This window comes from Pseudomonas sp. FW306-02-D09B, assembly GCF_058782685.1.
This window is the reverse complement of sequence record NZ_JBYSXY010000013.1, coordinates 112,313-196,596: the sequence shown is the minus strand read 5'-3', so window position 1 is coordinate 196,596 and position 84,284 is coordinate 112,313. Positions and strand designations below refer to the sequence as shown.

Here is an 84,284-nt window from a genome sequence, read left to right as displayed (position 1 = left end):
GCCCTGATGAAAAACCAGAGCGAATACCAACCGAATCGACCGTTGCAGGGTTGTCCTGCAACATAGAATCTCCCACAGGTTCAGTGTTTAACGAACTGCGCGACCTCGCTCAATTCCTCCAGCGTCTTGCCCTGCGTTTCCATTCCGAACAGCCAGACCACGCCCGCAGCAATGGCGAAACACATCGCACCCAAAGCGAACACCCCGCCCTGCCCCGTTATCGGGAATACCAGCCCGGTGACCAATGGCCCGAGCAACGAGCCGACCCGGCCAATCGCCGAGGCAAACCCGGAACCGGTGGCTCGCGCCGAAGTAGGATAGAGCTCCGGGGTGTAGGTGTAGAGCACGGCCCACATGCCGAACAGGAAGAACTGCATCAGCAGGCCCGAACAGATCAACAGGCTGACGTTGCCGCCAAACACCGCGCTCTGCCCATACAGAAACGCCATCACCCCACCACCGAGCAAGGTGATGATGCACACCGGCTTGCGCCCCCAACGCTCCACCAGCCAGGCAGCCATGAGAAAACCGGGAATCCCGCCAAGGGAAATCAGCACGGTGTAATACACCGACTGAGTCACCGCAAACCCCGACTGCTGCAGCAATGCGCTGAGCCAGGAAGTCAGGCCATAGAAGCCAAGCAAGGCAAAAAACCAGACGCTCCAGATCATCATCGTGCGTTGGCGGTACAAAGGTGACCAGATTTCATTCAAGGCCGAAAGAAAGTGCCCCGGACGACTCTCGATTCTGGGCAAACGAATCGGCTCCGGCAGATCGGCGCTCCCCAGCGAGGTCCGCACCTTGTCTTCAATGCGCAGCAAAACCTTGTCCGCTGCCGCGTGATGCCCGGCCTGTTCCAGCCAGCGTGGTGACTCGGGAATGAAGAAGCGGATCGCCAGGACAAACACCGCCGGCACCGCCAGTACCAGGAAGATGTCGCGCCAGCCAACCAGCGGTAACAGAAAGTAAGACAGCACGCCCGCTGCGACAAAACCCAGCGGCCAGAAACCGTCCATCAACGCGATATAGCGCCCGCGCCGTTTGGCCGGGATCAACTCGGACAACATCGATTGGGCAATCGGAAACTCCATACCCATGCCGATTCCCAGAAGAACTCGAAACAGTGTCAGCGTCTCGACGCTTTGTGCCGTAGAACAGAGGTAACTGGCGATACCCCACAACACGATGCTCCACTGAAACACCGGTTTGCGCCCGAAGCGGTCGGCAAGCATCCCGGACAAAGACGCGCCAAGCACCATGCCGAAGAAGCTCGAACTGGCCAGCAGCCCGGCTTGCGCCGTGCTCAGAGCGAACTCGGCTTTGATCGACCCCAAGAGGAACGTCATCATTGCCAGGTCCATGGAGTCGAAGAAAAACGCCAGGGCAATGATGATGAAAATGATCCGGTGATAACCGCTGATGGGCAGTCGTTCCAGACGTTCTGCCGCGCTATAGCCTTGCGTTTCCATGCCGTATCCCCATTCGATAATCCCCGTATCGAGTGTGCGGGATCGCCTGGGGTCACTATTGCTGGATACGACCTGGCCACAGCTCTGAGCGACGTCTGAAACCTCTGGCCACAGACGTCGATTTCAACTGTTGCTAGAGCGCCATTTCCAACTCGGCCTCTTTGGCGAACTGATCGATTTCACGCTGACCGGCCGCGGTGATCTGCAGAACACGCGTGTCGCTGGGTAGATTCAACCAGCCGGACTGCATGAACAGCTGCAATACCGCCGCCCCCAGAGTGCCGCCCAGATGCGGTCGGCGCTCGCTCCAGTCCGGGCAGGCGCAGACTACGCGCGAGGTGCTGTGGGCCAGGGCCTGAATGAACACGCCGTGGGTTGCCAGCCGATTGGCGCCTTTGTGGGTCACGATGACACGTTTGTCCAACTGTTCGATCCAGCCGGCATCGAGCATTCGCTGATACAGATCGGCTGCCAGGCTTCCCCCCAGATGGTCTTCACAGAGCCTGGCCCGAAGCAAGGACGAAGGTGCCGTAGGCACTTTCGTCGATGGGCTGGTGCGCTTGAGCAACTCTGGAACCTTGCCTGGCAGACTGGCCAGAGTGGCGCTGGCCAGCGCTTCAACCGCCGCACCGATTTCGGGAGCCGCAAGCCGGAAAAACCGCTTGCGCCCACGCTCCTCGACTTTCAACAGTCCACCGCTGGACAAGCGCCCCAGGTGCGCATTGGCCGATGACGGCGACAAGCCTGCCAGCAATGCCAACTCCTCGGATTGCCGTGCAGTACCGTCCATCAAGGCCCACATCATCGCGCTACGCTTTGGGTCTGCCAGCAACGTGGCTATCTGGCTGATGCAAGGTGCATGTTCCATGTATTCACTCCCTGTTGAATCATTTGTCTGCTGCTCTGGGACATCTTGACCAGTAATGTGCTGCCGGCCAAGGCGTGAAAACCGCCAAAAGCCGGGCGGTATAACCAACGGATGCGACGAACCTCTTCGAAAACCCCGACCGGGCTCAACAACGATCAGCACAGCGTCCAACCGCCTTGAGCGAGATATCGCAACGTCGCCGACAACGGTGCGACTCCAGGCAGGCACTAGTATATGCGCGATGATCTTCGGTTCCTGCCGGCCGGAAGCTTTTGGAGGTGATAGTTCCTGCCAGAATTTTCCCTATTTGCGTGCGACTACTCGCCCGCACCGATCATTGCTGGCGATTGAGCCGACAATTGGGCACATCGTGACTTGAGCATTTCACTCAGCAGGTTCACCGGCTTACTTAATTGAGCGCGATGGGCGCACAGTAAATTCAGCGGTGCGCGCTCGCAGACCAGCGCCGGCATCAGCACTTTCAAGCGCCCGGCCAATACATCGCCGGCTACATCCAGCCAGGACTTGTAGGCAATTCCGGCACCGGCCACTGCCCACAGACGCACTACGTCCGCATCATCACTAAAACGATCACCGCTGACGGTCAGGCTCATCTCCCGTTTGCCATCATGAAAGCTCCAGTGCTCGTGAACCCGGCTGCCCAGCATGTACAACAGGCAATTGTGCTGGGCCAGTTGCTCCAGCTGGCGCGGTTCACCATGCCGTGCGAGATACTCCGGGGAGGCACACAACACGCGACGGTTGTCCGGGGCGATCGGCAGCGCCACCAGGCTTGAGTCTTCCGGCTCCCCATAGCGCAGGGCAATGTCCACCGGTTGGCGGAACAGGTCGGCAATCCGGTCGCCCAACAGCAGGCGTACCGTCAGTTTTGGATGTTCGCGCTGGAACTCGTCCAGCCACGGCAGCAGCAAATTGCGACCGAAGTCCGAAGGTGCCGACAGCTGCAATACGCCGCTGACCTGATCCTGTCCGCTGGCCAGCAAACGACGTCCTTCATCCAGATTGCTCAGCGCCGCGCGGGCATATTCCAAGAAGCCTTCGCCCTCTGCGGTCAGACGCAGACTGCGAGTCGAACGCGCCAGCAACCGCGCGCCCAATTGCTGCTCGATCCGCTTCAACGCGGCGCTGGCCACTGCCGCCGACAGGTCCATGACCCGCGCCGCCGCAGACAGACTGCCAAGGTCTGCGGCACGCACGAACAACTGCAAGTCATCGAAACGCAGCATCAACTCACCTGCATTATCAAAAAAACATTGAAAGAGACTGTTCTTTTAGCCGGTTTTATCTTCAAGAGAAATAACCAATCATCCATGCCATCGAATGCCCCGTGAGAATGCCTCCATGAAAGCCATTGCCTACTACCGTTCACTGCCCATCAACGATCCAGAATCGCTGCAGGACATCGAACTGCCCGAGCCTGTTGCAGGCCTACGGGACTTGCTGGTTGAAGTCAAAGCCATCTCGGTCAATCCGGTGGACACCAAGGTTCGCCAGAATGTCGCGCCTGAAGATGGCGCGGCAAAAGTGCTGGGCTGGGATGTGGCGGGTGTGGTCAAGGCGGTTGGCAGCGACGTCAGTCTGTTCAAGCCCGGTGACAAGGTTTACTACGCGGGCTCCATCGCGCGCGCAGGTGGCAACAGCGAACTGCATGTGGTGGACGAGCGCATTGTCGGCCATATGCCAACGTCACTGAGTTTCGCCGAGGCCGCCGCGCTACCGCTGACCGCGATCACCGCGTGGGAGCTGTTGTTCGAACGCCTGCAAGTGCGCGAAGGCAAAACCGCTCAAGGCCAAAGCCTGCTGATCGTCGGTGCCGCGGGTGGCGTGGGCTCGATCCTGACTCAACTGGCCAGCCAGCTCACCGCACTGAACGTCATCGGCACTGCCTCACGCCCGCAGACCCAACGCTGGGTACGCGAACTGGGCGCAGACCTGGTGATCGATCACAGCCAACCGCTGAGCGAAGAGCTCAAGCGCGCCGGCCACCCTCAGGTGACACACGTTGCCAGCCTGACCGAAACCGACCAGCACTTCGAACAACTGGTCGAAGCCCTCGCGCCTCAAGGCAAGCTTGCGCTGATCGATGATCCGAAGGCACTCGACGTGACCAAGCTCAAACGCAAGAGCCTGTCGTTGCACTGGGAATTCATGTACACCCGCTCGCTGTTCGAAACCGCCGACATGCTCGAACAGCACAAGCTGCTGAACCGGGTGGCCGAACTGATCGACGCGGGCACATTGAAAACCACGGTCGGCGAACACTTCGGCACGATCAACGCGGCCAACCTGCGCCGCGCCCATGAACTGCTGGAAAGCGGCACGTCCAGGGGCAAGATCGTCCTTGAAGGCTTCTAGGGTTTTAGATGACGGTGTGTTCGGCTTGCTGTTTCAGAAACGACGCACACCGTCAGTCCGAGGATTTGATCCGCGTCACAAATCCGATTTGATTCAGGTCTACAATCGAGCTTCCCGCAATGCAGTCTTTTAGGTGAGGAAGTCAGCAATGAAGATCCTGATAAAAGAATTGGCAAAATCCCAGTGGCAGGTCCGCCTGGACAACCACGCGGTGAACTTCCGCAGTGAAGCCGAAGCTCGCGCTTTTACCTCGACCCTCGAGGCTCGCTTGCACGCCCCTCATCAACTCCCCCAACGTCAGCAACGAGCAACCGGCTGACTCAAGTCGCGGCTTGCGCTGCCCGGGCAACTTGCAGCCGACGGGTGAGCATCGCGACGCTCACCACTAATATTCCGCACAGGCTGATGACCATCGCCATCGGCATCGCTGTGCCGTCGTGCAGCACGCCAACCAACGCCGCCGCGCCTGCGGCAACGCTGAACTGCAAGCAACCGAGCATCGCCGAAGCGCTGCCTGCACGCGCGCCCTGTCCGCTCATGGCACACGCCGATGCATTGGGAATGATGCAACCCAGGCTTGCGATACAGATGAACAGCGGGATCAGCAACGGCCACAAATGTTCGGTATGCAGTGAACTGACCGCCAGCAAGCTCAGGCCGGCAGCCAGATAAATCCATACGGTGCGCGCCAGCAAAAAGGCCGGGCCGCGTTTGGAGAGCAACCGGGCATTGACCTGCGCCACCAGAATGAAGCCCGCGGCGTTGGTGCCGAACAACCAGCCGAAGTGCTCGGCCGGAACACCGTAAAGCTTGATGAAGACGAAAGGCGAACCTGCAATGTAGGCAAACATCCCGGCAATCGCGATGCCGCCGGTCAAGGCATGTCCGAGAAAGATCCTGTCCGACAGCAGCCGGCCATATTGACGCAGAGCACCCGACAACGGCTGACGCGGTTGATTGGCCGGTAAACTTTCCGGCAGGCCCACGGCAACCGCCAGGGCGGACAATGCGCTGAACACCGTTAAGGCGATAAAGATCGACTGCCAGCCATACAGGTTGACCAGCAGACCGCCGAGCATTGGCGCAAGAATCGGTGCCAGACCCATCACCAGCATCAGTTGGGAAAAGACTTTCGCCGAACCCACTGCGTCGCACTTGTCGCTGACCACCGCGCGGGAAATCACCATCCCGGCGCAGCCGCCCAACGCTTGAAGGAAACGTGCCGCGATCAGCCACTCAAGGCTCGGCGCAAACGCGCACACCAGCGATGCCAGGGTGAACAGACCGACACCCACCAGCAATGGCATGCGCCTGCCGAAGCGATCGGCCACCGGACCATAAGCCAACTGACCAATCGACAGGCCGAGAAAATAAGCTGCCAGGGTCAACTGAACGTGTTTTTCATCCGTGCCGAAAGCTGCCGCCATGGCCGGGAAGGCTGGCAGATAGAAATCGATGGCCAGCGGCCCGAAAGCGCTCAGGGCGCCAAGAATCAGAATGGTACGGAGGTTCATCAGGCGTCCAGTTTTACGTCAGTCGGCAGCCCGACAGTCTAACTGCGGCTGGACGCCTTGAACATTCCGATAGGTCGCTAACTATTAAAAAGGTTCAGGCCAGCGTGACCGCGTAGCCTTCTTCGCTGATCAGGCTGATCACCTGCTCTGCCGACAACGCGCTCTCGACACCGACTTCCTTCGCCGCGAGGTCGACCCGGACACTGGCCGCCGGATCCTTGGCTTGCAGCGCCTCGGTAATGGCCCGAACACAGTGACCGCACGACATTCCTTGAACGTTGAATACTTGCATGAGACAGCTCCTTTGATGAGGTTGAAGCGAGTCTTGAGCTTGCCACTATGGCAAGGTCAAGTTCTGCAGTGATCTGCCGGGCTGGCAATCGTCGCTGCGCTCGGCCAAGCTTCGCCATCAATGACTCAAAAGCAGGAGATGCAGCCATGCGCTGGTCAGCTTTCAGCCTATTCGGCATGCTCAGTCTTTTCGCCGCCGCGCCCTCGGCCAGCGCCGAAGACTATGGTGTGTTGATCATTTCTCGCGAGCGCCTGGAAGTCGCGACCTCGTGCGAGATTGGCGTGTACATCCAGGATCAGCTGTCGGCGCGGTTGTTCCAGGAACAAAGCACCTCGTTCAATTTGCCGCCGGGCAACTATTCCTTGCGGCTCAAACTGCTGCCCGGCCAGGCGCCAGGTTGCAGTGCCGGGATGCTCGCCCCGGGTTCGCAGAACATCACGCTGAGGGCGGGTGACCTGTTGAAATTCCGCATCGCCATGAATCAGCAAGGGATGTACCTCAAGCCCGCCGCATTGGGCTACTGATTCACCGGTTTTCCGTGGGAGCGTGGCTTGCCCGCGATGCAGGCAACGCGGTGGTTCAGGCCAACCGCGTCATCGTTCATCGCGGGCAAGCCTTGCTCCTACATGGCGCTTGACCTTGCCCGCGTGGCAAGGTTGATCCTGTAGGTCATCTCTACAGGGAGTAAGACCGATGTCCGATTCCACCACCTTCGATCTGCCAATATCCGGCATGACCTGCGCCAGCTGTGCCGGACGTGTCGAGCGTGCGTTGAGCAAAGTTGTTGGCGCAAGCAGCGTCAGCGTCAACCTGGCCACCGAACAAGCACGCGTCCAGGCCCCTCGCGACAGTTTGCCAGCGCTGATGGAAGCGGTGCAGCAAGCCGGATACAGCGTGCCGGCACATAGTCTCGAATTGAGTATCGGCGGTATGACCTGCGCCTCGTGTGTCGGTCGGGTCGAGCGTGCCTTGAATAAAGTCGCCGGGGTGAAAAACGTCAGCGTCAACCTGGCCAACGAACGCGCGCACCTCGAACTGATCGCTCAGATCGATCCGCAGGTGTTGATCGATGCGGTCAGCAAGGCCGGTTACACCGCCAGCGTCTGGCAAGCCGAGCAATCCACCGATAACGATCAAGTGCAGCGTCTGCGCCGTGAGCGCTGGAGCCTGCTGCTGGCAATCGTGCTGGCCTTGCCACTGGTGCTGCCAATGCTGGTGCAGCCGTTCGGCCTGCGCTGGATGCTCCCGGCCTGGGTGCAGTTTGCGTTGGCGACCCCAGTGCAATTCATCTTCGGTGCACGCTTTTATGTCGCCGCCTGGAAGGCCGTTCGCGCGGGCGCCGGCAACATGGACCTGCTGGTGGCCCTGGGCACCAGCGCCGGTTATGGCTTGAGCATTTACCTGTGGGCCACCGCCAGCGCCGGCAGCATGCCGCATCTTTATTTCGAAGCTTCGGCGGTGGTGATTGCGCTGGTGTTGCTCGGCAAATACCTCGAAAGCCGCGCCAAACGCCAGACCGCCAGCGCCATTCGCGCCCTTGAAGCCTTGCGTCCTGAACGGGCGATTCAAGTGATCGACGGCCGTGAACAGGACGTCGCCATCAGCGCGTTGCGCCTCGGTGACCTGGTGCTGGTCAAACCCGGCGAACGTTTCCCGGTGGACGGTGAAGTGATTGAAGGCCAGAGCCATGCTGACGAAGCGCTGATCAGCGGTGAAAGCCTGCCGGTACCCAAACATCCCGGCGACAAAGTCACTGGCGGCGCAATCAACGGCGAAGGCCGGCTGCTGGTTCGGACTCAAGCGCTTGGCGCAGAAACCGTGTTGGCGCGAATCATCCGTCTGGTCGAAGACGCCCAGGCCGGCAAGGCACCGATTCAAAAGCTGGTGGATAAAGTCAGTCAGGTGTTCGTCCCCGTCGTGCTGCTTTTAGCGCTGGCAACCTTGATCGGCTGGTGGCTGTACGGCGCACCGCTGGAAACCGCGGTGATCAACGCGGTCGCGGTGCTGGTGATCGCCTGCCCTTGTGCCCTCGGCCTCGCCACACCGACCGCGATCATGGCCGGCACCGGTGTGGCCGCGCGCCACGGCATTCTGATCAAGGACGCCGAAGCGCTGGAGCGCGCCCATGAAGTCAGCGTGGTGGTGTTCGACAAGACCGGCACACTGACGTCCGGCACGCCGCGCATCGCTCACTTGCGTGCCGTCGACGGCAACGAAGCAACCCTGCTGCAACAGGCCGGCGCCCTGCAACGTGGCAGCGAGCACCCGCTGGCCAAAGCCGTGCTCGACGCCTGCGCCGAGCGTGACTTGCCGGTGGCCGATGTCAGCGCCAGCCAGTCACTGACCGGTCGCGGCATTGCCGGCACGCTGGACGGTCGCCAATTGGCGCTGGGTAATCGCCGTCTGCTGGAAGAAAGCGGCTTGAGCGCCGGTCTCTTGAGCGACTCCGCCAACGCCTGGGAAGCCGAGGGTCGAACCTTGTCATGGCTGATCGAGCAAAGCCCCAAGCCGCGGGTGCTCGGCCTGTTCGCCTTTGGCGACACCCTCAAGCCTGGTGCGCTGCAAGCGATTGAGGAATTGAACACGCAACGCATCGGCAGTCACCTGCTGACGGGTGACAACCGTGGCAGCGCCCGAGTGGTTGCACAAGCACTGGGCATCAGTAACGTTCACGCCGAAGTGCTGCCGGCCGAAAAAGCCTCAACCGTCACTGAGCTGAAAAAAACCGGCGTCGTGGCGATGGTCGGCGACGGCATCAACGACGCTCCGGCGCTGGCAGCGGCGGATATCGGCATCGCCATGGGCGGCGGCACCGACGTGGCGATGCACGCAGCCGGGATCACCTTGATGCGCGGCGATCCTCGCCTGGTACCAGCAGCGCTGGAGATCAGCCGCAAGACCTACGCGAAGATCCGCCAGAACCTGTTCTGGGCCTTCGTCTACAACCTGATCGGCATTCCGCTGGCAGCCTTCGGCTTGCTCAACCCGGTGATCGCCGGTGCGGCGATGGCCTTGTCCAGCGTCAGCGTGGTAAGCAATGCTTTACTGCTCAAGACCTGGAAACCGAAAGACCTGGAGGACGTTGAATGAACATCGGTCAAGCGGCCAGACACAGCGGCCTTAGCGCCAAGATGATTCGCTATTACGAGTCGATCGGCCTGCTCAAGGCAGCGCATCGTACCGACAGCGGCTACCGCATCTATGGCGACGACGACCTGCACAGCCTGGCGTTCATCAAGCGTTCACGCGATCTCGGGTTTTCCCTGGAAGAGGTCGGCAAACTGCTGACCCTCTGGCAGGATCGCCAACGAGCCAGCGCCGACGTCAAGGCACTGGCCCGCCAGCACATCGACGAGCTGAACCAGAAAATCCGCGAACTCGGCCAGTTGCGCGACACCCTGCAGGATCTGGTGGAACATTGTCAGGGCGACCACCGCCCGGACTGCCCGATTCTCAAGGAACTGGCGTCGGGCTGCTGCGCCGAGCCCGCTCGCCCCTGATCGCCAACACCCTCAGTACCAGCAAGGTGCTGAGGGGGATCCCGTGAAACAGCAGCACCACCGCGCCGGGTGCCCACACGTTGTAGAACGGCGCGGCGATCAACATGCCGACGCCGAACCCGGTCATTTGCAGCAAGGTCAGAACGCTGAAAATCGGCAGGCGCAGGCTGTCCGGTTCACGCTGCAAGCGCGACATCAGCCCGACCTCGGAAAAGCCATCCCCCAGGCCCGCCGGCAATGCAAACAGCAGCAAGCCATAGAGGCTCTGTTGCTGGAACATCAGGATGAAGCCGCTGGACATCAACAACACACCGAAAAAGAACCGCCGCTCCAGGTTTGAGTTTTCTGCCCCTGGCAAACGGCTGGCAATCCGCGCGCCGATGAGCTTGCCACACGCCCACACCGCCAGCATCAAGCCCAGCGTGGTGCTGGCCGACTCGGGTGTCAGCAGTTTGGAAATAATCGGGAAACCCACATTGTGCGCGGCACTGCCGAGGGTGTCGGCCATCGCCAACGCGAGCATCGCAGCGATGACCGGCGAGCTGCACAAGCCTTGGCGTAGCGCGCTCCATTCATCCCGTTTGTGGGTTGGCTCGGCATTCGGTGCCGGTTTGGAGAACCGTAACGGCACAATGAATAGTGCCGCCAACAGATAAGTGACGACGTTCAGTGCAAACACCGTTTCGAAGCCGAAACCAGCCACCAACAGCCCCGACACCAGACTCCCGCCAACCATCGCTGCGGACGAAGCTGAAGTGATCCAGGCATTGGTCTTGAGCAGTTGCTCCCCGGTGATCATGTGCGGCAATTGACTGTTGAGGCCGATGGCAAACATCGAGTTACCGAGCCCCAGACCGAAAGCGATCACCGGTAATAACAGCACTTGCTGCGACACCGGTAATACCAGCAACAGGCCTAACAGCCCGGCACGCAGCAGGTCGAAGGCTATCAACGGTAAGCGTCCGCCCCAACGACGATAAAACGTCGTGCCGATCAAACTGGCAAAAACCCCACCGGCCACGCGGCTGGCGAGAAAGATCCCGACGCTCATGGCGCTGTTGCCGAGCATATAAACGTAAGTGGCCAGCGCCACCATATTGAGAAACGCACCGAAGTCCGAGACCAGTCGCGCAGCAATGACCAGTTGGGCGTTGCGGGTGGACTGGTGGGGCGTGGGATCGGTGTTCACAATCATCCTTGAGTGGGTAGCGTTCTGCCTCGGGCTTCCTTCAAGGTCAATTAAAGCACCGCATGGCGGCGATCACACTGACGACAGCGACTGTCCGATCATCGAACACTTATTGCCGTCTTGCGCGACTTGCCGCTCAGCTTCAATTGACCAAATTAACCAGCTGGTACAATTTATCTCCACAGGCGGGTCACCTTTGACCCACGCCCACAATAACAATGGAGAACGCCCTGATGTCCCCTATCGTTCTGGTGCTCAACGGCCCGAACCTGAACCTGCTCGGCAGCCGTGAGCCGGCGACGTATGGCCACGAAACCCTGGCCGACATCTCGGCCTTGTGCGGTCGCGCTGGCGAAGAATTCGGCCTGGCGGTGGAGTTTCGCCAGACCAACCACGAGGGCGAATTGCTCGACTGGATTCACTCGGCACGCGGTCGTTGTGCCGGAATCGTGATCAACCCGGCGGCCTGGACGCACACTTCGGTAGCGATCCGTGACGCGCTGATCGCCAGCGAGTTACCGGTGATCGAAGTACACCTGTCCAATGTGCATGCTCGCGAACCGTTCCGTCACCACTCGTTTGTGTCGGCCATAGCCACCGCTGTCCTCTGCGGTTTCGGCAGCCACGGCTATCGCCTGGCGCTGGAGCATTTCAGTCAACGCTTGAAGGGATAAGTCACATGTCGCAGAACAACACGGTACTCGCAGGACTCATCGGCGCCGGTATCCAGGCGTCTCGAACCCCCGCGCTGCATGAGCGCGAAGGTGATGCCCAAGGCCTGCGCTACCTTTATCGGTTGATTGACCTCGATCAGTTGAAACTCGACAGCGGCGCCCTCCCCGACCTGCTGATGTCAGCGGAACGGATGAACTTTACCGGTCTGAACATCACCTTTCCGTGCAAGCAGGCGATCATCCCGCTGCTCGACGAACTCTCGCCTGAAGCCCGAGGCATTGGTGCCGTCAACACCGTGGTGCTCAAGGACGGAAAACGCATTGGGCACAACACCGACTGCCTCGGTTTCGCCGAAGGTTTTCGCCGTGGCTTGAAGGATGCTGCCCGCGAGTGCGTCGTCCAAATGGGCGCTGGTGGTGCGGGGGCTGCGGTGGCCCACGCGCTGTTGAGCGAAGGCGTGCAGCAATTGAGTATTTTCGACGTGGACGTCAGCCGCGCGCAAAGCCTTGCGAATAATCTCAATCAGCATTTCGGCAGCGGCCGGGCCTGTGCCGGCAGCGATCTGCCGAGTGCGTTGGCGCAGGCCGATGGTCTGGTGAACACCACGCCGATGGGCATGGCCAAACTGCCCGGCATGCCAGTGCCGGTGGAGTTGCTACGGGCTGAATTGTGGGTCGCAGAGATCGTTTACTTTCCACTGGAAACTGAACTGCTGCGCAACGCCCGTGCCTTGGGTTGCCGTACTCTGGATGGCGGCAACATGGCGGTGTTTCAAGCAGTAAAGGCCTTTGAGTTGTTCAGCGGCGTGGCGCCGGATGCACAGCGAATGCTCGCGCATTTTCAAAGCATGAATGGTTAACGACCACGGTCTTCTTGATGTTCGTTCCCACGCATGGGAACGATCATCAATCTGCTGGCTTGAGCTTCAGGCCTGCAAATAACGCAGTACTGACTCGCAGATCATCTGGCGATGACGTTGCTTGATCGCTTCATCCGGCAAGTCGATCTGGAAAATCTCACCAAAGGTATGACGGTTCGACACGCGGTAAAAACAGAACGAACTGATCAGTAAATGCACGTCCAGCGGATCCAGCCCGCTACGGAATACACCCTCTTCGGCACCGCGACGCAGAATCACGCCCAGTGAATCGAGGATCGTATTGTTCATCGCCTTGATCGCTTCGGACTGCTTCACGTACTCGGCGTTGTGGATGTTCTCGATGCTGACGATGCGCACAAAATCGACGTTGCGGTCATGGTGATCGAAGGTGAATTCCACCAAACGCCGGATCGCCTCACGCGGTTCCAGCTCAGCCAGGTGCAAGCGGCTTTCAGTGCTGCGGATATCGCCGTAAAGCTTCTCCAGCACTTCGACGTAGAGCTGCTCCTTACTTCCGAAGTAGTAATAGATCATCCGTTTCGAGGTGTGGATGCGTTCGGCGATAGCATCGACACGAGCACCGGACAGACCCTGCTGAACGAACTCGACAATGGCTTCTTGAAGAATGTTCTCGCGGGTCTTTTCCGGGTTGTTCTTGCGACTCTTGCGCGGCTCGATCAAGGTTTCGTCGGGCGCGACGGTGAGTTCTGTGGTCATTCTCATTCCGGGCTCATGGCCTTCACTGCACAGCTGGCGATTATGGGCCGCACGCTGCAGTGAAGGAAGCTTCGCCACGACCGTTTACCCCTGCGTTTACCAATTTCCTACAACTTGGCGTGACGCACACCCCCGCTGCGTGATTTCGCCATCGCCGCCAGGCGCACCGCGACGTTGGCCGCACCATATCCGGCATAGCCGTTTTTGCGCTGGATGATTTCGAAGAAGAAGCGCCCTTCAAAGGGCTCGGTGTACACATGAAACAGCTCACCGCCCTGAGCGTCGCGGTCATACAGCACGTTGTAATAGGCAAGTTTGCTGAGGAACTCGTCATCGAAATCAAAGCGTGCAGCGAGGTCATCGTAATAATTGAGCGGGATGTCCAGCAGCGGTACGCCGGCCTCTTTGGCGCGACTGACTTCAGCGAACATATCGTCGCAGTCAAAGGCAATGTGATGCACGCCGGAGCCACGATAACTGGACAAGGCGTGAGAGATAGCGGTGTTGCGGTTCTCGGAAATGTTCAGCGGTAAACGGATCGAACTGCATCGGCTGCGCAGCGCGCGGCTTTTCACCAGGCCGTAAGGGTCAGGCAACACCACTTCATCGTCGGCTTCGAAATCCAGCAGGCTCTTGTAGAACAGCACCCAACTGTCGAGGCTGTCCGCTGGCAGCGCCATCGCCATGTGGTCGATCCTTTTCAGTCCACCAGCGGTGGCTGCCGTCGGATGCAGCCGGAAGTCGGTGCCGTAGACATCGGCGTGTTCATCCACCAGATAAATCAGGCTGCCATCCGGCGCACGCACCGCTGCCAGTTCCAGCTCATTGGGGCCGACCAGCCCGCGATAGGGTTGCCCTTTGTACGCCACCGCCCGGGCCAGCGCACTGGCGCTGTCCTTGACCCGCACTGCGGTCGCGCACAATGACGGCCCGTGCGCTTCGAAAAAGCTGTGGGCAAACGAATAGGGTTCAGAGTTGAGAATCAGATTGATATCGCCCTGGCGCAGCAGCGTGACGTTCTTGGAGCGGTGTTCACCGGCCTTGACGAAACCCAGTCGCTCCAGCCAATGCGAGAGTTTGGCACCAAGGCTTTCGTCCACCGCGAACTCGAGAAACTCGATGCCGTCGTACTCACTGGCCGGCGGCGTGGCGAACAAAATGTCGAGGTTCGGTGTGGGCGTCGCTTGTTGCTGCAAACGCGCTCGGGTCTTCTCTTCCAGATACAGCAAGGAGCGCAGACCATCGGCGGCATTGGCGCGTGGTGGCGCGGCGCGGAATCCGTCGTTGAAAACTTCCAGTGACAGCGGCCCGGTGTAACCACTCTGGATTATCGGCGCGAGAAAACCCGGCAAGTCGAATTCGCCTTGTCCGGGGAAGCAACGAAAATGTCGGCTCCACTCCAGCACGTCCATCGCCAGGATCGGCGCGTCGGCCATTTGCACAAAGAAAATCTTCTCGCCGGGAATATCCGCGATAGCCCGTGGATCACCCTTGAGCGACAAGGTATGAAAGCTGTCCAGCAACACGCCGAGATTCGGATGATCTGCCTGGCGGACGATGTTCCAGACCTGTTGATACGTGTTCACATGCCGGCCCCAGGCCAGCGCTTCATAACCGATCCGCAAGCCACGAGCCCCGGCGCGCTCGGCCAGCAGTCGCAGGTCGTCAATCAGAATCTGCTCATCGCCAACGCTGTCGGCTGAGGCGTTGCTGCACACCAGCACCAGGTCGGTGCCCAGTTCCTGCATCAGGTCGAACTTGCGCTCGGCGCGCTCAAGGTTGCGCGGCAAGCGGTCGCGACGGCAGCCTTCGAAATCACGAAAGGGCTGAAACAGGGTGATGGCGATGCCCAGGTCAGCGCACATCTGTTTGATTTCACGCGGGCTGCCGTCGTAGTACAGCAAGTCATTCTCGAAAATTTCCACCCCATCGAAACCCGCGGCGGCAATGGCTTCGAGTTTTTCCGGCAGGGTACCGCTCAAGGAAACGGTGGCAATGGAACGCTGCATGTTTCGACTCCCGGTGGGATGGGTTGATCTTGTTAGAGGCACGACACCGCTTTTTGTAGCAGCTGGCGCAGCCTGCGTTCGGCTGCTACAAGGGATCGCGTTTAACTTGGGACAAATTATTGGCTGCATGAATGATCCGGGCAATTCAAAGTGTACCAACCGGTTAGTTTACTGTGCGATTATCGAACACAATGGCGGTTGGCGAATTGACGATTTTTCGCTCACTGCGCACCATCGGCAGCACATCGATTCCGGTCATGAACCACCGGTCGAAGTGACCAACGACCCAGAACACACCATAAAAAATTCAAAAATCGGGTACACGCTCATGCTTGCATTCAACGCCTTGCTCCGTTGCTCTCTCCTTCACTCCCCGTGCCTGGCGCCCAACCGCCAACCGCCTTCGAACCTTTCTGGCGCCTGCGACCGAACCCGGCCCGCATGCTGAACACGCGCTTTGGTTGCCTCAGCCAACACTGAGCCAACACAAACACTCAGCCGATCAATCATTGTTTTCACCCTGCGCATCTGCGCACCCCGACGATTGATCACGCGCCCATGAAGTCCCGACGAGCCTTGCTTGTCAGTCATTGAACGGATGGCACAGATGATTCCTTCTCAGAGCTCTCACACAGAAAGCGCCCGCACGGCCTCAAGCCTGGGCGTCGCGACCGGCGGCATCGGCGACAAAATCCGTGGCGCCATGGCGGTCGGCAAAACCCGTTGGGGCATGCTGGCGCTGGTATTTTTCGCCACCACCCTGAACTACATCGACCGCGCCGCACTGGGCGTCATGCAGCCGATCCTGGCCAAGGAAATGAGCTGGACGGCGATGGATTACGCCAACATCAACTTCTGGTTCCAGGTCGGTTACGCCGTCGGCTTCGTGCTGCAAGGCCGGCTGATCGACCGGGTCGGCGTGAAGCGCGTGTTCTTCTTCGCCGTGCTGCTCTGGAGCCTGGCGACCGGCGCCCATGGCCTGGCGACCTCGGCCCTGGGCTTTATGGTCTGCCGCTTTATTCTCGGGCTGACCGAAGCCGCCAACTACCCGGCCTGCGTGAAGACCACCCGGCTGTGGTTCCCTGCCGGTGAGCGCGCCGTGGCCACTGGCATCTTCAATGCCGGGACCAACGTCGGCGCGATGTTCACGCCGATGCTGCTGCCGCTGATCCTCCATGTCTGGGGCTGGCAAGCCGCGTTCCTGTGCATGTCGGCACTGGGCGGGATCTGGCTGGTGTTCTGGGGCTTGAAGTACTTCAACCCGGAAGATCACCCTTCGGTGAAGCAATCGGAACTGGACTACATCCAGAACGAAGCCGAACCGGAGCAAACCCGCGTACCGTTCTCGCGGATCCTGCGGATGCGTGGCACCTGGGCCTTCGCCCTCGCCTACTCGATGACCGCGCCGGTGTTCTGGTTCTACCTGTACTGGCTGCCGCCGTTCCTCAACCAGCAATACAACCTGGGCATCAACGTGACCCAAATGGGTATTCCGCTGATCATCATCTATATGACGGCCGACTTCGGCAGTGTCGGCGGTGGCATTCTGTCCTCGTTCCTGATCGGCCGTGGGGTCAACCCGATCAAGGCCCGGTTGATGTCGATGCTGCTGTTCGCCTGCTGCATCATCGGCGTGATCATGGCCGCCGGCTCCAGCAACCTGTGGGTCGCAGTGTTTGCCATCTCGCTGGCCATCGGCGCGCACCAGGCCTGGACTGCGAACATCTGGAGCCTGGTGATGGACTACACGCCCAAGCACATGATGAGCACGGTGTTCGGTTTCGGCGGCATGTGCGCCGCCATTGGCGGGATGTTCATGACCCAGTTGGTCGGGCACATCCTGACCATCACCAATAACAACTACACCGTGCTGTTCACCATGATTCCGGCGATGTACTTCATTGCGCTGATCTGGCTGTACTTCATGGCACCGCGCAAGATTCCGAACCTCGAAGACTGACGCTTCCTCTTTCGCAGGCCTGGTTTCAGGCCTGCGTTTTTTTGTTCGCACGGCTGCCGATTTCGTCCCTCTTTTTTCCGTCCACGGAGCTCATACCATGTCTCTGGGTAACCTGAGCATCGCCAAACGTGCGCTGATCAGCTTCGGCCTAATCGCCCTGCTGGTGTTGTTGCAAGGACTGTTTGCCCTCAAGCAGGTGGCCGAAGTACGCGCCACCGGCCAGCACACCGAAAACGTCTCCCTGCCCAGCACACGCTACCTGGGGGAAATCCGCGACTACATTCTGAGCATTCGCGTGCTCAGCCTGCGCATGGCGCTCAACCGCGAACCCAAAGTACTCGATGCCACTATCGCTCGCCTGCACCAGGTGGAAGGCTGGCTTGAGCAAACGCTGACCAGGTTCGCGCCCCTGGTCGACGACTACAACCGCGTGCAGTACGAAACCTTTGTCAGCACTGTAAAGAGCTACCGACAGGCGCTGGATCAATACGAAGAATTGTCCCGGCAAAACCGCAGCGAGGACATGAGCGCGCTGCTCAACGGAAAAATCCAGGATTACTCGACCCAGACCGGCGATCAATTCACCGAACTGATGAACCTCACCGCCAGCGAAGTCAGTCAATCGGCCAGCCATGCCGACGGGCTTTACGCCCAGGTAAAAATGACCGTGATCGGCGCACTGATCGCTGTTGCCCTGCTGACCTCATGCTTGGCCTGGCTGCTGATCCGCAGCATCGTCATGCCCATCCGTCAGGCTGTGCGTGTGGCCGAGCAGGTCGCTGACGGTGACCTGAGTGCACCGATCCAGAGCCAGGGGCCCGATGAAACCGCCCGTTTGCTCAGGGCCCTGGCCAGCATGCAAAACAGCCTGCGCGACACCCTGCAGTTGATCAGCGATACGTCGAACCAACTGAACGGTGCGGCGCAGCAGATGAGCCAGAACACCGGGCTGGACTCCAATCGCTTGCAACAGCAGCACAACGAAATCGAGCAGGCCGCCACGGCGGTCAATGAAATGACCGTCGCCGTCGAAGAAGTGGCACGCAACGCGGTCTCGACCTCAGACACCACGCGCCAGTCGACGATAGAGGCCACTCAGGGTCAGGCGCGAGTGATCGAGACGCTCGATTCGATCCAGGCCATGAGTGCCGAAGTCGGCACCGCGCTGCAACAGGTTCAGACCCTGGCCGAACAATCTCGGGAAATCGGCAAAGTACTGGATGTCATCCGCGCCATTGCCGAACAAACCAACCTGCTGGCCCTCAACGCCGCCATCGAGGCCGCAAGAGCCGGGGAAGCCGGGCGTGGTTTTGCCGTGGTTGCCGATGAAGTGCGAGCCCTGGCCCATCGCACCCAGCAGTCGACCCGGGAAATCGAGCAGATGATCGCCCGGGTTCAGGGCGACACCGACAGTGTGGTGCTGTCGATGCACGGCAACAGCCAGCGCGTGGCCCAGACCTTGTCGATCGCCGAACAGGCCGGCGTGGCCCTGACGCAAATCACCTGCGCCATGGAGCAGATCCACGAGCGCAACCTGGTGATCGCCAGCGCCTCGGAAGAACAGGCACAAGTGGCCCGGGAGGTCGATCGCAACCTGCTGAACATCCGCGACCTGTCGCTGGCAAGCGCCGATGCGTCGACCCAGACCAGCGCCACCAGTCGGGAGTTGTCGCAACTGGCGGCCGGTTTGCAGAACCTGGTCGTGCGTTTCAGGTTTTGAGCGCAATCAGCTTCTGCGCTGCTGCCACGCCGCCGCCAGACCGCTGAGGCAAATGATCGTGATGCCGATGACCGTGGTCAGGCTCGGCGTGTGGGAAAACAGCAACCAGCCGAGCAGTCCGGCAAACACGATCTGACAGTAACCAAAGGGTGCCAGCAGTGCTGGTGCGGCATGCCGGAATGCCTGAGTCAGCAACAGATGCGCGGTCATCCCGCAGCTACCCAGCGCCAGCATCAACAGACCGTGGGTAAAGCTCGGCACTTGCCAGAACATCGGCACCAGCGCGCTCATGACCAGGGTGTTGCACAAACCGGCAAAGAAGTTGCTGGTGGTCGGGCTGTCGACCTCGCTGAGCTTGCGCGTCAATAGTTGATAGAAGCAGAAAAACAACGCCGAGCAGAACGGCAGCAACACCGCCGGTGTGAACAAATCACCGCCCGGATGGACGATGATCAACACGCCGATAAACCCGCAAATCACCGCCAGCCATTGTCCGCGCGTCACCCGCTCACCGAGCAATGGCACCGACAACGCAGTCACCAGCACCGGTGCAAGAAAGTTGACCGCCGTGGCTTCCGCCAAAGGAATGAACAACAAGCCCGTAGTGAACAACAGGCTGGTCCCGAGCAAGCACAGTGCCCGCAGCAATTGCAGCAACGGGCGCTTGGTGCGCAGGACACGCAAGCCCGATTGCGGCAGAAAAATCCCGGCCATCAGCAACGTGTGAACCAGATACCGCGCCCACACCACCATGATCACCGGATAGAAACCCGACAGGTATTTGGACAAAGCGTCGTGAGTGGAAAACAGGAAGGTCGCAACAACGATCAGCAGGATGCCTTTGAAGGGTTGATTGATACCGGAAAGCGGAGTGCTCGATACAGTCATGGGAAATCCCGAAAGTTGAAGGACCTGAAAAGCATCGCGGGCAAGCCTTGCTCCTACAGGTCAGCGAAAACCTGTAGGAGCAAAGCTTGCCCGCGAAGGTGCGCAGCACCGGTCAAACAAGCGCCAACAACGCACGCGTCTTGTCCAACGCCATTTGCGCCCGCTGCAAGGCACTCACGCCCTGCCGTTGCAACTGCACGGTCGGCACTTCCAGGCTCAATGGCAGATTAACCGGCAAACACCTCAATAACCCAAGCAGGTCGCAATCCCCTTCGCCAGGGAAACGCCGCTCGTTGCGTGCCTGACGCAAAATCTCCTGCATGTCTGCAGGCCTGGGTCCTGCCACATCGCACAGCTGTGCATAACGCAGGCGTGACGGCGCGACCCTGGCCAGATCTTCCAGACGTGAGGCCGAGCGGTCGAAATGGAACGCATCCACCAACACGCCACCGTATTCGTGATCAGCGTTTTCAACAATGCGCACGGCCTGCTCAAGGTTGCGCGCATCGGTCCAGGGCATGAACTCCAGATGAGTGTGCAAACCGTAACCCGCCGCCAGATCGCAGAGAGCCGCAAAATTCTCGGTGAGCCGCTGCTCGTCAGGATCATTACCGGCGACCAGTAATTCACTGGCACCGAGCTCTGCGCCGGCCGCCAGGACCGCCTCGAAACCCGCCACCCGGGTTTCGGCTTTCAGTCGCAGAATTTCGACATCCAGCACTTGAATGCCGGTGTCACGCAGCCGCGCCCGCGTCTGTTGCCACAACGGTGCATCGGCCATCAGCGGGAAATGATGCTCCTCGGGGGTGGCCGGGACCAGTCGCAGCCCAACATGGCTATACCCGGCACGCGCCGCCACCTCGACCATCTCCGGCGGCGACAATTCAAGAACGGTCAGGCTGGCCAGGGAGAAAATACGCTCGCTCATGCTCATTCCTCGATCCGTGCCGGAACACAGGCGCGACCGCTGGCAGCGGCCTCGCGTATGGCATCGATCAGCGCCAGCGTTCGGGCCGCGTCAGCGACACTTACCAGCGGCTTCGCCTCACCTCGGGCCACCTTCACGAAATGCTGCAATTGCAGGCGCAGTGCTTCATCCGCGTTGAAACCTTCCTGAACGGTCTGCAAGGGTTGATGCCAACCGGCGTCCGCTTCGGCGTAATGCCAGCGCTTGAGTTGCGGAATACTCAGTGCGCCAGCGGTCCCGGCCAGCAGGTAGCACGGTTGGTCGGCCTGGCGTGGGTAAACCGGGTTTTCTCCCGAGTCCAGCTCCCAGCTCCAGGGCGCCGCCACCGCGTCGGAGCCGGTCAGACTGCCCAGCGCACCGTTGTCGAATTGCAGCAGTACCGCCGCGCAATCTTCATTGGCAAACCTGCGCACCGCATTGCTGGTGATGGCCTGTACCTGATGCACTTCTCCGCACAAGTGGCGTAGCAGATCGAGGTCGTGAATCAGGTTGGTCAGCAACATTCCGGCACCGGCCTCGCGGCGCCAGGGAGTCTCGAAATAGCTGTCGGGTTTGCGCACCTGCCAGAGCGCGGTGACCATCGTCAGTTGCCCCAGTGCCCCGCTGCGCACCAGCTCATGGGCGCGGGCGATCAGCGGATTATGCCGACGATGATGACCGACCAGAACCGGCACGCCAGTGGCTGTCGACGCGGCCACCAGTGTGCGCACTTCATCCAGGTGGACGCCCACCGGTTTCTCCAGCAGCACCGGCACGCCAGCGGCCAGGCAATCGAGCGCCGTACTCACGTGCAGGTTGTTCGGGTTGGCAACGATAACGGCGTCAGGCTTGAGCTGCTCCAGCAGTGCCCGGTGATCGGTGAAATACGGCACGCCCCACTCGGCCGCGATCCCGACGGCTTGCGGACCAGGATCGGCCACTGCGCACAAGGTCGCCTCATTCAGGGTCTTGAGATGCTGGTAATGCTGCTGGCCCATGTTGCCGGCGCCAATCAGCGCAATGCGAAGTGGCGAACTCACAGTGCAATCCTCTTGTGATTATTGTCAGGACATCGAATTCCAATAATCTAGAACTCAATTCCAATTTCTCACACAAGGAAACGCCAATAGTGTTCGAACAGCGCACAGCTTCCGTATCCGTAGGAGCAAAGCTTGCTCGCGATAAACGATGACGCAGTCTTCCTGAAGCACCGCAGTGTCTGCATCGCAAGCAAGCTTTGCTCCTACAGGGGGGATAGGGGGCTATGGCGATCAGTTGAACAGCTCCGAGGCCTGACTCGCCGCCGACAACTCCTGAGCAAATTGCAGCAACAACGGCGCCAGTTCATGCAGTCGTGACTCGGGCAACCGCGCACTCGGCCCGGCGACACTGAGCACGCCTACCACCCGCCCATCCACCGGATGGCGCACCACTGCGGCGATTGCCGAGGTGCCGACCGCCGAGCTCTCCTGAACCCAGGCATAGCCATGTTCGCGGGCCAGGCGCAGGCGCTCGAGCAGTTCGATGTTGGAGCGCGGTGCATTCGGTCCCAACTCCAGCGGCCTATCCGCCGCTTGCCGTTCCACCAGTGACAAAGCCTCGGCATCACTGAGGCTCGCCAGCCACGCGTGCCCTGACGCGGTGTAGAACAACGGCGCATCGCGGCCCATGTCCGGGTCATAGCGCAAACCGGAACGCGCGCCCTGAGACTTGGCGATCCAGGTCTGACGCTCGCCCTCGATCACGCCCAATCGCACCAGCTCGCCGGTTTCCTGGGCCAGCCGATCAAGCACCGGCTGGACGATATCGGCACCGCTGCTCGACAGGTAACGAAAACCCATGGCAACCAGTTTGGTCGACAGGTGATAACGCAAGTTGTCCGGATTCTGCCGCACGTAACCCAGGCGGATCAGCTCAGCGAGCAAGCGGTGCGTCGCACTTTTCGGGATCTCCAGTTGCTCGGCCAGTACCTGCATCGGCAGGCCTCGCGGATCACTGGTAAGACTTTCCAGAACACTGAAGACACGTTCGATTTGACTGCCGGCCATGGTGCGATTCCAGACGAAATTTGGCCGATTCTAGAAGACAACCGGGTGAATGCGAAATGTGGAACTGCAGTGTCCGATAACCGCCCGAAAATAGCGCTTTGCGCCGGGACGACCTTGTCGTTTCCAAACCGGCTCCGTATATTTTTTGGAATTAAATTCCAAAATAACAAGATCGCCGGAGTCAGCCAGCATGCCTGCCAAATCCACTTATCCCCACGCAGTCGACTGCGATGTGCTGATTGTCGGCTCCGGTGCGGCGGGTTTGTCCGCTGCCGTCGCCGCCGCCTGGCACGGGCTCAAGGTGATCGTTGTGGAAAAGGATCCGGTGTTCGGCGGCGCCACGGCCTGGTCCGGTGGCTGGGCGTGGGTGCCGTGCAATCCGCTGGCCCGCCGCGCCGGCATCATTGAAGACGTCGACCTGCCGCGCACCTACCTCAAGCACGAACTCGGCGAACGCTACGAACCGGCGCTGATCGACGCTTTCCTCGAAGCCGGCCCGCGCATGGTCGCGTTCTTTGAGGAGCACACCTCGCTGCAATTTGCCGACGGCAACGGCATCGCCGATATTCACGGCGACACACCGGGTGCCGGGACCGGTGGGCGTTCGGTGATCGCCGCGCCTTACGACGCTCGCAAGGTCGGCACGTTGCTCAAGCGGCTGCGAACAACGATGCGTGAAACCTCGTTCATGGGCATGCCGATCATGGCCGGTGCCGACCTGTCGGCGTTCCTCAATCTGACCCGCTCTTGGTCCGCGTTCTGGCACGTGACCCGGCGTTTCAGCCGACACCTGCTCGACCTCGCGTTACACGGTCGCGCGATGCAACTGGTCAATGGCGTGGCACTGGTGGCGCGTTTGGCAAAATCGGCTGAAGACCTCGGCGTTCTGCTCTGGGAGTCAGCGCCTGTCACCGAGCTGCTGCGTGACGGCAACCGGGTCAGCGGCGCGGTTATCCACAGCGCCAAAGGCGCGATCCAGATCCGCGCACACCAAGCCGTGGTGCTGGCGGCCGGTGGTTTTCCCAACGACATCGAACGGCGCAAGACCCTGTTCCCACGCACGCCCACAGGCGTTGAGCATCTGGCGCTGCCGCCTCTCGGTGCCTCGGGCGACGGCCTGCGGCTGGGCGAAAGCGTTGGCGGCCAGATAAAGACCGACCTCGAATCACCGGTGGCCTGGGCACCGGTTTCTCAGGCGCCCTACAAGGACGGCAGCGTCGGTCACTTCCCGCACATCATCGAGCGTGGCAAACCGGGAATCATCGGTGTGCTGCGCAACGGCCAGCGCTTCGTCAACGAAGCCAACGGTTACTACGATTACGTCACGGCAATGGTCGCCGCCGCCCCGGTCGATGAAGAAGTTGCCTCCTGGCTGATTTGCAGCCATCACTTTCAACGTCGTTACGGCCTGGGAATTTCCCGCCCCTTCCCGTTACCCGTCACACCGTTCATTCGCAGCGGCTACTTGAAAACCGGCAACACAATTCAAGAACTGGCCGTGGCCTGTGGCATCGACGCCAGCGCGCTGGAAACCACCGTGTCGCACTACAACCACCATGCGCGAAAAGGTGAAGACCCGCAGTTCGGTCGTGGCTCCACACCTTACAACCGCAAGCAAGGTGATCCACTCCAGCAACCCAACCCCTGCGTCGCGCCGATCGACAAAGGCCCCTTCTACGCCGTCAAGGTTCAGCCTGGCTGCTTCGGCACATTCGCCGGGCTGAAGGTCAATCAACACGCGCAAGTACTCGACGGCGATGGGCAAGCCATCCACGGGCTCTACGCCGCGGGCACCGATATGGCCAGCATCATGGGCGGCCACTACCCTGCCGGCGGGATCAATCTTGGTCCGGCCTTGACCTTCGGCTACATCGCCGCGCGACATATCGCTGGCGTAACCGCGTACGAACGGGAGAGCACGCTGCCGCGCTCAACGACTACCGGCGAGGGAACCAAACAGCCAGCGTGATGCCTGAGACGTTCGCCGAAGCTGGTCTGCCGCCAGCGTTTTTGCAGGTGAATGCCATACTGCCTTTTAATCGGCATAGTCTGACCATCAACCTGGCGCCCATCCCAGCCACCAGCGACACTCATCACCACGCGTAAACAGAGGATTCCCACATGCTATGGAAAAAAGGCCGCCGCAGCGACAACGTGGTCGATGCACGCGGTGAGGATGCTGGCGGTGGTGGTGACGGCGGGATGCGCTTTGGCGGTGGCAAGGGACTGAGCCTGACGGCCATCGTGCTGATCGTCGGCATCGGCTGGATCACGGGCCAGGACCCGATGCAGATTCTCGGGCAGTTGGCCGGGCAGATGAACCAACAGTCAGCCCCGGCTACCACGCAAACCGTGCAAACCCGCAAGGCGCCGCCAGCCAATGATCAACAGGCCGAGTTTGTCGCGCGAATCCTCGGCGACACCGAAGACACCTGGGGCCAGATCTTCCAGCAAGCCGGTCGCCAATACACGGCGCCCAAGCTGCTGCTGTTCAGTGGCCGAGTGAATTCCGGCTGCGGTGGCGCCTCCTCGGCGACCGGTCCGTTCTACTGCCCGGCAGATCAACGGGTGTATCTGGACATGAGTTTCTTCAAGGAAATGTCTCAACGCTTCGGTGCCGCCGGCGATTTCGCCCAGGCTTACGTGATTGCTCACGAAGTCGGCCATCACGTGCAAACCTTGCTCGGTGTATCCGCCAAGATCCAGGCCGCACGTCAAAAAGGTCTGCGCATGGAAGGTGACGGCGGTCTGCTGGTGCGTCAGGAATTACAAGCCGATTGCCTGGCCGGTGTCTGGGCTAACAACGCGCAAAAACGCCTGAACTGGCTGGAGCCGGGTGACGTCGAAGAAGCCCTGAACGCCGCCAATGCCATTGGCGACGACCGTTTGCAGCAACAGGGTCAGGGCCGCGTGGTCCCGGATTCGTTTACCCATGGTACCTCGGCGCAACGGGTTCGCTGGTTCAAGACCGGCTTTGCCCAGGGCCAGGTCAGTCAATGCGACACCTTCGCGACGAAGAGCCTCTAAATGAGTACGCGCTGGCTGCTGGTATTCGCTCTGTTATTCGGCAGCGCCAACCTGCTGGCTGCCGAGCATGCGGTCAAGCTCATCAGCCCTGGTCGGCTGAACATGGGCGACTCCGAACTGGCAGTTGGCATAAGCCAGTCGTCACCGCAAATCCAGCGTGTACTGATCGTGATTCACGGGCGCTTGCGCAACGCCGAAACCTACCGCCAGAGCGCGGAAAGAGCCGCCGAGCAGGCCGGACAAAGCGCAACCACCCTGGTGATAGCGCCGCAATTTCTTAATGAAAGCGACATCGCACGCCATCAACTGCCCGACAGCCTGCTGCATTGGCGCGGTGATGACTGGATGGCCGGTGAGCCGTCCATCGGAGCGAATCCGCTGAGTTCTTATGCGGTGCTCGACAAGATTCTGGAGCGCCTGAGCGATCGCCAGCAGTTTCCAACCCTGAAAGAAGTCGTCATCGCCGGCCATTCCGGTGGCGCACAAGTGGTGCAACGTTATGCACTGCTCGGCCACGATCAGCCGGCACTGCAAGCGGCGGGCGTCAGCGTGCGCTACGTGATCGCCAACCCGTCTTCGTATGCGTATTTCGATGAGCAGCGGCCGGTGCCGTTCAATGCCGCGCGTTGCCCCGGTTTCAACGACTGGAAGTACGGGCTGCTGAAACTGCCGGACTACGCCAACGGGCAAACGCCGCAGCAACTGGAGCAAGGCTACGTCCAGCGCAACATCACCTATTTGCTCGGTCAGCGAGACACCAACCCGCATCATCCGGCACTCGACAGAAGCTGCGCTGCCGAGACGCAGGGCGCGTCTCGGCTGGTTCGTGGACATCGCTACTTTGACTACCTGCAGCAGCGCCATCCCGAAGGGTTGAATCAGCATCTGATCGAAGTGCCCGGCGTCGGGCATAACGGGGACAAGATGTTCACTTCGCCCGAGGGGCAGAAGGCCCTGTTTCAGTAGCGCCGAACAACTGTGGCAAGGGAGCTTGCTCCCGCGGGTCGGTCTGCGCTCGGGCAAAGCGACCCCGAAACTGGTCGCCGCGGATTATCAGGTACAACCCATTCGCCGGTTTACGACGGGAGCAAGCTCCCTCGCCACAACGGCACTCTCAAACCGACAACATCTGCCGCAACGCCACACAATCGCGCGCATGCCAGTCGGCCAATTCCGGCCATGGATTCTCCGGCATATTCACCAGCACCGTCCGTGCCCCCGCCGCGCGCCCGCAATCCAGGTCGAAGCGATAATCGCCGACCATCACCAGCTCGCTCGGCGCTACGTCCCAGGCTTTGGCCAGTTTCAGCAGGCCACCCGGATGCGGTTTGGGCGGTGCTTCATCACGACCCAATACATCCTCCACCGCAAAGCAGTCAGCCAGGCCAATCGCCTCAAGCGTGACATGGGCCAGCTCGCGCGCATTGCGGGTGAGAATGCCGAGTCGATAACCGCGCCCCGCCAGTTCACGCACCAGTTCCACCGCACCGGGAGCCGGTTTGGAGCCCAGGGCCAGGTCGCGTTCATGTTCCAGCAACCAGGCGTGTTTCGCTGCGGCTTCATCGGCCGGCAGCGCCGCAAGATGGGTGAGGATGTCGTGTTCAGCGGGAATCGCCAGCGCCTGGCGAATCGCCACGAAATCGTGCACGGCCACAGTCAGCGTGCCGTCCATGTCGAACACCCAATGCCGCACCTCGGAGAGACTCATGCCCAATCCTTGCGATGACGAATCAGCCCTTCCTGTGTCACCGACGCCACCAGCTTGCCGGCGCGGTTGAACACACTGCCGCGTGAGAAGCCGCGAGAATTGCCGGCCCAAGGGCTGTCCATGGCGTACAGCAACCAGTCATCGGCGCGCAGGTCGGCGTGGAACCACAAGGCGTGATCGAGACTGGCGACTTGCATGTCTTTCTGCCAGACCGACTTGCCGTGCGGCAACATCGAGGTGGTCAGCAAACCGAAATCGGAGGCATAGGCCAACAGGTATTTATGCAGCGCCGGTGAGTCGGCCAACGCACCGTCGGCGCGAAACCAGACGTACTTGATCGGGTCGGCCGGTTGCGGGTTGTACGGGTCTTTCTCCGTGACCGGGCGGACTTCGATCGGCTTGGGGCACAGCAGCTTTTCGCGCATGTGCTCGGGAATCAAATGCGCGCGTTGCTGAGTGATTTCCAGCTCCGACGGCAGGTTTTCCGGGCCGACCACTTGCGGCATTGCGGTCTGGTGTTCGAAGCCTTCCTCGTCGTACTGGAACGATGCGCTGCAGGTGAAGATCGGGTTGCCCTTCTGGATCGCCGTCACGCGGCGAGTGCTGAAGCTGCCGCCATCGCGCACCCGATCCACCTGATAGACAACCGGCATCCCCGCATCGCCCGGACGCAGGAAATAACCGTGCATCGAATGCACATGGCGCGCGTCTTCGACCGTCTGGCTGGCCGCGGAAAGGGACTGGCCCAATACCTGGCCGCCGAACAGCTGACGGAAACCCAGGTCCTGGCTGCGACCGCGAAACAGGTTTTCTTCGATCGGTTCCAGGGTCAGCAAGTCGACCAGATCATCCAACACATGGCTCATTCAGACTCTCCTCACACAGAGCAATGCCGCGCAGTCTTGGCTGCGGCGGTCGATTCAGATAGTGGCCAGGGCCAACCATGAGCCCATTGTAAACATCCCCGCCAGCTTATCCATGCAAGGTTTCCAACCATTGTTCGCGGGTAATGCGGTACAGCACATGGCGGCGTAGCGGATGATCGACCGCCAGTTTGGGATGCTCGAAATCCGCCGCAGGGTCGTGATGCATGCCAATGGCTTGCATGACTTTCTGCGAAGGCAAGTTGGCTTCGGTGGTAAACGCCACGATTTCGTCCAGCGCCAAACGGTCAAAGCCGCAACGCAGAGCGGTCCAGGCCGCTTCACTGGCGTAACCCAGCCCCCAATGCTCACGGGCCAGACGCCAGCCGATTTCGGTCGCCGGGGTGAAAGCAGCCTCGAACCCGACCACCGCCAATCCGGTAAAACCGATAAACGCGCCGGTGTCCTTGCGCTCCAGCGCCCACAAACCGAAACCATGTTCAGCGAAATGCCCACGGATTCGCCCGATCAATGCCGCACTTTCCAGGCGGCTCAAGGGCGCCGGAAAGTAGCGCATGACCTGTGGGTCGGCGCACATCGCCGCAAACGCCGGCAAATCCTCATCGCGCCATTGGCGCATCAGCAGCCGCGCGCTCTCGAGTTGCAGTATCGGCTCCATCGTTCCCCCTCCGTTCCCCTGCAAACAAGTCTACATCGCTGGTAGGATCCTTCACTCATTCACTCCATGAAATCGCCATGTCGCTGCCGCTGATTTACCACGAAGACTACAGCCCCGAGTTCCCGGCGGAACATCGCTTTCCCATGGACAAGTTCCGACTGCTGCGCGATCACCTGGTGGACAGTGGCCTGACCGCTGATCACCAGTTATTGCGCCCGGAAATCTGCCCCGCCGAGATTCTCGCCCTCGCCCATGACCCTGTGTATATCGAACGCTATATGAGCGGCGAGTTGTCCCGCGAAGACCAGCGGCGGCTCGGCCTGCCGTGGAACGAAGCGCTGGCCCGACGCACCGTGCGCGCGGTCGGCGGTTCATTGCTGGCCGCCGAGCAGGCGCTGGAACACGGCATGGCCTGCCATCTGGCCGGCGGCACGCATCACGCCCATTACGATCACCCGGCGGGCTTCTGCATCTTCAATGACCTGGCAGTAATCAGCCATTACCTGCTGGAAAGCGGTCGCGTCGGTCGGGTACTGATCTTCGATTGCGACGTGCATCAAGGCGATGGGACCGCACGCATACTGGAACATACCCCGGACGCGGTGACGGTTTCCCTGCACTGCGAAAAGAACTTTCCTGCACGCAAGGCCAAAAGCGATTGGGACATTGCGCTGCCCATGGGCATGGGCGACGAGGATTACCTGAAAGTCGTCGATGACGCGTTGAATTACCTGCTGCCGCTCTATCAACCCGACCTGGTGCTGTATGACGCCGGTGTCGATGTGCATAAAGACGATGCGCTGGGTTACCTGAAACTGACCGATGAAGGCGTCGCCGCCCGTGACGAAAGCGTACTGCGCCATTGCCTGGGGCGCGATATTCCGGTGGTCGGGGTAATCGGCGGCGGCTACAGCAAGGACCGCCAGGCCCTGGCGCGACGCCACGGCATCCTCCATCACAGCGCGCAACGGGTCTGGCAGTCATCAGGTTGTCACTGAGGTGTGGATGCTTTACCCACAATGCCTGTGGAACGGCCTGTGGATAACCTGAGTGAAAGGACCTACAGGCCATGCTGCATACAGCCTGCAAAGGACTGAGTGTTTTTTGACCAGTAAAACACCGCCCTGTAGCAGCTGCCGAGCTTGCGAGGCTGCGTTCGAGAACGAAGTCCTCGCAAATCCTGGGTACACGGTTTTCCTGAAAGAAAACGCTGCCTGATCTCACGACCGCTTCGTCCGGATGCGGCCCAGACCTAACGCAGCCTCGCGGGCTCGGCAGCTGCTACGGGCGCAGTCCTGTGCTGATAGAATGCCCGGCCTATTCCGCCGAACCGCAGCTCACGCCATGACCCAGCTCTCCGCCAAACGCCCTCACCACGTCGCCATCATCGGCGGCGGCCCTGCCGGCCTGATGGCCGCAGAAGTGCTGAGCCAGGCCGGGGTCAAGGTCGATCTGTACGACGGCATGCCCTCGGTGGGTCGCAAATTCCTGCTGGCCGGCGTCGGCGGCATGAACATTACCCATTCCGAAGCCTACCCGGCATTTCTGGCGCGTTACGCCGAGCGCGCTCCGCACATCGCCCCGTTGCTGCGCGAATTCGGCGCCGAAGCCTTGTGCCAGTGGATTCATGGTTTGGGTATCGAAACCTTTATCGGCAGCTCTGGCCGTGTGTTTCCGACCGACATGAAAGCCGCCCCGCTACTGCGTGCCTGGCTCAAACGCCTGCGTGATGCCGGCGTCGTTATCCACACCCGCCACCGCTGGCTGGGCTGGAACGCCGATGGCAGCCTGCGAATTGATAGCCCTGACGGTGAAAAGGCGATCAGCGCCGATGCACTGTTATTGGCGCTGGGTGGCGGCAGTTGGTCCCGTTTGGGTTCGGATGGCGCCTGGATGCTGCCGCTGGAACAACGCGGAGTCGCCTTGGCGCCGCTGCAACCGAGCAATTGCGGATTCGAAGTGAAGGCCTGGAGCGAGCTGATGGTCAGCAAATTCGCCGGAGCCCCGCTGAAAAATATCGCCATTGGCCTCAACGACGATGTCCCGCGACTCGGCGAATGCGTGATCACTGCGACCGGCATCGAAGGCAGTTTGATTTATGCGTTGTCGGCGCCAATCCGTGAAGCCATCAATCAGAGCGGCTCGGCAACCATTCATCTCGACCTGCTGCCCGGCAGACCTGTGGATAAAATCCAGTCGGCGCTCAGTAAGCCCCGCGGTTCGCGCTCCATGGCCAAACACTTGCACAGCCAGCTCGGTCTCGACGGGGTCAAGGCTGCACTGCTACGCGAACTGACACCGGCCGAATGCTTCGCCGACCCGCTTTTGCTGGCCAACGCGATCAAGGCCTTGCCGCTGACACTGGTCAACACCCGCCCATTGGACGAAGCCATCAGCAGCGCTGGTGGCGTGATGTTCGAGGCAATGAATGAAAACCTGATGCTCAAGCAACTACCTGGCGTGTTCTGCGCAGGGGAAATGCTCGACTGGGAAGCGCCAACGGGTGGCTATCTGCTGACCGCGTGTTTCGCCAGTGGGCGAGCGGCAGGGGTGGGGATGGTGGAGTGGTTACAGCGTCAGGCCTGAAGACCGGATCGCGTCCTTCGCGAGCAAGCCCGCTCCCACAGGGGAATGCATTTCCAATGTGGGAGCGGGCTTGCTCGCGAAAGCGGTTTAACAGGCGCAGCGTCTAATCAAGGCTTACGCTTGCGCGGCCCGGTATTGAACACCGGCACTTTTCGCACAGGTTTGACCGAAGGCTCCGGCGCCGAAGCATCACCGCTTTCCACCCACTTGCCGAGGTTGCGTTTGCCGCCACCGGAGACTTTGGGCTTCTTCGGCTTTTTCGGTTTCTTGACCACCTGGCCGCTGGCATCAGTGTCCGGCACACGGTGCTCAGGCTCAAAGTCCTGCTCCATATGGCGGGTCAAGGTCTGACGCGTCAGCATCTCTATGGCCGACAGCTGATTCACTTCATCGGCACACACCAGTGAAATCGCTTCACCCGTCGCGCCCGCTCGGCCGGTACGACCGATACGGTGGATGTAATCCTCGGCAACGATCGGCAGGTCAAAGTTCACCACCAGCGGCAAATCCTCGATATCCAGACCACGGGCCGCAACGTCGGTAGCCACCAGAATCTGCACTTCACTGGCCTTGAAACGGTCCAGTGCGCGCTGGCGGGTGGCTTGTGGTTTATCGCCGTGAATACCGTCGGCATTCGCGCTTAAGCCCTGGAGTTTTTCCACCAACGCGTCTACGCCGTTACGGGTCTTGGCAAACACCAGCACCTGCTTCCAGCGATTCTTGCGCAGCAAGTGGATGAACAGCTCGGCCTTGCGCTTCTTGTCGACCGTGACCACCCATTGCTTGACCGTATTGGCGGCAACGTTACGCGGGCTGACTTCGATGCTCAGCGGATCATTGAGCATTTTCCCGGCCAACTCGCGAATCGCATCGGAGAAGGTCGCGGAGAACAGCAGCGTCTGCCGCTTTTTCGGCAGCGCCTTGTAAATGTTCGCCAGTTCTTCGGAGAAACCCAGATCCAGCATGCGGTCGGCTTCGTCCAGCACCAGGGTTTGCAACTGGTTGAACTTCAGCGCGTTCTGGCGGAACAGGTCCAGCAGGCGACCAGGAGTGGCGACCAATAGGTCGACACCTTTGCGCAGCTTCATCATTTGCGGGTTGATGCTGACGCCGCCGTACACCGCGTAGGTGCTCAGCGGCAAGTTTTCAGCGTACTGGCGCACGCTTTCATGAACCTGCTCGGCCAGTTCGCGGGTTGGCACCAGGATCAGCGCACGTACCGAGTTACTGGTGACTTTCGGCCCTTCCATGGCCAGCAATTGCAACAGTGGCACGGCGAAACCGGCGGTCTTGCCGGTGCCGGTCTGGGCCGCAGCCATCAGGTCGCGACCCGCCAGCACCGCCGGAATGGCCTGCGTCTGCACCGGGGTCGGGGTCTGGTAACCGAGCGTCTCAAGGGCGCGCAGCAAGGGTTCGATCAGGCCAAGAGTGGCGAAAGTCATGGGAATACCGTAGGAAAAATCAGCGCGAGTGTGCAATGGCGCGCAGTTTACCCTAATTCACACGGGATTCTGTCGGCACCAGGACCGCAGGCCGCTCAGGAGCACGTCGCCACTGCGGCAGACTGATCAGCAGCACGGCACTGATGATCACTGCCATCGCCACAGCTTCTTCAATACCGATGCTTTCTCCTGCAAAAACGATCCCCAGCAACACCGCCACTGCCGGGTTGACGTAGGCATAACTGGTGGCCGCCGCCGGGCGGACGTTTTTCAGCAGGTACATATAGGCGTTGAAGGCGACGATCGAGCCAAACACCACCAGGTACATCATTGCGACCCAACCCTCAAGCGGCGGCAAGCTTTGCAGTTGTTCGCCAGTCAGCGCGCTGCCGATCAACAACACCACGCCGCCAACCAGCATTTGTGCCGCACTGGACATCGCGCCCTGAGGCATTGGCAAATGTTTGCTCCACACCGAACCAAACGCCCAGGCTGCCGCCGCACCAATCAGCAGCACAGCCCCCAAAGGGCTCGATTGCAGATTGGAACCCAGATTGAGCATGGCGATACCGATCAGCCCCAGCACAATCCCCGCCCATTCCAGACGGGTATTACGCGTGCCCCAGAAATACCCGCAGAGCAAGGTAAACAACGGCACTGTCGCCACCGCCAAGGCCGCAACGCCAGAGGCCACGCCCGTGTGCTCGGCCATGCTGACCGCGCCGTTGCCAAAACTGAGCAACAAAATCCCGATCAGCCCCGCCGCCTTCCACTGCGGCCAGGTCGGTGCTGGCACACCGCGCCAACGCAGGAAGGCGTACATCAGCGTCCCGCCGACAATAAAACGAATGCCGCCCAGCATCAGCGGCGGCCAGTACTGCACGCCGATGCGTATCACCAGGTAGGTCGATCCCCAGATCACGTACAACGCAAAAAAGGCACCTATCAGCGGTAACGGAAATCGGCGTAGGCCTGGCATGGGAGGCTCGAAGGCAGGACAGAGGAGCGTTATTTTAGAAAGCCGATGAACGGAACTTAAGTTACAAAACCTGTTTATAAGGCCGGTACACTTTTCAAAGCATCATCGCGTCACATCAAGAGCGGACGCGGAGCGTTCGGTGAGGCGTTCCCACGCAGGAGCGTGGGAACGATCATTCACTCCGAGTGGGAACGATCAACCTTAGAAACCGCGATGGTGCTTGAGGTGTTCGTTGATCTTCGCCGCCGGCACTTTCTGCAAGCTGCACAGCAGATCATGGGACAGCTCGCGCAAACCGTGTTTCTGCCGCAGTTCTTGTGCCAGATGCGCGGTGAGGTTGGCAGCCATTTCGGCGTCGGCCATCGCCCGGTGAGCCTGACCGGTGTGGGGCAATTGGGCGAAGGTGGTGAGGGTGCCGAGTTTGTGGTTCGGCGCGGCCGGCATCAGGCGCCGGGCGAGTAACAGCGAACAGGCAAAATTCTGCAAGCGTGTGCGTTTGATTCGCCCAAGCTCAAAGTCCCAGAACTTCTGGTCGAAGGCGGCGTTGTGGGCCAGCAGCGGCGTGATACCGACGAATTCGTTGACCTCATTCATTACCTGCTCGGCCGAGGGTGCAGTACGCAACATGGCGTTGCTGATACCGGTCAGTTGCTCGATGAAGGCCGGGATGCGCACACCGGCGTTCATCAGGCTTTGGTAACGGTCGACAATGCGCCCCTGTTCAAGAATCACCACGGCAATTTCCGTGGCCCGGCAGCTGCTGCTCGGGGAGATTCCGGTGGTTTCAAAGTCGATGACAGCTATGCGTTCCAAACCTGTTCCTTGGGTTCAATAATCAGTTTTTAAGCAGCAACGCGCCTTCGATTGGCACGTAACGGCTGGCCGCGCGAATCAGCGAATTGGCGGTGAGCCCCGGCACGCCATAGGCCACCGCTTCGACACCGTGCTTGGCGATGATCCGCTCCAGCAACATGTCGAAATCACCGTCCCCCGAGGCCAGCACCACTTCGTCGACGTGATCGGCGGCGTCCATGATGTCGAGGGTGATACCCACGTCCCAGTCGCCCTTGGCCGAGCCGTCGCTGCGCTGGATATAGGGCTTGAGCTTCACGATGAAGCCGAGGTTGCGCAGGATTTGCTGGAATTGCTGCTGCTTGCTGTCGCCGCGATCGATGGCGTAGGCATAGGCCTCGACGATCTGCCCGCGCTGACTGACGTCAGCCCAGAGGGCGGCGTAGTTGAAATGACAACCGTAGGCCTGGCGCACGGTGTAATAGAGGTTTTGGACATCGGCGAACACCGCGATCTTCTTCACCGCAAATCCTCATGGCGCACACAAGCGCAGGCGATTGATCAGACCCAAGGTCCGAAAAGTCGCCCAGTATGCCAGTCAGAAGGAATGTTCCGCGAATAATCAGTCCGGGGCGCAACAAGGCCCCGGACGAATGGCGTATCAGACGAAGGAATCGTCGTCATCACCACCGAAGAATGAGCTGTCGTCGCTGTCGTCGGCGTCTGCAAACCCGCCCTGATCGTTGTTGTTCCAGGAGTCGTTGTTGGCCAGGCGCTCGTTGTCATTCACTTGAGCCGGCTCTTCCTTGATGACTTCAACGATTTCCTGCGGCTGCTGCTGATTGCTGTGGAACAGGCTGCTGATGCCCTGCGCCAGCATCACACCACCGGCCACGCCGGCTGCGGTTTTCAAGGCCCCGCCGAGAAAGCTGCTGCCGGCTGCCGGCGCCTGTTGCTGGGGTGCCGCATAGTTCTGTTGTGGGGCACCAAAGCCCTGCTGTGGCGCGCCATAGTTTTGTGGCGGTGGCGCAGAAGGCCGCGCCGGTTCACGCCAGCCGCCGCTCGACGCTGGAGCGCTCTGGGCCGGTGCAGGCTGTGGATCACGGGAGCCGCCGAAGATGCTCGACAGGAAACCACCGCCGCTGTTGCTCGGTGCCGGTGCGGAGGCCTGGGCCCTGGCTTGTTGCAGTTCGGCTTGCAGTTGCTGAATTTGCTGGGTGAGCTGTTTGTTTTGCTCGTCGAGGCTCTTGATCGCCGCCTCTTGCACCAGAATCGCCTGAGTCATGAAATAGCCCGCTGCTGGCTGGCGGCTCAGGTGCTCCTTGATCCGCGCCTCGGCCAGAGCATCGCGTGGGGCTGAATCCGTTTCGGCCTGTTGCAGCCGTGAAAACAGTCCATCGATCAGGGTTTGTTCTTCGCTGTTCATGGCGACCTCATAGATTGCCGGAAAATCATTGCCCTTCTCCCTTATGGATAAGGTGCCCCCTAGTTATGGGGCTGTTGCTGATTGTTTCAATGGCCTTTACCGAACGTTTACGTTTGCTCGACTACCGGTCGCATCGGTTACAGTGTCGACATACTTTGTAATCAGCGAAAGCGACCGATGAATCCGTTAGACGTACTCCGCGACTCCCTGTATTTCTTCCAGCGCAACCTGGGCCGCATCGTGCCGCTGTGTCTGCCGTTGGTCGTGCTTGAAGCCTTGCTCCAGCAACTGGTCGACCACTCCCAGGGGCCAGACGCCTTTCCCGGCTATAGCGTGATTGTCGGGTTGCTGGTGTATCCGCTGTACACCGCCGCGCTGATCCTGTTTCTCGATGCCCGCAGCCGTGGCGAATCGCCGCGCACCCTGGCCCTGTTGTCGGCGTCGCTCAGCCTGTGGCCGCGTTTTGCGCTGCTGACGGCGGTCAACACCTTGCTGATTCTGGTGGGGTTATCGCTGTATTTCCTGCCAGGTATCTGGCTGATGGTGATGCTCGCCTTTGCCGAATACCTGCTGGTGCTGCGCAACATGCAGCCACTGGAGGCCATCCGGGAAAGCATGCGCCTGGCCCGCGGCAATTTCCTGCGCATCCTGCTGTGCATTCTCTGCGTGATGGGCCCGTTGTGGATGCTCAAAGGCGCGAGCATGGCCATCTATCCGGAGCCGCAGAACCCCGCACTGTCGCTGATCATCGAAAGCGTCCACAGCTTTCTGCAACTGTTCACCAGCGTGGTGCTGTTTCGTCTGTTCATGTTGATCAGCGAGGCCCCCGACAAAACCGAAGGCAGCGCCTGACAGCTCTACCCTTGGGGTCCGGGCCGGCCTCGGTTATGCTCGGGCTCAACTTTGTAACGCCATAAGCCGAGCCATGACCCGCCTACTGCGCTACACCCTGCTGGGCCTGCTGATACTCGTCAGCCTGCTGTTTTCCTTTCTCTACAGCCTGACCTGGCGCCCCGACGCCAAGGAAACGCTCCCCGTCAGTTGCAGCACCAGCGCACCTGTGCTGGTGCCGGGGCAGGCGTTGAAGGTGATGACCTGGAACGTCCAGTACCTGGCAGGCAAACGCTATGTGTTCTGGAATGACCTGGCTCACGGCCCTGACGAAAGTCCGACTCCGGAAGACATGGCCTTCAGCCTTGATGAAGTGGCACGGGTCATCCGCGATGAGCAGCCGGACCTGGTCCTGTTGCAGGAACTGGATGATGACGCCAAGGCCAGCGGCTATCAGAACCAGCTCAAGTTGCTCCAGGAACGCCTGGCCGACCTCTATCCTTGCAGCACGCACGCCTTCGACTGGAAGGCCGACTTCGTTCCCGATCCGCATATTTTCGGCAGCGTTGGCCGGCAATTGGCGACCTTGAGCCGCTACCAGATCGAACACGCCGAACGCCTGCAGTTGCCTGAAGCGCCAATCAATTTCATCAGCCGTCAGTTCCAGCCGAAAAACGCCCTGTTGGTGAGTTACCTGCCGCTGCGCGATGGCGGGCAAATGGCGGTGCTCAACACTCACCTCGATCGGGCAGTGCAGCCTGATGGGGCCCAGCAGGCGAAGGTGACAGCGGTTGCCAAGGTGCTCGACACGTATGAAGGTCGCGGCACGCCGTGGCTGATCGGTGGCGACTTCAACCTGTTGCCGCTGGGCCAGTATCAACGCCTCGCGCCCGAACAGCGCACGCCCTATTCCGCCGACAGCGCGCTACATGTGTTGTGGGACAAGTACCCAATGATCCCGACCAACAACGAGGCCAGCGGTGTCGATCGGGACCAGTGGCTGAGCCATTACCCTAACGACCCCGACCTCAACGGCCCGGACCGCACTGTCGACTACCTGTTCTACAGCCCGCGGATCAAACGGATTGAAGCGCAAGTACGGCAGGACGATACGCTGCGCATCTCCGATCACCTGCCGGTGATTGCACGGTTTTTACTCCCCGTCGCCCCCTAGAGCAAATAAATAACCTGTGGCGAGGGGGCTTGCCCCCGTTCGGCTGCGTAGCAGTCGTAAATCGGCAAATGCGGTGTACCTGATAAAACGTAGTGACAGGTTCATACGGGGGCAAGCCCCCTCGCCACAGGATTAGTGTCCGCCACTGCGCACTACAAAGCCCGTCTACTTACGCGGCTTGGCCCGCGCCGTGGCCTCGGCCACCAACGGGTCATCCGGCCAGTAATGTTTCGGATAACGGCCCTTGAGGTCCTTCTTCACCTCGGCATAAGTGCTGCGCCAGAAGTTCGCCAGGTCCTGGGTGACCTGCACCGGCCGCCGTGCCGGTGACAGCAAATGCAGCTTGACCACCTGCCGGCCACCGGCAATGCGCGGGGTTTCGGCAAGGCCGAACAGCTCCTGCAAACGCACCGCGAGAATCGGTGGCTGCTCGCTGTAATCCAGACGAATCGATGAACCGGAGGGCACGCTCAGATGATGCGGCGCCTGCTCATCGAGGCGTTGCGGCAATGGCCACGGCAGCAGGTTATGCACAAAGCTCGACACATCCAGGCTGGCGAAATGGCTGAGCCGTGAAACCCGTCCCAGGTACGGCATCAACCAGTGTTCCAGACTGGCCAGCAACGCCGCATCACTGACGTCCGGCCACTCACTCTCGCCCTGCTTGTTCAAGTCCAGCTGACGCAGCAATGCCACTCGCGCCTGCCACTGACGCAACTCCGGGGTCCACGGCAATAGCTCCAACCCCTTACGGCGCACCAGATTGACCAACGCCTGGCTGCGCGCGGTTTCATCAAGACCGGTCAACGGTTCGCGACTGAGCACCAACTCGCCCACCTTGCGCTGACGCTCGGCCCGCAGCACGCCTTCGCGCTCGTCCCAATCGAGTTGATCGACGCAACGCACCTGCTCCGCCAACACCGAATCAAACAGTGCCGGATCAAAATCCGCTGCCAGATAAATCCGCTCTTCACGTTGCCCCTGACGACTGCCCAGATCGGCGATCACCAGCCAAGGTTGTTTCATCAGGCTGTCGGCCTCGGCGAACAACGCCGCACGACCGTTGGCCAGACGATACTCCGCACCACCGGCGCGGCGCTGTTGGGCGACGCGGTCCGGATAAGCCAGCGCCAGCAACGCGCCGAGCCAGCGCGGATGCTCCGGATCGCTGACCGGCGACTCGGCTTTGCCACGCAGATAACCACGATATTGCCGGGCCAATTGCCGCGCCCGCTGCACACCACCCTGAGCACCACGCGCCGCCCGTTCTTCGCCGGACAACAGCACCAGACGACTGTGCAGATCCGCACCGACACCGCGCAAAATGTCCCGTTCACCGAGTAATGCAGCGACGTCGCAAGCCATGTTCGCCAGCCCCAACGCTTGCCCACGCAGTAACAGATGCGCGATACGCGGATGCGCCGGCAGTTCGGCCATGGCCTGCCCGTGGCGAGTGAGTTTCCAGTCTTCAGCGGACGAACCCTGCAACGCGCCAAGGCGTTCGAGCAAGTCCTGCGCCTGTGCATAAGCCGCCGCCGGAGGTACATCGAGCCAGATCAACTGTCCAGGCGTCACGCCCCAACGCCCGAGCTGCAGGGCAAGCCCGGCAAGGTCGGCAGAGAGAATTTCCGGGCTGGCGTAGGCCGCCAGTTGTTCGTGTTGATCCTGCGACCACAGCCGATAACACACGCCCGGTTCCAACCGTCCTGCGCGGCCGGCACGCTGGGTGGCGCTGGCGCGGGAGATGCGCTGGGTGTCGAGGCGGGTCATGCCGCTGCCGGGGTCGAAACGCGGCACTCGCGCCAGCCCGGCGTCGATGACTACGCGCACGCCATTAATGGTCAAACTGGTTTCGGCGATGTTGGTGGCCAGCACCACTTTGCGTTGGCCAGGTGGCGCCGGATCGATGGCCGCACGTTGCGCCGCCAGATCGAGCTCGCCATGCAACGGGCAGAGCAACACCTCGGAACGCTCGCCCAAGGCATCCGCCAACTGCTGATGCACGCGACGGATTTCCGCTTGCCCGGGTAGGAACACCAACAAGCTGCCCGCTTCATCGTTCAGCGCGTCGAGAATGGTTTGCACCACTCGTGGCTCGATGAATTCACCTGGATGAAACGGCCGGCCCCAGCGCATCGTCACCGGGTACATGCGACCTTCGCTGCGCAGGATTGGTGCGTCATTCAGCAGTCCGGCGAGGCGCTCGCCTTCAAGCGTCGCCGACATCAGCAGGATCTTCAGCGGCTGCTCATCCCGAAACAACTCGCGGCCATTCAGGCTCAAGGCCAGCGCGAGGTCGGCATCGAGGCTACGCTCGTGGTATTCGTCGAAAATCAGCAGACCCACACCGTCCAGCGCCGGGTCCTCCTGCAAGCGACGCGTGAGGATGCCTTCGGTGACCACTTCGATGCGCGTGTTCGGCCCAACCTTGCTGTCCAGGCGAATCCGGTATCCGACGGTTTCGCCGACTTTCTCGCCGAGCTCGCTGGCCAGCCGTTCGGCCGCCGCCCGCGCGGCCAGCCGACGCGGTTCAAGCATGAGGATGGTTTGCCCGGCCAGCCACGGCTCATCCAACATCGCCAATGGCACGCGGGTGGTTTTACCGGCGCCGGGCGGTGCTTCGAGCACGGCTTCGTGGCGTGTCGCCAAGGCTTCACGCAGCGCGGGTAAAACTTCATCAATTGGCAAAGAGTTCATGCTGGCTCCACAGGGCGTGCCCACAGTAAATTGCGAGTCGCGTTGAAGCTGTGGGCGTGCCAGGCAAGGCGCGGGACGCCGGTAAGGGTCGTTTCCTTACCAAGTCCCGCAACGCAGCATGGCGCGGCCACAGTTTCAACCCGCAGGGCTGAACCCCGAAAAACGTTAACCGCCGTCATGCGTTGTCGATCTGGGAACACCAAACATCAATCCTCACGTAATCTTACCGGGGTGAGGCGCGACCGTAATTTACTGTGGGCACGCCCTGCCGCGGCGAGTATAACGGCGAACTGCCTGGCGTTAATCACGGTCCTAATTCATACCGACGACGTTTCGTTTCAAGTTTGCTCAGGAGATTTATTATGCGTGCTCCATTTCGCCTGATTGGCGGTCTATTGGTTGCAACCCTGCTGACCCAAGTGACCGCATGCGGTTCGATTTTCTACCCGGATCGCCGGGGCCAGATCGATGGCAAGATCGACCCGGCGATTGCCGCGCTCGACGCCGTGGGCCTGCTGTTCTATATCATCCCCGGGCTCGTCGCGTTTGCCATAGACTTCACCACCGGCGCGATTTACTTCGAACCCGGCAAGACCGCACAAGTGGCGCCGGAGAAACTCCAGCAGGCCATTGATGCCGACGGCAAGGTCGATAACCACAAGTTGCAGGCCATTCTCGAAAGCGAACTGGGCCGCAGCTTCCCACTGGATGATCCGCGCCTGATCCAGCACAAGGGCAGCGTTCAGCAACTGGCCTTGCTCGGCCTGCAACCCGCTGCTTGATGCACAACACCGAGGAAACGCTCCACCTATGACCAGCAGCCCGGAACACGCTCGCCTGTTACGCCTCGCCACCCGCGCCTCTGTAGCGGTGGCGAGCACACTCATTGTCGCCAAGGCCATTGCCTGGTGGCTGAGCGGATCGGTGAGCATGCTCGCCGGGCTGACGGACTCGGCACTCGACGGCGTGACGTCGCTGCTCAATCTGTTGGCGGTGCATTACGCGTTGCGCCCGGCCGATGACGATCACCGCTACGGGCACGGCAAGGCGGAATCCTTGTCGGGCATGGCTCAGGCACTGTTCATCGGCGGCAGCGCGGTATTGATCGCGTATCAGGCATTCGAGCGCCTGCAACACCCGGAACCGGTGGGTGCGCCGTGGATCAGCATTGGCGTGATCATCTTTTCCCTCGTCCTGACCCTGGCGCTGCTGATGCTGCAACACCGGGTGATCCGCGAAACCGGCTCCAGCGCGGTGCGTGCCGACTCACTGCATTACCGTTCCGACATGATGCTCAACGGCAGCATCCTGGTAGCGTTGGTACTGGCCGGTTTTGGCTGGCATCAAGTCGATGCCTGGTTCGGCCTGGGGATCGCCGTCTACATTTTGTGGAGCGCAATACAAATCGCCCGGGAGAGTTTTGCCGTGCTGATGGATGAAGAACTGCCACCGGACGTCAGCCAGCATATGCTCGAACTGGCGTGCAGCGTGCCCGGTGTACTTGGCGCACACGACTTGCGCACACGGATCTCCGGCAGTCACTGGTTCGTGCAATTGCACCTGGAGTTGCCGGGGGAACTGACGCTGTCAGTCGCTCACGGCATCAGCGATCAAGCAGCGGACGCCATTCACGCCGTTTACCCGCGAGCCGAAGTGTTGGTGCACGCCGACCCGCAGGAAATGGTGACAGCCGTCCGGAATCAGAAAGTGACCTGATAACCGCGTGAGACAAGGCAATTGCCTTCGGCCTGGCGGTAAGTCTGTACCACCTGTGGCGCCGGCTGATAGGTCACGGTCCGTGGATCAAACCCGCTCTGCTGGACCGCCCAACGATAACAATCGTAACCGTCCTGAGTGACCTGCTCGGGCGACTGCCCATTGATCGGGTACGCCACCACGTCATAACCATTACTGGTCGGTTGCGGTACCGGGTTGCTTACCGGAGGCTCGACCACAACGTAGTCCTGAGTGCTCTCCTCGTAGGCGTAGTACGCGCCTGCTGCCAGAAACATCAGCGCGCCACCGATCCACACTTCCTGAGCGTAATCGGGCAGATACCGCACACGGATCCCGCGAGGCGGTTGAACCACCACATAACGCGGCCCGTGTGGGCGATACCAATAACCACCGGAGTAGAAGTAATCCTGCCCACGGTACGGCACACGGTCGTGGCGCTCAGGGAAGCGGTCGATCATTTGACCCGGCCGATACCGCGGACCATCACCCCAGCCATTGCCATGTCCTTCCGGACGTCCCGGCCAGCGACGCTCATCCCGATGCTCATCGCGACCACCGGCCTGCCAACGCTGGTTGTAATCGTTACGCCGTGGAACGTCCTGATAGTAGCCGCGCTGTGGCTCCTGGGTCTGGCGAACAGTGTCCGGACGACCCTGGATCGGCAGGTTGTTCGCCGGCGCTGGTGCTGGGCGAACTTGAACCTGGCCATTGGGCTCGTGTCGCTGACGGTTCTGCCAGTCGCCTCCCTGATTCTGATCGTTGTGTTCGAACTGGCGGCTGTTGTTGCCGCGAATGATTTCAGGCTGCGGACGTGGCTGATTGAATTGGGGACGTGGCTGGTTGGGCTCGATGCGAGGTTGATTGTTTTGCGGGTGCTGCTGGGTGTTTTCCACGCGAGGCGGGTTGTTTTCGGGACGCGGTTGATTATTCCCCTGCCGCCCCTCGCCACCATGCTCGTGCTGACCACCACCGTTATTGTGTTGTTGCTGTTGTCGTTGCCGTTCCTGAAGCTGCTCCTGCGCCCCCTGACCTTCTGCCAGCAATGGCGCGCTGACACTTGCACACAACACACCAACACCTGCCATACGCCAGATGCGCGACTTCATGCTATCCCTCACTACGGTGGTGACCTATACGTAAGACTGGTAAAGCACAGGCCGGTTCAGCCACAGGTTATCAGTCACGAGACTTATTTTGCAGGCCATGGAAGGCGTTTCGCGGGCAATAAAAAAGGGAGACCCGTCGGCCTCCCTTTGAGAACTTCGTCCGTGCTCGACGCTTTTGACGTCGGCTCACCTCACTCCGTCTTCTGGACAGTGTGTAGCCCGGGGGCCAACTCAGCTCCTGTGGGAGTGGTGGCCGCGACTGGCCTGATTCGGCGGGTCGCTGTGGACTGTTTGTCCGGGCAGTGATTCTGGTGATAAGAATAGGCTTGAGGTGGCGACAGAGGATTGCGAAGATTGCTCAAATAAACATGACTTGCGCAATTTTTAACCTTGGATAGATAATCTTCCGCAATAGTTAAGACAAAGGCCTGATTCATGAGCAAACTCGACCGATACGACTTGAGCATTTTGGCGGAATTGCAACGCGACGCGCGCATCTCCAATCAGGAGCTCGCCGAACGCATCGGCCTATCGCCATCGCCTTGTTCGCGACGGGTAAAGCAGCTTGAAGACGACGGCTACATCACCCGCCAGGTCGCCCTGCTCGACCGCAAGATGCTCGGCCTGAGCCTGACCGCCTACGTGTTGATCGGCATGGACCGGCACACACCCGAGCGCTTCGAAAACTTCGAAGCCGCCATCCGCACCTTGCCACAAGTGCTCGAATGCAGCCTGGTGACCGGGATGGACGCCGACTATCAACTCAAGGTGGTGGTGCCGGACATGGACCACTACCAGAAACTGCTGCTCGGCCACCTGACCCGCATTGAAGGCGTGACCAGCGTGCGCTCAAGCTTTGTACTGAACCAGGTGCTCAACAGCACCGAGTTGCCACTGACTCACCTGCGCAGCTAATCCCGCTTTTGTGGCGAGGGGGCTTGCCCCCGTTCGGCCGCGCAGCGGTCGTATAGCGGCCCATATGTTGTGCCTGAAACAACTCGATTGCAGTATTCAGGACTGCTTTGCAGCCCAACGGGGGCAAGCCCCCTCGCCACATAAACCTGCGGCAGACCGACGCACGTCAATGCGCCGCCAATATCCATTGGCGTATACTTCCTCGGCCTTTTTTGCCCCGCCCGCGCTGGAGATAATCGATGGATCCTGCAGTATTTGAAGAGTGGATGATGACCGGCCTGGTAAGCATCCTGATTATTTTCATGGGTTTCATCGTCTGGGATCTGGCGAAAAAATCCAAGGCCGGACGCTTCGGCTCGTTCATCCTGTTCTTCGTGCTGGGTCTGGGCGTGGCTGCGTTCGTCATCAAGAGTGTGGTGATCGGCCTGATCGAATCCGGCGCTTTATAAGCGCGCCGGGACTTCTTTCCACTGGCCCTGATCGAGGCCTTCGATGGTCCAGTCGCCGATTCGCACCCGCACCAGACGCAGAGTCGGCAAGCCAACCGCAGCGGTCATGCGCCGCACCTGACGGTTACGCCCTTCACGAATCACCAATTCCAGCCAACTGGTCGGCACGCTTTTGCGAAAGCGCACCGGCGGGTTACGCGGCCATAGCTCAGGTTCTTCCAGTTGCCGCGCCTGCGCCGGCAAGGTCATGCCGTCATTCAACTCGACGCCCTCGCGCAAGCGCTGCAATTGCTCGGCGCTCGGCTCGCCTTCCACTTGTACCCAATAGGTCTTGGCCAACTTGTGTTTCGGATCAGCGATGCGCGCCTGAAGCTGGCCATCGTTGGTCAGCAGCAGCAAGCCTTCGCTGTCACGGTCCAGCCGTCCTGCCGGGTAGATCCCGGGAATCTCGATATAGTCCTTGAGTGTCGCCCGCCCTTCACCGTCGCTGAACTGCGTCAGCACATCGAAGGGTTTGTTGAACAAAATCAGCTTCGGCTCGGCCGGCGGTGCTTTGGCAACACGTCGCGGGGCTGAAGAGGATTGCGCAGGTTTCACGCCGGGGCGGCGGGAAGCAGGACGAGGAGGACGCGGCATGGCAAAAACAACATCTAACGGTCAGGGCTGCCAATGCTAGTGCCCCGACCGCTAAATGACCATGACAACAATCAGCGGAACGGCGGTTCGTCGAAGCTGCGCAGTTTGCGCGAGTGCAACGAGTTGAGCTCGGTGCGCAGCAGATCCACCGCCGCGATACCGATCTTCAAGTGCTGGCTGACCGCACGCTCATAGAAAGCGTTGGCCGAACCGGGCAACTTGATTTCGCTGTGCAGCGGCTTGTCCGACACACACAGCAAGGTGCCGTACGGCACGCGCAGACGATAGCCTTGCGCAGCGATGGTGCCGCTTTCCATGTCCACGGCAACCGCGCGAGACAGGTTGATCAACGGACGCTCCTGAGCCCAGCGCAATTCCCAGTTACGGTCGTCGTAGGTCAGCACAGTGCCGGTACGCAGGCGCTTTTTCAGGTCATCGCCCTTTTCGCCGGTGACGTTGGCTGCCGCTTGCTGCAAGGCCAGCTGCACTTCAGCCAGGGCCGGAATTGGAATGTTCGGCGGCACCACCCGGTCGAGAATCCCGTCGCGACGCATGTACGCGTGAGCCAGCACGTAATCACCGATGGTCTGCGACTGCCGCAGGCCGCCGCAGTGACCGATCATCAGCCAGCAATGCGGGCGCAATACAGCCAAGTGGTCGGTGATGTTCTTGGCGTTGGACGGGCCGACACCAATGTTAACCAGGGTGACACCGTGGCCGTCAGAGGCTTGCAGGTGATAGGCCGGCATTTGATAACGGTGCCAGACCACGCCTGCGGCAATGGAAGACGCTTCGCCGTGATCCATGCTCTTTTCGATGATCACGTTGCCTGGCAAGACCATGCGCACGAAACGCGGATCGGTACGCAGTTGCTCCAGGCCATGGGTGATGAACTGGTCGACATAACGGTGGTAGTTGGTCAGCAGGATCCACGGCTGCACATGGCGCCAGTCGCTGCCGGTGTAGTGCACCAGACGGCGCAGAGAGAAATCCACTCGCGCGGCATCGAACAATGCCAATGGCAGCGGATCGGTATTTTCCCAGTCGTACAAACCGTCGGCAATACCGTCGGTGGCGGCCGACAAATCGGTGCTCGGGAACACTCGGGCCAATACCGCAGCGGTGACGCCGGAGCCCGCCAGTTCATCGCCCTGCTCGACCACGTACGGATACGGGATGTTCTGCTCACTGACGCCGACCTCCACCGTCACGGTGAAATCGTGCATCAGCGGCACCAGCTGTTCCAGCAAATACTTACGGAATGCCGCCGGATGGGTGACGGTGACACTGTAGGTCCCCGGCAACTGGACTTTGGCGTAAGCCCGCGTGGTCTGTGGGACTTCGCCCTGACAAAGGTAGGTCAGGCGTAATTCCGGATAACGAAACATCGCACGCTGCTCGGCGTCGGGTTCGATGCGGTCCTTCAGATAACGCTTGAGCGCCTGACTCAACGCCGTGGTGGCCCGCTCGTGCAGAGCGGCAAGCCGATCGACGGCTTGTTCGGCGGTTTGAACGACAATAAAGGCTTCGGTCACGATCAGCTTCCTGTGTTCTGACTTGCAGACCTTCATCTTGCCTGTATCGCCGCCTCACGGAAACACCGGAATATCCGTAGGAGCAAAGCTTGCTCGCGATGGCGCCCTCAAGGACGCCATCGCCGGCAAGCCGTGCTCCTACAAAAGCTTAAAAACCTTGAGGGGTCGAACGCGCCACAATCGCTTCCACATCCAGACCACGCGGCAAGGTGCCGTAAACCCGGCCGGCCGTTCCCAACCGGCTGGCGATGAAGGCATCGCTGACGGCGGCGTTGCCTGCTTCGAGCAACAGCTTGGCTTGCAGGCCCAGGGCGATGTCTTCGGTCAGTTGTCGGGCGCGGTATTGAATGTCATCGGTGTCCTTGAACGCCGCCTGCAACTGGCTGATGTGTGCGGCCAGACGCTTGTCGCCATGACCGTCACCAAGTTCGCTGAACAGCGCATCGAGCACGCCCGGCTCTTTCGACAGCGCTCGCAACACGTCAAGGCACTGAACGTTGCCAGAACCTTCCCACGTCGAGTTCACCGGCGCCTCACGGTACAGGCGCGGCAGAATGCTGTCTTCGACATAACCCGCACCGCCCATGCATTCGGCGGCTTCGTTGATCATGGCCGGCGCACGTTTGCAGATCCAGTATTTGCCCACTGCCGTTACCAGTCGGGCGAATTTGGCCTCCTGAGTGTCATCAAGGTGATCCAGCGCCCGGCCCATGCGCAGGCTCAACGCCAGCGCGGCTTCGCTTTCCAGCGCCAGGTCGGCGAGCACGTTTTGCATCAACGGTTGTTCACTGAGCAATTTACCGCCAACTATCCGGTGCGCGCAGTGATGGCTGGCCTGGGTCAATGCCTGGCGCATCAGGGCGCTGGAGCCGACCATGCAATCGAAGCGGGTCATGGCCACCATCTCGATGATGGTCGGCACGCCGCGGCCCTCTTCGCCGATCATCCACGCCAGCGCCCCGCGAAACTCGACTTCGCTGGAGGCATTGGAGCAATTGCCGAGTTTGTTTTTCAGCCGCTGGATGTAGAACTGGTTGCGCGTGTCATCCGGGCGATGGCGTGGCAGCAGGAAACAGGTCAGGCCCTTGTCGGTTTGCGCCAGGGTCAGGAAGGCGTCGCACATTGGCGCCGAGCAGAACCATTTGTGTCCCACCAGCTCATACGCCTGGCCGGGCCCCGCAGCGCCAACCGGGTAAGCCTTGGTGGTGTTGGCCCGAACGTCGGTGCCGCCCTGTTTCTCGGTCATTGCCATGCCGATGGTGACGCCGGCCTTGTGGGCCATGCCGACATTGCGCGGGTCATACTCGGTGGCGAGAATTTTCGGCAGCCACTGTTTGGCGATGTCCGGTTGCAGGCGCAATGCCGGGACACTGGCGAAGGTCATGGTCAGCGGGCAGCCACTGCCGGCTTCGGCCTGGCTGTGCAGGTAGCTCATGGCCGCACGGGCAACGTGGGCACCCGACTGCGGATCGGTCCAGGGCAAGGAGGTCAAGCCGTGCTCGACCGCCGTGCGCATGAGTTCATGGTAGGCCGGGTGAAACTCCACCAGATCAATGCGGTGACCATAGCGATCATGGCTGGAGAAGACCGGCTTGTTCTGGTTGGCCAGGAACCCCGCTTCCATCAACGGACCGCCGGCCAAAGCGCCATACGCATCGATGCGCGCGTCAGCCCAACCCGCCCCGAAACGCCGCGCCCACTCTTGCAACGGCAGGTCGATGCGGTAGAGGTTGGTCCCGTCCAGCGATGGCGGCTGGTTGGTAACTTCGTGGGTTTCGGCGAACTGATGCAGGTTCATGGCGGGGCCTCCTTGGGTCAGTTGAGACCTTCAGTTAAGCACCGCCTCCCCACCGAACAAAGTGGCATATCCGCCTAAATGTCGGCGCTTTCACCTTGTTTAGGACAAAGCACCCGACGATAGAGCGTCGCCTGCAACTCCTCGAATTTCACCGGTTTGCCAAGGTAATCGGTCAATCCCTGCTCAAGATCCAGGCCCTGTGCCGAGACCACCGCCGCCAGCACCGGCAACTCGGCATAACCGGGCAGCGCGCGGATCCGGCTGTCGATCGACAGTCCGTCGAGCAGCGGCAAGGGACAATCGATCAGCACCGCGTCGAACGATTCGCGACGCAAAAACTCCAGCGCCGCCTCACCGCTGTCGGCGCTGCGAACCCGATAGCCGAGCTTGAGCAACATGCCACGCACCACCAATTGATTGATGCTGTTGTCGTCGACCAGCAACACCGCGCAGTCCTGCGGTGCGCGTAAGCGGACGCTGCCGTGAGCCTGACGCGATTGAGCGACAACCGGTTGCACAACATTCACCACGTCAAACTCGACATCAAGCTGGAAGCGGCTACCGCGTCCGGGCTCGGAACGATGAGTCAAACGTCCGCCAAGCAGCTCGACCAATTGCCGACAAATCGCCAGACCGACACCCAACCCACCGTATTCGCGAGTCATCGAGCCGTCGAGCTGGAAGAACCGCTGATACAGCGTGGCTTCACCCAGATCGGTGAAACCGATGCCGGTGTCGATCACGGCGAAAGACAGCGCCAGACGCCCCTCTTCGGCAAACTTGCCGCTGACCCGCAAGGCCAGTCCACCCACCCGGGTGAACTTGATCGCGTTATCCAGCAAGCACTCCAGACTTTGCGCCAGCTTGGCGCTGTCACCGTGCAGACGGTCGGGTAGCCCCGGGGTCAGATCGACCTTGAAGTCCAAGGCCTTGCTCGCGGCGTTGGCGGCGAACTGCTGCTGTAAGGTCTCGACCATCGCGCGCAAGCTGAACGCTTCGGGGTACACCTTGAGTCGGCCGGCCTGCAACTCAGTCAGGGTCAGAATGCCGTTGACCATGCGCATCATGTCCCGTGCCGAACCGGCAGCCGTTTGTTGATACTGCTCAAGCTCCGGGTCGAGGTCGACGGTTTGCATCAACTCCAGCGAACCGATCACGCCGTTCATCGGCGTACGCAGTTCGTGGGTCAGCGTCGCGAGAAATTCATCCTTGAGCTGGTTACTGCGGGCCAGTTGCTGGTTCAACACTTCGAGCTTCTGCCCGGCGTCAAACAGCGTCTGCGCCTGCTGCTCGCGCATGGCGTTGATCCGGTCAGCCAGGGCCAGCGACAGCAGCGCAACTTCAATCGCCGAGCCAATCTGACTGGCATACATTGTCAGGAACACGTTGGGCAGATAGCCGAGCACCATCAATGTATTGACGACACCGCCAAGCAGGAACGCCGACCAGGCGATGATGAAGTAGCGCGCCACCCGCAAGCCGCGCCACCAGGCGAAAATCCCGGCGAAGAAAATCACTACGGTGAAGATCAACGCCAACGCCGTCGCCAGGCGCAAGGCCAGAGCGTAGCTGGTCATCAACGACAACCCAACCACCACTGCGCTGCACGCAATCAACACCAACAGCAAGCGATCGAGCCAGCGACTGCAACTGGCCGTTTGCAGGAAGCTGCGGGCGAACTGGCTGCCGAACAGGGCGGCGCTGCCAATGAAAAACGGTGTCGAGGCGTTGGCCCACCACGGGTTGTTCGGCCAGAAATATTCGACTGCCGCGCCGTTGACCGACAGTTGGTAGAGGCCGAATGAGCCGATATAAAAGATGTAATAAAGGTAACTGGTGTCACGCACGCTCAGGTAGATGAACAGGTTGTAGACCAGCATCCCGAGTAGCACGCCGTAAATCAGACCGAGCACATACAGGCGCAAGGGCTGGTCTTCCAGATAGGCGGTGCTCGACCAAAGGGTCAGTGGCGCCTGGATCGAACCCTCGCTTTGCAGGCGCAAATACAGCGTTTCGCGCTGATCGGGGACGAAGTCCAGTTTGAACAGGTAGTTGTTTTGTCGAACCTGGCGACTGGCGAACGGCAAGGTATCGCCAGTACGACTGACCAATCGATATTCACCGGTGCTGTCCGGCACATAGAGGTCGATATGGTCCATTGGCGGATAAGCCAGCTCCAGCAGCCATCTGCGTTGAGCGTCGGGGTCTTTCGGGCGGTAGTGCAGATCGACTTTCAACCAGAACGCCGAATGCGAGTAACCGGCGTTCAGCGTGTCTTTGTCGTGGGTCTTGAAGTTGCCGGCCGCCGCTTGCGCGCGCACATCGGCGATGGATGCAGTGCCGGCGACATCTTCGTACACCTGCATGACTCGTCCCAAGGGGAGGCTTTGGGTGAGCTCATCAAAATCGGCTGCAGCCGCCAACATCGGCAAGCTCAACAGCAACATCAGCAAATAGCGCATAAAGCCCCAGCGTGGCCAGTCCGGTTGTGTCAGGAAGCCCCCCATTCCCTTTGAGTAGACGTAAAACCGGCATTACCTGTTATTGGTTTGGATCCACTCTAGCATAGCCGCTGATGGCCATTGAACACCATTGGAAAATTTAGTCTAAAGGCTCTAGAACAGGCCTTTCAGAGCGAATGGCAAAACCGGAAATGTTGAGTCGGTCAGATTGTGACAATGCCAACAAGGTTGATGCGCACCTGTGGCGAGGGAGCTTGCTCCCGTCGGCCGGTCCGCGTTCGGGCGTAGCCGTCGTAAAGTCAGCCGACGCGGTCTAACTGAAAGATCGTTTTGGGGCGGCTTCGCCGCCCAGCGGGAGCAAGCTCCCTCGCCACAATGTATCGGCAGAACAGGTTGGCACAGCACCCGAAAAAGATGTTTGGTGGTAAGCTCGCGCACCATGAATATCTACAGCTCTCGCCCCGTTGTCCTCTGTCTCTCCGGCCACGACCCAAGTGGTGGCGCCGGCTTGCAGGCAGATATCGAAGCCCTGCTCGCTCAGGGTTGTCATGCTGCCCCGGCAGTGACTGCGCTGACTGTGCAAGACACGGTCAACGTCAGTGACTTCCGCGTTCTCGACCGTGAGTGGGTGCTGGCGCAAGCCAACGCCGTGCTCAACGACTCGACGGTCGCGGCAGTCAAGCTGGGCATGCTCGGCTCACTGGAGATGGTCGACACCGTGGTCGAACTGCTTCAGGCGCATCCGCATCTGCCGGTGGTCTGTGACCCGGTACTGCGCGCCGGTGGTGGCGGACGACTGGGCAAGGACGAGGTCGGCTATGCCATGCGCGAGCGCCTGCTGCCACTGGCGATCATTGCCACCCCTAACCTCCCGGAAGCCCGCATCCTTGCCGAACTGCCCAAAGGCACGGCCGATGAATGCGCAGAAAAACTCCTGCCTTACGTCAAACACCTGCTGATCACCGGCGGTCATGGTGACGAACACGAAGTACATAATCGCCTGTACAGCCGCGACGGCAGCCGCCACACCTACACGTGCCAACGCCTGCCCGGCAGCTATCATGGTTCGGGCTGCACCTTGGCCAGCGCCCTGGCCGGACGCCTGGCCCAGGGCGAACACCTGGCCAGCGCGGTACAGTCGGCACTCAATTACACGTGGCGCACCCTGCGAGACGCCGAACAGCTGGGCAAAGGCCAGTTCGTGCCACGCCGTCTGCCGCTGGATTTTTGCTCGTAACGCCATGAGGCCTGCACGATGAAATTACGTGGCCTGTACGCCATTACCGACAGCCAACTGCTGGCCGGCAAGTTCCTGCCTTACGTGGAGGCTGCGCTGGACGGCGGCGTCACGCTGCTGCAGTACCGCGACAAAAGCAGCGACGAAGCCCGCCGACTGCGTGAGGCCGAGGCCCTGCATGACCTGTGCGGACGCTACAAGACCCAGCTGATCATCAATGACGACGCCGAACTGGCCGCGCGCCTGGGTGTCGGCGTACACCTGGGGCAGACCGATGGCCCGTTGACGCCGGCCCGCTCGCTGCTGGGTCGCCAGGCGATCATCGGTTCGACCTGCCACGCGCAACTCGAACTCGCCGAACAAGCGGCAAAGGAAGGCGCCAGTTACGTCGCCTTCGGCCGCTTCTTCAACTCCAACACCAAGCCCGGCGCGCCGACCTGCAGTCTCGAACTGCTCGATCAGGCCCGCAGCAAACTGCACCTGCCGATCTGCGCGATCGGCGGCATCACCCTCGACAACGCCGCCCCGCTGGTGGCCCACGGGGTTGATCTGCTGGCCGTGGTTCACGGGCTGTTTGGTGCCCAAGACACTCAAGAAGTGACGCGCCGTGCCCGCGCCTTCAACGACTTGTTCAAAGCTTAAGTATTCAATTACCGATTTTTGAGAGCCCAATCATGTCTCGTTCCGAAACCCTGTTTGCCAATGCCCAGAAACACATTCCCGGCGGCGTGAACTCGCCTGTGCGTGCCTTCAAGAGCGTCGGCGGCACGCCGCTGTTCTTCAAGCACGCCGAAGGCGCCTACGTGACGGACGAAGACAACAAGCGTTATGTCGATTACGTCGGCTCCTGGGGCCCGATGATTCTCGGCCACAGCCACCCGGACGTGCTCGACGCCGTGCGCAAGCAACTTGAACACGGTCTGTCCTACGGCGCCCCGACCGAGATGGAAACCGAGATGGCCGACCTGGTCTGCTCGATCGTGCCGTCGATGGAAATGGTGCGCATGGTCAGCTCCGGCACCGAGGCGACCATGAGCGCCATTCGCCTGGCCCGTGGTTTCACCGGCCGCGACAGCATCATCAAGTTCGAAGGTTGCTACCACGGTCACTCCGACAGCCTGTTGGTGAAAGCCGGCTCCGGCCTGCTGACCCAAGGCGTGCCAAGTTCTGCCGGGGTTCCTGCGGCCTTCGCCAAGCACACCCTGACGCTGCCATTCAACGACATCGACGCCGTTGAAAAAATGCTCACCGAAGTTGGCCAGGAAGTGGCGTGCATCATCGTCGAGCCAGTGGCGGGCAACATGAACTGCGTGCCGCCAGCGCCAGGTTTCCTCGAAGGCCTGCGCACCCTGTGTGACAAACACGGCGTGGTGCTGATCTTCGACGAAGTGATGACCGGTTTCCGCGTGGCACTGGGTGGGGCCCAGGCGTATTACGGCGTAACCCCGGACCTGAGCACCTTCGGCAAGATTATCGGTGGCGGCATGCCGGTCGGCTGCTTCGGCGGCAAACGCGAAATCATGTCGCACATCGCGCCACTGGGTCCGGTTTACCAGGCGGGCACTCTGTCGGGTAACCCGTTGGCCATGGCCGCCGGCCTGACCACCCTGCGCCTGATCAGCCGCCCGGGCTTTCACGCCGAACTCAGCGAGTACACCAGTCGCCTGCTCGATGGCCTGCAACAGCGCGCCGATGCCGCTGGCATCCCGTTCGTCACCACCCAGGCCGGTGGCATGTTTGGCCTGTACTTCAGCGGCGCCGACGACATCGTGACCTTCGATGACGTGATGGCCAGCGATGCCAACCTGTTCAAGCGCTTCTTCCACCTGATGCTTGAAGGTGGCGTGTACCTGGCACCGAGCGCCTTCGAAGCCGGTTTCACCTCGATCGCTCACGGCGAAGCCGAGCTGAAGCTGACGCTGGACGCTGCTGAACGTGCATTCGCTGCATTGAAGTAATGCAATAGACGCTGACGTCGACGATTGTCGGCGTCAGCTTTATCCTACCTGCCTAGCTTATTTCTGACGCGATACTGATAATTCCCCCAAAAGCGGCAGATATATTCCCCGCGCGGCAGAAAAACGAGTAAAGACTTTGTAAGGTGGGTCCTGCTTATTTCATAATGCGCGCTTATTGGATCCCTCGACGGGTCCGCGCGCCCTTCAGAGGTAAGTCGATTCCCATGAACCGCACCGGCCGCGCCCTTGCACTGGGCTGCCTGTTGCTCCTTCAGCCCCTGCTCGCGCATGCACAAGCAGGCGGCAACTCGTTGTTGATCCCAGCGATGGGTCGTTGCACCCTCAATACCCAGCCTGAAGACCTGAAGGAGGCGCTCGCCGCCTGCCAGAAAGCGTCGGACGCCGGGGATGCGGAAGCGCAATACGAGTTGGGCGAGTTCTACTACGACGGCAAACGCGTGCCGCGCGACCTCAATCAAGCCCTGAGCTACTTCGAAAAAGCTTCGCTGCAAGGCCACGCTCAGGCGCAATTCAAACTCGGCATCATGTTCTTCCATGGCGAAGGCGTGCCGGCCAATAACGTTCAGGCATATATCGTGCTGAAAATGGCCGCGGTCAACGGCGCGGAAGATGCGCTGGACACCGCCGACGAAGTCGCCGAGCACATGCAACGCAGTGAACTGGAAGTTGCGACCCAGGTGCTGGGGCAAATTTTCCGTAAATACCTGATGGAACTGCAAAGCGCCGACGGGCGTACGCCTTTCTCGCCACTGCCCTGAATCCAACGCGGGCAGTGTGGTGAGGGGGCTTGCCCCCGTCGGCCGGTCCGCGTTCGGGCGCAGCAGTCGTAAAGTCGGCTGACGCGTTGTGACAAATAGATTTCAGGGTCGCTTCGCGGCCCAACGGGGGCAAGCCCCCTCGCCACAGTGAGGCTTACTTCTCAGGCATCGGCATCGGAAACGGCATGACATTGCCGACCGCGCCACGGGCTTCGCTGATTTTCGGGGTGCCCATACGCTCGACTTCGTCGATGCGCACAATCGAATGCATCGGCACAAAACTACGCACCACGCCCTCGAACTGAGCCTTGAGCTTCTCTTCGCTCGGATCGACGACCACTTGCGTGCGCTCGCCAAAGACGAACTCTTCCACTTCCAGAAAGCCCCACAGATCACTTTGATAGATCTGCTTGGCGTACATTTCGAACACCTGGCCCTGGTTGAGGAAAATCACCTTGTAGATTGGAGCTTCACGTTTGGTCATGGTGGGCGAACAACACATCGAGGGATAAAAATGAGGGCGCGAACTATAGCATAGCCGCTGGACGCACGACGGTAGGAACCTGGGGACTTGTTCCCTATAATGCGCGGTTCTTTGAATCACGTGATGAACCCGTCCATGGCCAAGAAGCTTTATATCGAAACCCACGGTTGCCAGATGAACGAGTACGACAGCTCGCGCATGGTCGATCTGCTGGGCGAACATCAGGCCCTGGAAGTGACGGCGCGCGCCGAAGACGCAGACGTCATCCTGCTCAACACCTGCTCGATTCGCGAGCGCGCCCAGGACCGGGTGTACTCCCAGCTTGGCCGCTGGCGCGAACTGAAGCTCGCCAACCCGGAAATGGTCATCGCCGTCGGCGGTTGCGTGGCCAGCCAGGAAGGCGCGGCAATCCGCGACCGCGCACCCTATGTCGACGTGGTCTTCGGCCCGCAGACTTTGCACCGCCTGCCGGAAATGATCGACGCCGCGCGCCTGACCAAACTGCCGCAAGTCGACGTCTCGTTCCCGGAAATCGAAAAATTCGACCACCTGCCAGAACCGCGCATCGATGGCCCAAGCGCCTATGTGTCGGTGATGGAAGGTTGCAGCAAGTACTGCACTTTCTGCGTAGTGCCCTATACCCGCGGTGAAGAAGTCAGCCGGCCGTTCGACGACGTGATCGCCGAGATCATTCACCTGGCCGAGAACGGCGTGCGTGAAGTCACCCTGCTGGGGCAGAACGTCAACGGCTACCGTGGCCTGACCCATGATGGGCGCCTGGCCGATCTGGCCGAGCTGATCCGCGTGGTGGCGGCTGTCGATGGCATCGACCGCATCCGCTACACCACGTCGCACCCGCTGGAGTTCTCCGACAGCCTGATCCAGGCCCACGCCGAAGTGCCGGAACTGGTCAAACACCTGCATTTGCCGGTGCAGTCGGGTTCGGACCGGATTCTTGCAGCGATGAAGCGCAACCACACCGCACTCGAGTACAAGTCTAAACTGCGCAAGCTGCGCGCCGCCGTGCCGGGCATTTGCATCAGTTCGGACTTTATCGTCGGCTTCCCCGGCGAGACCGAAAAAGACTTCGAACAGACCATGAAGCTGATTGAAGACGTCGGTTTCGACTTCTCCTACTCGTTCGTCTACAGCCAGCGCCCGGGCACCCCGGCTGCCGACCTGGCCGACGAAACCCCGGAAGAGCTGAAAAAAGAGCGCCTGAACGCCCTGCAACATCGCCTCAACCAGCAAGGTTTCGAGATCAGCCGACAAATGGTCGGTTCGACCCAGCGGATCCTGGTGACCGATTACTCGAAAAAAGACCCGGGTGAACTGCAAGGCCGGACCGAGAATAATCGAATCGTAAACTTCCGCTGCGACAATCCGACCTTGATCGGCCAGTTCGCCGACGTGCACATCGACGCCGCACAGCCGCACTCGCTACGTGGCTCGTTGATTCAACAAGGCTAGTTCCGGCTAGTGCGGGCTCCTGTGGCGAGGGAGCTTGCTCCCGCTCGGTTGCGAAGCAGCCGCAAACCAGTCGCTTCGGTACCTTCTGAAAAACCGTAGTGACCGGGCTGGGAGCGCTTCGCACTCCAGCGGGAGCAAGCTCCCTCGCCACAGGAATGGAATGGGTGTTTGATGTTGGTCTGTTTAAGAGCTTTCGTACCCAGGCCTCTGGCGTTATCCTTGATTTATCTCCATTGCCCCAGGGCGGCTAAAAACAACCTTGAACGCACCCATAGAACCACATCGCTTCATCCTCGAGCCCTTTGAGGCTCATCGCTTCGCCAATCTGTGCGGGCAATTCGACGAGCATTTGCGCTTGATCGAACAGCGCCTGGCGATCGTGATCCGCAATCGCGGCAATCAGTTCGAATTGATCGGCGAGCCCAAGCACACCATCTCCGCGGAAAACCTGCTGCGCCGCCTCTACCGTGAAACCAAGAGTAGCGAGCTGTCGCCAGACATGGTTCACCTGTTCCTGCAGGAATCGGCCGTGGAAGAAATGGACAACCATTCGCCCGCCGAACCCTCAGTCGCCCTGCGCACCAAAAAAGGCATGATTCGCCCTCGCGGCTTGAATCAACTGCGCTATGTGAAGGAAATCCTGGGCAACGATATCAACTTCGGCATCGGCCCCGCCGGTACCGGCAAGACCTATCTGGCCGTTGCCTGCGCAGTCGATGCGCTGGAGCGCGAGCAGATCCGCCGCATCCTGCTGGTACGTCCAGCGGTCGAGGCCGGCGAGAAACTCGGCTTCCTGCCCGGCGACCTGGCACAAAAAATCGACCCGTACCTGCGCCCGCTGTATGACGCGCTGTACGAAATGCTCGGCTTTGAACACGTCGCCAAGCTGATCGAACGCCAGGTGATCGAAGTTGCGCCGCTGGCGTACATGCGAGGCCGCACGCTGAACAACAGCTTCATCATCCTCGACGAAAGCCAGAACACCACCGTCGAACAGATGAAGATGTTCCTGACGCGGATCGGTTTTGGCTCGACCGCGGTCATCACCGGTGACATCACCCAGATCGACCTGCCGAAAGGCACCAAGTCCGGGCTGATTCATGTGATCGACGTGCTCAAGGAAGTACCGGGCATCAGCTTTACCCACTTCAAACCCAAAGACGTCGTGCGCCACCCGCTGGTGCAGCGCATTGTCGAAGCCTATGAGCGTTTCGAAAATCGCCTGATTGACGAACCTGCAACGCTTTCCGCTGAAAAGGGCAATCGCCACGATGCTTGAGCTTGATCTGCAACTGGCGACCGAAGCGCCCGCTCCAAGCGAAGCCGAGTTCCGCCAATGGTGCGAACTGGCCCTGCGTCAGCGCACCGCCGACTCGGAATTGACCATTCGCCTGGTCGACGAGGAAGAAGGCCGCGAGCTGAACTACACCTGGCGTCAAAAGGATTACGCAACCAATGTGTTGTCGTTCCCTGCCGATGTGCCCGATGAATTGCTGGACATCCCGTTGCTGGGCGATCTGGTGATCTGCGTGGCCGTGGTCGAGCGCGAGGCTGCCGAGCAAGGCAAGGAGTTGAAGGCCCACTGGGCGCATCTGGTCATTCACGGCTGCTTGCATCTGCTTGGTTACGACCATATAGATGATGACGAAGCCGAAGAAATGGAAGCACTGGAACGAACGTTGCTTGCAGAATTGGGTCATCCTGATCCCTATGCGGACGACGAAACCGAAACATCCCCTATCGTTACAACAAAGGATTCAGAGTAATCGCTATGAGCGAAGATCGATCGAGCAACGGGCAAAAGTCCTGGCTGGGTAAGCTCACCCAGGCTTTTGCCCACGAGCCGAAAAACCGTCAGGAGCTGCTGGAGCTTCTGCGTGATGCCCATCAGAACAAGTTGCTGGACAGCGAAGCGCTGGCCATCGTCGAGGGCGCCATCCAGGTCGCTGACCTGCAAGTACGCGACATCATGGTCCCGCGCTCGCAGATGGTCAGCATCAAGGCGACCCAGACACCCCGTGAATTCCTCCCGGCCGTGGTTGAGTCCGCGCACTCGCGTTACCCGGTAATCGGCGAGAGCCACGACGACGTCATGGGCGTGTTGCTGGCCAAGGATCTGCTGCCGCTGATCCTCAAGGAGAACGGCGACAGCTTCAACATCAAGGATTTGCTGCGTCCGGCCACTTTCGTGCCCGAGTCCAAGCGTCTGAACGTGTTGCTGCGCGAGTTCCGCGCCAACCATAACCACATGGCCATCGTCATCGACGAATACGGCGGCGTGGCGGGTCTGGTGACCATCGAAGACGTGCTCGAGCAAATCGTCGGCGACATCGAAGACGAGCACGACGTTGAAGAAGACAGCTACATCAAGCCACTGCCAAGCGGCGACTTCCTGATCAAGGCCCTGACGCCGATCGAGAACTTCAATGAGTTCTTCGACAGCGAATTCTCCGACGACGAATTCGACACCGTTGGCGGCCTGGTGATGAGCGCGTTCGGGCACTTGCCAAAACGCAACGAAATCACTGAAATCGGCGCCTATCGCTTCCGCATCCTGAACGCCGACAGCCGTCGCATTCACTTGCTGCGCTTGACCCCTATAGCCCGCTAAGGACTGACATGCGTTGGATCACCCGCCCCGGCTGGCCCGGTAACCTGCTGGCCGTGGCGGCCGGTGCACTCACCACTCTGGCCTTGGCGCCATTCGATATCTGGCCGCTGGCATTGCTGGCGGTCGGATTTTTCTATGCGGGCTTGCGTGAACTGACACCTCGTCAGGCGCTGGGTCGCGGCTGGTGTTTCGGTTTCGGCCTGTTTGGCGCCGGCACCAGTTGGATCTACTACAGCATCCACAACTTTGGTGGCGCTTCGATGCTGCTGGCCGGGTTGCTGATGCTGGCGTTCACCGCCGCGATTGCCTGGTTCTTCGCCCTGCCCGCCTGGCTCTGGGCGCGCTGGTTGCGCCGTAACGAAGCGCCATTGGCCGACGCCTTGGCATTCGCGGCGTTGTGGGTGGGTCAGGAAGCCTTTCGCGGCTGGTTCCTCACCGGCTTTCCATGGCTTTATTCCGGTTACAGCCAACTCGACGGCCCGCTCGCCGGATTGGCGCCATTGGGTGGTATGTGGCTGATTTCCTTCAGCCTGGCCCTGAGCGCCGCGCTTGCGTACAACTTGCCACGCCTGATCAAGGCCGGACACAAAGGCTTTATCGTCGCCGGCCTGCTGTTGCTGGCTGCGCCTTGGGTCATCGGCCTGTCGCTCAAAGGCCACGCCTGGACCAGCCCTTCGGGCAATCCGCTGAGCGTCGCGGCGATTCAGGGCAACATCGAACAAAGCATGAAGTGGGACCCGGCGCAGCTCAACGCGCAACTGGCGCTGTACCGCGACATGAGCTTCACCTCCAAACGTGTCGACCTGCTGATCTGGCCGGAAACCGCGGTCCCGGTGCTCAAGGAGTCTGCCGAGGGCTACCTGAACATGATGGGCAGCTTCGCCGCCGAACGTAACTCGGCACTGATTACCGGCGTGCCGATCCGCGAGGAAGTGCATCACGAGAAACGCTTCTACAATGGCATCACGGTGGTTGGCCAAGGCGATGGCACTTACCTCAAGCAGAAACTGGTGCCGTTTGGCGAATACGTGCCGCTGCAAGAGTTACTGCGCGGCCTGATTGCGTTCTTCGATCTGCCGATGTCGGATTTCGCCCGCGGCCCGGCTGATCAGCCGTTGTTGCAAGCCAAGGGTTATCAGATTGCACCGTTCATCTGTTACGAAGTGGTCTACCCGGAATTTGCCGCCAGCCTTTCGGCGCGCAGCGATTTGCTGCTGACCATCAGCAACGACACCTGGTTCGGCACCTCCATCGGCCCGTTGCAACACTTGCAGATGGCGCAAATGCGAGCGCTGGAAGCCGGGCGCTGGATGATTCGCGCGACCAACAACGGCGTCACCGGATTGATTGATCCCTTCGGCAAAATCACCGTGCAAATCCCGCAATTCGAACGCGGCATTCTCTACGGTGACGTGGTGCCGATGCACAACCTGACGCCTTACCTGCAATGGCGCTCGTGGCCGCTGCTTATCCTTTGTGTACTGCTGTTTGGCTGGGCATTGCTGGCCAGCCGGATCGCCAAGACGGTTTAAGCACTTGTGGCGAGGGAGCTTGCTCCCTTGCCACAGAGGTGGGAACGATCAATATCAGCGATAAAAAATCGAATAGCCGATCTGCCCCACCGCCTCATTCAACAACTGGCCGGATCGCCAGATCGATTTGAACGTCGGCATCCAGCCACCCAACGGCTCGCCATTATCGGTGCCTAAAAAGCCCACCGGAGCCGGCACCACGGTAAATCCCGCCTGCTCGAAACTCCAGACGCTGCGCGGCATATGCCAGGCTTGCGTCACCACCACGACCCGCTTCAACCCCACAGGCTCCAGCAGTTCGGCAGTGAATTGGGCGTTTTCCCAGGTGGTGCGGCTGCGCCCTTCCTGCCAACGAACCGTGACCCCAAAATCATCCTGTAACGAATCGGCCATCAACTTCGCTTCAGTCGGCGGCGTGCCGTAATGCAAACCACCGCTGGTCAACACCGGCAAAACCGACGCCTTGGCCAGCCGCGCCGCATAACGCTCACGCTCCAGCGCCACACCCGTTGGCTGATCGGAACCCCAGGCCAGGTCACCGCGTTCGCGCCCCGCCCCCAGCACCACGATCACATCCGCGCGCTCGGCCAGAGTCGCCCATTCGCTGCGGGCCAGCGGTGCTTCACGCTCAAGGGCCTTCGCGCTCCACTGCACAACGACCGGCAAGCTCATCAACCAGAACCCTCCGACGCCCAAGGCAAAACACAGCCCTGCAAGGCGTGGTCTTGAGCGGCGCAACCACCAGGCAAGCGCAAGCAACAGTAAAAAAATACCGGGTGGCAGAAGCAGTTGTTTAACAAAATAACGAAAAGGCATCGGGCATCTCCTGAGATGCCCGAAGCCTAAGTGGGTTGAAACAAAGCGACAACTAAGATGGAAGGCCTTTCCTTCAAAAAGCCATCTTGGGCGACTTCATGCGCCCGCTTGGGGCAACGAACATTTGCCTGATCGCTTACTTGACCAGCAGGGACCGGACCTTTACCGCGTCTCTGCGAGAGAGCTTGTCTTGCAACCAGATAATTTTCGCCGAACGGGGAACGTCCTTAGGCTTCACTGCTTCTGATGACAAGCATCCTTGCGCCTCATGTTCACTACGATCCAGATAAGCCATGATCAGTTCGAACTCTGCGCGGCTCAACCCGCGAAGTTCCAGCTCCACCGGACGCTCATCGCGTAACCGGCCAGCTGTCCTTGCGGCATCCAGGGCCAGCCCCAGGCGCTCTATCAGCTTTTCGTACAACTCCGGTTTAGTTACTTTTCGTTGTGACTCAACCATCCCTCACCTCATTGAAGATAAGACTCACTCCCCATCTAGAGCTTAGCTTCGCTGAGAAAACCGTTCAGGTGCCGCGACCAACGGCCCTACGCGTGTAATCAAGGTTTCCCTCGGTAGAGCGCGGTCATGTATGCTACGGCGCTTCCTGTAACTCCACTTCCAGCTCGACTGGGCATCGAAAACGCCACTTTTGGCGTCATCAGCGTCCAGCGTTGCATTGAAGAGGATTAGGCCACCCCTATTCAGTTCAAAAGTAGCCATGCACGAACAATACCAGCCCCGTGAAATCGAAGCCGCCGCCCAGTCGTTCTGGGACGAGCAAAAGTCCTTTGAAGTCAGTGAACAGCCAGGCAAGGAGACTTTCTACTGCCTGTCGATGTTCCCTTACCCCAGCGGCAAGCTACACATGGGGCACGTGCGCAACTACACCATTGGCGACGTGATCTCCCGCTATCAGCGCATGCAAGGCAAAAACGTCCTGCAACCCATGGGTTGGGACGCTTTTGGCATGCCGGCGGAAAACGCCGCAATGAAGAACAACGTAGCGCCCGCCAAGTGGACCTACGAAAACATCGCCTACATGAAATCCCAGCTGCGCAGCCTGGGCCTGGCGGTGGACTGGTCGCGCGAAGTCACCACCTGCAAGCCGGATTACTACCGTTGGGAACAATGGCTGTTCACTCGCCTGTTCGAAAAAGGCGTGATCTACCGTAAAAACGGCACCGTGAACTGGGACCCGGTCGACCAGACCGTTCTGGCCAACGAACAGGTGATCGACGGTCGCGGCTGGCGCTCCGGCGCGCTGATCGAAAAACGCGAAATCCCGATGTACTACTTCAAGATCACCGCTTACGCGGATGAACTGCTGGAGAGTCTCGACGACCTGCCGGGCTGGCCTGAGCAAGTCAAAACCATGCAGCGCAACTGGATTGGCAAATCCCGCGGCATGGAAGTGCAGTTCCCGTACAACGTCGATTCGATCGGCGAAACGGGCGCACTGAAAGTCTTCACCACCCGTCCGGACACCCTGATGGGCGCGACCTACGTTGCCGTGGCTGCCGAACATCACCTGGCGACCCTGGCTGCGAAGAACAACCCTGAGCTGCAAGCGTTCATCGCGCAATGCAAAGGCGGCAGCGTGGCCGAAGCCGACGTTGCCACCCAGGAGAAAAAAGGCCTGCCGACCGGCCTGTTCGTCGAGCACCCGCTGACCGGCGAAAAATTGCCGGTATGGGTCGCCAACTATGTGCTGATGCACTACGGCGACGGCGCGGTAATGGCGGTTCCGGCCCACGACGAGCGCGATTTCGAATTCGCCCACAAGTACAACCTGCCGGTTAAATCAGTCGTGCGCACCAGTTCCGGTGATAGCAACCCGACACCATGGCAAGACGCCTACGGCGAACACGGCACGCTGATCAACTCCGGCGAGTTCGATGGCCTGGATTTCGCGGGCGCGTTCGACGCCATCGAAGTAGCCCTGATCAAGAAAAGCCTCGGTGCCTCGCGCACTCAGTTCCGCCTGCGCGACTGGGGCATCAGCCGCCAGCGTTACTGGGGCTGCCCGATCCCGATCATCCACTGCGATACCTGCGGTGACGTGCCGGTCCCGGAAAATCAACTGCCTGTCGTGCTGCCGGAAGACGTCGTACCCGATGGCGCTGGTTCGCCATTGGCGCGCATGCCCGAGTTCTACGAATGCACGTGCCCGAAATGCGGCGCACCTGCCAAGCGTGAAACCGACACCATGGACACCTTCGTCGAGTCCTCGTGGTACTACGCTCGTTACGCCTCTCCGCACTATGAAGGCGGCCTGGTGGAAAAATCCGCGGCCGACCATTGGTTGCCAGTGGATCAATACATCGGCGGTATCGAACACGCGATCCTGCACCTGCTCTATGCGCGCTTCTTCCACAAGCTGATGCGCGACGAAGGCCTGGTGAGCTCCAACGAGCCGTTCAAGAATCTGCTGACCCAGGGCATGGTGATCGCCGAGACTTATTATCGTCGCGAAGCCAACGGTGCTTACACCTGGTTCAACCCGGCGGACGTGGTACTCGAGCGCGACAGCAAGGCCAAGGTCATTAGCGCCAAGTTGATCGCAGACGGCCTGCCGGTGGAAATCGGCGGGACCGAGAAGATGGCCAAGTCGAAGAACAACGGCGTCGATCCACAGTCGATGATCGATCAGTTCGGCGCAGACACTTGCCGCCTGTTCATGATGTTCGCCTCGCCACCGGACATGAGCGCGGAATGGTCCGACTCCGGCGTAGAAGGTTCGCACCGCTTCCTCAAGCGCGTCTGGCGTCTCGCTCAAGCGCACGTCACCCAGGGCCTGCCGGGCAAACTGGACGTCGCCACCTTGAACGACGAGCAGAAAGCCATTCGCCGTTCAATCCACCAGGCTATCAAGCAGGCCAGCCACGACGTGGGCCAGAACCACAAATTCAACACCGCCATCGCCCAAGTGATGACGCTGATGAACGTGCTGGAAAAAGCCGCGCAAGACACCGAACAGGACCGCGCGCTGATTCACGAAGGCCTGGAAACCGTGACCCTGCTCCTGGCCCCGATCACCCCACACATCAGCCATGAGCTGTGGCATCGACTGGGTCACGCCGATCCGGTGATCGATGCCGGTTGGCCGGTTCTGGACGACAGCGCGCTGGTTCAAGACAGCCTGCAGCTGGTAATTCAGGTCAACGGCAAGCTGCGCGGCCAGATCGAAATGCCGGCCAGTGCCAGCCGCGAAGAAGTCGAAGCCGCCGCACGGGCCAATGAAAACGTGCTGCGCTTTGTCGACGGCCTGACTATTCGTAAAGTGATCGTAGTGCCCGGAAAACTGGTCAATATCGTCGCTAGCTAATTGGATCAGGCGCAAGGTCCATACCTGGCGCCGAACAGAACCTTTCGGGTCGCACGCTCGGCCCACATGGTTTCAAGGGGAGCAACAAGATGATCAAACGCAATCTGCTGGTGATGGGGCTCGCTGTTTTGCTGAGCGCCTGCGGCTTCCAACTGCGCGGTACCGGCACCGCCGAACTGGCGATCAGGGAACTCGACCTGAGCGCACGCAACTCATATGGCGAAACCGTGACGCTGATGCGCCAGGTGCTTGAAAGCAGTGGCGTCAAAGTCTATGCCGGCGCACCTTACAAGCTGGTATTCACCGACGAACAGGAAAGCCAGCGCAGCCTCAGCTACTCCGGCGGCGGCCATTCGGCCGAGTATGAGCTGACCAACGTGCTGAACTATCAAATCGTGGGCCACAACAAGCTGTCCCTGCTCGACGACAAACTGCAAGTGCAGAAGGTCTTCATCCACGACGGCAACAACATCACTGGCTCCGACCAGGAAGCCGCCGAGGTGCGCAAGGAAATGCGTCGCGACATGGTGCAACGCATGATGCTGCGCCTGCAACAGCTTACCCCGGCTCAGCTTGATCAGTTGCAACAGACTGCCGATGACCGTGCCAAAGCGGAAGCCGACGCGCTGGAAGCAGCCCGTAAAGCTGAAGCGAACACTCCGCGTCAGTCACCTATGCAAGTACCGACCGAGTAAGTCGTACGGGGCGCTCCGGCGCCCCGTTCGCCCTGTCTTATGAAACTAGCCCCCGCCCAGCTCGGCAAACACCTGCAAGGCGCCCTTGCGCCCGTTTACATCATCAGTGGCGATGACCCACTGTTGTGTCAGGAAGCCGCCGACGCCATCCGCTCTGCTGCCCGCCAGCAAGGTTTTGACGAACGCCAGGTATTCAGCGCAGACGCCAGTTTCGACTGGGGTACGCTGCTGCAAGCCGGCGCCAGCATGTCGTTGTTCGCTGAAAAGCGCCTGCTGGAGTTGCGCTTGCCGTCCGGCAAACCGGGCGACAAAGGTGCAGCAGCGCTGATGGAGTATTGCTCGCGTCCGGCCGAAGATACCTTGCTGCTGATCAGCCTGCCAAAACTCGACGCCAGCGCGCAAAAAACCAAGTGGGGCAAGGCGCTGGTCGAAGGCCCGCAGACCCAGTTCGTGCAGATCTGGCCGGTGGATGCCAACCAGTTGCCGCAATGGATTCGTCAGCGTTTGTCCCAGGCTGGGCTTGCTGCCAGCCAGGACGCTGTCGAGCTGATCGCAGCAAGGGTCGAAGGCAACCTGCTGGCGGCCGCCCAGGAAATCGAAAAGCTCAAGCTGATGGCCGAAGGTGGCCAGATCACGCTCGAAACGGTGCAAGCGGCAGTTGCCGACAGCGCGCGCTTCGATGTTTTCGGGTTGACCGATGCCATTCTTAATGGCGAAGCGGCGCATGCGCTACGCATGCTTGAAGGTTTGCGCGGCGAAGGCGTCGAACCACCGGTGATTCTTTGGGCGCTGGCCCGAGAGCTTCGGCTATTGGCCAACCTGTCGCTGCAATACAGCCAGGGTGTGCCGCTGGACAAAGCCTTCAGCCAGGCCCGACCGCCCGTCTGGGACAAGCGCAAACCCCTGATGAGTAAAGCCCTGCAACGCCATTCGGCGCAACGCTGGGCGCAACTGCTGCTCGATGCCCAGCGGATCGACGCACAAATAAAAGGCCAGGCCGCCGGTTCGCCGTGGATGAGCCTGAGCCGCTTGGCGTTGTTGATGGCCGGCCAGCGCCTGGCATTGCCTGCCGAGTAAACCGTTTTTTTGTGGCGAGGGAGCTTGCTTCCGCTGGGTCGGTCCGCGTTCGGGCGAAGCGGCCCTGAAATCTGCAAACCGCATATCCACAGACACACACCGCGTGCCCAGCAATCACGGCTGCTTCGCTGCCGAACGGGGGGCAAGCCCCCTCGCCACACTAACCGAGTTCACTCCAAACAGAGCTGAATGGTCCTACGCATCGCAGGGACTAGACAGAACCCCAACTTCGGCCGATGATTTGCCCCGCGAAAACCACTCAACGAGAGCACCGCCCATGAGCAAACACAAGCGGCCCAACAAGGCCAAATCCATTGTCGCCCAGCCACTGTTCCGCAGCCGTCAGGAACAACCCGGCAAGGGCAAAGGCAGCTACCGCCGCGAAGCCTTCCAGTCTAAAAGCTGGGAGGCTTCTTACTTTCTGGCGGCATGAAGTTTCAACATCACCTCGCTCCCTCTCGGCATGATAAGGTCTGCACCTGATTCGTATTATCTGGACCTGTGCATGCCCCTTTGTCTTTCCCGTCGTTGGCACCTGCGCCAACTGATTGCTGCCTCCAGCCTTGTATTGCTTGTCGCCTGCGCGGAAAAACCCACCGCTGCCGACGCGCAACCGCTCCAAACCGCCCCCGTTGCGACTACTCCGGCCATCATTCCTCCGGTAGTGCCGACTGGCGACAATCTCGACATCCAGCCGACCCAGACCTTCGAGGAATGGGAAGCCGGTTTTCGCCAGGATGCCCTCGCCGCCGGTATCCGTCCGGATGTGTTCGACCGCGCCTTTGCCGGCATCACGCTGGACATGAGCGTGATCCGTGCCGACCGCAGCCAACCGGAGTTCACCCGCCCGGTGTGGGAATACCTCGACGGTGCGCTCTCCGCCGCGCGCGTGCGTAAAGGCCAGGCATTACTCAGCCAGTACGCCGAGACCTTGAACACCATCGAGCAGCGTTATGGTGTTGATCGCCAGGCGCTCGTGGCTGTCTGGGGCATGGAAAGCAACTTCGGCAGTTTCCAGGGCGACAAATCGGTGATCCGCTCGCTGGCGACCCTGGCCTACGAAGGCCGGCGTCCAGGCTTTGCTCACGCCCAATTGCTGGCCGCTCTACAAATACTGCAACAGGGTGATATCACGCCCGAGAAGATGCTCGGTTCCTGGGCTGGCGCCATGGGCCAGACCCAGTTCATCCCGACCACCTACCTCACCCACGCGGTCGATTTTGACGGTACCGGTCACCGCGATATCTGGGGCAGCCCGACCGATGCACTGGCCTCCACTGCCCATTACCTGCAAAGCTCCGGCTGGCAGAAAGGTCAGCCTTGGGGCTTCGAAGTGCAACTGGCGAGTGGTTTCGACTATTCGCTGGCTGACGGTGCGATTCGCAAAAGCGTCTCCGAGTGGATGCAAATGGGCATCAAACTGCCCAACGGCGGCGTCGTTCCACCCGGTTCCGAACACCTGTCAGCCGCCCTGCTGCTGCCCGCCGGTTATCGTGGCCCGGCGTTCCTGATCCTCGATAACTTCCGCGCAGTCCTCAAGTACAACAATTCGTCGTCCTACGCATTGGCGGTGAACCTGTTGTCTGAACGCTTTAACGGAGCGGGCCTGATCAACGGCGAATGGCCGAAGGATGACCTGCCCCTGAGTCGTTCAGAGCGCATCGAACTGCAGAATTTGCTGAGCGCCAGTAACTACGATGCGGGGAACGCCGACGGCATCATCGGCGCCAACACCCGCAAGGCCATTCGCAGCGCCCAGCAGTCGTTTGGCTGGCCGGCAGATGGTTACCCGACGCACAAGTTGCTGGAAGGTTTGCGTAACCGCTAAAAACATCGCGGGCAAGCCTTGCTCCTACAGATCAATGTCGAATCACAATGACGTGACCGACATACAACATGTAGGAGCAAGGCTTGCCCGCGATGACTGACTTTCAGGCGACCAGGACCTAACGCCTGACGACCACATCCTGCTCCAACACCAACTCCTTGCTCCCCGCATCCAGCCTCACCAACGCGCCCATGGGCAGCGTCAGGTTCGGGTCGCAATGGCCGCTGCGCCAACCGGCAAGCACCGGAATCCGCAATGGCTCGAAGGTTTGCTTGAGCAACTTCGCCAATGCATCGCTGTCCACGCCGGCCACATCCCCCACCAGCACCCCGCGCAGCGTGCTCAGCTTGCCGGCCAGGCGCAGATGGGTCAGCAACCGGTCGATGCGATATATCGGCTCGTTGACGTCTTCGATGAACAGAATGATCCCGTCGGCATCGATTTCGAAAGGCGTGCCCAGGGTCGCGGCAATCATCGACAGATTACCGCCCAGCAAACGCCCATGAGCGATGCCTGGCTCGATCGTAGTCAAAGGGTACGCCACCGGGTGCGCCAACAGGCTTCCAGCGTTCAACTGGCCTCTGAGCAGGCTGAGCAACGAAGACTCGGTCGGCTGGAGCTTGTTCCCCAGCAGATCGGCGTTGAGCATCGGACCGTGAAAGGTCACGAACCCCGCATAACGGCTGATGGCCAGGTGCAGCGCCGTAATGTCGCTATAGCCGACAAACGGCTTGGCATTGCGCCGCAGCAACTCGAAGTCGATCCGGTCCAGCAGGCGCGGGCTGCCGTAGCCGCCACGCAGGCAGAGAATCGCATCAATGGCCGGATCGCCAAACGCCTCATGCAGATCCTTCAGGCGAACGTCGTCACTGCCGGCGAGGTAGCCGTCTTTCTCCAGGACACCCGGAAAAATCCGCAGCGAATACCCGCGTGCACGCATCCATTGAAAAGCCGTTTCGGTATCCAGTGCCGCCGGGCCTGCCGGCGCAATGACACCGATCAGCCCCTCGGCAGGTAATGCCGGAACCGGGGCGTGCTCGGAAATAACGGGGGTCGAGCGAGTGGTCATCCGTGATTCTCCCTGTGTGAATGCTTCAGCACACAGTAGTCAGGAACGGGGATAAACAGAAGAGGTTCAGCTGTCCCGCAGGGCGCAGGAAAAAACCGGGTGTGACGCGGTACCGAGTAGCTTTTAAAAAAATGCCCGCAAGACGTGAACCTTGCGGGCATTTCAGATCAGGACGACATCAACTCGGCCTTGACCAGTTTCGCCTGCTCGTCGGCGTGATACGAGGAACGTACCAGCGGGCCGGAGGCGACGTTCTTGAAGCCCATCTTGTAACCTTCCTCGGCGAACCAGGCGAAGGTGTCCGGGTGCACGAAACGCTGCACCGGCAAGTGGCTACGGGACGGTTGCAGGTACTGGCCCAGAGTCAGCATGTCGATATCGTGTTCGCGCATGCGCTTCATGACTTCGATGACTTCCTCATCGGTCTCGCCCAAACCCAGCATCAGGCCGGATTTGGTCGGAATGTGCGGCATCATCTGCTTGAACTTCTGCAGCAGGGTCAGCGACCACTGATAGTCCGAACCCGGACGTGCAGCCTTGTACAGGCGCGGTACGGTTTCCAGATTGTGGTTAAACACATCAGGCGGCTCGGCGGCGGTAATTGCCAGCGCCACGTCCATCCGGCCACGGTAGTCCGGAACGAGGGTCTCGAGCTGCACATTCGGCGACAGCTTGCGGATTTCGCGGATGCAGTCGGCGAAGTGCTGGGCACCGCCGTCACGCAGGTCATCACGGTCTACCGAGGTGATCACCACGTACTTCAGTTTCAGGTCGGCGATGGCGATGGCCAGGCTTTCCGGTTCGTTGACGTCCAGTGGCTTCGGACGACCGTGGCCAACGTCGCAGAACGGGCAGCGACGGGTGCAGATGTCGCCCATGATCATGAAGGTTGCGGTGCCACCGGAGAAGCATTCGCCGAGGTTCGGGCAGGAAGCTTCTTCGCAGACGCTGTGCAACTTGTGTTTGCGCAGCAGGGCCTTGATACGGTCGACTTCCGGGGAAACCGGGATGCGCACGCGAATCCAGTCAGGCTTTTTCGGCAATTCGGTGGTTGGAATGATCTTCACCGGAATACGCGCAACCTTTTCGGCGCCGCGCAGCTTTACGCCAGCTTCCACTTTGGCTCGCGGGGCCGGGCGCTCGGTAACATCCAGCGTCGGGATCATGGTTTGCACAGCGTCTTGCGCAGTAGTCATATCAGTCGATTCCGCCCGTTAGGGTCGTCTGCTCAGCATAGTCGAGGTGTTTGACGAGCTGCGCACGCAGCCGGGCACTTACCTCGGCAAATTCAATCGGCCCGGTGTGATCGCGCAGCTGGGTCATGGCCAGCCCGGCGTATCCACAGGGGTTAATCCGGCGAAACGGCTCCAGGTCCATATCCACGTTCAAGGCCAGGCCATGAAAGGAGCAACCGTGGCGGATCCGCAGACCCAGAGAAGCAATTTTTGCACCGTTGACGTAGACGCCCGGTGCATCGGCCTTGGCCACGGCGGTGACGCCGTAGCTGGCCAGCAGCTCGATCAGGCACTGTTCCATCCGGCTGACCAGGTCGCGCACGCCGAAACCCAGCTTGCGCACATCCAGCAGCAGATACGCCACCAACTGACCCGGGCCGTGGTAAGTCACTTGACCACCACGGTCGACCTGCACCACCGGAATATCGCCGGGAAGCAGCAGATGCTCAGCCTTGCCGGCCTGCCCCTGGGTAAAAACCGGTGGGTGCTCGACCAGCCAGATCTCGTCGGCGCGGTCGCTGCCGCGCTCGTTGGTAAACCGTTGCATGGCATGCCAGACCGGCTCGTAAGCCAGCTGGCCGAGCTCGCGAAAGCCCAGCGGTTCGGACATCACAGCACCATGTGCACGAAGCCGGTGGCCCGCAGTTCACTGTTGATGTTGTACAGCTGGTCCTGGTCGGTCGCGACGATGTGTAACTGAATCGTCGTGTACTTGCCATTGGTGCTTTGGCGTTCGTCCACACGGTCATGATTGATCGTCGCGTGCTTCTTGACGATTTCGATGATCTTGTCTTTGTTGCCCACACCGGTATCGCTGATCACCTTAACCGGGTAGTCAACGTTGGGGAATTCGATCTTGGGTGCCTTTACTTCGGTATCGGTCATGGCGTAACGGCCTCGTAAGCGTAAGCCGTGGCGACGGCATGGCCCCGCGCCGGATCAGCGCGTGGCCATGCAGGTGCACACTATCAGTTGAACAAGCCGTAGAAGAATAGACGGATGCTATCCCACATGCGGCGGAAGATACCACCTTGGTCGACCGCGTCCAGCGCGATCAGATCAGCGCTGTGCACGACCTTGTCGTCCAGTTTCACTTCGACTTTACCAATCACGTCGCCCTTGGCGATCGGCGCGACCAGTTGCGGGTTCATGGTCATGCTGGCAGCGAGCTTTTTCAGCTGGCCTTTTGGCAAGGTCATGGTCAGGTCTTCAGCCAGGCCGGCTTTGACCTGGTTGGTGGTGCCCTTCCAGACTGGAGCCTGAGCCAGCTCGGCGCCTTTCTGATAGAAGGTCTGGGTTTCGAAGAAGCGGAAACCATAGGTCAGCAGCTTCTGGGTTTCAGCAGCGCGAGCGCTTTCGCTGTTGGTGCCGAATACCACGGCGATCAGGCGCATGCCATCACGTACCGCCGAGGACACCATGCAATAGCCGGCTTCTTCGGTGTGACCGGTTTTCAGACCGTCAACGGTCTTGTCACGCCACAGCAGCAGGTTGCGGTTGGGTTGCTTGATGCCGTTCCAGAAGAACTCTTTCTGCGAGTAGATCGCATAGTGAGCCGGGTCTTCGTGGATGATCGCACGCGCCAGAATGGCCATGTCGTGAGCCGTGGAATAGTGCTCAGGGTTTGGCAGACCGGTCGGGTTCATGAAGTGACTGTTGTTCATGCCCAGGTCGGCAACAGTTTTGTTCATGAGGTCGGCGAACGCGTCTTCGCTGCCGGCGATGTGCTCGGAGAGCGCGACGCTGGCGTCGTTGCCCGACTGGATGATGATGCCGTGCAGCAGGTCGCTGACCGTGACCTGCGAGCCGACCTTGATGAACATCCGCGAACCGCCGGTGCGCCAGGCGTTCTCACTGACGGTCACCGGATCGTTTTCACCGATCTGGCCGCGACGGATTTCCAGGGTCGCAATGTACGCTGTCATCAGCTTGGTCAGGCTGGCTGGCGGCAGACGCTGGTCACCGTTGTTCTCGACCAGCACGTTGCCGCTGCTGGCGTCCATGAGCACATAGGATTTAGCCGCCAGTTGTGGTGGCGACGGCATCATCTCGACCGCAAAAGCGGCGGGTGAGAGGAGCAGCGGGACTAGCAGGCACAGGCGTTTGGCAAAGGTGGTGATGTTCATCCGTCTCTCGAAATCGCTAATGGAAACTGCCCTATGGGCAAAACTAATCAGACAACCCAGGTTCCGTATCGGAACGCGGCAATTGTCGCGTGTTCAGTTGTTCACTCTCTAACCCTTGCCGGGCTTTTATTGTTCAACGAGCCAACAACTCAGGTTCACCCCCCAAACCGCAAGTGAACCTTGAATCAGGAATTGCTTATTCGGCCGTCACCAGGCTCGGCGAACCGAGATTGGCCAGGCGCACGCTGTTTTGCACTTGCGTGATTTCACCCTGCGAGCCGATTGGCCCCAGACGAACCCGATGCAGTGTCTGTTGGTTGCGCACGATCGAGCTGATGAACACCGGAGCGCTCACCATCCCGCTCAACTTCGATCTCAGGAGTTCTGCAGCGTCCGGGTTGGCGAACGCGCCCACCTGCAGATACTGGCCAGAGGCTGGTACAGAAGCGTTTTTTTTTGCATCGAGCTGCACCGGCACAACGGCCGCGGCATGTTGCTGCGGCGGTGGCGTCCATTGCTCGACGGTGCCGGCCGACGCGGTAATCACCGGTGCGCTATTTTGCGCGACTTGCGGCTCATTGAGCATCAACGGCGCAGGTCGGCCTTTTGCCGCCCACCACTCTTGCGGGTCGATGCCTTCAACCTTGACCCGCGCAGTGCCAATCTCGGCATACCCGAGCTTCTTGGCCGCGGCGTAGGACAAGTCGATGATGCGATCCGAATAGAACGGCCCACGGTCGTTGACCCGCAGGATCACGCTCTTGTTGTTGTCCAGGTTGGTGACCCGAACATAGCTGGGCAATGGCAGGGTCTTGTGTGCGGCACTCATGCCGTACAGGTCATACACTTCGCCGTTGGCGGTGTTCTGCCCGTGAAACTTGGTGCCGTACCAGGACGCCGTACCCGAGGCGACATAACGCTTGGATTCGGCCAGCGGAAAGTAGGTCTTGCCCAGCACGGTATACGGGTTGGCCTTGTACGGGCCGGTGTGCAGGGTCGGCGTAGCGTCGGGGATCCGTGAAATATCCACATCCCACCACGGCGCACCGTCTTTGTGGGCACGGTTGATATCCAGGCCTGGTGTCGCGCGTACCGCGGTCGTGTATTTCTGTTGCGGTGCACGACTGGTCGAACAGCTGACCACGAGCAACGACAACGCGGCGAAAGCCACCAGCTTCAGGGGTTTGCGGATTGGCGATGCCAGCATTACTTGACGCCCCGTGCTTGGACCAGCATTTCAGACAACTGATGTACAGCCATGGCGTACATCACGCTGCGGTTATAACGCGTAATCGCGTAAAAATTCTTCAGGCCCATCCAGTATTCAGGGCCATTGTCACCTTCAAGCCTGAAAGCCGTGACCGGCATATCATCGCGCAGCGCATCATGACTCGACCAGCCCAACGCCCGCAACTCCCCGACGGTTTTCGTCGGCTCGATGCCGGTGGTCAAGCCGTCGTCGACCTGATCGCCGCGCACATCGGCCCGGCTGACCACCGGTTCGCCTGCCTCCCAGCCGTGACGCTTGAAATAGCTGGCAACGCTGCCGATGGCATCGTCCGGATTGGTCCAGATATTAATGTGGCCATCACCGTCGAAATCCACCGCGTAGGCGCGAAAGCTGCTCGGCATGAACTGCGGCAAGCCCATGGCGCCGGCGTACGAGCCTTTGAGCGTCAGCGGATCGACCTGCTCTTCACGCGCCAGCAGCAGAAACTCACGCAATTCCTTGCGGAAGAATTCTGCACGTGGAGGGTAGTCGAAACTGAGGGTCGACAACGCGTCGATCACCCGATAATTACCGGTATTTCGGCCGAAAAAGGTTTCAACGCCGATGATCGAGACGATCACCTGTGCTGGAACGCCGTATTCCCGCTCGGCGCGAGCCAGCGCCGCTTCGTGCTGGCGCCAGAAATCCACGCCCCGGGCGATCCGCGCGTCGGTCAGAAACATCGGGCGATATTCCTTCCATTGCTTGACCCGCTCGGCCGGTCGGGAGATCGCGTCGAGAATCGATTGCTTGCGCTCGGCCTCGCGGAACACGCCCATCAGCTGTTCACCGGCAAAACCATAGTCGCGGGTCATTTCACCGACGAATTCGGCCACTTGGGGCGAGCCTTCATAATCGCCGGCCAGCGCTTCCTGCGCTGCACCAAGGATGCTTACCAGGCCGACCCACGGAGCGTATCGAGTCGCCCAGCCACGCATTACTTGCATTGAAATCTTCACCTTATTCAAACCTGTGCGATCCACTTACGATGGGTATGGATCGACATCAAAACCCCAAACGCTGACAGCAGCGTCACCAGCGAAGTTCCGCCGTAGCTAATGAACGGCAACGGCACCCCCACCACCGGCAACAGGCCACTGACCATACCGATGTTGACGAAAACATAAACAAAAAACGTCATGGTCAGGCTGCCAGCGAGCAATTTGCCGAACAAAGTCTGCGCCTGGGCGGTAATCACCAGCCCACGGCCAATCAACAGCAGGTAAATCAGCAGCAAGGCGCAAATGCCCACCAGACCGAACTCTTCGCCCATCACCGCAATGATGAAGTCAGTGTGGCTTTCCGGCAGAAAGTCCAGGTGCGACTGGGTGCCCAGCAGCCAGCCTTTACCGAACACGCCGCCGGAACCGATGGCGGCCTTGGACTGAATGATGTTCCAGCCGGTGCCGAGCGGATCGCTCTCCGGGTCGAGGAAGGTCAGGATCCGCTGCTTCTGGTAGTCATGCATGATGAAGAACCACATCGCGACCGCCACCGGCACGGCTGCCGCGACCACGCTGAGGATCCAGCGCCAGCGCAGGCCACCCATGAACAGCACGAAAGCACCGCCCGCAAGGATCAGCAGCGACGTGCCGAGGTCTGGCTGACGCACGATCAGTATGAACGGCAACCCGATCAGGAACAGACTGACCCCGACATGCTTGAGTTGCGGTGGCAACGTGCGCTTGGACAGGTACCAGGCAATCGTCGCCGGCATCAGGATTTTCATGAATTCCGAGGGCTGGAAGCGAATCACCCCGGGAATGTTGATCCAGCGCGTCGCGCCCATGGCGTTGTGGCCCATCACGTCCACCACCACCAGCAAGATCACCCCGAGCACATAGCCCAGCGGCACCCAACGCGCCATGAAACGCGGTTCGAACTGGGCGATGACGATCATCGACACCAGGCCGATCCCGAACGACGTCGCTTGTTTGGCCAGCAAGTCCCAGCTCTTGCCACTGGCCGAATACAGCACGAACAGGCTGCCGGCCGCGAGGATCAGCAGCAGGATCAGCAACGGGCCATCGATGTGCAGGCGTTGCAACAGCGTCGCGCGGCGACGCATCACATCCTCACTGGAGAGGATGCGATCAAAATTACTCTTCACGGGCCGTAGCCTCCGCGCTGATAGGGCTGTCGTACTCGGGTTTGAGTCGGCCGTCCTGGCCCAGGAGCCAGGCATCCATGACTTGCCGCACCACTGGCGCCGCGACACCGGAGCCGGACTCACCGTTCTCGACCATCACCGCCACGGTGATTTTCGGGTTGTCGGCCGGCGCAAAGCCGACGAACAAGGCGTGGTCGCGGTGGCGTTCCTGAACCTTGGAGCGGTCGTACTTCTCGCCCTGTTTGATCGCGACCACCTGGGCGGTACCCGACTTGCCGGCAATCCGGTATTGCGAGCCGATTGCCGCTTTACGCGCGGTGCCGCGGGCACCGTGCATCACTTGCTGCATGCCGTGGTTGACCTTGGTCCAGTCCGACGCATCACGCAGAACGATGTCCGGCATCGGGTTCGGGTCCTGCGGCTTTTGGCCTTCGATGGTTTTCGCCAGGTGCGGACGGTTCCACTTGCCCTTGTTGGCGACCAGCGCCGTGGCCTGGGCCAACTGCAACGGGGTGGACTGCATGTAGCCCTGACCGATCCCCAGAATCAGCGTTTCACCCGGGAACCACGCCTGACGTCGGGTCGCGCGTTTCCATTCGCGGGACGGCATCAGCCCCGGCGACTCTTCGAACATGTCCAGCGAGACCTTCTGGCCGATACCGAACTTGCCCATATACGCCGCCAACCGATCGATCCCCAGTTTGTGCGCCAGGTCGTAGAAGTAGGTGTCGTTGGAACGCATGATCGCCGTGTCCAGATCCACATAGCCGTCGCCAGTGCGGTTCCAGTTACGGTATTTATGATCGTAGTTGGGCAGCATGTAGTAACCCGGGTCGAAAACCCGGGTCGAGGCCGTCACGACGCCAGAGTCCAGCCCGGCAATTGCCACGGCCGGCTTGATGGTCGAACCCGGCGGGTACAGACCGCGCAGCACGCGGTTGAACAGTGGCCGGTCGATCGAGTCACGCAACTCGGCGTAGGCCTTGAAGCTGATGCCGGTCACGAACAGGTTCGGGTCAAAACTCGGCTGGCTGACCATTGCCAGCACTTCGCCGGTGTTCGGGTCCAGCGCTACCACGGCACCACGGCGCCCACCCAATGCGGCTTCGGCGGCTTCCTGCAGCTTGATGTCCAGGCTCAGGACGATGTCCTTGCCGGGGATCGGATCGGTACGCTTGAGCACCCGCAATACGCGGCCACGGGCGTTGGTCTCGACTTCTTCGTAACCGACCTGACCGTGCAATTCCGGCTCGTAGAAGCGCTCAATACCGGTTTTGCCAATTTGATGGGTGCCGCTGTAAGCCACCGGATCCAGAGTCTTCAGTTCTTTCTCGTTGATCCGCCCCATATACCCGACCGAGTGCGCAAAATGCGGACCCTGCGGATAGTGACGTACCAACTGCGCAACCACTTCGACGCCTGGCAGGCGGAACTGATTCACCGCGATCCGGGCGATCTGCTCTTCTGTCAGCTCGAACAGGATCGGCACCGGCTCGAACGGTCGGCGCCCCTGCTTCATGCGCTTTTCGAAGACCGCCCGATCTTCAGGCGTCAGTTGCAGCACCTCAACGATGACATCGAGCACTTGCTTCCAGTCACCCGAACGTTCGCGGGTCATGCTCAGACTGAAGCTGGGCCGGTTATCGGCCACCACCACGCCATTACGGTCATAGATCAGCCCGCGAGTCGGCGGAATCGGCTGAACGTGGACACGGTTGTTTTCCGACAGCGTCGAGTGGTACTCGTACTGAATCACTTGCAGGAAATACAGCCGCGCGATCAGCACGCCGATCAGCGTGACCACCGCAATTGCCCCGAACACGACCCGGCCGCGCACCAGACGGGCGTCTTTCTCGTGGTCCTTGATGCGGATCGGCTGAGACATGGGGGCGCTGAACTACTTGTGGTAAGGGTGCCCGGACAGCACGGTCCAGGCGCGATACAACTGTTCACCGATCAGGATCCGCACCAGTGGGTGCGGCAGAGTCAGGGGCGACAACGACCAGCGCTGGTCAGCCCGCGCGCAGACTTCCGGCGCCAGCCCTTCGGGGCCGCCGACCATGAAGTTCACCGTCCGCGAGTCCAGCCGCCAGCGATCCAGCTCGACCGCCAGTTGCTCGGTGCTCCAGGGCTTGCCGTGAACCTCGAGGGTGACGATGCGCTCATTCGGGCCGACCTTGGCCAGCATGGCTTCGCCTTCCTGGCGAATGAAGCGCGCCACGTCAGCGTTCTTGCCACGGGTGTTGAGCGGTATTTCCACCAGTTCCAGCGCCAGCTCGGAAGGAAGACGCTTGGCATATTCATGCCAGCCTTCTTCCACCCACTTGGGCATGCGTGAACCGACGGCGATCAGACGCAGTCGCACAGCGAACCCTTATTGCTGGTCTTTGTTGAGCTTGGTGAAATGCTCGTGACCGACTTCAGGGCTGTGGTGCTTGCCATCGGTGGCACGGCTCAGCTCGGCACCTTCCCACAGACGCTCCAGGTCGTAGAACTGGCGGGCCGAGGCGGTCATCATGTGTACGATGACATCGTCCATATCCAGCAGTACCCAGTCACTGTCGCCCTTGCCTTCTTCACCCAGCGGCTTGACGCCTTGGGCCTTGACCGCCTCGCGGACCTTATCCAGCATCGCGCCGATCTGACGGTTGGAAGTACCTGTAGCGATGATCATGAAGTCAGTGATGCTCTGCTTTTCACGAACGTCGATCACCAGAATGTCCTGGGCCTTGACGTCTTCCAGAGCCGCTACGGCGACCTTGACCAGCTCTTCGCCGACGAGTGCCGGGCCGGTTTCAGCCGCTACTGGCAGCGGGGCGCTCTTGAACGAACCTTTGCGCTTTACTTTAGTTACGTCTTTGTCAGTCATATAAAACTCGTTTTGCTCGTATGTTCGGGCGCTTCAATACACGTTGTTGCCACGTGCCTCAAAGCACTCCTATTCAGTTCGACGCACGGTAAAGTCCGTGCGCATCGATATAGGCCAGGACCGCGTCGGGCACCAGGAAACGTACCGACTTACCGCTGGCCAGCAGTTGACGGATCTGGGTGGCGGATACCGCGAGCGGCGTCTGCCAGACGAATGCAATCTGTCCGCTCGACCCTTTGAGGGCCAGCGGGTCGCTCACCGAGCGCGCTGCCAGCAGGTTGCGCAAGGCATCCGGCGGTTCGCTGTCGGCATCCGGGCGTTGCAGCACCAGGATGTGGCAATGCTGGAGCAACTCTTCCCAGCGGTGCCAAGTGGGCAGGCCGCAAAATGCGTCCCAGCCCAAAAGTAGAAACAACTGGTCATCAGCGGCGAGTTCCGCACGCATCAGTTCCAGGGTGTCGATAGTGTAGGACGGCTTGTCGCGTTTGAGTTCGCGGTCATCCACTAGCAACGGTGCTATACCGGCCACCGCGCGCTCGACCATCGCCAGACGGTCCTGCGCCGAAACCTGCGGCGTATCCCGATGCGGCGGCCTGGCGCTGGGCGTCAGGCGCAACTCATCGAGAGCCAGTGATTCAGCCACTTCCAGTGCACTGCGCAAATGGCCGATGTGCACCGGATCGAAGGTCCCGCCCAGGACGCCAATGCGCCGGGGGCCGGTTTCACTGGCGGTCACTGCGGCGCTCTGGCCGAGATCGCCCAAGTCAGACCGGCTCCTGGCCGCGCAACTGGCCATCACCGACCACGATGTACTTCTCGCAGGTCAGACCTTCGAGGCCCACCGGGCCGCGGGCGTGCAGCTTATCAGTAGAAATGCCAATCTCGGCACCCAATCCGTATTCAAAGCCATCGGCAAAGCACGTCGGGGTGTTGATCATCACCGAGGCCGAATCGACTTCAGCCACGAAACGCCGGGCTTCGCCCTGGTGTTCGCTGACGATCGAGTCGGTGTGGTGCGAGCCGTAACGGTTGATGTGCTCAATCGCCTGGTCCAGGCCGTCGACCACCAGGATCGACAGAATCGGCGCCAGGTATTCGGTGCTCCAGTCTTCTTCGGTCGCGGCCACGACGTCGATGATCGCCCGGGTGCGTTCGCAACCGCGCAGTTCGACGCCTTTTTCGCGGAACTGTTCAGCCATCGCCGGCAGGAACTCCTCGGCGACCGCTTGATCGACCAACAGGGTTTCCATCGCGCCGCAGATACCGTAACGGTAGGTCTTGGCGTTGAACGCAATGCGCTGGGCTTTCGGCAAGTCGGCGTGGGCACTGACATACACGTGGCAGATGCCGTCCAGGTGCTTGATCACCGGCACGCGAGCGTCGCGGCTGACCCGTTCGATCAGGCCCTTGCCGCCACGCGGTACGATCACGTCGACGTACTCGGGCATGGTGATCAACGCACCAACGGCAGCGCGGTCGGTGGTTTCGACCACTTGCACCACGGCCGCCGGCAAACCGGCTTCAGCCAGACCGCGCTGAATGCAGGCAGCAATCGCACGATTGGAATGAATGGCCTCGGAACCACCGCGCAGGATGGTTGCGTTACCCGACTTCAAGCACAGGCTCGCGGCATCGATGGTCACGTTTGGCCGCGACTCATAGATGATCCCGACCACGCCCAGGGGTACGCGCATCTTGCCGACCTGAATACCCGACGGCCGGTAACTCATGTCGCGGATCGCGCCAACCGGATCGGGCAGCGCCGCCACCTGACGCAAACCGACGATCATGCCGTCGATGCGTGCGGGGGTCAGGGCCAGACGTTCGAGCATGGCCGGCTCAAGCCCATTGGCCCGGCCTGCGGCCAGATCCAGCTCATTGGCGGCGGTCAACTCGGCGCGAGCGTTATCCAAAGCGTCGGCGGCAGCCAGCAGGGCGCGGTTTTTCTGCGCGGTACTGGCACGGCCGATCACGCGGGAAGCGTCGCGGGCAGCGCGACCCAAACGGGTCATGTAGTCAAGAACGGACTCAGTCATGGTCTCTGTGGTCTTGGCAAAGAGGAAAGCGGCAGATTATAGCTGTCGCGCGCTCCTACTAACAGCAGTGACGGGCGGATGGTCGAAATGGGCAGTGTTCAGCCTCGATTAAGTCCGCAGTTGTTATCATTCCGTCATATTTACCTGATCACTTCGGCCGCCATGCTTATTTTGACCACAGCGAAATTGCCAAAAGCCCTGCCCGATAGCTTTTTCAACCGTGATGCTCAGCTGCTTGCCTGTGAACTGCTGGGTAAAGTGATCCGTCACCGGGTCGGTGACCTTTGGCTTTCGGCGCGAATTATCGAGACCGAAGCCTATTACTGCGAAGAAAAGGGCAGCCACGCCTCGCTTGGCTACACAGAAAAGCGTAAGGCTTTGTTTCTGGATGGCGGCCACATCTATATGTACTACGCCCGTGGCGGCGATTCACTGAACTTCAGCGCCCACGGACCGGGCAATGCGGTGCTGATCAAATCGGCTTACCCGTGGGTCGATGAAATCTCCGGCCCGGCGAGCCTTGCGCAGATGCTGCTCAACAATCCCGACGCCAAGGGCCGACCGCGCCCCTCGCAAAAGCTCTGCGCCGGCCAGACCTTGCTGTGCAAGGCGCTGGGCCTGAAAGTACCGACCTGGGATGCCAAGCGCTTCGATCATGAAATACTGTTTGTCGAAGACGTCGGTGCACCTCCTCCGCATGTCATCCAGACCACACGCCTGGGGATTCCTCATGGCCGCGACGAACACCTGATGTACCGCTTCGTCGACGGCGCTTACGCACCCTACTGCACCCGGAACCCCCTGCGACGCGGCCAGGTCGAAAACCGCGACTATTTCCTGCTTCCCTGAATGGTGCTGCGGCCTGCAGCAAAAACACCCACTGAGGGAGCGAGCTTGCTCGCTCCCTCAGTTCATTTGATGATTTGATGGAGTTGTACGTATGGGCCCATGGCTCGATAGCCTGACTGTCTGGTTGACGGTCAATCCGCAATGGCTGGCGGTGGCGGTATTCATAGTGGCCTGCGTTGAGTGCCTGGCAATTGTCGGGCTGATCGTGCCCGGCATCGTGTTGCTGTTTGCCATCACGGTACTGGCCGGCAGCGGCGCGTTGTCGCTGGGCGAAACACTGCTGCTGGGCTTCCTTGGCGGCCTGTTCGGCGATCTGCTGTCGTACTTCCTGGGCAGGCACTTCCACCAGAACATTCGGCGCTTGCCAGGGCTGCGCCACCATCCGGAATGGATCAGCGGCGCTGAAAACTATTTCCAGCGCTATGGCATCGCGAGCTTATTGGTCGGGCGCTTTATCGGCCCTTTGCGCCCGATGCTGCCAATGGTTGCCGGAATGTTCGACATGCCCTTCCCGCGCTTCTTTGCGGTCAGCTTGCTGGCGGGCGCCGGCTGGTCGGTGGCCTATTTACTGCCGGGCTGGGCCACGGGCGCGGCGATTCGCCTGCCGCTGCCGGAAGGTTTCTGGCCTCAAGCCGGAGTGGTCGTCGGCAGTATCGCGGTATTGGTGGGCCTGAGCATCAACAGCAGCTTGCGCGGTCATCGCCAGGCCACCGCGCTGATTGCCGGCCTCAGCCTGCTGATACTCGGCGGGCTGTTCATAGGCTATCCGCACCTGAGCGCCTTCGATCAAGGCTTGATGACGCTGGTTCAAGAACACCGCAGCCCGGCGCTGGATGAAATCGCGGTAATGCTCACCCAGGTCGGCGATTTCAAAAACATGTTTGTGATCAGCGCGGCGCTGACGATCCTGCTACTGATCACACGCCAATGGCGGCACATGATCTTCGCGGGCTGTACGCTGCTGATCACCGCGCTGCTGAACACCGGAACCAAGAACCTGTTCGCCCGGATGCG

At 60.4% G+C, this 84,284-nt stretch carries 78 protein-coding genes (1 of these 78 cut by a window edge); 36 read left to right on the top strand and 42 right to left on the bottom strand.

The genetic code is table 11. The features are described 5' to 3' along the window. Positions 1–80 precede the first annotated feature (80 nt). The 3 genes from AC3WK5_RS21425 to vimR form a co-directional block, all read right to left on the bottom strand. Entirely contained in the window at positions 81–1,469 is a 1,389-nt protein-coding gene (locus AC3WK5_RS21425) for an MFS transporter (RefSeq protein WP_103317424.1), read from the bottom strand. 133 nt (positions 1,470–1,602) lie between these two features. Next, on the bottom strand, positions 1,603–2,337 hold the full coding sequence (locus AC3WK5_RS21420; RefSeq protein WP_103317426.1) for an ArsR/SmtB family transcription factor: 735 nt from the start codon (positions 2,335–2,337) through the stop codon (positions 1,603–1,605). 317 nt (positions 2,338–2,654) lie between these two features. Further along, entirely contained in the window at positions 2,655–3,584 is a 930-nt protein-coding gene (gene vimR / locus AC3WK5_RS21415; RefSeq protein ID WP_103317429.1) for a transcription regulator VimR, read from the bottom strand. A gap of 115 nt (positions 3,585–3,699) precedes the next feature. Between vimR and AC3WK5_RS21410 the strand changes: the two genes are divergently transcribed. Both AC3WK5_RS21410 and AC3WK5_RS21405 read left to right on the top strand, forming a co-directional pair. Next, the gene (locus AC3WK5_RS21410) at positions 3,700–4,713 is read left to right on the top strand and encodes a zinc-binding alcohol dehydrogenase family protein (protein ID WP_103317431.1); all 1,014 of its coding nucleotides are present in this window, start codon (positions 3,700–3,702) and stop codon (positions 4,711–4,713) included. A 148-nt stretch (positions 4,714–4,861) separates the two neighbouring features. Then, a complete protein-coding gene (locus tag AC3WK5_RS21405; protein WP_177474787.1) occupies positions 4,862–5,032 on the top strand; it encodes a hypothetical protein in 171 nt (56 codons plus the stop codon). A 1-nt stretch (position 5,033) separates the two neighbouring features. On the opposite strand, the gene AC3WK5_RS21400 is transcribed toward AC3WK5_RS21405, so the two are convergent. Both AC3WK5_RS21400 and AC3WK5_RS21395 read right to left on the bottom strand, forming a co-directional pair. Beyond that, positions 5,034–6,227: a multidrug effflux MFS transporter gene (locus tag AC3WK5_RS21400; protein WP_103317433.1), complete on the bottom strand. Its 1,194-nt coding sequence runs from the start codon at positions 6,225–6,227 to the stop codon at positions 5,034–5,036. Positions 6,228–6,321: 94 nt separating this feature from the next. Next, positions 6,322–6,519: a heavy-metal-associated domain-containing protein gene (locus AC3WK5_RS21395; protein ID WP_054594154.1), complete on the bottom strand. Its 198-nt coding sequence runs from the start codon at positions 6,517–6,519 to the stop codon at positions 6,322–6,324. Between the two features lie 146 nt (positions 6,520–6,665). On the opposite strand from AC3WK5_RS21395, the gene AC3WK5_RS21390 reads away from it, so the two are divergent. The 3 genes from AC3WK5_RS21390 to cueR all read left to right on the top strand — a co-directional run bounded on the left by AC3WK5_RS21390 (position 6,666) and on the right by cueR (position 10,019). Next, complete coding sequence (locus AC3WK5_RS21390; RefSeq protein WP_054594155.1) at positions 6,666–7,043, top strand: hypothetical protein; 378 nt, start codon at positions 6,666–6,668, stop codon at positions 7,041–7,043. Between the two features lie 169 nt (positions 7,044–7,212). Beyond that, on the top strand, positions 7,213–9,609 hold the full coding sequence (locus tag AC3WK5_RS21385; protein ID WP_103317436.1) for a heavy metal translocating P-type ATPase: 2,397 nt from the start codon (positions 7,213–7,215) through the stop codon (positions 9,607–9,609). Beyond that, a complete protein-coding gene (gene cueR / locus AC3WK5_RS21380; RefSeq protein WP_054594157.1) occupies positions 9,606–10,019 on the top strand; it encodes a Cu(I)-responsive transcriptional regulator in 414 nt (137 codons plus the stop codon). Before AC3WK5_RS21385 ends, cueR begins: the two co-directional genes overlap by 4 nt. On the opposite strand, the gene AC3WK5_RS21375 is transcribed toward cueR, so the two are convergent. Further along, positions 9,973–11,208, bottom strand: coding sequence for an MFS transporter (locus AC3WK5_RS21375; protein WP_256585245.1), 1,236 nt, complete (start codon positions 11,206–11,208; stop codon positions 9,973–9,975). The genes cueR and AC3WK5_RS21375 overlap by 47 nt on opposite strands. A 233-nt stretch (positions 11,209–11,441) precedes the next feature. Between AC3WK5_RS21375 and aroQ the strand changes: the two genes are divergently transcribed. Further along, positions 11,442–11,882 carry a type II 3-dehydroquinate dehydratase gene (gene aroQ / locus AC3WK5_RS21370; protein WP_054594159.1) on the top strand — a complete coding sequence of 147 codons (441 nt, stop codon included), beginning with the start codon at positions 11,442–11,444 and terminating at the stop codon, positions 11,880–11,882. Between the two features lie 5 nt (positions 11,883–11,887). After that, entirely contained in the window at positions 11,888–12,742 is an 855-nt protein-coding gene (locus AC3WK5_RS21365) for a shikimate dehydrogenase (RefSeq protein WP_103317441.1), read from the top strand. Positions 12,743–12,808: 66 nt separating this feature from the next. Here the strand turns inward: AC3WK5_RS21365 and AC3WK5_RS21360 are convergent, their stop codons facing one another. Together AC3WK5_RS21360 and quiC are read right to left on the bottom strand one after the other, a co-directional pair. Further along, positions 12,809–13,486, bottom strand: coding sequence for a TetR/AcrR family transcriptional regulator (locus AC3WK5_RS21360; protein WP_054594161.1), 678 nt, complete (start codon positions 13,484–13,486; stop codon positions 12,809–12,811). Between the two features lie 101 nt (positions 13,487–13,587). After that, positions 13,588–15,489 (bottom strand): 3-dehydroshikimate dehydratase QuiC, encoded by a 1,902-nt coding sequence (gene quiC, locus AC3WK5_RS21355; RefSeq protein WP_103317444.1) that lies wholly within the window; start codon positions 15,487–15,489, stop codon positions 13,588–13,590. Positions 15,490–16,096: 607 nt separating this feature from the next. On the opposite strand from quiC, the gene AC3WK5_RS21350 reads away from it, so the two are divergent. Both AC3WK5_RS21350 and AC3WK5_RS21345 read left to right on the top strand, forming a co-directional pair. After that, positions 16,097–17,449: an MFS transporter gene (locus tag AC3WK5_RS21350; RefSeq protein ID WP_103317447.1), complete on the top strand. Its 1,353-nt coding sequence runs from the start codon at positions 16,097–16,099 to the stop codon at positions 17,447–17,449. Positions 17,450–17,546: 97 nt separating this feature from the next. Beyond that, positions 17,547–19,169 carry a methyl-accepting chemotaxis protein gene (locus tag AC3WK5_RS21345; protein ID WP_103317450.1) on the top strand — a complete coding sequence of 541 codons (1,623 nt, stop codon included), beginning with the start codon at positions 17,547–17,549 and terminating at the stop codon, positions 19,167–19,169. Positions 19,170–19,175: 6 nt separating this feature from the next. Here AC3WK5_RS21345 and AC3WK5_RS21340 read toward each other — a convergent pair whose 3' ends face one another. The 4 genes from AC3WK5_RS21340 to AC3WK5_RS21325 form a co-directional block, all read right to left on the bottom strand. Beyond that, positions 19,176–20,057 (bottom strand): DMT family transporter, encoded by an 882-nt coding sequence (locus AC3WK5_RS21340; RefSeq protein WP_103317452.1) that lies wholly within the window; start codon positions 20,055–20,057, stop codon positions 19,176–19,178. Between the two features lie 112 nt (positions 20,058–20,169). After that, positions 20,170–20,985, bottom strand: a complete 816-nt coding sequence (locus AC3WK5_RS21335; RefSeq protein ID WP_103317455.1) for a sugar phosphate isomerase/epimerase family protein — start codon at positions 20,983–20,985, stop codon at positions 20,170–20,172. 2 nt (positions 20,986–20,987) lie between these two features. Then, positions 20,988–22,043: a Gfo/Idh/MocA family protein gene (locus AC3WK5_RS21330; protein ID WP_103317457.1), complete on the bottom strand. Its 1,056-nt coding sequence runs from the start codon at positions 22,041–22,043 to the stop codon at positions 20,988–20,990. A 231-nt stretch (positions 22,044–22,274) separates the two neighbouring features. Continuing rightward, positions 22,275–23,051 carry an IclR family transcriptional regulator gene (locus AC3WK5_RS21325; RefSeq protein ID WP_103317459.1) on the bottom strand — a complete coding sequence of 259 codons (777 nt, stop codon included), beginning with the start codon at positions 23,049–23,051 and terminating at the stop codon, positions 22,275–22,277. Positions 23,052–23,241: 190 nt separating this feature from the next. On the opposite strand from AC3WK5_RS21325, the gene AC3WK5_RS21320 reads away from it, so the two are divergent. The 3 genes from AC3WK5_RS21320 to AC3WK5_RS21310 all read left to right on the top strand — a co-directional run bounded on the left by AC3WK5_RS21320 (position 23,242) and on the right by AC3WK5_RS21310 (position 27,044). Further along, positions 23,242–25,020, top strand: coding sequence for an FAD-dependent oxidoreductase (locus AC3WK5_RS21320; RefSeq protein WP_103317462.1), 1,779 nt, complete (start codon positions 23,242–23,244; stop codon positions 25,018–25,020). Between the two features lie 152 nt (positions 25,021–25,172). Continuing rightward, on the top strand, positions 25,173–26,078 hold the full coding sequence (ypfJ, locus tag AC3WK5_RS21315; RefSeq protein WP_103317464.1) for a KPN_02809 family neutral zinc metallopeptidase: 906 nt from the start codon (positions 25,173–25,175) through the stop codon (positions 26,076–26,078). Beyond that, positions 26,079–27,044, top strand: coding sequence for a hypothetical protein (locus tag AC3WK5_RS21310; protein ID WP_103317467.1), 966 nt, complete (start codon positions 26,079–26,081; stop codon positions 27,042–27,044). 148 nt (positions 27,045–27,192) lie between these two features. On the opposite strand, the gene AC3WK5_RS21305 is transcribed toward AC3WK5_RS21310, so the two are convergent. The 3 genes from AC3WK5_RS21305 to AC3WK5_RS21295 form a co-directional block, all read right to left on the bottom strand. Then, positions 27,193–27,786: an HAD family hydrolase gene (locus AC3WK5_RS21305; protein ID WP_103317469.1), complete on the bottom strand. Its 594-nt coding sequence runs from the start codon at positions 27,784–27,786 to the stop codon at positions 27,193–27,195. Then, entirely contained in the window at positions 27,783–28,652 is an 870-nt protein-coding gene (gene tesB / locus AC3WK5_RS21300; protein ID WP_054594173.1) for an acyl-CoA thioesterase II, read from the bottom strand. Before tesB ends, AC3WK5_RS21305 begins: the two co-directional genes overlap by 4 nt. 106 nt (positions 28,653–28,758) lie before the next feature. After that, complete coding sequence (locus AC3WK5_RS21295) at positions 28,759–29,328, bottom strand: GNAT family N-acetyltransferase (protein ID WP_054594174.1); 570 nt, start codon at positions 29,326–29,328, stop codon at positions 28,759–28,761. A 77-nt stretch (positions 29,329–29,405) separates the two neighbouring features. Here AC3WK5_RS21295 and AC3WK5_RS21290 point away from each other — a divergent pair, with 77 nt between their 5' ends. Both AC3WK5_RS21290 and AC3WK5_RS21285 read left to right on the top strand, forming a co-directional pair. After that, positions 29,406–30,326, top strand: a complete 921-nt coding sequence (locus AC3WK5_RS21290) for a histone deacetylase family protein (RefSeq protein ID WP_103317471.1) — start codon at positions 29,406–29,408, stop codon at positions 30,324–30,326. A gap of 346 nt (positions 30,327–30,672) precedes the next feature. Then, positions 30,673–31,914 (top strand): TIGR03862 family flavoprotein, encoded by a 1,242-nt coding sequence (locus tag AC3WK5_RS21285; protein WP_177474789.1) that lies wholly within the window; start codon positions 30,673–30,675, stop codon positions 31,912–31,914. Between the two features lie 107 nt (positions 31,915–32,021). Here AC3WK5_RS21285 and rhlE1 read toward each other — a convergent pair whose 3' ends face one another. The 5 genes from rhlE1 to AC3WK5_RS21260 form a co-directional block, all read right to left on the bottom strand. Continuing rightward, on the bottom strand, positions 32,022–33,356 hold the full coding sequence (gene rhlE1, locus AC3WK5_RS21280) for an RNA helicase RhlE1 (protein WP_103317476.1): 1,335 nt from the start codon (positions 33,354–33,356) through the stop codon (positions 32,022–32,024). A gap of 52 nt (positions 33,357–33,408) precedes the next feature. Further along, positions 33,409–34,335 (bottom strand): drug/metabolite exporter YedA, encoded by a 927-nt coding sequence (yedA, locus tag AC3WK5_RS21275; protein ID WP_103317478.1) that lies wholly within the window; start codon positions 34,333–34,335, stop codon positions 33,409–33,411. A gap of 201 nt (positions 34,336–34,536) precedes the next feature. Then, positions 34,537–35,148 carry a 3'-5' exonuclease gene (locus AC3WK5_RS21270; RefSeq protein ID WP_054594179.1) on the bottom strand — a complete coding sequence of 204 codons (612 nt, stop codon included), beginning with the start codon at positions 35,146–35,148 and terminating at the stop codon, positions 34,537–34,539. Positions 35,149–35,170: 22 nt separating this feature from the next. Beyond that, a complete protein-coding gene (locus AC3WK5_RS21265; RefSeq protein ID WP_019691557.1) occupies positions 35,171–35,650 on the bottom strand; it encodes a LabA-like NYN domain-containing protein in 480 nt (159 codons plus the stop codon). Between the two features lie 138 nt (positions 35,651–35,788). After that, positions 35,789–36,553: a DUF2076 domain-containing protein gene (locus AC3WK5_RS21260; protein WP_103317480.1), complete on the bottom strand. Its 765-nt coding sequence runs from the start codon at positions 36,551–36,553 to the stop codon at positions 35,789–35,791. A gap of 177 nt (positions 36,554–36,730) precedes the next feature. Here AC3WK5_RS21260 and AC3WK5_RS21255 point away from each other — a divergent pair, with 177 nt between their 5' ends. Together AC3WK5_RS21255 and AC3WK5_RS21250 are read left to right on the top strand one after the other, a co-directional pair. Further along, on the top strand, positions 36,731–37,405 hold the full coding sequence (locus AC3WK5_RS21255) for a YciC family protein (protein WP_054594181.1): 675 nt from the start codon (positions 36,731–36,733) through the stop codon (positions 37,403–37,405). 73 nt (positions 37,406–37,478) lie between these two features. After that, positions 37,479–38,558, top strand: coding sequence for an endonuclease/exonuclease/phosphatase family protein (locus AC3WK5_RS21250; RefSeq protein WP_103317482.1), 1,080 nt, complete (start codon positions 37,479–37,481; stop codon positions 38,556–38,558). 165 nt (positions 38,559–38,723) lie between these two features. On the opposite strand, the gene hrpB is transcribed toward AC3WK5_RS21250, so the two are convergent. Continuing rightward, the gene (gene hrpB / locus AC3WK5_RS21245) at positions 38,724–41,255 is read right to left on the bottom strand and encodes an ATP-dependent helicase HrpB (RefSeq protein ID WP_103317487.1); all 2,532 of its coding nucleotides are present in this window, start codon (positions 41,253–41,255) and stop codon (positions 38,724–38,726) included. A gap of 362 nt (positions 41,256–41,617) precedes the next feature. On the opposite strand from hrpB, the gene AC3WK5_RS21240 reads away from it, so the two are divergent. Further along, positions 41,618–42,037 carry a hypothetical protein gene (locus tag AC3WK5_RS21240; protein WP_054594184.1) on the top strand — a complete coding sequence of 140 codons (420 nt, stop codon included), beginning with the start codon at positions 41,618–41,620 and terminating at the stop codon, positions 42,035–42,037. Positions 42,038–42,065: 28 nt separating this feature from the next. Continuing rightward, positions 42,066–42,971 (top strand): cation diffusion facilitator family transporter, encoded by a 906-nt coding sequence (locus AC3WK5_RS21235; protein WP_103317489.1) that lies wholly within the window; start codon positions 42,066–42,068, stop codon positions 42,969–42,971. Here AC3WK5_RS21235 and AC3WK5_RS21230 read toward each other — a convergent pair. Beyond that, on the bottom strand, positions 42,956–44,098 hold the full coding sequence (locus AC3WK5_RS21230; RefSeq protein ID WP_103317491.1) for a DUF6515 family protein: 1,143 nt from the start codon (positions 44,096–44,098) through the stop codon (positions 42,956–42,958). The genes AC3WK5_RS21235 and AC3WK5_RS21230 overlap by 16 nt on opposite strands. Before the next feature lie 435 nt (positions 44,099–44,533). Here AC3WK5_RS21230 and AC3WK5_RS21225 point away from each other — a divergent pair, with 435 nt between their 5' ends. Then, positions 44,534–45,013: an Lrp/AsnC family transcriptional regulator gene (locus AC3WK5_RS21225; protein WP_007894448.1), complete on the top strand. Its 480-nt coding sequence runs from the start codon at positions 44,534–44,536 to the stop codon at positions 45,011–45,013. A 239-nt stretch (positions 45,014–45,252) separates the two neighbouring features. Beyond that, positions 45,253–45,462: a DUF2788 domain-containing protein gene (locus AC3WK5_RS21220; protein WP_003185724.1), complete on the top strand. Its 210-nt coding sequence runs from the start codon at positions 45,253–45,255 to the stop codon at positions 45,460–45,462. Here the strand turns inward: AC3WK5_RS21220 and AC3WK5_RS21215 are convergent. The 4 genes from AC3WK5_RS21215 to AC3WK5_RS21200 all read right to left on the bottom strand — a co-directional run bounded on the left by AC3WK5_RS21215 (position 45,457) and on the right by AC3WK5_RS21200 (position 51,893). Continuing rightward, entirely contained in the window at positions 45,457–46,098 is a 642-nt protein-coding gene (locus AC3WK5_RS21215; protein WP_054594187.1) for a pseudouridine synthase, read from the bottom strand. The genes AC3WK5_RS21220 and AC3WK5_RS21215 overlap by 6 nt on opposite strands. A 71-nt stretch (positions 46,099–46,169) precedes the next feature. Further along, complete coding sequence (gene amn / locus AC3WK5_RS21210; protein WP_177474791.1) at positions 46,170–47,669, bottom strand: AMP nucleosidase; 1,500 nt, start codon at positions 47,667–47,669, stop codon at positions 46,170–46,172. Between the two features lie 112 nt (positions 47,670–47,781). Then, entirely contained in the window at positions 47,782–49,431 is a 1,650-nt protein-coding gene (locus tag AC3WK5_RS21205; RefSeq protein WP_103317496.1) for an acyl-CoA dehydrogenase family protein, read from the bottom strand. Positions 49,432–49,505: 74 nt separating this feature from the next. Further along, the gene (locus AC3WK5_RS21200) at positions 49,506–51,893 is read right to left on the bottom strand and encodes a hybrid sensor histidine kinase/response regulator (RefSeq protein WP_103317563.1); all 2,388 of its coding nucleotides are present in this window, start codon (positions 51,891–51,893) and stop codon (positions 49,506–49,508) included. A gap of 439 nt (positions 51,894–52,332) precedes the next feature. On the opposite strand from AC3WK5_RS21200, the gene AC3WK5_RS21195 reads away from it, so the two are divergent. The 4 genes from AC3WK5_RS21195 to AC3WK5_RS21180 all read left to right on the top strand — a co-directional run bounded on the left by AC3WK5_RS21195 (position 52,333) and on the right by AC3WK5_RS21180 (position 55,867). Next, entirely contained in the window at positions 52,333–53,130 is a 798-nt protein-coding gene (locus AC3WK5_RS21195; RefSeq protein ID WP_103317498.1) for a hydroxymethylpyrimidine/phosphomethylpyrimidine kinase, read from the top strand. Between the two features lie 18 nt (positions 53,131–53,148). Then, on the top strand, positions 53,149–53,772 hold the full coding sequence (gene thiE, locus AC3WK5_RS21190; RefSeq protein ID WP_103317500.1) for a thiamine phosphate synthase: 624 nt from the start codon (positions 53,149–53,151) through the stop codon (positions 53,770–53,772). A gap of 32 nt (positions 53,773–53,804) precedes the next feature. Beyond that, positions 53,805–55,088, top strand: coding sequence for a glutamate-1-semialdehyde 2,1-aminomutase (hemL, locus tag AC3WK5_RS21185; protein ID WP_103317503.1), 1,284 nt, complete (start codon positions 53,805–53,807; stop codon positions 55,086–55,088). Positions 55,089–55,312: 224 nt separating this feature from the next. Continuing rightward, complete coding sequence (locus AC3WK5_RS21180; protein WP_054594193.1) at positions 55,313–55,867, top strand: tetratricopeptide repeat protein; 555 nt, start codon at positions 55,313–55,315, stop codon at positions 55,865–55,867. A 154-nt stretch (positions 55,868–56,021) separates the two neighbouring features. On the opposite strand, the gene AC3WK5_RS21175 is transcribed toward AC3WK5_RS21180, so the two are convergent. Then, the gene (locus AC3WK5_RS21175; RefSeq protein ID WP_008052403.1) at positions 56,022–56,351 is read right to left on the bottom strand and encodes a DUF1820 family protein; all 330 of its coding nucleotides are present in this window, start codon (positions 56,349–56,351) and stop codon (positions 56,022–56,024) included. Between the two features lie 135 nt (positions 56,352–56,486). Here AC3WK5_RS21175 and miaB point away from each other — a divergent pair, with 135 nt between their 5' ends. From miaB to lnt, 5 genes are all read left to right on the top strand, one after another. Then, positions 56,487–57,821 (top strand): tRNA (N6-isopentenyl adenosine(37)-C2)-methylthiotransferase MiaB, encoded by a 1,335-nt coding sequence (miaB, locus tag AC3WK5_RS21170; protein WP_024265123.1) that lies wholly within the window; start codon positions 56,487–56,489, stop codon positions 57,819–57,821. A 259-nt stretch (positions 57,822–58,080) separates the two neighbouring features. Beyond that, a complete protein-coding gene (locus AC3WK5_RS21165) occupies positions 58,081–59,100 on the top strand; it encodes a PhoH family protein (RefSeq protein ID WP_054594194.1) in 1,020 nt (339 codons plus the stop codon). Then, positions 59,093–59,587 (top strand): rRNA maturation RNase YbeY, encoded by a 495-nt coding sequence (gene ybeY / locus AC3WK5_RS21160; protein WP_019691824.1) that lies wholly within the window; start codon positions 59,093–59,095, stop codon positions 59,585–59,587. The genes AC3WK5_RS21165 and ybeY overlap by 8 nt, the downstream gene beginning before the upstream one ends. A gap of 5 nt (positions 59,588–59,592) precedes the next feature. After that, complete coding sequence (locus tag AC3WK5_RS21155) at positions 59,593–60,432, top strand: CorC family transporter (protein ID WP_019691823.1); 840 nt, start codon at positions 59,593–59,595, stop codon at positions 60,430–60,432. A gap of 8 nt (positions 60,433–60,440) precedes the next feature. After that, the gene (gene lnt / locus AC3WK5_RS21150; protein WP_103317509.1) at positions 60,441–61,964 is read left to right on the top strand and encodes an apolipoprotein N-acyltransferase; all 1,524 of its coding nucleotides are present in this window, start codon (positions 60,441–60,443) and stop codon (positions 61,962–61,964) included. Positions 61,965–62,018: 54 nt separating this feature from the next. On the opposite strand, the gene AC3WK5_RS21145 is transcribed toward lnt, so the two are convergent. Beyond that, positions 62,019–62,780 carry a YdcF family protein gene (locus tag AC3WK5_RS21145; RefSeq protein WP_103317511.1) on the bottom strand — a complete coding sequence of 254 codons (762 nt, stop codon included), beginning with the start codon at positions 62,778–62,780 and terminating at the stop codon, positions 62,019–62,021. Positions 62,781–62,916: 136 nt separating this feature from the next. Then, positions 62,917–63,240, bottom strand: coding sequence for a hypothetical protein (locus tag AC3WK5_RS21140; RefSeq protein WP_054594197.1), 324 nt, complete (start codon positions 63,238–63,240; stop codon positions 62,917–62,919). 259 nt (positions 63,241–63,499) lie between these two features. Here AC3WK5_RS21140 and leuS point away from each other — a divergent pair, with 259 nt between their 5' ends. From leuS to AC3WK5_RS21115, 5 genes are all read left to right on the top strand, one after another. Beyond that, the gene (gene leuS / locus AC3WK5_RS21135) at positions 63,500–66,106 is read left to right on the top strand and encodes a leucine--tRNA ligase (RefSeq protein WP_103317513.1); all 2,607 of its coding nucleotides are present in this window, start codon (positions 63,500–63,502) and stop codon (positions 66,104–66,106) included. 89 nt (positions 66,107–66,195) lie between these two features. Beyond that, positions 66,196–66,801 carry an LPS-assembly lipoprotein LptE gene (locus AC3WK5_RS21130; protein WP_054594199.1) on the top strand — a complete coding sequence of 202 codons (606 nt, stop codon included), beginning with the start codon at positions 66,196–66,198 and terminating at the stop codon, positions 66,799–66,801. Between the two features lie 39 nt (positions 66,802–66,840). Further along, the gene (gene holA, locus AC3WK5_RS21125; protein ID WP_054594200.1) at positions 66,841–67,878 is read left to right on the top strand and encodes a DNA polymerase III subunit delta; all 1,038 of its coding nucleotides are present in this window, start codon (positions 66,841–66,843) and stop codon (positions 67,876–67,878) included. 277 nt (positions 67,879–68,155) lie between these two features. Next, entirely contained in the window at positions 68,156–68,311 is a 156-nt protein-coding gene (arfA, locus tag AC3WK5_RS21120) for an alternative ribosome rescue factor ArfA (protein WP_019693801.1), read from the top strand. A 72-nt stretch (positions 68,312–68,383) separates the two neighbouring features. Continuing rightward, positions 68,384–69,706, top strand: coding sequence for a lytic murein transglycosylase (locus AC3WK5_RS21115; RefSeq protein ID WP_103317516.1), 1,323 nt, complete (start codon positions 68,384–68,386; stop codon positions 69,704–69,706). Between the two features lie 118 nt (positions 69,707–69,824). Here the strand turns inward: AC3WK5_RS21115 and AC3WK5_RS21110 are convergent, their stop codons facing one another. From AC3WK5_RS21110 to AC3WK5_RS21050, 13 genes are all read right to left on the bottom strand, one after another. Continuing rightward, positions 69,825–70,775, bottom strand: coding sequence for a S66 peptidase family protein (locus AC3WK5_RS21110; RefSeq protein WP_103317518.1), 951 nt, complete (start codon positions 70,773–70,775; stop codon positions 69,825–69,827). A gap of 167 nt (positions 70,776–70,942) precedes the next feature. Next, entirely contained in the window at positions 70,943–71,941 is a 999-nt protein-coding gene (lipA, locus tag AC3WK5_RS21105; protein WP_162491279.1) for a lipoyl synthase, read from the bottom strand. A 31-nt stretch (positions 71,942–71,972) separates the two neighbouring features. Continuing rightward, the gene (gene lipB, locus AC3WK5_RS21100; RefSeq protein WP_054594204.1) at positions 71,973–72,620 is read right to left on the bottom strand and encodes a lipoyl(octanoyl) transferase LipB; all 648 of its coding nucleotides are present in this window, start codon (positions 72,618–72,620) and stop codon (positions 71,973–71,975) included. After that, the gene (locus tag AC3WK5_RS21095) at positions 72,620–72,895 is read right to left on the bottom strand and encodes a DUF493 domain-containing protein (protein WP_003215438.1); all 276 of its coding nucleotides are present in this window, start codon (positions 72,893–72,895) and stop codon (positions 72,620–72,622) included. The genes lipB and AC3WK5_RS21095 overlap by 1 nt, the downstream gene beginning before the upstream one ends. Positions 72,896–72,978: 83 nt before the next feature. After that, positions 72,979–74,136 carry a D-alanyl-D-alanine carboxypeptidase family protein gene (locus AC3WK5_RS21090; protein ID WP_054594205.1) on the bottom strand — a complete coding sequence of 386 codons (1,158 nt, stop codon included), beginning with the start codon at positions 74,134–74,136 and terminating at the stop codon, positions 72,979–72,981. 196 nt (positions 74,137–74,332) lie between these two features. Further along, complete coding sequence (locus AC3WK5_RS21085) at positions 74,333–75,343, bottom strand: septal ring lytic transglycosylase RlpA family protein (RefSeq protein WP_103317520.1); 1,011 nt, start codon at positions 75,341–75,343, stop codon at positions 74,333–74,335. Continuing rightward, a complete protein-coding gene (gene mltB / locus AC3WK5_RS21080) occupies positions 75,343–76,353 on the bottom strand; it encodes a lytic murein transglycosylase B (protein ID WP_054594207.1) in 1,011 nt (336 codons plus the stop codon). The genes AC3WK5_RS21085 and mltB overlap by 1 nt, the downstream gene beginning before the upstream one ends. A 17-nt stretch (positions 76,354–76,370) precedes the next feature. Then, positions 76,371–77,474 (bottom strand): rod shape-determining protein RodA, encoded by a 1,104-nt coding sequence (rodA, locus tag AC3WK5_RS21075; RefSeq protein WP_054594208.1) that lies wholly within the window; start codon positions 77,472–77,474, stop codon positions 76,371–76,373. A gap of 31 nt (positions 77,475–77,505) precedes the next feature. After that, positions 77,506–79,401 (bottom strand): penicillin-binding protein 2, encoded by a 1,896-nt coding sequence (mrdA, locus tag AC3WK5_RS21070; protein ID WP_054594209.1) that lies wholly within the window; start codon positions 79,399–79,401, stop codon positions 77,506–77,508. A 12-nt stretch (positions 79,402–79,413) separates the two neighbouring features. Next, positions 79,414–79,881 carry a 23S rRNA (pseudouridine(1915)-N(3))-methyltransferase RlmH gene (rlmH, locus tag AC3WK5_RS21065; RefSeq protein ID WP_003185785.1) on the bottom strand — a complete coding sequence of 156 codons (468 nt, stop codon included), beginning with the start codon at positions 79,879–79,881 and terminating at the stop codon, positions 79,414–79,416. A 9-nt stretch (positions 79,882–79,890) separates the two neighbouring features. Then, positions 79,891–80,385, bottom strand: a complete 495-nt coding sequence (rsfS, locus tag AC3WK5_RS21060; protein ID WP_054594210.1) for a ribosome silencing factor — start codon at positions 80,383–80,385, stop codon at positions 79,891–79,893. A 73-nt stretch (positions 80,386–80,458) separates the two neighbouring features. Further along, a complete protein-coding gene (gene nadD, locus AC3WK5_RS21055; RefSeq protein WP_256585246.1) occupies positions 80,459–81,181 on the bottom strand; it encodes a nicotinate-nucleotide adenylyltransferase in 723 nt (240 codons plus the stop codon). Next, positions 81,150–82,421: a glutamate-5-semialdehyde dehydrogenase gene (locus tag AC3WK5_RS21050; protein ID WP_103317528.1), complete on the bottom strand. Its 1,272-nt coding sequence runs from the start codon at positions 82,419–82,421 to the stop codon at positions 81,150–81,152. The genes nadD and AC3WK5_RS21050 overlap by 32 nt, the downstream gene beginning before the upstream one ends. A gap of 162 nt (positions 82,422–82,583) precedes the next feature. On the opposite strand from AC3WK5_RS21050, the gene AC3WK5_RS21045 reads away from it, so the two are divergent. After that, on the top strand, positions 82,584–83,270 hold the full coding sequence (locus AC3WK5_RS21045) for a DNA-3-methyladenine glycosylase (RefSeq protein WP_103317565.1): 687 nt from the start codon (positions 82,584–82,586) through the stop codon (positions 83,268–83,270). Between the two features lie 91 nt (positions 83,271–83,361). After that, on the top strand, positions 83,362–84,284 hold the 5' portion of the coding sequence (locus AC3WK5_RS21040; RefSeq protein ID WP_103317531.1) for a bifunctional DedA family/phosphatase PAP2 family protein. It continues 394 nt past the right edge of the window; the window shows 923 of its 1,317 coding nt (coding positions 1–923); its start codon is at positions 83,362–83,364; its stop codon lies off the right edge, out of view.

What these genes read in the sequence shown, in the direction of transcription:
- quiC (WP_103317444.1), bottom strand. Translation starts at nt 15,489, where the DNA reads ATGCAGCGTTCCATTGCCACCGTTTCCTTGAGCGGTACCCTGCCGGAA.
- AC3WK5_RS21405 (WP_177474787.1), top strand. Translation starts at nt 4,862, where the DNA reads ATGAAGATCCTGATAAAAGAATTGGCAAAATCCCAGTGGCAGGTCCGC.
- AC3WK5_RS21145 (WP_103317511.1), bottom strand. Translation starts at nt 62,780, where the DNA reads ATGCCTTTTCGTTATTTTGTTAAACAACTGCTTCTGCCACCCGGTATT.
- holA (WP_054594200.1), top strand. Translation starts at nt 66,841, where the DNA reads ATGAAACTAGCCCCCGCCCAGCTCGGCAAACACCTGCAAGGCGCCCTT.
- AC3WK5_RS21350 (WP_103317447.1), top strand. Translation starts at nt 16,097, where the DNA reads ATGATTCCTTCTCAGAGCTCTCACACAGAAAGCGCCCGCACGGCCTCA.
- AC3WK5_RS21140 (WP_054594197.1), bottom strand. Translation starts at nt 63,240, where the DNA reads ATGGTTGAGTCACAACGAAAAGTAACTAAACCGGAGTTGTACGAAAAG.
- AC3WK5_RS21130 (WP_054594199.1), top strand. Translation starts at nt 66,196, where the DNA reads ATGATCAAACGCAATCTGCTGGTGATGGGGCTCGCTGTTTTGCTGAGC.
- AC3WK5_RS21410 (WP_103317431.1), top strand. Translation starts at nt 3,700, where the DNA reads ATGAAAGCCATTGCCTACTACCGTTCACTGCCCATCAACGATCCAGAA.
- cueR (WP_054594157.1), top strand. Translation starts at nt 9,606, where the DNA reads ATGAACATCGGTCAAGCGGCCAGACACAGCGGCCTTAGCGCCAAGATG.
- AC3WK5_RS21050 (WP_103317528.1), bottom strand. Translation starts at nt 82,421, where the DNA reads ATGACTGAGTCCGTTCTTGACTACATGACCCGTTTGGGTCGCGCTGCC.
- AC3WK5_RS21095 (WP_003215438.1), bottom strand. Translation starts at nt 72,895, where the DNA reads ATGACCGATACCGAAGTAAAGGCACCCAAGATCGAATTCCCCAACGTT.
- AC3WK5_RS21045 (WP_103317565.1), top strand. Translation starts at nt 82,584, where the DNA reads ATGCTTATTTTGACCACAGCGAAATTGCCAAAAGCCCTGCCCGATAGC.
- AC3WK5_RS21115 (WP_103317516.1), top strand. Translation starts at nt 68,384, where the DNA reads ATGCCCCTTTGTCTTTCCCGTCGTTGGCACCTGCGCCAACTGATTGCT.
- AC3WK5_RS21345 (WP_103317450.1), top strand. Translation starts at nt 17,547, where the DNA reads ATGTCTCTGGGTAACCTGAGCATCGCCAAACGTGCGCTGATCAGCTTC.
- AC3WK5_RS21180 (WP_054594193.1), top strand. Translation starts at nt 55,313, where the DNA reads ATGAACCGCACCGGCCGCGCCCTTGCACTGGGCTGCCTGTTGCTCCTT.
- AC3WK5_RS21220 (WP_003185724.1), top strand. Translation starts at nt 45,253, where the DNA reads ATGGATCCTGCAGTATTTGAAGAGTGGATGATGACCGGCCTGGTAAGC.
- AC3WK5_RS21290 (WP_103317471.1), top strand. Translation starts at nt 29,406, where the DNA reads ATGTCGCTGCCGCTGATTTACCACGAAGACTACAGCCCCGAGTTCCCG.
- AC3WK5_RS21400 (WP_103317433.1), bottom strand. Translation starts at nt 6,227, where the DNA reads ATGAACCTCCGTACCATTCTGATTCTTGGCGCCCTGAGCGCTTTCGGG.
- hemL (WP_103317503.1), top strand. Translation starts at nt 53,805, where the DNA reads ATGTCTCGTTCCGAAACCCTGTTTGCCAATGCCCAGAAACACATTCCC.
- yedA (WP_103317478.1), bottom strand. Translation starts at nt 34,335, where the DNA reads ATGCCAGGCCTACGCCGATTTCCGTTACCGCTGATAGGTGCCTTTTTT.
- AC3WK5_RS21225 (WP_007894448.1), top strand. Translation starts at nt 44,534, where the DNA reads ATGAGCAAACTCGACCGATACGACTTGAGCATTTTGGCGGAATTGCAA.
- AC3WK5_RS21340 (WP_103317452.1), bottom strand. Translation starts at nt 20,057, where the DNA reads ATGACTGTATCGAGCACTCCGCTTTCCGGTATCAATCAACCCTTCAAA.
- AC3WK5_RS21395 (WP_054594154.1), bottom strand. Translation starts at nt 6,519, where the DNA reads ATGCAAGTATTCAACGTTCAAGGAATGTCGTGCGGTCACTGTGTTCGG.
- ybeY (WP_019691824.1), top strand. Translation starts at nt 59,093, where the DNA reads ATGCTTGAGCTTGATCTGCAACTGGCGACCGAAGCGCCCGCTCCAAGC.
- AC3WK5_RS21250 (WP_103317482.1), top strand. Translation starts at nt 37,479, where the DNA reads ATGACCCGCCTACTGCGCTACACCCTGCTGGGCCTGCTGATACTCGTC.
- AC3WK5_RS21325 (WP_103317459.1), bottom strand. Translation starts at nt 23,051, where the DNA reads ATGGCCGGCAGTCAAATCGAACGTGTCTTCAGTGTTCTGGAAAGTCTT.
- leuS (WP_103317513.1), top strand. Translation starts at nt 63,500, where the DNA reads ATGCACGAACAATACCAGCCCCGTGAAATCGAAGCCGCCGCCCAGTCG.
- AC3WK5_RS21420 (WP_103317426.1), bottom strand. Translation starts at nt 2,337, where the DNA reads ATGGAACATGCACCTTGCATCAGCCAGATAGCCACGTTGCTGGCAGAC.
- arfA (WP_019693801.1), top strand. Translation starts at nt 68,156, where the DNA reads ATGAGCAAACACAAGCGGCCCAACAAGGCCAAATCCATTGTCGCCCAG.
- AC3WK5_RS21200 (WP_103317563.1), bottom strand. Translation starts at nt 51,893, where the DNA reads ATGCGCTATTTGCTGATGTTGCTGTTGAGCTTGCCGATGTTGGCGGCT.
- AC3WK5_RS21310 (WP_103317467.1), top strand. Translation starts at nt 26,079, where the DNA reads ATGAGTACGCGCTGGCTGCTGGTATTCGCTCTGTTATTCGGCAGCGCC.
- AC3WK5_RS21235 (WP_103317489.1), top strand. Translation starts at nt 42,066, where the DNA reads ATGACCAGCAGCCCGGAACACGCTCGCCTGTTACGCCTCGCCACCCGC.
- rsfS (WP_054594210.1), bottom strand. Translation starts at nt 80,385, where the DNA reads ATGACTGACAAAGACGTAACTAAAGTAAAGCGCAAAGGTTCGTTCAAG.
- AC3WK5_RS21365 (WP_103317441.1), top strand. Translation starts at nt 11,888, where the DNA reads ATGTCGCAGAACAACACGGTACTCGCAGGACTCATCGGCGCCGGTATC.
- AC3WK5_RS21385 (WP_103317436.1), top strand. Translation starts at nt 7,213, where the DNA reads ATGTCCGATTCCACCACCTTCGATCTGCCAATATCCGGCATGACCTGC.
- lnt (WP_103317509.1), top strand. Translation starts at nt 60,441, where the DNA reads ATGCGTTGGATCACCCGCCCCGGCTGGCCCGGTAACCTGCTGGCCGTG.
- AC3WK5_RS21205 (WP_103317496.1), bottom strand. Translation starts at nt 49,431, where the DNA reads ATGAACCTGCATCAGTTCGCCGAAACCCACGAAGTTACCAACCAGCCG.
- vimR (WP_103317429.1), bottom strand. Translation starts at nt 3,584, where the DNA reads ATGCTGCGTTTCGATGACTTGCAGTTGTTCGTGCGTGCCGCAGACCTT.
- thiE (WP_103317500.1), top strand. Translation starts at nt 53,149, where the DNA reads ATGAAATTACGTGGCCTGTACGCCATTACCGACAGCCAACTGCTGGCC.
- rhlE1 (WP_103317476.1), bottom strand. Translation starts at nt 33,356, where the DNA reads ATGACTTTCGCCACTCTTGGCCTGATCGAACCCTTGCTGCGCGCCCTT.
- AC3WK5_RS21255 (WP_054594181.1), top strand. Translation starts at nt 36,731, where the DNA reads ATGAATCCGTTAGACGTACTCCGCGACTCCCTGTATTTCTTCCAGCGC.
- AC3WK5_RS21425 (WP_103317424.1), bottom strand. Translation starts at nt 1,469, where the DNA reads ATGGAAACGCAAGGCTATAGCGCGGCAGAACGTCTGGAACGACTGCCC.
- AC3WK5_RS21320 (WP_103317462.1), top strand. Translation starts at nt 23,242, where the DNA reads ATGCCTGCCAAATCCACTTATCCCCACGCAGTCGACTGCGATGTGCTG.
- ypfJ (WP_103317464.1), top strand. Translation starts at nt 25,173, where the DNA reads ATGCTATGGAAAAAAGGCCGCCGCAGCGACAACGTGGTCGATGCACGC.
- mrdA (WP_054594209.1), bottom strand. Translation starts at nt 79,401, where the DNA reads ATGTCTCAGCCGATCCGCATCAAGGACCACGAGAAAGACGCCCGTCTG.
- AC3WK5_RS21175 (WP_008052403.1), bottom strand. Translation starts at nt 56,351, where the DNA reads ATGACCAAACGTGAAGCTCCAATCTACAAGGTGATTTTCCTCAACCAG.
- AC3WK5_RS21285 (WP_177474789.1), top strand. Translation starts at nt 30,673, where the DNA reads ATGACCCAGCTCTCCGCCAAACGCCCTCACCACGTCGCCATCATCGGC.
- AC3WK5_RS21155 (WP_019691823.1), top strand. Translation starts at nt 59,593, where the DNA reads ATGAGCGAAGATCGATCGAGCAACGGGCAAAAGTCCTGGCTGGGTAAG.
- AC3WK5_RS21295 (WP_054594174.1), bottom strand. Translation starts at nt 29,328, where the DNA reads ATGGAGCCGATACTGCAACTCGAGAGCGCGCGGCTGCTGATGCGCCAA.
- mltB (WP_054594207.1), bottom strand. Translation starts at nt 76,353, where the DNA reads ATGCAAGTAATGCGTGGCTGGGCGACTCGATACGCTCCGTGGGTCGGC.
- miaB (WP_024265123.1), top strand. Translation starts at nt 56,487, where the DNA reads ATGGCCAAGAAGCTTTATATCGAAACCCACGGTTGCCAGATGAACGAG.
- AC3WK5_RS21230 (WP_103317491.1), bottom strand. Translation starts at nt 44,098, where the DNA reads ATGAAGTCGCGCATCTGGCGTATGGCAGGTGTTGGTGTGTTGTGTGCA.
- nadD (WP_256585246.1), bottom strand. Translation starts at nt 81,181, where the DNA reads ATGGCCAGTTGCGCGGCCAGGAGCCGGTCTGACTTGGGCGATCTCGGC.
- AC3WK5_RS21360 (WP_054594161.1), bottom strand. Translation starts at nt 13,486, where the DNA reads ATGAGAATGACCACAGAACTCACCGTCGCGCCCGACGAAACCTTGATC.
- AC3WK5_RS21090 (WP_054594205.1), bottom strand. Translation starts at nt 74,136, where the DNA reads ATGAACATCACCACCTTTGCCAAACGCCTGTGCCTGCTAGTCCCGCTG.
- AC3WK5_RS21305 (WP_103317469.1), bottom strand. Translation starts at nt 27,786, where the DNA reads ATGAGTCTCTCCGAGGTGCGGCATTGGGTGTTCGACATGGACGGCACG.
- hrpB (WP_103317487.1), bottom strand. Translation starts at nt 41,255, where the DNA reads ATGAACTCTTTGCCAATTGATGAAGTTTTACCCGCGCTGCGTGAAGCC.
- amn (WP_177474791.1), bottom strand. Translation starts at nt 47,669, where the DNA reads ATGAAGGTCTGCAAGTCAGAACACAGGAAGCTGATCGTGACCGAAGCC.
- AC3WK5_RS21085 (WP_103317520.1), bottom strand. Translation starts at nt 75,343, where the DNA reads ATGCTGGCATCGCCAATCCGCAAACCCCTGAAGCTGGTGGCTTTCGCC.
- aroQ (WP_054594159.1), top strand. Translation starts at nt 11,442, where the DNA reads ATGTCCCCTATCGTTCTGGTGCTCAACGGCCCGAACCTGAACCTGCTC.
- AC3WK5_RS21335 (WP_103317455.1), bottom strand. Translation starts at nt 20,985, where the DNA reads ATGAGCGAGCGTATTTTCTCCCTGGCCAGCCTGACCGTTCTTGAATTG.
- AC3WK5_RS21195 (WP_103317498.1), top strand. Translation starts at nt 52,333, where the DNA reads ATGAATATCTACAGCTCTCGCCCCGTTGTCCTCTGTCTCTCCGGCCAC.
- lipA (WP_162491279.1), bottom strand. Translation starts at nt 71,941, where the DNA reads ATGATCCCGACGCTGGATGTTACCGAGCGCCCGGCCCCGCGAGCCAAA.
- AC3WK5_RS21215 (WP_054594187.1), bottom strand. Translation starts at nt 46,098, where the DNA reads ATGCCGCGTCCTCCTCGTCCTGCTTCCCGCCGCCCCGGCGTGAAACCT.
- tesB (WP_054594173.1), bottom strand. Translation starts at nt 28,652, where the DNA reads ATGAGCCATGTGTTGGATGATCTGGTCGACTTGCTGACCCTGGAACCG.
- AC3WK5_RS21390 (WP_054594155.1), top strand. Translation starts at nt 6,666, where the DNA reads ATGCGCTGGTCAGCTTTCAGCCTATTCGGCATGCTCAGTCTTTTCGCC.
- AC3WK5_RS21260 (WP_103317480.1), bottom strand. Translation starts at nt 36,553, where the DNA reads ATGAACAGCGAAGAACAAACCCTGATCGATGGACTGTTTTCACGGCTG.
- AC3WK5_RS21240 (WP_054594184.1), top strand. Translation starts at nt 41,618, where the DNA reads ATGCGTGCTCCATTTCGCCTGATTGGCGGTCTATTGGTTGCAACCCTG.
- lipB (WP_054594204.1), bottom strand. Translation starts at nt 72,620, where the DNA reads ATGTCCGAACCGCTGGGCTTTCGCGAGCTCGGCCAGCTGGCTTACGAG.
- rodA (WP_054594208.1), bottom strand. Translation starts at nt 77,474, where the DNA reads ATGCGTCGCCGCGCGACGCTGTTGCAACGCCTGCACATCGATGGCCCG.
- AC3WK5_RS21110 (WP_103317518.1), bottom strand. Translation starts at nt 70,775, where the DNA reads ATGACCACTCGCTCGACCCCCGTTATTTCCGAGCACGCCCCGGTTCCG.